Origin of the sequence: Solitalea agri, assembly GCF_023914155.1 — a bacterium.
Classification (GTDB): Bacteria; Bacteroidota; Bacteroidia; order Sphingobacteriales; family Sphingobacteriaceae; genus Solitalea; species Solitalea agri.
The window spans coordinates 1-115,343 of sequence record NZ_JAMWYS010000024.1; the positions used below are offsets into that span (position 1 = coordinate 1).

Annotated in this window: 91 protein-coding genes (1 of these 91 running past the window's edge); 48 read left to right on the plus strand and 43 right to left on the minus strand. The window is 38.2% G+C overall.

Annotated elements, in window-relative coordinates:
- The 5 genes from NF867_RS04715 to NF867_RS04735 all read right to left on the minus strand — a co-directional run.
- The coding region (locus NF867_RS04715) for a Calx-beta domain-containing protein (RefSeq protein WP_252586446.1) at positions 1–10,043 on the minus strand (10,043 nt) is incomplete at its 3' end.
- A 505-nt stretch (positions 10,044–10,548) separates the two neighbouring features.
- Positions 10,549–17,157 carry a Calx-beta domain-containing protein gene (locus NF867_RS04720; protein WP_252586447.1) on the minus strand — a complete coding sequence of 2,203 codons (6,609 nt, stop codon included), beginning with the start codon at positions 17,155–17,157 and terminating at the stop codon, positions 10,549–10,551.
- A gap of 489 nt (positions 17,158–17,646) precedes the next feature.
- Positions 17,647–19,635: an OmpA family protein gene (locus NF867_RS04725; RefSeq protein ID WP_252586448.1), complete on the minus strand. Its 1,989-nt coding sequence runs from the start codon at positions 19,633–19,635 to the stop codon at positions 17,647–17,649.
- Positions 19,636–19,672: 37 nt separating this feature from the next.
- Positions 19,673–20,647 carry a PorP/SprF family type IX secretion system membrane protein gene (locus NF867_RS04730; RefSeq protein ID WP_252586449.1) on the minus strand — a complete coding sequence of 325 codons (975 nt, stop codon included), beginning with the start codon at positions 20,645–20,647 and terminating at the stop codon, positions 19,673–19,675.
- Between the two features lie 554 nt (positions 20,648–21,201).
- Positions 21,202–22,749, minus strand: coding sequence for a T9SS type B sorting domain-containing protein (locus NF867_RS04735; RefSeq protein ID WP_252586450.1), 1,548 nt, complete (start codon positions 22,747–22,749; stop codon positions 21,202–21,204).
- Between the two features lie 411 nt (positions 22,750–23,160).
- Between NF867_RS04735 and NF867_RS04740 the strand changes: the two genes are divergently transcribed.
- On the plus strand, positions 23,161–23,679 hold the full coding sequence (locus NF867_RS04740; protein ID WP_252586451.1) for an acyl-CoA thioesterase: 519 nt from the start codon (positions 23,161–23,163) through the stop codon (positions 23,677–23,679).
- Positions 23,680–23,818: 139 nt separating this feature from the next.
- Here the strand turns inward: NF867_RS04740 and NF867_RS04745 are convergent, their stop codons facing one another.
- Positions 23,819–24,226 (minus strand): EVE domain-containing protein, encoded by a 408-nt coding sequence (locus tag NF867_RS04745; RefSeq protein ID WP_252586452.1) that lies wholly within the window; start codon positions 24,224–24,226, stop codon positions 23,819–23,821.
- Between the two features lie 391 nt (positions 24,227–24,617).
- Here NF867_RS04745 and NF867_RS04750 point away from each other — a divergent pair, with 391 nt between their 5' ends.
- The 6 genes from NF867_RS04750 to NF867_RS04775 all read left to right on the plus strand — a co-directional run bounded on the left by NF867_RS04750 (position 24,618) and on the right by NF867_RS04775 (position 30,262).
- Positions 24,618–25,385: a hypothetical protein gene (locus NF867_RS04750; RefSeq protein ID WP_252586453.1), complete on the plus strand. Its 768-nt coding sequence runs from the start codon at positions 24,618–24,620 to the stop codon at positions 25,383–25,385.
- A 136-nt stretch (positions 25,386–25,521) separates the two neighbouring features.
- Positions 25,522–26,388, plus strand: a complete 867-nt coding sequence (locus tag NF867_RS04755; protein ID WP_252586454.1) for a bifunctional helix-turn-helix domain-containing protein/methylated-DNA--[protein]-cysteine S-methyltransferase — start codon at positions 25,522–25,524, stop codon at positions 26,386–26,388.
- A 125-nt stretch (positions 26,389–26,513) separates the two neighbouring features.
- A complete protein-coding gene (locus tag NF867_RS04760; RefSeq protein ID WP_252586455.1) occupies positions 26,514–27,131 on the plus strand; it encodes an alpha-ketoglutarate-dependent dioxygenase AlkB family protein in 618 nt (205 codons plus the stop codon).
- Between the two features lie 198 nt (positions 27,132–27,329).
- Positions 27,330–28,514, plus strand: a complete 1,185-nt coding sequence (locus NF867_RS04765) for a PQQ-binding-like beta-propeller repeat protein (protein WP_252586456.1) — start codon at positions 27,330–27,332, stop codon at positions 28,512–28,514.
- Between the two features lie 7 nt (positions 28,515–28,521).
- Entirely contained in the window at positions 28,522–29,271 is a 750-nt protein-coding gene (locus NF867_RS04770; RefSeq protein WP_252586457.1) for a hypothetical protein, read from the plus strand.
- A gap of 4 nt (positions 29,272–29,275) precedes the next feature.
- The gene (locus NF867_RS04775) at positions 29,276–30,262 is read left to right on the plus strand and encodes an NAD(P)H-quinone oxidoreductase (RefSeq protein WP_252586458.1); all 987 of its coding nucleotides are present in this window, start codon (positions 29,276–29,278) and stop codon (positions 30,260–30,262) included.
- On the opposite strand, the gene NF867_RS04780 is transcribed toward NF867_RS04775, so the two are convergent.
- Positions 30,259–30,699: a Crp/Fnr family transcriptional regulator gene (locus tag NF867_RS04780; protein WP_252586459.1), complete on the minus strand. Its 441-nt coding sequence runs from the start codon at positions 30,697–30,699 to the stop codon at positions 30,259–30,261. The genes NF867_RS04775 and NF867_RS04780 overlap by 4 nt on opposite strands.
- Positions 30,700–30,705: 6 nt before the next feature.
- Positions 30,706–33,435: an MFS transporter gene (locus tag NF867_RS04785; RefSeq protein ID WP_252586460.1), complete on the minus strand. Its 2,730-nt coding sequence runs from the start codon at positions 33,433–33,435 to the stop codon at positions 30,706–30,708.
- A gap of 549 nt (positions 33,436–33,984) precedes the next feature.
- Here NF867_RS04785 and NF867_RS04790 point away from each other — a divergent pair.
- Positions 33,985–39,906: an MBG domain-containing protein gene (locus NF867_RS04790; RefSeq protein ID WP_252586461.1), complete on the plus strand. Its 5,922-nt coding sequence runs from the start codon at positions 33,985–33,987 to the stop codon at positions 39,904–39,906.
- A 7-nt stretch (positions 39,907–39,913) separates the two neighbouring features.
- The gene (locus tag NF867_RS04795) at positions 39,914–41,851 is read left to right on the plus strand and encodes an adenylate/guanylate cyclase domain-containing protein (protein WP_252586462.1); all 1,938 of its coding nucleotides are present in this window, start codon (positions 39,914–39,916) and stop codon (positions 41,849–41,851) included.
- 1 nt (position 41,852) lies between these two features.
- Here NF867_RS04795 and NF867_RS04800 read toward each other — a convergent pair whose 3' ends face one another.
- Positions 41,853–42,428, minus strand: coding sequence for an HD domain-containing protein (locus tag NF867_RS04800; protein ID WP_252586463.1), 576 nt, complete (start codon positions 42,426–42,428; stop codon positions 41,853–41,855).
- 131 nt (positions 42,429–42,559) lie between these two features.
- Between NF867_RS04800 and NF867_RS04805 the strand changes: the two genes are divergently transcribed.
- Together NF867_RS04805 and NF867_RS04810 are read left to right on the plus strand one after the other, a co-directional pair.
- Positions 42,560–43,546 carry a DUF2157 domain-containing protein gene (locus NF867_RS04805; protein ID WP_252586464.1) on the plus strand — a complete coding sequence of 329 codons (987 nt, stop codon included), beginning with the start codon at positions 42,560–42,562 and terminating at the stop codon, positions 43,544–43,546.
- The gene (locus NF867_RS04810; protein ID WP_252586465.1) at positions 43,530–44,717 is read left to right on the plus strand and encodes a hypothetical protein; all 1,188 of its coding nucleotides are present in this window, start codon (positions 43,530–43,532) and stop codon (positions 44,715–44,717) included. Before NF867_RS04805 ends, NF867_RS04810 begins: the two co-directional genes overlap by 17 nt.
- Positions 44,718–46,051: 1,334 nt before the next feature.
- Here the strand turns inward: NF867_RS04810 and holA are convergent.
- Together holA and NF867_RS04820 are read right to left on the minus strand one after the other, a co-directional pair.
- Positions 46,052–47,077 carry a DNA polymerase III subunit delta gene (gene holA, locus NF867_RS04815; protein ID WP_252586466.1) on the minus strand — a complete coding sequence of 342 codons (1,026 nt, stop codon included), beginning with the start codon at positions 47,075–47,077 and terminating at the stop codon, positions 46,052–46,054.
- A gap of 127 nt (positions 47,078–47,204) precedes the next feature.
- Positions 47,205–47,663: a type I restriction enzyme HsdR N-terminal domain-containing protein gene (locus NF867_RS04820; protein ID WP_252586467.1), complete on the minus strand. Its 459-nt coding sequence runs from the start codon at positions 47,661–47,663 to the stop codon at positions 47,205–47,207.
- Between the two features lie 195 nt (positions 47,664–47,858).
- Here NF867_RS04820 and NF867_RS04825 point away from each other — a divergent pair, with 195 nt between their 5' ends.
- Together NF867_RS04825 and NF867_RS04830 are read left to right on the plus strand one after the other, a co-directional pair.
- On the plus strand, positions 47,859–48,359 hold the full coding sequence (locus NF867_RS04825) for an SRPBCC family protein (protein ID WP_252586468.1): 501 nt from the start codon (positions 47,859–47,861) through the stop codon (positions 48,357–48,359).
- A gap of 4 nt (positions 48,360–48,363) precedes the next feature.
- Positions 48,364–48,831, plus strand: a complete 468-nt coding sequence (locus tag NF867_RS04830; protein WP_252586469.1) for an SRPBCC domain-containing protein — start codon at positions 48,364–48,366, stop codon at positions 48,829–48,831.
- Positions 48,832–48,917: 86 nt separating this feature from the next.
- Here the strand turns inward: NF867_RS04830 and NF867_RS04835 are convergent, their stop codons facing one another.
- Together NF867_RS04835 and NF867_RS04840 are read right to left on the minus strand one after the other, a co-directional pair.
- A complete protein-coding gene (locus tag NF867_RS04835; protein WP_341870031.1) occupies positions 48,918–49,835 on the minus strand; it encodes an IS3 family transposase in 918 nt (305 codons plus the stop codon).
- Positions 49,754–50,263, minus strand: coding sequence for a helix-turn-helix domain-containing protein (locus tag NF867_RS04840; RefSeq protein ID WP_252586470.1), 510 nt, complete (start codon positions 50,261–50,263; stop codon positions 49,754–49,756). The genes NF867_RS04835 and NF867_RS04840 overlap by 82 nt, the downstream gene beginning before the upstream one ends.
- Positions 50,264–50,485: 222 nt before the next feature.
- Here NF867_RS04840 and NF867_RS04845 point away from each other — a divergent pair, with 222 nt between their 5' ends.
- From NF867_RS04845 to NF867_RS04900, 12 genes are all read left to right on the plus strand, one after another.
- Complete coding sequence (locus tag NF867_RS04845; protein WP_252586471.1) at positions 50,486–50,842, plus strand: S-adenosylmethionine decarboxylase family protein; 357 nt, start codon at positions 50,486–50,488, stop codon at positions 50,840–50,842.
- 3 nt (positions 50,843–50,845) lie between these two features.
- Positions 50,846–52,150, plus strand: coding sequence for a DUF4178 domain-containing protein (locus NF867_RS04850; protein ID WP_252586472.1), 1,305 nt, complete (start codon positions 50,846–50,848; stop codon positions 52,148–52,150).
- A gap of 3 nt (positions 52,151–52,153) precedes the next feature.
- Positions 52,154–52,315 (plus strand): hypothetical protein, encoded by a 162-nt coding sequence (locus tag NF867_RS04855; protein ID WP_252586473.1) that lies wholly within the window; start codon positions 52,154–52,156, stop codon positions 52,313–52,315.
- Positions 52,316–52,332: 17 nt separating this feature from the next.
- Positions 52,333–52,557 (plus strand): DUF350 domain-containing protein, encoded by a 225-nt coding sequence (locus NF867_RS04860; protein WP_252586474.1) that lies wholly within the window; start codon positions 52,333–52,335, stop codon positions 52,555–52,557.
- Positions 52,558–52,590: 33 nt separating this feature from the next.
- On the plus strand, positions 52,591–53,895 hold the full coding sequence (locus NF867_RS04865; protein ID WP_252586475.1) for a DUF4178 domain-containing protein: 1,305 nt from the start codon (positions 52,591–52,593) through the stop codon (positions 53,893–53,895).
- Between the two features lie 11 nt (positions 53,896–53,906).
- The gene (locus tag NF867_RS04870; protein WP_252586476.1) at positions 53,907–54,068 is read left to right on the plus strand and encodes a hypothetical protein; all 162 of its coding nucleotides are present in this window, start codon (positions 53,907–53,909) and stop codon (positions 54,066–54,068) included.
- 23 nt (positions 54,069–54,091) lie between these two features.
- Positions 54,092–54,316: a DUF350 domain-containing protein gene (locus NF867_RS04875; RefSeq protein WP_252586477.1), complete on the plus strand. Its 225-nt coding sequence runs from the start codon at positions 54,092–54,094 to the stop codon at positions 54,314–54,316.
- A gap of 63 nt (positions 54,317–54,379) precedes the next feature.
- The gene (locus NF867_RS04880) at positions 54,380–55,891 is read left to right on the plus strand and encodes a polyamine aminopropyltransferase (protein ID WP_252586478.1); all 1,512 of its coding nucleotides are present in this window, start codon (positions 54,380–54,382) and stop codon (positions 55,889–55,891) included.
- Positions 55,869–57,560 (plus strand): flavin monoamine oxidase family protein, encoded by a 1,692-nt coding sequence (locus NF867_RS04885; RefSeq protein ID WP_252586479.1) that lies wholly within the window; start codon positions 55,869–55,871, stop codon positions 57,558–57,560. The genes NF867_RS04880 and NF867_RS04885 overlap by 23 nt, the downstream gene beginning before the upstream one ends.
- The gene (locus NF867_RS04890; RefSeq protein ID WP_252586480.1) at positions 57,547–58,593 is read left to right on the plus strand and encodes a hypothetical protein; all 1,047 of its coding nucleotides are present in this window, start codon (positions 57,547–57,549) and stop codon (positions 58,591–58,593) included. The genes NF867_RS04885 and NF867_RS04890 overlap by 14 nt, the downstream gene beginning before the upstream one ends.
- 83 nt (positions 58,594–58,676) lie before the next feature.
- The gene (locus NF867_RS04895; RefSeq protein WP_252586481.1) at positions 58,677–59,156 is read left to right on the plus strand and encodes a hypothetical protein; all 480 of its coding nucleotides are present in this window, start codon (positions 58,677–58,679) and stop codon (positions 59,154–59,156) included.
- A gap of 156 nt (positions 59,157–59,312) precedes the next feature.
- The gene (locus NF867_RS04900; RefSeq protein WP_252586482.1) at positions 59,313–61,178 is read left to right on the plus strand and encodes a glycoside hydrolase family 35 protein; all 1,866 of its coding nucleotides are present in this window, start codon (positions 59,313–59,315) and stop codon (positions 61,176–61,178) included.
- Positions 61,179–61,209: 31 nt separating this feature from the next.
- On the opposite strand, the gene NF867_RS04905 is transcribed toward NF867_RS04900, so the two are convergent.
- The gene (locus NF867_RS04905) at positions 61,210–61,704 is read right to left on the minus strand and encodes a copper resistance protein NlpE (protein ID WP_252586483.1); all 495 of its coding nucleotides are present in this window, start codon (positions 61,702–61,704) and stop codon (positions 61,210–61,212) included.
- 372 nt (positions 61,705–62,076) lie between these two features.
- Here NF867_RS04905 and NF867_RS04910 point away from each other — a divergent pair, with 372 nt between their 5' ends.
- Positions 62,077–62,592: a hypothetical protein gene (locus tag NF867_RS04910; RefSeq protein WP_252586484.1), complete on the plus strand. Its 516-nt coding sequence runs from the start codon at positions 62,077–62,079 to the stop codon at positions 62,590–62,592.
- A gap of 98 nt (positions 62,593–62,690) precedes the next feature.
- Here the strand turns inward: NF867_RS04910 and NF867_RS04915 are convergent, their stop codons facing one another.
- The 3 genes from NF867_RS04915 to NF867_RS04925 form a co-directional block, all read right to left on the minus strand.
- Complete coding sequence (locus NF867_RS04915; protein ID WP_252586485.1) at positions 62,691–65,312, minus strand: valine--tRNA ligase; 2,622 nt, start codon at positions 65,310–65,312, stop codon at positions 62,691–62,693.
- Between the two features lie 64 nt (positions 65,313–65,376).
- Positions 65,377–66,216 carry a GIY-YIG nuclease family protein gene (locus tag NF867_RS04920; protein ID WP_252586486.1) on the minus strand — a complete coding sequence of 280 codons (840 nt, stop codon included), beginning with the start codon at positions 66,214–66,216 and terminating at the stop codon, positions 65,377–65,379.
- Between the two features lie 14 nt (positions 66,217–66,230).
- Positions 66,231–66,776, minus strand: a complete 546-nt coding sequence (locus NF867_RS04925; RefSeq protein ID WP_252586487.1) for a GNAT family N-acetyltransferase — start codon at positions 66,774–66,776, stop codon at positions 66,231–66,233.
- A gap of 101 nt (positions 66,777–66,877) precedes the next feature.
- Here NF867_RS04925 and mnmC2 point away from each other — a divergent pair, with 101 nt between their 5' ends.
- A complete protein-coding gene (gene mnmC2, locus NF867_RS04930) occupies positions 66,878–67,564 on the plus strand; it encodes a tRNA (5-methylaminomethyl-2-thiouridine)(34)-methyltransferase MnmC2 (protein ID WP_252586488.1) in 687 nt (228 codons plus the stop codon).
- Positions 67,565–67,667: 103 nt separating this feature from the next.
- Here the strand turns inward: mnmC2 and NF867_RS04935 are convergent, their stop codons facing one another.
- From NF867_RS04935 to NF867_RS04945, 3 genes are all read right to left on the minus strand, one after another.
- Positions 67,668–68,792: an IS481 family transposase gene (locus NF867_RS04935; RefSeq protein WP_252586489.1), complete on the minus strand. Its 1,125-nt coding sequence runs from the start codon at positions 68,790–68,792 to the stop codon at positions 67,668–67,670.
- Positions 68,793–68,890: 98 nt separating this feature from the next.
- Positions 68,891–69,313, minus strand: coding sequence for a four helix bundle protein (locus NF867_RS04940; protein ID WP_252586490.1), 423 nt, complete (start codon positions 69,311–69,313; stop codon positions 68,891–68,893).
- Between the two features lie 64 nt (positions 69,314–69,377).
- On the minus strand, positions 69,378–69,989 hold the full coding sequence (locus NF867_RS04945; RefSeq protein ID WP_252586491.1) for an N-acetyltransferase: 612 nt from the start codon (positions 69,987–69,989) through the stop codon (positions 69,378–69,380).
- A 215-nt stretch (positions 69,990–70,204) separates the two neighbouring features.
- On the opposite strand from NF867_RS04945, the gene NF867_RS04950 reads away from it, so the two are divergent.
- From NF867_RS04950 to NF867_RS04970, 5 genes are all read left to right on the plus strand, one after another.
- On the plus strand, positions 70,205–70,366 hold the full coding sequence (locus NF867_RS04950; RefSeq protein WP_252586492.1) for a hypothetical protein: 162 nt from the start codon (positions 70,205–70,207) through the stop codon (positions 70,364–70,366).
- A 669-nt stretch (positions 70,367–71,035) separates the two neighbouring features.
- Positions 71,036–71,833, plus strand: a complete 798-nt coding sequence (gene mazG, locus NF867_RS04955; RefSeq protein ID WP_252586493.1) for a nucleoside triphosphate pyrophosphohydrolase — start codon at positions 71,036–71,038, stop codon at positions 71,831–71,833.
- Positions 71,834–71,869: 36 nt separating this feature from the next.
- Positions 71,870–72,457 (plus strand): DUF4202 domain-containing protein, encoded by a 588-nt coding sequence (locus tag NF867_RS04960; RefSeq protein WP_252586494.1) that lies wholly within the window; start codon positions 71,870–71,872, stop codon positions 72,455–72,457.
- 93 nt (positions 72,458–72,550) lie between these two features.
- Positions 72,551–73,618, plus strand: coding sequence for a proline iminopeptidase-family hydrolase (locus tag NF867_RS04965; RefSeq protein ID WP_252586495.1), 1,068 nt, complete (start codon positions 72,551–72,553; stop codon positions 73,616–73,618).
- A gap of 97 nt (positions 73,619–73,715) precedes the next feature.
- Positions 73,716–75,785: a S9 family peptidase gene (locus NF867_RS04970; RefSeq protein WP_252586496.1), complete on the plus strand. Its 2,070-nt coding sequence runs from the start codon at positions 73,716–73,718 to the stop codon at positions 75,783–75,785.
- A gap of 34 nt (positions 75,786–75,819) precedes the next feature.
- Here the strand turns inward: NF867_RS04970 and NF867_RS04975 are convergent, their stop codons facing one another.
- Both NF867_RS04975 and NF867_RS04980 read right to left on the minus strand, forming a co-directional pair.
- On the minus strand, positions 75,820–76,959 hold the full coding sequence (locus tag NF867_RS04975) for a hypothetical protein (protein WP_252586497.1): 1,140 nt from the start codon (positions 76,957–76,959) through the stop codon (positions 75,820–75,822).
- Between the two features lie 90 nt (positions 76,960–77,049).
- Positions 77,050–78,267, minus strand: a complete 1,218-nt coding sequence (locus NF867_RS04980) for an ABC transporter permease (RefSeq protein WP_252586498.1) — start codon at positions 78,265–78,267, stop codon at positions 77,050–77,052.
- A gap of 102 nt (positions 78,268–78,369) precedes the next feature.
- On the opposite strand from NF867_RS04980, the gene NF867_RS04985 reads away from it, so the two are divergent.
- Both NF867_RS04985 and gloA2 read left to right on the plus strand, forming a co-directional pair.
- Entirely contained in the window at positions 78,370–79,572 is a 1,203-nt protein-coding gene (locus NF867_RS04985) for an exo-beta-N-acetylmuramidase NamZ family protein (protein WP_252586499.1), read from the plus strand.
- Complete coding sequence (gloA2, locus tag NF867_RS04990; RefSeq protein ID WP_252586500.1) at positions 79,572–79,964, plus strand: SMU1112c/YaeR family gloxylase I-like metalloprotein; 393 nt, start codon at positions 79,572–79,574, stop codon at positions 79,962–79,964. Before NF867_RS04985 ends, gloA2 begins: the two co-directional genes overlap by 1 nt.
- Positions 79,965–80,036: 72 nt before the next feature.
- Here gloA2 and NF867_RS04995 read toward each other — a convergent pair whose 3' ends face one another.
- Positions 80,037–80,864: a hypothetical protein gene (locus tag NF867_RS04995; protein ID WP_252586501.1), complete on the minus strand. Its 828-nt coding sequence runs from the start codon at positions 80,862–80,864 to the stop codon at positions 80,037–80,039.
- A gap of 212 nt (positions 80,865–81,076) precedes the next feature.
- Between NF867_RS04995 and fmt the strand changes: the two genes are divergently transcribed.
- Entirely contained in the window at positions 81,077–82,009 is a 933-nt protein-coding gene (gene fmt / locus NF867_RS05000; RefSeq protein WP_252586502.1) for a methionyl-tRNA formyltransferase, read from the plus strand.
- A gap of 49 nt (positions 82,010–82,058) precedes the next feature.
- On the opposite strand, the gene NF867_RS05005 is transcribed toward fmt, so the two are convergent.
- Positions 82,059–83,633 carry a glycosyltransferase family 39 protein gene (locus NF867_RS05005; RefSeq protein ID WP_252586503.1) on the minus strand — a complete coding sequence of 525 codons (1,575 nt, stop codon included), beginning with the start codon at positions 83,631–83,633 and terminating at the stop codon, positions 82,059–82,061.
- Positions 83,634–83,719: 86 nt separating this feature from the next.
- On the opposite strand from NF867_RS05005, the gene NF867_RS05010 reads away from it, so the two are divergent.
- A complete protein-coding gene (locus tag NF867_RS05010) occupies positions 83,720–84,277 on the plus strand; it encodes a hypothetical protein (RefSeq protein WP_252586504.1) in 558 nt (185 codons plus the stop codon).
- 6 nt (positions 84,278–84,283) lie between these two features.
- Here the strand turns inward: NF867_RS05010 and NF867_RS05015 are convergent, their stop codons facing one another.
- Together NF867_RS05015 and NF867_RS05020 are read right to left on the minus strand one after the other, a co-directional pair.
- Positions 84,284–85,126: an aminotransferase class IV gene (locus NF867_RS05015; RefSeq protein WP_252586505.1), complete on the minus strand. Its 843-nt coding sequence runs from the start codon at positions 85,124–85,126 to the stop codon at positions 84,284–84,286.
- 149 nt (positions 85,127–85,275) lie between these two features.
- Positions 85,276–86,331 carry an RluA family pseudouridine synthase gene (locus NF867_RS05020; RefSeq protein WP_252586506.1) on the minus strand — a complete coding sequence of 352 codons (1,056 nt, stop codon included), beginning with the start codon at positions 86,329–86,331 and terminating at the stop codon, positions 85,276–85,278.
- A 202-nt stretch (positions 86,332–86,533) separates the two neighbouring features.
- Between NF867_RS05020 and NF867_RS05025 the strand changes: the two genes are divergently transcribed.
- The 3 genes from NF867_RS05025 (at position 86,534) to lat (ending at position 90,147) form a co-directional block, all read left to right on the plus strand.
- The gene (locus NF867_RS05025; protein ID WP_252586507.1) at positions 86,534–87,631 is read left to right on the plus strand and encodes a DUF6588 family protein; all 1,098 of its coding nucleotides are present in this window, start codon (positions 86,534–86,536) and stop codon (positions 87,629–87,631) included.
- Positions 87,632–87,770: 139 nt separating this feature from the next.
- Positions 87,771–88,652, plus strand: a complete 882-nt coding sequence (locus NF867_RS05030; protein ID WP_252586508.1) for a 1-aminocyclopropane-1-carboxylate deaminase/D-cysteine desulfhydrase — start codon at positions 87,771–87,773, stop codon at positions 88,650–88,652.
- 163 nt (positions 88,653–88,815) lie between these two features.
- Positions 88,816–90,147 (plus strand): L-lysine 6-transaminase, encoded by a 1,332-nt coding sequence (gene lat, locus NF867_RS05035; protein ID WP_252586509.1) that lies wholly within the window; start codon positions 88,816–88,818, stop codon positions 90,145–90,147.
- A 54-nt stretch (positions 90,148–90,201) separates the two neighbouring features.
- Here the strand turns inward: lat and NF867_RS05040 are convergent, their stop codons facing one another.
- The 5 genes from NF867_RS05040 to NF867_RS05060 all read right to left on the minus strand — a co-directional run bounded on the left by NF867_RS05040 (position 90,202) and on the right by NF867_RS05060 (position 93,675).
- Complete coding sequence (locus NF867_RS05040) at positions 90,202–90,348, minus strand: hypothetical protein (RefSeq protein WP_252586510.1); 147 nt, start codon at positions 90,346–90,348, stop codon at positions 90,202–90,204.
- 179 nt (positions 90,349–90,527) lie between these two features.
- Positions 90,528–91,673, minus strand: a complete 1,146-nt coding sequence (locus NF867_RS05045) for a TlpA disulfide reductase family protein (RefSeq protein ID WP_252586511.1) — start codon at positions 91,671–91,673, stop codon at positions 90,528–90,530.
- Between the two features lie 111 nt (positions 91,674–91,784).
- Positions 91,785–92,510, minus strand: a complete 726-nt coding sequence (bshB1, locus tag NF867_RS05050) for a bacillithiol biosynthesis deacetylase BshB1 (protein ID WP_252586512.1) — start codon at positions 92,508–92,510, stop codon at positions 91,785–91,787.
- A gap of 51 nt (positions 92,511–92,561) precedes the next feature.
- Positions 92,562–93,059 (minus strand): glutathione peroxidase, encoded by a 498-nt coding sequence (locus NF867_RS05055; RefSeq protein WP_252586513.1) that lies wholly within the window; start codon positions 93,057–93,059, stop codon positions 92,562–92,564.
- On the minus strand, positions 93,016–93,675 hold the full coding sequence (locus NF867_RS05060; RefSeq protein WP_252586514.1) for a DUF4294 domain-containing protein: 660 nt from the start codon (positions 93,673–93,675) through the stop codon (positions 93,016–93,018). Before NF867_RS05060 ends, NF867_RS05055 begins: the two co-directional genes overlap by 44 nt.
- 374 nt (positions 93,676–94,049) lie before the next feature.
- Between NF867_RS05060 and NF867_RS05065 the strand changes: the two genes are divergently transcribed.
- The 4 genes from NF867_RS05065 to NF867_RS05080 all read left to right on the plus strand — a co-directional run bounded on the left by NF867_RS05065 (position 94,050) and on the right by NF867_RS05080 (position 99,573).
- Positions 94,050–96,263 (plus strand): RelA/SpoT family protein, encoded by a 2,214-nt coding sequence (locus NF867_RS05065; RefSeq protein ID WP_252586515.1) that lies wholly within the window; start codon positions 94,050–94,052, stop codon positions 96,261–96,263.
- Between the two features lie 116 nt (positions 96,264–96,379).
- A complete protein-coding gene (locus NF867_RS05070) occupies positions 96,380–96,865 on the plus strand; it encodes a Fur family transcriptional regulator (protein ID WP_252586516.1) in 486 nt (161 codons plus the stop codon).
- A gap of 113 nt (positions 96,866–96,978) precedes the next feature.
- Positions 96,979–98,256, plus strand: a complete 1,278-nt coding sequence (locus NF867_RS05075; RefSeq protein ID WP_252586517.1) for an adenylosuccinate synthase — start codon at positions 96,979–96,981, stop codon at positions 98,254–98,256.
- 36 nt (positions 98,257–98,292) lie between these two features.
- Positions 98,293–99,573 carry an anthranilate synthase component I family protein gene (locus NF867_RS05080; RefSeq protein WP_252586518.1) on the plus strand — a complete coding sequence of 427 codons (1,281 nt, stop codon included), beginning with the start codon at positions 98,293–98,295 and terminating at the stop codon, positions 99,571–99,573.
- Positions 99,574–99,647: 74 nt separating this feature from the next.
- Here NF867_RS05080 and NF867_RS05085 read toward each other — a convergent pair whose 3' ends face one another.
- From NF867_RS05085 to NF867_RS05100, 4 genes are all read right to left on the minus strand, one after another.
- A complete protein-coding gene (locus NF867_RS05085) occupies positions 99,648–100,448 on the minus strand; it encodes a M48 family metallopeptidase (protein WP_252586519.1) in 801 nt (266 codons plus the stop codon).
- A 6-nt stretch (positions 100,449–100,454) separates the two neighbouring features.
- Positions 100,455–101,096, minus strand: coding sequence for a glycerol-3-phosphate 1-O-acyltransferase PlsY (gene plsY, locus NF867_RS05090; protein ID WP_252586520.1), 642 nt, complete (start codon positions 101,094–101,096; stop codon positions 100,455–100,457).
- Positions 101,097–101,164: 68 nt separating this feature from the next.
- Positions 101,165–102,007: a carboxylating nicotinate-nucleotide diphosphorylase gene (gene nadC / locus NF867_RS05095; protein WP_252586521.1), complete on the minus strand. Its 843-nt coding sequence runs from the start codon at positions 102,005–102,007 to the stop codon at positions 101,165–101,167.
- Positions 102,008–102,062: 55 nt separating this feature from the next.
- The gene (locus tag NF867_RS05100) at positions 102,063–102,461 is read right to left on the minus strand and encodes a DUF4783 domain-containing protein (RefSeq protein ID WP_252586522.1); all 399 of its coding nucleotides are present in this window, start codon (positions 102,459–102,461) and stop codon (positions 102,063–102,065) included.
- Between the two features lie 121 nt (positions 102,462–102,582).
- Between NF867_RS05100 and gpmI the strand changes: the two genes are divergently transcribed.
- Positions 102,583–104,106, plus strand: a complete 1,524-nt coding sequence (gene gpmI, locus NF867_RS05105; protein ID WP_252586523.1) for a 2,3-bisphosphoglycerate-independent phosphoglycerate mutase — start codon at positions 102,583–102,585, stop codon at positions 104,104–104,106.
- Positions 104,107–104,193: 87 nt separating this feature from the next.
- A complete protein-coding gene (locus NF867_RS05110; RefSeq protein ID WP_252586524.1) occupies positions 104,194–104,733 on the plus strand; it encodes a hypothetical protein in 540 nt (179 codons plus the stop codon).
- A gap of 90 nt (positions 104,734–104,823) precedes the next feature.
- On the opposite strand, the gene guaB is transcribed toward NF867_RS05110, so the two are convergent.
- The 3 genes from guaB to NF867_RS05125 all read right to left on the minus strand — a co-directional run bounded on the left by guaB (position 104,824) and on the right by NF867_RS05125 (position 109,114).
- Positions 104,824–106,296, minus strand: coding sequence for an IMP dehydrogenase (guaB, locus tag NF867_RS05115; RefSeq protein WP_252586525.1), 1,473 nt, complete (start codon positions 106,294–106,296; stop codon positions 104,824–104,826).
- 273 nt (positions 106,297–106,569) lie between these two features.
- Positions 106,570–107,847: a M16 family metallopeptidase gene (locus NF867_RS05120; RefSeq protein ID WP_252587117.1), complete on the minus strand. Its 1,278-nt coding sequence runs from the start codon at positions 107,845–107,847 to the stop codon at positions 106,570–106,572.
- Positions 107,848–107,875: 28 nt separating this feature from the next.
- Positions 107,876–109,114 (minus strand): M16 family metallopeptidase, encoded by a 1,239-nt coding sequence (locus NF867_RS05125; protein WP_252586526.1) that lies wholly within the window; start codon positions 109,112–109,114, stop codon positions 107,876–107,878.
- Between the two features lie 208 nt (positions 109,115–109,322).
- Here NF867_RS05125 and mqnC point away from each other — a divergent pair, with 208 nt between their 5' ends.
- Together mqnC and NF867_RS05135 are read left to right on the plus strand one after the other, a co-directional pair.
- The gene (gene mqnC / locus NF867_RS05130) at positions 109,323–110,447 is read left to right on the plus strand and encodes a cyclic dehypoxanthinyl futalosine synthase (RefSeq protein WP_252586527.1); all 1,125 of its coding nucleotides are present in this window, start codon (positions 109,323–109,325) and stop codon (positions 110,445–110,447) included.
- A gap of 171 nt (positions 110,448–110,618) precedes the next feature.
- Positions 110,619–110,909 carry a GNAT family N-acetyltransferase gene (locus tag NF867_RS05135; protein ID WP_252586528.1) on the plus strand — a complete coding sequence of 97 codons (291 nt, stop codon included), beginning with the start codon at positions 110,619–110,621 and terminating at the stop codon, positions 110,907–110,909.
- Between the two features lie 99 nt (positions 110,910–111,008).
- Here the strand turns inward: NF867_RS05135 and NF867_RS05140 are convergent, their stop codons facing one another.
- Complete coding sequence (locus NF867_RS05140) at positions 111,009–111,164, minus strand: hypothetical protein (RefSeq protein WP_252586529.1); 156 nt, start codon at positions 111,162–111,164, stop codon at positions 111,009–111,011.
- 229 nt (positions 111,165–111,393) lie between these two features.
- Between NF867_RS05140 and NF867_RS05145 the strand changes: the two genes are divergently transcribed.
- Positions 111,394–112,038: an NADPH-dependent F420 reductase gene (locus tag NF867_RS05145; RefSeq protein ID WP_252586530.1), complete on the plus strand. Its 645-nt coding sequence runs from the start codon at positions 111,394–111,396 to the stop codon at positions 112,036–112,038.
- Between the two features lie 70 nt (positions 112,039–112,108).
- Here NF867_RS05145 and NF867_RS05150 read toward each other — a convergent pair whose 3' ends face one another.
- The 4 genes from NF867_RS05150 to NF867_RS05165 form a co-directional block, all read right to left on the minus strand.
- Positions 112,109–112,516, minus strand: a complete 408-nt coding sequence (locus NF867_RS05150) for a VOC family protein (RefSeq protein WP_252586531.1) — start codon at positions 112,514–112,516, stop codon at positions 112,109–112,111.
- An 11-nt stretch (positions 112,517–112,527) separates the two neighbouring features.
- On the minus strand, positions 112,528–113,337 hold the full coding sequence (locus NF867_RS05155; RefSeq protein WP_252586532.1) for a mechanosensitive ion channel family protein: 810 nt from the start codon (positions 113,335–113,337) through the stop codon (positions 112,528–112,530).
- A 140-nt stretch (positions 113,338–113,477) separates the two neighbouring features.
- A complete protein-coding gene (locus tag NF867_RS05160) occupies positions 113,478–114,050 on the minus strand; it encodes a dihydrofolate reductase family protein (protein ID WP_252586533.1) in 573 nt (190 codons plus the stop codon).
- Positions 114,051–114,292: 242 nt separating this feature from the next.
- On the minus strand, positions 114,293–115,343 hold the 3' portion of the coding sequence (locus NF867_RS05165) for a M20/M25/M40 family metallo-hydrolase (protein ID WP_252586534.1). It continues 458 nt past the right edge of the window; 1,051 of the gene's 1,509 nt are visible here — the last part of the coding sequence; its start codon lies off the right edge, out of view; the stop codon is at positions 114,293–114,295.

A 115,343-nucleotide genomic window follows, 5' to 3' on the forward strand; every position in this document is an offset into this window, starting at 1 on the left:
ACTGTTGGTGTAGCTGGAGTTAATGGCTGAGCGTTAATCGTAACAGCAGTAGCCGAAGAAATACAGCCCTGCGCATTACGAACAGTTAAATTATAGGTTGCTGAGGTTAATCCTGCAAATAAAGTCGAACCCTGATAGTTAGTACCATCAATCGAATATTCCAGGCCTGCTCCCAGTGGCGAGGCTACTGTGATCGAACCGCTTGCTACCGTACAGGTCGGTTGAACGGTCGACGCTGTTGGCGTAGCTGGAGTTAGCGGCTGAGCATTGATCGTAACCGCGGTGACCGAAGAAATACAGCCTTGCGCGTTGCGGACAGTTAAATTATAGGTTGCTGAGGTTAATCCTGCAAATAATGTGGAGGCTTGATAATTTGTACCATCAATCGAATATTCCAATCCTGCCCCTAGTGGCGAAGTCACTGTAATTGTTCCTATTGCAACGGTACAAGTCGGTTGAACGATGGTCGCTGTTGGTGTTGCAGGCGTTAATGGCTGAGCATTGATCGTAACCGAGGTCGCTATTGACACGCAACCTTGTGCGTTGCGGACAGTCAGGCTATAGGTATTTGATGAGAGGCCTGTAAATGAAGTTGAGCTTTGATAGTTTGTGCCATCAATCGAATATTCCAGTCCTGCTCCCAGTGGTGAAGTCACTGTAATTGTTCCTGTTGCAACGGCACAAGTCGGTTGAACGGTGGTCGCTGTTGGTGTAGCTTGAGTTAATGGCTGAGCATTGATCGTAATGGCAGTAGCCGAAGAAATACAGCCCTGAGCATTACGAACCGTCAGGTTATAGGTATTGGTTGCAAGGCCGGTAAATAAAGTTGAAGCCTGATAGTTAGTACCATCAATCGAATATTCAAGGCTTGCTCCCAGTGGCGAAGTCACTGTGATCGAGCCTGTTCCTACTGTACAAGTCGGTTGAACGGTTGAAGCAGTTGGCGTAGCTGGAGTTAATGGCTGGGCGTTGATCGTAATGGCAGTAGCCGAAGAAATACAGCCCTGCGCATTACGAACCGTCAGGTTATAGGTATTGGTTGCAAGGCCGGTAAATAAAGTCGAAGCTTGATAGTTGGTTCCATCAATCGAATATTCCAGGCTTGCTCCCAGTGGCGAGGCTACTGTGATCGAGCCTGTCCCTACCGTACAAGTCGGTTGAATGGTCGACGCTGTTGGTGTAGCTGGAGTTAATGGCTGAGCATTAATCGTAACCGCGGTGACCGAAGAAATACAGCCCTGCGCATTACGAACCGTCAGGCTATAGGTATTTGATGAGAGACCTGTAAATGAAGTTGAGCTTTGATAGTTTGTGCCATCAATCGAATATTCCAGTCCTGCTCCCAGTGGCGCTGTCACAGTGATCGAGCCGCTTGCTACCGTACAGGTTGGTTGAACGGTCGAGGCAGTTGGTGTGGCAGGAGTTAATGGCTGAGCATTGATCGTAATGGCAGTAGCCGAAGAAATACAGCCCTGAGCATTACGAACAGTCAGGTTATAAGTATTGGTTGCAAGACCCGTAAATAAAGTTGATGCTTGATAATTTGTGCCATCAATCGAGTATTCCAATCCTGCCCCTAGTGGCGCTGTCACTGTGATCGAGCCTGTTCCTAGAGTACAGGTCGGTTGAACGGTCGACGAAGTTGGTGTTGCAGGAGTTAATGGCTGAGCATTGATCGTAATGGCGGTAGCCGAAGAAACACAGCCTTGTGCATTGCGAACAGTTAAATTGTAGGTTGCTGAGGTTAATCCTGCAAATAAAGTCGAACCCTGATAGTTGGTACCATCAATTGAGTATTCCAGGCCTGCTCCCAGTGGAGAGGCTACTGTGATCGAACCGGTGGCTACCGTACAAGTCGGTTGAACGGTCGACGCTGTTGGTGTAGCAGGAGTTAATGGCTGGGCATTAATCGTAACTACGGTCGCAGTTGAAATACAACCTTGAGCGTTACGAACAATCAGGCTATAAGTAGCTGAAGTAAGACCGGCAAAGGTGGTCGATGCCTGGTAGTTGGTGCCATCAATCGAGTATTCAAGGCCTGCTCCCAGTGGCGAGGCTACTGTGATCGAACCGCTTGCTACTGTACAAGTCGGTTGAACGGTCGAGGCAGTTGGTGTAGCTGGCGTTAGCGGCTGAGCATTGATCGTAACAGCAGTGGCCGAAGAAATACAGCCTTGTGCGTTGCGAACGGTTAAATTATAGGTTGCCGAGGTTAATCCTGCAAATAAAGTCGAACCCTGATAGTTGGTACCATCAATCGAGTATTCCAGGCCTGCTCCCAGTGGCGAGGCTACTATGATCGAGCCGCTTGCTACCGTACAGGTTGGTTGAACGGTTGAAGCTGTTGGTGTGGCAGGAGTTAATGGCTGGGCATTGATCGTAACGGCAGTAGCCGAAGAAATACAGCCCTGAGCATTACGAACAGTTAAATTGTAGGTTGCAGAGGTTAATCCTGCAAATAAAGTCGAACCCTGATAGTTAGTACCATCAATCGAGTATTCCAAACCTGCTCCCAGTGGCGAAGTCACTGTGATCGAGCCGCTTGCTACCGTACAAGTCGGTTGAACAGTCGAGGCTGCTGGTGTAGCTGGAGTTAATGGCTGGGCGTTAATCGTAACAGAAGTAGCCGAAGAAATACAGCCCTGAGCGTTGCGGACAGTCAGATTATAGGTTGCTGAGGTTAAACCTGCAAATAAAGTCGAAGCCTGATAGTTAGTACCATCAATCGAATATTCCAGTCCTGCTCCCAGTGGCGAAGTCACCGTGATCGAGCCGCTTGCTACCGTACATGTCGGTTGAACGGTCGAAGCAGTTGGTGTTGCAGGCGATGAGTTAATAGTTACAGGAGTTGCAGCAGAAATTGCCGAACAGCCATTGGCATCAGTTATTGAAACGGTATAATTACCTGGTGTACTTACTGTAATACTTTGAGTAGTAGCTCCATTCGACCATAAATAAGAACTGGCAAAATTAGCCGTAAGTGTTACACTTCCTCCCAAACAAAACGAAGTTGGACCACCAGCAGTAATAGTTGCAGTTGGACTAGGATTCATTGTTACAGCTGTTGCAACTGAGGTAGCCGAACAACCGTTAACATCTGTTACTGTAACACTATAATTACCCGATGTACTTACTGTAATACTTTGAGTAGTAGCTCCATTCGACCAATTATATGAATTACCTGCAGATGCTGTTAAAATCACACTTCCACCATTACAAAAAGTGGTAGGACCATTAGGCGTAATAGTTGGAGTGACAGGAGTATTAACAATAACATTTGCATTAGAAGAAGTGCCCGAACAACCATTGGAATCTGTAACTGTTACTGAATAACTGCCGGATGCTGCAACCGTAATACTTCGAGTTGTAGCTCCATTCGACCATAAATAAGAACTTCCTGCTGTGGCCGTAAGGGTCACACTTCCTCCCAAACAAAAAGTAGTAGAACCACTAGCTGAAATAGTTACAATTGGTGGACTATTTACCGTTACAGCTGTGGCGGATGAAGTTGCCGAGCACCCATTTCCGTCAGTAATGGAAACTGTATAATTTCCCGAAGTTGAAACATTGATACTTTGGGTGGTCATACCATTCGACCATAGGTAAGCAAAACCCGCAGGTGCAGTAAGAGTTACACTTCCCCCTAAACAGAATGAAGTCGGTCCGCTAGCGGTTATAGTTGCAACAGGAAGTGGATTTACCGTTACATCAATAGGAGTTGATGTTGCAGTACATCCGTTATTATCAGTCACTGTAACTGAATAAGTTCCACTTGCGTTAACAGTAATGCTTTGACTTGTTGCATTATTTGACCATAAATACGAGGCACCGGCTGAAGCAGTAAGGGTTACTGTTCCTCCCTGACAAAAACTGGTAGGTCCATTTGCACTTATTGTAGCTGTTGGAGCTACAGGTTCATTAATTTGAACACTGGCAGTAGCAATACATCCATTTATATCAGTTACAGTTAAGCTATAGGTTCCGGCTGGTAGACTATTTAAATCTTCAGAAGAAGACACGAAGCTATTTGGGCCTGTCCATGCGTAATTGAAGGGACCTAAACCTGAAACTGTAATATTAATTGCTCCATTATTTCCACCGTTACAGGTAACGTCGTTTTTATTATTAAGAGTAATTGCAGGTCCATTCTGGTCTGTTAAAGGAATCGATGTTGAAACTTTACAACCCTTGGCATCAGTCACCTCCAACGTATAAATTCCGGAAATTTTACCGCTAATATCTTCTGATGTTTCTGAGCTTGACCATAAATAAGCATATGGAGCAGCACCACCCGTTACCGTAACATTTATTGAACCATTAGAATTTCCGCAAGCAGGATCAACTTTTGTAAAAGTTACCTGAGGAAGTGAATTAACAGTTACAGCTATTGATGCTGATGCCGTACAGCCTGACGCGTCAGTGACTGTAACAGAATAGGTATTCGATGTATTAACCGTGATCGACTGTGTCGATTCTCCAGTTGACCAGCTGTATGAGGATCCGGCAGAAGCAGTTAATGTCACCGCATCTCCCTGACATAATGAGGTACTTCCACTTGGGGTAATGGCAGCAGTAAAGGGGGCTGGCTGCCCAACCGTTGTAAGATAAACTGGACTTAAACAGCCGTTTGCATCTCTGACAACAATATTATAGTTCCCTGCCAAAAGATTATTAAACAAACTTGATGCTTGAAAAGTCGTTCCACCGTCTTTACTATACTGATAAGTTCCAGTACCTCCCGCAACATTATTAACTGTAATAGCGCCGGTAGCTTGTCCGGCACAAATTGCATCTGAAGGTGTAGTTACAGCTGCTATTGCGGCTGGTTGAGTAAGTGTTTCGACGAAAATCTGACTGGTACAATTATTTGCGTCCCTTAATACAACCTGATGCGTTCCAGCTGATAACCCTGTAAGTGTAGATGATAATTGAAACGCACCTCCATCAACACTATAACGAATTACTCCTGTACCTCCTGTGGCACCAACCACCTGGATACTTCCGTTTGTGGCACCAAAACAGCTGGGATTTGTGAGATTGAATTGGGTTACAGCAAAAGCTGCTGGTTGTGTAACCGTAATTATATCTGTTACCTGACAAGCGTTTGCATCAAAAACAGTAATAGCATGACCTCCGGGAGCCTGATTCGTGAAAGTAGGACTTGCCTGCGCTAAAGATCCGTCGACTGAATAAGTATAAGGTGCAGTTCCTCCTGAGGCTGTTACTGTGATCGATCCATTGCTCGAACCATTACATGTAGCACCGGTTTGCGCCAATGAAATTCCCAACGCAGCTGGTTGACTAATAACACGGTTACTTAATGTAGTGCTACATCCTAGTCCATCGGTAACCACTACCTGATAAGTTCCGGCAGTTAAAGCGACTTGATCTTTGTCAGTACTAAATATTCCACTCCCGTTACTCCATTGATAAGTATATCCGCCGTTTCCTCCTGATACAGATAGGATTATTGAACCGTTATTTCCACCATTGCAGGTAACATTTGTAGAGCTCTGTACAGTTACTGTTAATGCAGCTGGCTGAGTAATGGTAATATTATTCTGAACGATGGTACAATTCGCGGCATCAAGAGCTGTTACTGTATAGGTTCCGGCAGCAAGGCCATTGAACACTCCGGATGACTGGTAGGGCCCTCCAACTGAATACTGATATGGCGGGGTTCCCCCTCCTGCCATTGCGGTGATAGTTCCTGAGTTATTTCCATTACAGGTAAGATCACTTTCCGACACATTCAGGGTAAGATTAGGAATATCCTGAATAGTACAAGTAGCAATGGATACTCCGAGTGTGGCATTTGTTGGATTGCTTAGTGTAACCGTAAAATCCTCATTCGGCTCATCTGTTAAATCAGTTGGAAGAATATTCACCGAAAATGTCCTGCTCGTTTGTCCAGGATTAAAGGTGAGCGAACCAGAGGCCGCAGTGAAGTCTGAGCCGGCAACAGCTGTACCGCTAACTGTAGCATAGTTTAGGGTGACTGTTTGAGCACTCGGATTATTTAGCTGAACGGTAAAGGTTGCTGTTGTATTGGCACAGTTCCCCTCATTAACCACAAGTGCATTAGGAACAAAACTAGCAGCTGGGGTTGGGTCATTATCTACTATTGTTTCGGTTCCCACACCCAAACCTGCAATAATGCTGGCACCCGCTGATGGGTTGGAAAGAGTTATTGTAAAGTTTTCGGATGCTTCGGTTATATTATCATCTAGTATAGCTACTGTGATATCTTTTGATGATTCATTTGCAGCAAAACTTAATGTTCCTGTGGCAGGAGATGCTGTAAAATCCGTTCCTAAAGCAGCGGTTCCACTTGCTACTAGGTAATCAACGCTTGCAATGGTATTACTGGTTTTAAACACCTTGTAAGTAACTGTTCCGGCATTTTCATTTACTGTTTTGCTTTCAATATAAAACTGGGTTGCATCATCATCAGCAATGGTTACTGTTGCCGTTGTATTACCAATGGTTGCCCCAATTGCACCGCTAAGATTCACTGTAAATGTTTCGGCTGGTTCAACCAAAACGTCGTTAATGATTGGAATGGAAATAGTTTTGGTGGTTTCGTTGGCTAGAAAAGTAACCGAATTCGATGCTGAAGTATAATCTCCTGGAGCAGTCGCCGACCCATTTGAGGTTGAATAATTTACAGTAGAACTAAAATCAGAAGTACCTGTTTTTGTTAAAGTAAGGGATACACTACCAGCGTTTTCATTAACCACAACATCCTGAATAGTGATTACAGGTAAAATATCATCATTAATTATCGTTCCTGTACCAGTACTTTTAGCTCCCAATGTTGCGTACTGCGGGAACTGCAACACAAGAGAAAAATTCTCATCGTTCTCGTATTTAGTATCACCAACAATGTTAACGTTTACAGTTACTGATGTTTGATTTGGAAGGATTGTTAATGTATTTGATCCAATGCCAACAAAATCAGGATCAAGGGTAGTGGCTGAACCAATTACAGTAAAATAATTAACGGTGGCATTTAGCGTGGTATTTCCTGTTTTTGTAACTGTAAAGCTAAGTGTTTTGGTTCCTGCGTTACCTTCGGTGGTTGATACGTCATTGATTGTTAACACCGGCGCCGGGTCAACATCAACGATATTTACCTGCGTACCTATTCCAATTTGGGCATTACTACTCACAGAAGTTATATCAGCTATAACCGTTTCATCAAAGAACTTAAAAGTGTTATCAGGCAATGCCGCTATTGTAATAAATGTATCACTTTCAGTTAAACCAGCAGGAATAGTTAAAGTTATGGGCGTAGGTACTGTGGTATAATCTGCACCATTTACTGCCGTTCCACCTAATGTAACTTGAATTGTTATATCAGAAGCTGATACAACATCCGAGTTAGGCAGCCTGGCCCTTATTCTAGCAGTAGTAGGTTGTGTATGAGCACCAGGCTCTCTTAAATAGGTAAAATCAGTAACCAGACTTACTGTTGGAACCTCATCATCTTCAATAATATTACCAGTTGCAACATTATTGGGGCCAGCACTTACCACGTAATCGGTTCCACTCCGAAGTGTAACAATTACTGTTTCGGGCGAAGGAAACTCACTTATATTGTCGCCATATACCGGCACCAAAATAGTTCCGGTTATTTGTCCCGATTCTATTAAAACTTGGGTAGTTGTATTATCATAGTCAAATGAACTATTACTACCGCCTGTAGCAGTACCAGAAAAGGAGTAGTTAAGTTGAATATCGGTAGCACTAGGACGGTTGTTTTCTATAGTATAGGTATACTGTAAATACTTCACTTCACCCGCAGAACCTTCAACAATTGATGGCGCATCAGAAATACGAATTATTGGAAGAGGCGTTTTATCAACAATCTCAATAGTTAAGCTATTACCCGTCCCGTTTTCAGTTGCCCCTCCCCCTTTAACGCTTACAAGATCTACATCAACTGTTTCATTTACCACGCCTTCATAATAACTGTCGTTTATAGCAGCAACGGTTATAGTAGCTGATAATGCCCCTGCCGGAATAGTAACAGTTTGACTAGTTACGGTATAATCATCACCAATTACAGCAGTCCCATTGATGCCTATCGCCAAATCAACTGTTACCGGTTCATAAGTTTGGGTGCTTAATGAAACTGTTACTGTAGACTGGGTTGGCGCTCCGGTTTCATTAATTACCAGATTATTGGCAGATATGCTAACCGTTGGGGATGTTTGAATATCATTGATGGCTAAAATTGCTCCTGCTCCCGCTGTGGCGTTGATTACAGAAGTGATGGAAGCTATAAGCGTTTCAGCCAAAGCACCCTCATAGGTATTGTCATTTACTGCAGAAACCGTGTAACTGTTACTGACAGTTGAACCTGCAGGAATGGTAAAGGTGAGCGTTCCGGCAGTAAGCGTATAATCGGTTCCTCTAATAGCAGTACCTGCAATATTTCCAGTAGCAACGGTAACGGTTACCGGCACTGGTAATACGTCAGGCATACGCGCATAAAGGGTGGTACTGCCACCTTCGTTGATAGTGGAGGCAGCAAATTCCAATGAAACCGCATTATCATCATTTTGAATAACCCCTAAGGCTGTATTGGTTCCTGTTACTACTCCTGCCTGAGGAGTTATTTGCACCGAAAAGCCTTCCGAAGGCTCTATATCAGAATCCTTATTAACAGGAATAGTAATTATTACTGATGATTGATTAGCTGGAATAGTAGCTGAAACATTTGTAAGAAATCCTGATGGAAAATCAGCCGCATCCGCCGGACTTGCACCATTTGGAGAAACAGTATATGTAAAATCAATAGGCTGATCGATGGGTGTGTCTCCATCTCTCTTTACAACAAAAGTAAAATCAGTAGTACCTGCACCTGTTCCTTCTGCTTTTGTTGCCGATTGAGCCAAAATGCTTATCTGCGCATCATCATTTAAAATAGTTAGTGTATGAACTTTGTTATTACCTAAAATTGCCGATGAATTAAGAGGCGTACCAAGTGTAAAAACGACGGTTTCATTCAGTTCTATAAGGTTATCATTGGTAATAATCAGGGTGATATCCTTTGTGCGTTGTCCATTGGTACCTGCAAACGGATTATTCCCGTTAAAAACTAAAGGGGTAGCATTGCTTGTAATTTGATAATCGAAGTTTGCTGCTGGCGATTGTAAAGCAGTTCCGCTTAAGGTATAAGGAACAGTAACCGTACGCTCGGTGGTGTTTCCGGTAAGCTTTACTCTCACATTTACAGCTGTGCCTACACCTTCGATATAGGAAGAGGAAATAAACTCAAAACCTACTTTTGGTCCGCCATCATTATCAACTATTTGAGCGGTTCCTATTCTTGCGGCTCCAGCTGCTAATGAAGCTCCAGTTGTAACGGAGTTTAGGGTTATGATAATTGATTCGTTGTTTTCGTCTCGCCTATCATTAAAAACAATTACGGGTATGGTAGCCGAGGTATTTCCTGCCGGAATTACGATTGAAGTTATACTATTATTATAATCAACCCCGGGAGCTACAGCCGTTCCTCCAAAAGCAGTTCCACTATAGGAAAATGAAAGTACCAGATCAACCGAACTGGGGTTACTAAGCACTATCGGGAAATTGATAGTTCCATTTGCTTCGGTATAATTTGCAGGATTAGTTATTGATATTACAGGAGCTGCATCATTGTCTGTAATTTGACCTGTGGCTGAATTTCCAGGGGCTGCTGCAATGGTTGCAGGTCCACTCAAAACACTTGTAAGATTTACCTGGACCAATTCATTAGGCTCGTCAATCACATCCCCTTTAACAGGTACCGTGATGGTGGCTGATAAGCTGTTGGCGGGTATGGTTACAGTGGTTGCGGAATTTACAAAATCAGTGCTTGGAGTGGCGGTGCTGCCCGTAAAATCATAACTAACAACTACATCAACCGGACTAATGGCATTTAAACTTACAGTAAAGGAAAGTGAGGTTGGTGTTCCGGTATTGCCTTCATTTACAGGTGCGGAATTGCTAATACTTACAGTTTGAGCATTGGCAATTGTAGATATAAATAGCATTAAAAATAAAAGCAAATAAAAGCTAAAGCAATTAGAAAATTGCCAACGGTAAGCAGCCTTTACAGCAAAAGTTGAGAGCGTAAACTTTTTGACCATAAAATAATACCCAGTGGTAAATGCAACAAATAAAAGCCACTGGATTAAAAACAAAAACCAGTTGCTGATATTCGCACATTTGTTACAAAAACGGTTCCTTTACCCTATTTTCAACATAACCACCCCTATTATTTTATTAAAATCCAACATTAATTGCGAGAAACTTGCATTATCTCCTTAATTAATAAAACCAGCGACAATCAACTTATTTTTAACGTTATACTTATCGTTTACAATTGTATACATAATAGAAACCTTATGTATTATTTAAAAGTAGCGAACTAAAGAAGCACGATCTATTGATACATTTTCAAGCATCATTTTTATCTAATAATAAAATGCATTAAAAACAAAAAAGGATTACTCCTTTTTAGTTAAGAGTAATCCCTTTTTTTGTATTGATTTGGTGTTACCTGTTTAAGTTCCTGATTAAGGTAATATACCCTTTCTTCACCTCCACTTTACCGTCTTTATCTTTAGTTTTTAGCAGATAGAAATAAGTTCCATCTGAGCAACCTTGACCGTCCCAATCATTTTTGTAATTGGTTGATCTAAATATTTGAGATCCATACCGATTGACAACCGTCAAGTCATTTTCTGAATTTTCAACCCCTTCAATTTTAAAAAGGTCGTTCACTCCATCACCGTTCGGGGTAAATACATTTGATATACGTGCTGAAGTTCGAGCGAATCCACTTCCTGCATCATCATCATAAATTGTTCCTGTAGCTTCGTTATCACCTATTAATACATTCGTTGGATTGCTGATCGTAACTTTAAAGGTTTCATCAGCTTCATCAACCACATCTCCTGTAATTTTAATATTCACGTACTGATAGGTAGTGTAAGGTGAAAAAGTAAGGGTTCCGGTGGCGGCTGTATAATCTGAACCAGCAGTAGCCGTCCCGTTTGAGGTAGCAAAATCAACTGTAATGGTTTGGTCGCTCCACTGATTCAACCATACGCCAAAATACATGTCTGTTTCACCCGAGTTGCCTTCATATACATAAGTATCATAGACGGAGATTATTGGAGTATTATCATCATCAGTAATTAAACCAGAGCCTTCACCATCACCAATATTAGCATTAACCGGATTGCTTAATGCAAATTTCAAATACTCATTAGGCTCAAATACAACATCAGGATTTACATGTACCTCAACATACTGACCAGTGATTCCATCAAACGTTAACGTTCCGTTCACTGCTGTATAATCCTCGGAAGTTGCGGTAAGATCCTGGGTGGTATAATCAACGGTAACTACCTTGTCGGTAGTACTATTCAAATAAACATAGAAGTAAAGAATTGGATCACCCGAATCACCCTCTGTTACAAATGGATCTGTTACATAGAGATACGGCATTTGATCATTATCTGTAATCTGTACATATCCATCACCATCAGCAATGGTGGCATTCCCAGGTGAGCTTAACAGTACCCTAAAATATTCAACAGGCTCAAATGTATTATCGCCAACAATATTTACATCAAAAGTTTGAAAGCTATTTCCGGGATCAAAAGTTAAAATACCTGAAGCGGCTGTAAAATCGGTACCGGCAGTTGCCGATCCTGCTACGGTAGTATAGCTAACTGTTACGGATTGATCCGCGTTAGGAGGAGACAAATAAACACCAACTGTTGCTGTCTTATCATTTCCTGAATCTCCTTCAGTAATTGCTACATCGTTAACATAAATTAGTGCAGGTGTGTCGTCATTAGAAATGGTAACGAGAGCTGATGGATCCCATATTACTGCATTGGTAGCAGAACTAATTACCACCCTGAGTTGCTCATCAATTTCAAAAGTATTATCGCCATTTACCGTTATATCAATTTGTTTAAAAAACTCATCAGCGGCAAAAGTAAATGATCCCGATGATGCAACGTAGTCGCTGCCCGATGTTGCAGTAACATTTTGCAAAGCATAGTTAACAGTAACTGCATTATTATTACCACTCCTTGCTAATGAAACATAAACAGTTAACGTTTTTGTTCCGCTATCGCCTTCGTAATCTGAAGTTCCAGCTACAGTTAAATAATTGTAATCGTAAGCAGAGCCATTTATCTGACCATACCCATCCTGATCATAAATTAAATAACCTGAAGAAGGAGAACTCAATCGCATTGTAAAGTATTCATACGGCTCATCAACCCCATCAGCAATTGTAGGTACTTCAATCATTTTAAAATATTCACCTGCATTAAAAGTTACGGTTCCACTGGTTGCCGTATAGTCGTCAGGAGCCACTGCATTTTGGTTAATTGTTGCATAGTTTACCGTTGCTGTACCTGTTGAAACTGAACGATAAACATAAAATACTTCATTTTGTCCTTCGTCAGCAGTGGCACTGGTAACATAAAAATAAGGAGGAGCATCATCGTCATATATGATTCCAATACCAAATGCATCACGCAAACTTCCGTTCACAGGGTTGCTTAATTGAAGCTTAAAGACCTCATCAGACTCAAGGGTATTATCTCCATTTACAGTAATATCTACTTGTTTATAAAGTTCACCCGGGTTAAAAGTTAACGTTCCGTTAGCTGCCACATAGTCTGAACCTGATGATGCATTTCCATTAGCGGTGGCATAATCAACTGAATTGGTCTGATCAGAATAATCACTTTGATAAACATAAAAAGTGGCGGTGGTGGTAGTGCCATCATTTCCTTCAGGATTCGCTACAGCATCGGTTGAATAAAACTGTATCGGTGCATCATCGTCATAGATCGTCACTATTGCTTCCCCATCGGTGATTAGTGCATTTTGAATATTGGAAATCACTAACCTGAAGAATTCATCTCCCTCAAAGTTATTGTCGCCATTACAAACTATATCTATGGCTTTAAAATATTCGTTTGTGTTAAAGGTTAAACTTCCACTTTGAGTTACATAATCTTCTCCAGCCTTTGCAGTTCCGTCGGCTAAGGTATAATCGAGTGTAACCGGTTTAGAAGGATTGTCTGAAAGGTATATGTAGAATGTTTTGGTGGAAGTTCCTTCGTCTTCTTCCGGACTAAAATAACCATCGTATACAAAAGCAAATATGGCGTTATCATCGTTGTAAATAATAAAGTTACCTACCCCATCTTCCAGGGTCGCATTTGTAGGGTTGGTTAAATTTATTCTGAACTGCTCATTACCCTCAAAATCAGTATCACCATTAACAGCTACTGTAAAAGTTTTATAAGTTTCGCCTGGATTAAAGGTCAGGGTTCCTGAAGCGGCCACATAATCCTCGCCTGCGATAGCGGTCACATCTTCGGTAGCAAAATCAACCGTTACGGTTTCTGATGGATTTTTATTCAGGTAAACATAGAAAGTAACATCATTTGAGCCGGTGTTTCCTTCATAAACATAGGTATCGTATATACGGACTGCCGGGATACTTTGGTCGTCATCGACAATTGTACAATAAGCGTTTTCTGTGCCTATTTGGGCATTGGTTGAAGGGTTTAACAACTGAAGATAAAAACCATGGTTGCCTTCTACATCAACATCCCCTTTCACTTTTACGGTAACTGTTTTTGAAGTTTCGCCTGCTGCAAAAGTCAGGGTTCCGTTTACTGCCGTATAGTCCTCTGGATCAGTTGCAGAGTTTTCAACTGTTTGATAGTCTACTGTAATTGAACTGGCTCCAGCCTTATCTAGGGTTACGGTAAATACAGCATCAACAGTCCCTGAATTTCCCTCATTTACTTCGATGGCTTTCATGCTAAGTGATGGAAGAGGTTCATCATCGTTCAATATATTTCCGAACCCTTGTCCGTCAGCTATTGTAGCACCACTACTAACATTAGTTAAATTCACCAAAAATGATTCGTTAGATTCGTTAGTTGCATCACCCTTTACAACTACCGTAATAGTTTTGGTAGTTTCTCCTGCGGCAAAAGTCAACGTTCCATTACCCGATGTGTAATCAGATGGCGAAACGGCGCCTTCATCCTGAGTTGCCCAATCAACTGTAACGGTTTCGGCGGCCTCTTTATCCATCTTTACGGTAAACACAGCATTAACAGTTCCCGAATTACCTTCGGTTACTTCAACATTGTCAATTGATAAAGCAGGTAGCGTTTCGTCGTCGTTAGTGATTGTTACAGTACCCTGACTGTCGCCGATAACTGCACCACCAGTTGGGCCGGTTAAATTCACCAGAAATCCCTCATTACCTTCAACGGTCACATCACCATTTATGGTCAAATCAATGGTTTTAGAGGTTTCTCCAGCGGCAAAAGTGAGCGTTCCGTTTCCCGAAGCATAATCAGCTGGTGAAACTGCTCCGTTATCTTGCGTTGCCCACTTAACCGTTACGGCTTCAGCTGCAACTTTATTCATAGTAACTGTTAGCGTAGCAGTTGAAGTACCAGAATTACCTTCGGTCACAGATACATCGTCAATGCTTAGTGAAGGAGGAGCTTCATCGTCATTAGTAATTGTACCCGCACCCTGACCGTCTGAAATAGTTGCTCCAGCACTTACATTACTTAAGTTCACATGGAAGACCTCATCACTTTCAACAGTAACATCGCCATTTACTTCTATCGTAATTGTTTTTGAAGTTTCGCCTGCTGCAAATGACAGAGTTCCATTACCTGAAGTATAATCGGATGGTGAAATAGCGCTATTATCTTGGGTTGCCCAATCAACTGTTATAGTTCCTTCTGCAGCTTTATCCATTTTTACGGTAAATTCGGCATTCACAGTACCAGCATTACCCTCGGCTACTATTACATTATTAATTGTTAATGCAGGCAGGGTTTCATCATCATTACTTATTTGGCCAATTCCTTGCCCGTCAGCAATAGTTGCACCACTGGTAGCATTACTCAAATTCACCAGAAACGACTCATTTCCTTCTACTGTTTCATCTCCGTTTACTACAACAGTTACTGTTTTTGATGTTTCGCCTGCAGCAAAAGTGAGCGTTCCACTGCCTGAAGTATAATCAGATGGAGAAATTGCTCCATTATCCTGCGTTGCCCAGTCAACAGTTATTGTTCCTTCGGCTGCTTTGCTTAATGAAATGGTAAATATTGCATCAACGGTACCTGAATTACCTTCGGTTACAGTTACATCATCAATCCTAAAGGCCGGAAGGGTTACATCATCGGTGGTAATAGTTCCAACTCCTTGGTCGTCAGCAATTGTGGCACCTCCGGTTGCGTTACTTAAGTTTACAAGAAATGTTTCATCATTTTCAACGGTTTCATCTCCTTTTATAGTTACTGTAATGGTCTTAGAGATTTCACCTGTTGCAAAAGTAAGGGTTCCATTACCTGTGGTATAATCGACCGGTGAAACTGCAGTATTATCCTGTGTTGCCCAGTTGACAGTAACAGTTCCGGAGGCTGCCTTATCCAAAGTGACAGTAAAAACAGCGTCGACTGTACCCTGATTTCCTTCAGTTACAGTTACATTACTGATTGATATGGCAGAAGGAGCTTCATCATTGTCTACAATAGTCCCAACCCCTTGATCATTCGTAAAAGTTGCATTTGAAATATTTGAAAGATTGACAAAAAATGTTTCGTCAACTTCATCTTCTGTATCATCAAGAATGGCAATATCAATAGTTTTAGACATTTCGCCCGGAGCAAATGTTAATGTACCAGAACCACCTGTGTAATCACTTCCGTCGGTGGCAGAGCTATTGGCAGTTGCATAATCAACTGTTACCACATCTGTTGCCGAAGCTTTATTAAGAGCAACAGTAAATGATGCCGTTCCATCGGCTTCGTTAACAATAACATTGTTGATAGACATTGTCGGAAGCTCAACCGTCTTGTCATTGTCTATAATGGTTCCAACTCCCTGATCATTAGTTAATGTTGCATTGGATACATTGGAAAGATGGACAAAAAATGTTTCATCCGCCTCTTCTTCTGTATCCTCCAATATAGCTATATCAATAGTTTTAGACGTTTCACCTGGAGCAAATGTTAATGTACCCGAACCACCGGTATAATCACTTCCATCTTTAGCCGAGCTATTGGCAGTTGCATAATCAACTGTTATCGCTTCGGTTGATGCTTTATTTAGAGCAACAGTAAAAGATGCTGTTCCATCGCCCTCATTAACAGCGGAATTATTAATGGAAATAGCAGGAAGTCCACCCTCAGAATCATCATTTAAAATAGTAATCTGAAAAACATCATCTTTTAAAATCAGTCCATCTGGGTTTGAAAGTTTTACAAAAAAAGTTTCATCTGGTTCTAATTTGGTATCACCATAAACAGGAATCTCTATTTTAAATTTTGATTGTCCAGCAGGAATAATAAGAGTTCCTTTTGTCTCAATATAGTCCTCTCCAGCAGTAGCAGTCCCGTCGTAGGTAGAATAATCAAATCGAGTTTCCTTTTGGCTGCAATCTTTGAAAGCAAAGAAATACTCATAGTTTGTAACACCTTCATTTTTTTCAAAAACCCGTTTATCTTCACCTTTCAATGTTGGGAAAGGATCGTTATCAATGATTGTTCCTGTGGCCTTATCATCACATAAAGTTGCATTCTTAGGGTTCTTCAGGTAAACATAAAAGTATTCATCTTCTTCATCGTTAAAGTCACCTTTTAACGATATTGTTATATTTTTTGACTCTTCACCAGGAGCAAATGTCAACTTTCCCGAAGCTGCTTTATAATCATCCGTTGATCCGGCTGTGCCATTGCGGGTATAGTATTCTACAGTAATTTCCTCTTTGCAAGGGGCATCCAAAATCACTTTAAAATCAGTAGTAGAATATCCGGTATTTGCTTCCTTACAAGAAGAATTCTGAATTTTTATACACGGTGGGCTACTTTGGGTACTAATTATTGTTAAACCCTTTTGGGGCTTAACGGTTTGATTTCCATCATAATCATCTGCTGAACTAAAGACAAACAGAAGAAAGAACAATGAAAACAATCGAGTGGTAAAGTGGAAATTATTTGTACCCAAAAAGATTTCTAACACTTTTGTTAATGAATGAGTCAATCCCTTGAATTGTTCATTCATGGAAACATTGGTAGAGTCTTTCATAAACCTACAATTAGCAAAAACGACTTATTGAATTAATTAACCGTCGGTAAAAGCGTTATGAAAAGTATTTTTATGAATGTGTTTTGAATTCCTATGACGGGAGAACATTGGTATGAAGGAAACTTTGCTTGGTTTTTGTGAGTAATTCGAAGGATTAAAATTACATCATAAACTATTCATTTACAATAAAATATATACAAATAACCACATTTTGTATACAATTATTATTAATCCTATAAAAACAAAAACAAGAGTTCATTTTTATGAATTTCCTGTTGTGTTTTAGTCTTAAGGCTTGATTTATTTAACTACTTAATGCTTCTAAACAAGGTAAATTATTCATATTTCACCTGCAATTACCCTCATTATCCATGGCTTTTAACAAAAGATAGTTCAGATTCATTTTAATCTTGATCTGTTAAAACTAACTGTATATAAAACCCCGAATGTTATAAGCAGCCGTGGTTTTAACGCTATTTACTTTAAATGTTAATATCTCAAAATGGCAAACTCTGTTCGTCGGTTTAACTGAAATTCAGCTTCAGAACAATTGGCTCCATTAACACAATTATTTACCGGTTTAGATTCACCATATCCTTTTGCTGTAATACGTTTGGCATCAATTCCTTTGGAAATAATATAATTAACGGCTGATTCTGCCCTTTTCTGACTCAACTGAAGGTTATAATTATCAGCACCTCTCGAATCGGTATGTGAACTTAGTTCGATAACCAACGTTGGGTTATCAGTCATTACCTGAACAAGCTTATCAAGTTCTTTAGAAGCATCCGAACGAATACTCCACTTATTGAAGTCGTAATAGATATTATCCAACCTGATTCCTTTATACAATTCAATTGAATCAATGTTTAGTGAAAGTTTAGCATACAAGGTTTTAGACTCAGTATAACCTTTAGTACTTAAACTATCTTTACGACTGGTAATAAAATTCGTTTTTTCAGCAGTTATTGAATACTCACTGTTTTCTTCCAGGTTAAACGTAAATGCACCATTAGCATCTGTTGGAGCTTTTATATTTGTATTGTTTCCCTTGTTATATAAGGTGATGATAGCATTGCTCAAAGGTTTACCTGTTTTCTTATGTACCACCGTACCCTCGAGCTTAAATTTCAGGTCTTTCTTTGTAAACTGATAAATATCGTCCATCCCTTTACCTCCGGTTCTATTACTGGATAAATACCCACTTTTACCATCGGCAGCAAAAATCATATTAAAATCATCTTGCGGCGTATTTACCGGATAACCCACATTCTTTGGCGCCGACCATTTATTATCACCTAATGATAGTGCCCTGTAAACATCAAGACCTCCCATTCCACCAAAACCATTGCTCGCAAAGTAAAAATTATTCTCATTATCAAAACTAGGGAATCGTTCAGTACCTGGTGAATTTAATCCTTTCAGGTTAACAGGTTTGTCCCAGGAACCATCAGCTAGTTTCTTGCAATAATACAAGTCCGATAAGCCTTCTCCTCCAGGCATATCTGAGGCAAAATATAGGTAATTACCGTCGGCACTTAAACAAGCATCACTGACTGAATAATCTAAGGGAGCATTATAGGTAAACGGCTGAGGCTCACTCCAGTTATTTGAAGCTTCATCATATTTTGAATAATAAAGTTCTAAGCGGATGGTATAATCTTTTCGTTTCCGTTTATCATCAGTGTATTGTTTCGCATTAACAATTCCCCTTGTTCGCGTAAAGTACACTTCCTTACCATCTTTAGAAAAACAAGCAGGCCCATTATGATAATTGCCATTTAATACTGAGGTGAACAATTGCGGATCATCCCAATTATTATTCTTTTTTTCAGCATAAAATAATTTGAGATAAGGTAAACCGGTCCAGCCCGAAACATCTTTCTTCAAAGTATTATTAGCATCAAAAAACAAAATAGGTTTTTTATCTGCTTTCTGATTTAAGATCCGATCAGAGGTAAAAACAATACCATTTTTATAAGGGAAAGCCCCCCAATCACTTTGCGGTGTATTGAGGGAAGTATCTAGCTTAAAAACAAAGTTAACCGGATTTTGCATCCAGTAACCCGCCGAGTCACATGCATTAATTAATTGCGGAATTGTCGTAAGCACCTCATTTCCTGCTTCCTGTTGATATTTTTTATACCATTCTTTAGCTTCAGCATATTTCGAATTATTCCTTAATGATTCAGCATAATAGAATACATCCATTGGTTCATGACCTTCCATTAGCACAACCTTGGCATACCAACTTTCAGCAAACTGATAATTATGTAACAGACGGTAGCTGTCGGCTAAGCCTCTTGCCGACTGAAGAGTCTCACGTTTATCAAAGGCCTTTTCATACAAACCAACAGCATCATTAAAATTAAGCAACTCGGCCTGGCGCTGTGCTTCACGCAAAGTTGCTTGTCCAAAAACAGTCTTAATGGTTAAAAGCAAAAGGCTCAATATAATGTATGTACAACGTCTGATCATGATGTAATGCGCTTAGTATACATTTGCGAATTATTAACTAAAAGTACCTTGGATTCAACATCCGTACCTTTTTAGGTATAAAGGAATATCCTAATGAAATTTCATGTGTTCCGTAATTGTAATCTTTGAACTTTGTAAATGAAAAATCATAAGCATATCCTATTCTTAATCTGTCGGTAACGTATATTTCCGCTAAACCTACCAATGCATCTGTTGTTGATAAATTATTCTGTAGATTGCTCTTGTCCCAGACGCCAATACCTGTCCGGTATGAGGCTCCTAACCATAAACGTTCATTAAACAGCACAAACGTATTAATGTCTAAATTTGCCGGGCCATGTGATTCATTTTTAAGCATGAATGATGGCTTTAACAAAAATTGCTTCGATAAAGGAATTAACCCACCTGCAGTTAAGTAAAAATGCGGCATTTTGGCAGGTATTAATATGGTAGGATCCTTGGTATAATTTAAATACTGCCCGATCAGGTTATCGGCAGAAGCTCCGGCATAAAACCGATCGGTTGAATAATACACCCCAGCTCTTATATCGGGTACAATCACCGATTGCATCATATTAGGAACGCTGGGATCATTAGGGGAGTACGACTGCAGTAAAGTTCCGTCAAGCCCGTATTGGGCAATTCCTAATCCTAATCCTAAAGCTAAGCGCGAAGCATCTCCAACTTTTAAACGGTAAGCATAATTTGCATAGGCGGCCAATGTGCTCTCTGCTCCTAACTTATCTTTTAAAACGGTAAAGGCAAGCCCAACGTTTCCATTATTGGCAATTGCATCCAATGCAAAACTAAATGTTTCAGGGTGTCCTTCCAGTCCGCCAGTCCACTGGCTGCGGTAAAAAGAATGCAAGTTCAACTGCTCCTTATAACCTGCATAAGCAGGGTTTATATATATGCCGTTAAACATGTATTGCGAAAACTGCGCATCCTGCTGAGCATACGCATTTATCGCAAACAGAAGCAAAAACAATAGCGATAACTTTTTTATAATCATGAAAATTGACGAATCAAGACCTCATTAATACTCCTTCTTCAATCGAGCTAAAAGTTTGTAAGATAATTGCGCTTTTTACTAACTTCTAACAGCCTTATGTTCAATCCAGTTCAGCGGGTACCAATCAACATCAATACCAACTATATAATTGTAAACTGTAGCAATATTTATAACCAGAACTATAGAAACCTTTAGTTAATAGATTATAATAATTACTAATATTTTAGATCCGATTCTTTGGCCAAAAATAACAAATTAAACTCTGCATTTTACAATCTTAATAAATGTACCTATTTGATTATAAATACCTTATAAACTAAAAACTAGTAAAACTACTTATTAAGTAGAATTAATAACTACAGAACACATTTACCACTTTATCATGCTCTTTAATTAAGCGAATAAAAATATTATTAATTAATAGTTAACAATAATGTACACAAAACCATCCTTTGAGTGTATCTTTTTGAGATCAAGTTATTGTATTTGAAAAAATTATAAGGATTATCTAAACAATGAAAAACGTCTGATTATTGACATCATTCTACATTTCATTATTTCCTCAAGATCGCCACCCAACCAGTAATCGATTGAGCATCAGCCATTTCATTCTTTACAGTTAAAACGTAATAATAAGTACCTGGAGGAAGTTGATCACCTCCCCAATTATTAGCATAATTAATCTTCTCATAAACGCTGTTTCCCCATCGGTTCATTACTTTAAGCTCATTAAATGCCCAGGTATCAAGTCCTTCAATTTGAAACGTATCGTTCAAATTATCACCATTAGGCGTAAAAACATTGGGGATGCGCAAACCCACAATTTTATTGTAATAAATACTTGTGTTATTTACCAAAACAGGATCTTCCGTTTGCGATTCAATTATAGCTTTATTGATTACAGATCCGGTTTTAATTGCTTTTACGCCTACCGTAACTATTATTTGTCTTCCTGGAGGCAATGCATCTAAGGTATAGATGAAAGAGTTATAAAATGAATCATATACCAGCAATCCTTCATCTACTTTATAATCCTTATACAGCGTTTTTTCATTTAAGGTATCTTTTAGCACAATAAACTTGGCTGTATCAGGGCCTTTGTTCTCAATTAAAAAAGCATAATGAAAGTCTGTTTCAATAGGGGCAAATTGTTTATCAGCCGACTTGATAATACTTACATCGGCTTTTTTAGGCTTAGCATTAATCGTAACATCTTCTGCGGTTGAAACATTATTGCTTAAATCCGGGTCTGTAGCAACTGAAGTAACAACAGCCGTATTAGTTGCAGTTCCAACTTTTACAGCTTTTACTTTTACAGCAACTGAGCGGCTTTGCCCAACCGGCAACTCATCAACCTCCCACGCTAATTGGTGAGTATTAATATCAAACGAAACATTGTTATTTGAAGAAAACTCGTAGGAGAGCTCTGTTGGCAAAATATCCTTTACCTTTACTTTTAATGCAGGCGAAGGACCATTATTCGAAATGGTGATAAAATAGCTTAGTGTATCCCCTTCATTTACCAGCTTTTTATTTACCGTTTTAACAATGCTCACATCGGAAGTATCTTTTGCAACCACTTCGGTTGAAGTGACCTTATCATTGCATTTACAGATGGTTTTTGTAGTTGAAGTAATTTTAGCTTTATTTTTAAAACTACCGGCCTTAACAACTGTAACGGTTAATTGCATATTCTCCGCAGTCTTTTTGGGCAAAGTTCCTACCAGCCATTTAACCGTTTGGCCATTCACTTCCACCGATCCAAGATTTACTGTTGAGCTAGTATAGACCAATTCTTTCGGTAATGTATCCGTAACCACAACATTTTGGGCATTTGCCGGTCCTTTATTATTAATTTTGATGTTATAGGTGAGCTGTTTGCCAACAGCTACTGTCTTTACATTAATTGTCTTTTGAATAGCAAGGTCAGCGCTGTCTACGGAAGTTAAAATGAAGTCATAATAGCTTCGGTTAATATTTTTCGCGATCGCAAAGGAAGCCAAAAAAATAATGCTGATAAAAAACACAAAAAAGGTGATCAGCCATCGCTGATACTTATAAAAATTGCTCCTTGAAATAGAGCGACGAGAGTAGGTATCCATAGAGCGAAAATTTAGATAGAGACAGAATATCGTTTACATACTTAGTATCAATTCCAGCTAAAACCTCATCATACTTGTGTACGTATCTGATTATTAGATGGAAATCTTTTTATTTAAGACTAATTGTCAAACCTTGTGCCATGCAGTATTTTAAACTCAAAGCAGTGAATTTTCAACTATTAATTAATTGACGAGAAGGCATTCGTGAGTGATAAACAGGAAAAATCAAAGGCTTGACAGGGTTATTTGTAAATCTATTACTACTAATGGAAGATTGTACTTATTTCAGTACAAAAGTTGAGAAATTCATTAGTAGCAAGTGGCTGCATAATGCAGTATCTTTGCACGCTGAATTTAACCCTTATGATTATCAGGTGTGTTTTGAGATAACCGCACCATAATAAATTATTGATGAAAGCAAAAACTGCCAAAGAATCGCTTACAATTATGAATGAATTGGTGCTGCCGAACGACACCAATCCCCTAAACAATTTAATGGGTGGCCGATTATTACATATGATGGACATTGCCGCTGCTATTGCCGCTCAAAAACATTCGAATCGGGTGGTGGTAACTGCTTCGGTTGATAATGTTTCGTTCAGAAACCCAATTGGTTTAGGAGACGTGGTTACCATTAAATCACAGGTAACCAGGGCATTTAACTCATCAATGGAAGTAAGATTGGAAGTTTGGGCAGAGAATATTCCGAATGGAACCAAATTCAAAAGTAATGAGGCTTACTATACTTTTGTTGCAGTTGACCAAAGCGGTAAAACAATCCCGGTTCCGGAAGTTATTGCTGAAACCGAAGATGAGATTAAATACTACGATGGGGCTTTAAGAAGACGCCAACTACGATTAATTCTAGGTGGAAAAATGAACCCTGATGACGCTACCGAACTAAAAGCGCTTTTCTTCCCTGAAGAATAAATTGAAGTTAGAAGTAAAAACTTAGAAGTACGAAGTGGGATTTGCGATTTTAGATTTCGGATTCCTCTTCGTTTTCCTCTAAAATCGTAAATCTGAAATCCAACTTTTACTTCATTTTACTTCTAACTTTTTACTTTAATTAGTTTTCAGCCAATTCTAAGATACGATCAAACTCTTCAGATTTTAGCGGCATTACCGACAATCGGCCTTGACGCACCAAAGCGATATCTTGTAAGCGATCATCAGCTTTAATAGTTTCTAAAGTAACTGCTTTCTTTAGCGACTGAACTGGCGATAGATCAACCACTACCCAGTTTGTATCATCGGTTGTTGGATCCTGATAAAACTCTTTCACCACTTTTGCAATGCCAACAATTTCTTTGCCTTCATTACTGTGATAGAACATTACCAAATCACCTTCTTTCATGGCTTTTAGGTTATTCCTAGCCTGGTAGTTTCTAACACCATCCCAAAAAGTCCGGCCATCTTCATTAAACTTTTGCCAACTGTATTTAAAAGGTTCCGATTTTACTAACCAGTGATTCATTTATTAGGTGCTTTTATAGTGTTTAAACGACTTTTTACTCTTGTTTTCATTTGTAACGACAAGAATTGGCGACAAAGATAATTTAATCGCTTACATAAAATAAAAAAGCAGTTAGTACCCTAGTGAATAGTTAATTCATATCCGGGAGGATTATGAATTAGATAATAAAAATCGATATTCCAAATCATTTGATTATTAACAACAAAGACGATTTAGTTTTGTGGATAATGAGCATTTAATGTGGAAAATTCGGAGTTGAAAACTCTCAAAAGTCAATATCTTTACAACACATGCTGCCCTAAAAGAAGTTTCCAAGTTATTGGGATCATCGTACTTTCGGGAAGCATCGAAACATTAGGCTCAAAAATCACAGATAACTTAATTACTGCCAATGATACTTTTTAAAAACATGCTCAAAACGGTGACCTATTGCTTTTTACTGTTTTCAATACATACCGCATACGGACAACAGAAACTTCAGATCGATGCTGATCTGGCCGCAAACAGTCAACCATTGGAAGTAAAGCGAAAGGGTGCAAGTGCTATTGGCAAATATCAGTTCGGCGCTTATAAAATTGTCTCGGGAAAAGCGGGATTAACAACCTCCAAGAGTAAACAAAAGTTATTTAGTGCTGAATCAGAGGCTCATTCAAAGAGAGCATTCTCTTTCGTTTTTGTAAGAAACGATAGCGATTCGGTACTAGTCAACGCCATCGTAACTTCAAAACGACACGACGTGAATTTGGATTATTTTTCTCTTCGTTTTAACTGGGACGATCAGAAAGTTAGTGAAACTAATGACTACTTTATGGTGAATATTACTCGTCCTGGTGATTCTATTGAATGGAAAATGACAACGGCCAGCACCAGCAAAATGAAAACCATGGGCGATATTCAATACTATGAAACAACTACTTTTAAAGGCGGTGTAACCAATGGTCTTTCTGATATTGAGATTAAGGATGTACCTATAGTCTATAAATCAGTTTTTCAAGCTCCGGTTTACGGATATCAATTCTTTCAGGGAGACAAGGCGATTGGGGCTGTGCAGCTTGGCGCAAACAATAGACTCTTTGTTTGGCTGCATAAGGATTTGGATGCTAAGGCCCAATTATCATTGGCCGCAGCAATGGCCAGTATGATGGTCAAGCAATTTTAAAACTTAAAGCAACTCTGATTTCATAGCCAATATTTTTTAAAAATCTCCAACTATTCTCAATAAAACATAGCAAGTTTCGGGTAGCGAAAGGTTAATTTCATTTCTACATTTGCTATTAACCTACATAGTTAATGAGATGAAAGAACAAGATGCTATTAATTTCAACCGCGTGGCCGAGGCTATTGAGTATATGCAGCAAAACTTTAAAACTCAACCTCAGCTCTACGAAGTTGCCGAACAAGTGAACATAAGTCCTTTTCACTTTCAGCGCATATTTACTGAATGGGCAGGAACAAGTCCGAAGAAATTTTTGCAATACATCAGTATAGAACATGCAAAAAAGATCTTAAAGGAAAATCAGGCAAATTTATTTGAAACAGCCATTGAAACAGGTTTGTCAGGCATCGGTAGATTACATGATCTGTTCATTAACATTGAAGGAATGACTCCCGGTGAATATAAAAATGGAGGTGAAAATCTGCGAATTAATTACAGTTTTGCCGAAACGCCTTTCGGAACCGTTATTATAGCCTCTACCCTAAAAGGCATATGTTATACCGCTTTTGCTGATGAGCATCAATTAGCTATTGAAGAGTTGAAAAAAAACTTTCCAAATGCCGATTACCATCAATTAACCGACAAATTTCAGCAAGATGCATTGCTTATTTTCAAACGCGACTGGAGTGAGTTGGCAAAAATTAAACTTCATTTAAAAGGCACTCCTTTTCAACTTAAAGTGTGGGAAACGCTGCTGAAAATACCTTATGGCAAAGTTTCAACCTATGCCACCATTGCCGGAAAGATCGATAATCCGAAAGCATCAAGAGCAGTAGGCAGTGCTGTTGGAGATAACCCTGTAGCCTTCTTAATTCCTTGCCATCGGGTAATTCAATCAACGGGGGTATTTGGACAATACCATTGGGGTAGCTTGCGCAAAACAGCTATGATTGGCTGGGAGGCTGCTCAAATTGAACTTGAACCAACTATTAAAAGTGAAAACTAATTAAAGTACGAAGTTAAAAGTACAAAGTACAAATGCCCCCTCATTGGTAGTCTTATCCTTTGTACTTCTTACTTTCTACTTTATTTTTTTCTTCAATTCAGAAAAGGAATATAAAAACTGGAAGAATGGATCTGTTTGGGAATAGCATCACGAAAGAAGATAACCTCCTGCCCTATGATGGTATTGTTAATTACTTTGGAAAGATATTATCCTTAAATAAAGCTCATCAATATTTTATCGATCTGCTGACTACAGTTGAATGGAAAAACGATGAGGCGATTATCTATGGAAAACACATAATAACTAAGAGAAAAGCTGCCTGGTATGGAGATGCTGACTACGAATACACCTATTCAAACACGACGAAAAAAGCTTTACCGTGGACAAAAGAACTTTGGGAGCTTAAACTTCTTACCCAAACACTATCTGGCACAAAATTCAATTCATGCCTTTTAAATTTATACCATAATGGTGATGAAGGTATGGCCTGGCATAGCGATGATGAAAAATCGCTAGGTTTAGATACTGTTATAGCCTCTATCAGTTTGGGAGCCGAACGCAAATTTTCATTTAAACACAAACAAACCAAAGAAACCGTTTCTCTAAATCTGGAATCCGGCAGTTTATTAATCATGAAAGGTACTACTCAAACCCATTGGCTGCACAGTTTACCAAAAACTAAAAAAGTAAAGACGCCTCGCGTAAACCTTACTTTCAGAACTATTGTTGATCAACAAACCTGAATTAGTTAAAAATCAGCGATTAAAATCACATTAAGGCATCTTCATCGCTAAATGAACCTACTGAATAATCCACGCCTATAACTGTAACAATTAATTTATATTCCACCCTTTCTATCTGTAACAGCTAATTTATAGAATAACAATCGCCAAAATTATACCTTCGAGATAGACTAACTATACTTACTATCCAATTTATCAATGAAAAAACTAGTTATTATTCTACTGCTTACCGGACTACAATTGAGCAGTATGGCTCAAACACAGGTTTGGAAATTTAAAACCAAAGACAAGATTGTTAGCGCCGCCGCCATTACTGAGACTATGATTTTGTTTGGAAGCCAGGATGGCTTTCTTTATGCAATTAATAAAGGTATTGGTAAAGAACTATGGAAATTCAAAACTCAAGGTGAGGTGAGATCGACCCCCAAAGTTGAAAAAGGCAAAGTATTCTTTAACAGCACCAATGGTAATGTTTACGCATTAAATGTAAATACCGGCGAATTGATATGGAAGTTTACTACCGAAGGAGAAAAGCAAGTCGACATGTGGGACTATTACCTTTCTTCGCCAAAAACAGTTGACAACCTGTTAATTGTAGGCTCGGGAGATCAGCAGGTTTATGCCCTCGATCAAACATCTGGTGCAAAAGTTTGGTCCTACAAGACCGATGGCGTAGTGCATGCAGACCCATTAATCTACAATCAAAAGGTATATATCGGTAGCTTCGATGGCAATTTTTATGCGCTGGATGCAAAAACTGGTGCATTGAAATGGAAGTTTAAAACAATCGGCGACGCTTATTTCCCTAAAGGCGAAATACAAAACGGAGCTTCCATTGCAAACGACATGATTTATTTCGGATCAAGAGATTATAATGTGTATGCCTTAAACCCAGAAACTGGAACCGGTATGTGGAATATGAAAGAGCGAGGCAGCTGGGTAATCGCCACGCCTGCACAGTCAGATAAGCTTACGTTCTTCGGAACTTCCGACACCCATTCATTTTACTGCTTAGATGCCTATTCAAGTGATATAAAATGGAAATTGCCATTGAATGAGCGTGTGTATGGGCAGGCTGCTTTTTATGAAAACCTGGTATTATTTGGATGTTTTAACGGTAAACTCTATGCCGTAGAAAAACAGACCGGCAAACTTTTCTGGGAGTTTCAAACACAAGCCAGCAAACAAAACTGGAGCACCATTTATGATGATAAAGGGCACTTTCTGCCTACGTTTCACTACTATGGAAATGATATGTCAGTAACTGTAAAAGGAGAAAAACAAGTAATGGATTTAGGAAGTATATTGGGTTCGCCAATTATTGAGCGAAATATAGTTTACTTTGGAAGCGCGGATGGTTATTTTTACGCCGTTAGAATTTAATTTTTTTATGAAAAAGTGTTTGTTATTAATTACTCTGTTTATTTCTTCGTTGAATGTTTTTGCCGATTGTGCTAAAAATGAATTAACGTTTTGGCCAAAGCAACATTCTGTTAACGCTAACAGCTTGTTTTTAATAACAGCCATTGGCAATAAAACCGAAGTTCTTGATGGACTGAACAATTTATATGTGATCTATCTTCAATCGGGAAAAGAAAAAGTTAAGCTAATTGTAAAGGAAACCTATACAGGTGACCTAGCGATGAAACAATCACTGCTTGCATTAGAGCATGACTTAACGCCCGGCAAAACCTATGAGTTGAAAATCGATTTCAATCCGAAAATAAAACCGGCGGCATTTAAAAATACCACGCTTGATAAAAAAGCAATCACAGCTAAATGGTCCGTTAGGTCATTGCCGGACACTATTGCTCCTGTTTGGATTGCGAAACCTAAACTTTTGGAGCGCTCATCATTTGAAGCTGAACAAAGTGCTTCATCAACAGTTCGTTTAAATACAACGATAGAAGAGAGTTCCGAATATTTAATTAAAACCTCATTGGTGAATACCAAAACCGGAAAGGCTACTACCTTTTACCTTTTACCCGTAAACCACCAAATTAGAATTGGTCACAACGAATGTTATGGTGAATTTGTTTTCGGTGAAATGGACGACTGTGAAGTAACATTCGCCTTAGTTGATGAATCGGGCAATATTACAGCCTGGGATGAGGATCCTATAAAATTAATAAAACCCTGATTTTATGAAAGCAGTTATCATTACTCAACCAGGAGGCCCTGAAGTTTTGCAGGTACAAGAACGTCCCCTCCCCATTATAAAAGATGATGAGGTGTTGGTAAAAGTAATGGCTGCCGGAATAAACAGGCCTGACGTGGCACAACGATCCGGAAGATATCCTGCTCCGGCAGGAGCTCCGGTTGATATTCCGGGTTTAGAACTCGCCGGAACCATAACGCAAATTGGCGCACATGTTAAAAATCTTGCAATAGGTGATAACATTTGCGCCCTTGTTGCGGGTGGCGCTTATGCCGAATATTGTGCAGTGCCAGCTGAATTATGCCTTCCCCTTCCTGAAGGCCTTTCAATGGCCGAAGCTGCATCACTACCCGAAACCTTTTTCACCGTTTGGAGCAATGTTTTTGACCGGGGAAATCTAAAAAGTGTTGAAAGTCTTTTAGTACATGGTGGTAGCAGCGGTATTGGAACGGCAGCTATACAGATGGCCAAAGCGCTCGGAAGCATTGTTTATACTACCGCTGGAACTAAAGAAAAGTGCGACTATTGTGAAGCCCTCGGAGCCGACAAATGCATAAATTATAAAACCGACGATTTCGAAAAGGAAATCATGCAATTGACACAAGGAAAAGGTGTTGATGTAATTTTGGACATGGTTGGAGGCACGTATATCAGCAAAAACATTAACTCATTAGCTGATGATGGTCGTTTGGTTTTTATAAACGCCATGAAAGGTTTTAAGGCAGAAGTAGATTTTCTGAAAGTAATGCAAAAACGCTTAGTAATTACCGGAAGTACACTTCGTCCGCGGCCAAATTCATTTAAAGCTGACATTGCCAATAACCTAAAGCAACATATCTGGCCATTGATCGAGTATGGAAAAATCAAACCTATTATCTACGAAACATTTTCAATGGAAGATGCTTCTAAAGCCCACGAATTGATGGAAAGCAGTGAGCACATGGGTAAAATTATTTTAAAAATGGATAGTTAACTCATTACTTTTTTCATCTCTATAGTTACTCGATCTTGCTCTCGCAAACGTTTACAAAGTGTCCGCATTATGCCTTTTAAAATGTCGGTATTGGTGGCAATTACATCATAAAAGGCTTCTTGTTCAATTTTAAGCAAAACACAATCTGCTAAGGTGGTTACACTGGCAGATCGCGACTCGGTATCGAGTAATGAAAGTTCGCCGAAAATTTCATTTTCGCCCAAGGTCACAATTTCATGCCCTTCATCATGTATCAACACTTTACCCGAATAAATAAAGTACATGCAATTTCCCTTATCTCCTTTACTAAAAATCAGCACATCTTTATCAAATGAGCATTCTTCGCAAATGGATGCAATTTCAACCAGATCGGTTTCGCGTGAATTTTTAAATATTTCCGAATTCTTTAACAGTAGTACCTTTTCTATGATCAGCATGAAAAATTAAGTTATTGCGTTTAAAACATAAGCTGTGGTTTCTTTTATTACATAGGGCCCTTGAGAATAAGTTTCCAACGACAGCTTTTTAAGAAATCCATAATCTTTATTTTGCCATGAGCTGTAAATGCATACAGATTTTGTCCATGGATTGAATTCATTAGCATGAGTAAATACAATTTTATTAAACATGGAATCAATTGCTTGTGTTTTGTAGGCCTTTCGGGTATCATCAGGATCGATTACATGGTCAAAAAGCACATTTAACTCTTTAGTAATTCGTTGCGGTAGCACCATTTCCAAAATTTCGATGGCATTGTATAGTTTCGAGCTATCCCCTACCTCAATCAGTTCCAATATTCGGTTCACTTCATTTCTGTCGTAAAGAAGGCAACAAATCCTCAAACAAGTTTCCAGATCGCTACGTATTTCACTGTGAAGAGAATTCCGTACCAAAACATGATTGTTAAACTGTTGAATTGAATGGTAATACTCAAGTTTATTTCTTGAGCTTTGAAAACAATTATCAAGCAAAATATTAATCAACGAAATCTCTTTCGCACTAAAAGGTTTGTACTCCTTTCGCCAAAGCGAGTAAACGATTTTATCAATGTGTTCGGGAAAAGACTTAATGGCCGCAAGGAGGTAGTTTGTTGAATTATCGCCTTTCATTTTGCCAGCCAAACGAATCAATTCCGAAGAATAATCAGCGGCAACTTCATCATTTATATCTTCAAACAATTCATCTCCATATTGAAGTAATCCCTGCAAGGCGATGTATTTTTCGGTAGGCCTGTTTAACATATTCAAAATTTCGGGAAGTGTTTTTTGAACTTTGAGTTTACAAGATGCTACTATTGCCGAACGCTTTACAGAAGAGTCTTCATCGTCAATCAACTGTTCAATTGCAGCGGTAAACCTTACATTTTTCAGTTCGCTTATTATTTTTACGGCCAATTCCCTTTCCGCAGCAATATTCGATTGGATCAAATTATTCAATTCATTTCCAGCCACTATTAAATGACTGAACTCTTCCTGGTTGAGTAAACTTATAATTACCACTTTTCTGATCGGATATTCGAGATGATCTATACGACCTGCCAGCTCGTGCAAATAATCCAAGTCGTATTTACAGATAATCGCCGTTAATTTTTGCCTGATTTCAATATCCGGTTCCTTGTCTGCCAAGCGCTTTAACAGATTCATATCAACACCATCCGCTTTCTTTAACTCAGATAAAACATACCGTTTTACATCTGAATCGTTTCCCAGTAATTGTTGATGAAGTAAGTTTACAAATTCAGGATGTTCGGCCTTGCCAAGCAATTTAAGCGCATATATAACTTCTGATTTGGTACCGTTATAAATTTTATCCAATAAAATGTCCAATGATTTTTTATCGTTCAGATAAACATCTTCACTGCTGAATATTCCTTTTCTTATCGATTGATGCAGCGTATGCAAATAGGTCTTCTTTACATATAAAATAATAACTGCCCATGCAACGAGGTTCAGCAGCACAATAATGATGGTAAGTAAAATGCTAACATTGATCCCCAAACGATTCATAAATATTAAGGAAAGCCCTACAATAATTAATGACGGAGGCAGCATATAACCCTTAGAAATGAGGTGGCCATGCAGTCTTAACTTCTCTTTTAAAGGCTGAAATAAAATGAAGAAAATGGGTTCCTGCATAGTTGAACGCAATACTTCGGTAATTAAAACCATTCCTCCAAAAACATAAATGATCAGGTTTGCTCGTTGATCAAGCACAAAAAAGATCAGACAAAAGAATAATAAAATAGCTGGTGTTATAAAAAGGGCTTTGATAACGCCCCAATGTTCAATTACCCGACTAGTGATCAGTAATTTCAGAGCAAGTGCTATTATTCGGCCGATGGCAAAAAATGTAGCAATAAAAGCAGCCAAAGAGGCAATATCTTCATACTTCATTTTCACATGCGACAGGAAAGTGAAGTCGATAAAATTAAATACGTTATAACTTAGAATAGTTAATATGGAGATGCTAAAAATAAGCTCGTTCTTAAAAAAAACAGTTATTAAACCCTTTTGTTGAGGAGCAGCCGCTTGATGCTGATAATGACTTTCATGCGAATTGAATTTAATAGAATCCCAGTTTCGCTGTTTTACCGATTTATTGAAGAACCACAACCCCATTAAAAGCGATGCAACTGAAAACCAAAGTAAATGAGTAAGGCCAACTAAAGGAATTAACAAAGGTGCTGAAAGATATCCTATCAGTTTTGCGGGTATATCCCCTGCACCAATAATTGAGAACACCCTTTTACTTTCTCTTACATTAAATAACTGCGATACCAGCCCCCAGTAAGTATATCCATTAAGCATATAAAACAAAATGGACCATACCATGAGCATAAAAATAAAACTACCCGAATGCTGCAGATATAAACCAGCCCAAAGCACAACTAAAACAGCTATAGAAAATACCACAATGTATTTCAGCAGGTTGAGTGGTGACAATCGGTGTTCTAACTTTTCATAGCCGAGATTCAACAAAAACAAAAAGGCTGCAATTGTTAAATAAGCATAAGGCAGCAATTGTATGGAAAGCGATTTTAAGAATAAGGTATAGGCGATAATATTGACATAGGAAATAGCAATGCCTATAAATATTTGAACCCGCAACAAATCAAAAATATAGGCCGATTCTGACACCTTTATATTAAGGACACTTAATACCCTGTTTCTCATATAATTAAATATACAAAACCAGACCGATAATTATGACCGTCAATTTTAAAGAAAAAAACTTCAGCAAGTTATTATCAAATCATCAACAGTTAACTTAGAAAACGCCATTTTTTTTGTTAAAAGCAACAAAACCACACTTTTACAACCCAAGAACAGCAAATACACAACTCAAAATAGCTTACTTTATTAGTTTTCATAGAAAGAAGATGACCCAAAATGAGTTGTTTTCAATATTTATATCCCGATAATATATTTTATCATTCACTTTTAACCCATTTTAGAGATTAAGCCGTTTAAAAACCATCAAATTATGATTACCACAAAAACATGTTGCACCACCTAAAAAACAAAAAAAATTCATAAATTAAATCCATTGTAATGTAATCATCAATCGACTCCTACCGTTCGTCCTTAGCCGATAATTTAAAAGAAACCAGTACGCTTTTATTAAAAACTGCCATTTGCTTTCATCCTATCTCCTAAACTGGTTTTGTTTTCTTTTAATTTTTCAATTAATATCCCAATGGATATAATTAAAACTGCTCTCAAATGAAAATATCTGCCAGCGAAAAGACTTATTTGCCATCTAACCGCTTTTGCAAGTTAATCTTGCTTTCCATTAATTTGTTTTTGTTGCTTTCAATTTCGGCAAAAGGGCAAAACTTAGCGATAAATGATTTTGTAGTTTTTGGAGGAAATCCAAGTATCCATGGATCGGCGGCTGCCGATTTTTCGGTTATACTAGGCAGCGGTTCTTCTGTTTATGGAGGATCTGTAGGAAGCTCAAAGCTGATAAAAACCATTGGAGGAGTACAGTTCACAAGCAACTTGATTTCGGATGGAACAATTTACCTTGCCAATGGCAATAGCGTTTTGGGAACAATTGCTGCTGCCAACTCTGCTTCATCCAAAGAAATTATCTTTAAAACAGGAACCAACCAGTATTTCAAAAAAAATATCGACATAAACGGATCGATATTCATAAGAGGGGGTAAAGTTTTAGGAAAAGTAACATACCCTAAGGGTAGCACCTATTCAGGGCCTATACCTGCGGGTGGAAAAAAAATGGGAACGCCAACATTAACTGCTATCCCCCAATTACCAGCAATAACCGTTTTTCCGGATGCAGGCATTGCAAAAGTCACCTCAACTCAAATTATTACTCCCGGCTGCTACAATGCCATGGAGCTTAAAGGAGGTCAAACCATTACATTTTCGGGAGCAGGCACTTATACCTTCAGCAGTATTAAAAACACAGGTACTACTCCTAATAAATTCATTTTCGATTTAAAAGACAACCCAGGTGGTACAATTAAAATTTACGTTCACGGCGATATTGATTTAAATATCACACAAGTTGATTTTGTTAACGGTTGTGACGCTTCAAAAATATATACCGAAACACATGGGATTGGTACCAGTTGCAAACTAGGCAATTATGCCTTTACGATAAACAATTACAGCAGTTCAAGCCGTTGTTCGGAATGGTTTGGTACCGTTTGGGCTCCTTACGGAGGCATAAACATTGGCAGCACTGCAGGTAGGTCAACCATTACCGGCGCACTTTGGAGTGCTACAAAAGTGAATATTCAATGCGGTGTAAAAATCACTTATGCTCCATTTATTGAATGTACTAAGCCAATCGCCAATGCAGGTGCTGATGTTAATTTCACCTGCCCTCAAACACAGGTTCAGCTTAACGGCTCTTGTTTAACCCCTAATGTTCAATTCTCATGGAAAGCAATTGATGGCGGAAATATTCTTTCGGGAGCCAATACCGCTAAACCGATAGTTAATAAAAAAGGCCGATACATATTAACCGTTACTAATCCTAAAGGCGGTTGTACTGGTTCCGATACAGTTACCGTAACCTATACGCCGTGTATCTTGCCCTATTATCCACCACCTGAAAATGGAAAGGCAAACGAACTTATTGGAGCTGAGCTTGCCGCCCTTGCCGCATTTGGAGACAGTGTGCATGACCCTCAACAGAATATTTTCATTTTAAACAGCGACAGTGTTTGGGTAGAGGTAATTGTGAAGGAAGGCCGATACCAACAAGCACTTACATTGTTAACATCCAATGAGTTTGGCCTTACCAACTTAATAGACAACGGCAATTCTCAATTTATAATTTCCGGTAAAATGCCCGTTAGAAACCTGGAAAAACTAAATCAACAGGATGCGGAGATAAACTATTGCCGGCCGTTGTTCCCGGCGATTTCAGGTGCCGGTATTGCCAATACGCAGGGTGATGCTGCTTTAAGGAGCAACTTTTTACGAAACGGATATGGATTAGACGGCGACAGTATTAAAGTGGGTGTTTTATCAGATAGTTATAACACGCTACCGGGCAATCCTGCGGCAGTAGATGTAGCCAACGGTGATTTACCGGGCATTACCAACCCCGATTTTACTGACCCAGTGGAGGTTTTTGGCGAATATCCATTTGGCAGAAGATCTGATGAGGGTCGAGCTATGTTGCAGATCATACATGATATAGCACCAAAAGCTAAACTGGCTTTTAGAACCGGATTTGTGAGTGCAGGAGACTTGGCACAAGGCATACGCGAACTACAGCAAGCTAATTGCGATGTAATGGTGGATGATGTTACTTTTATCACAGAGCCTTTCTTTCAGGATGGTGTGGTTACTCAAGCTGTAAATGAAGTGAGTGCTTTAGGAGTGGCCTATTTTACCTCTGCCGGAAACTTTGGTAACAAATCTTATCAGGCAACATTTAATCCCGCGCCCTCACCCCCAGGTCTTACCGGATCAGCCCATAATTTCGGAGGAGGAGATGTGCTTCAGAATATTTCATTGCAACCTGGAACTTATACAATTGTTTTACAATGGCAGGACCCTATTTATTCATTGGGGCAAACCGAGACAGGAACGGTTAATGATCTTGATATATACCTAACCGACGATAGCGGATCGACACTTTTTGGCTTTAACAGAGATAATCTGGGTGGCGACCCAATCGAAATATTGCCATTTACAGTAACCATGGCAACCACCACCAATATCTTAATAAACCGGGCAGCAGGAACAGGAAATGTTGCGTTGAAATACATTATTTTCAGAGGCGAGGCTACGATAAACGAGTATAATGCCGGAACATCCACCATTATAGGACAAGCCAATGCTCCGGCGGCATTCACTATCGGAGCTGTGCGTTATTCGCAAACTCCTGCAGCAGGAATTAATCCTCCCTTAATTGAAAGCTATTCATCAGTTGGTGGCCCAATTACTATTAACGGTATACCAAGAAACAAACCTGACTTTACCGCTCCTGACGGTATTAACACCTCTGTTAATCTAGGTTCAATAGACTATGAAGGCGATGGGCTTCCTAATTTCTTTGGTACTTCTGCCGCTGCGCCACACGCAGCTGCTGTTGCTGCATTGATGAAGCAAGCCAGAAAGCGTTACTTCAATGAAAACTATAACAACGCAGATTTAAAAGCCCTTTTTGCAAGCACTGCACTTGACATGAACACCCCAGGTTTCGATTATATCAGCGGAAACGGTTTTATGAGAGCGGATGTGGCTATTCAGTCGTTTGCTGCTGCCAAACCGGAGTTAATCCGTCTAATTGTTCCTGAAAACATTACCCCCGGACCAGACGACTTTACCCTGCAATTACGTGCAAAATATATTAGTCCTGATACCAAAGTATTATTCAGAGATGACACTCTTACTACCGCTTACGTAAACGATAGTACCGCAACCGCTGCTATACCCCAATTTACGGGCAACCCGACCATTAGAGCGTTTACCCCTTCACGAACTCCTACCGGAAGAGATGGTGGTATTTCTAACTCGATTACCTTTTTTGAAATTCAAAAGAAAAATATTACGATAACAGCCGACAATAAAACTATTAAGTATGGCGAGAAGCTGCCAGTGTTTACTGCCAAAATTAGAGTAGATGGAAAACCATTGGATAGTTCGGGTTTAACGCTAACAGATATCGGCCTCGACAGCATTGTTTTCACTACTCCTGCGACAAGTACGAGCAATGTCAACAATTATATTCTCAAAGCTTCCCGAACGTTTAACCCCGACATTCCGGCTGACGCAGGTTTTACAGAGCTTTATAATTACAATTTTATCGATGGATTTATTTCTATTCAAAAAATGCCGCTGACTGTCACTCCAAGAGATACCACCCTTACTTATGGAGAAAAAGTAGGCGATATTCATTTTAATTATCAATTCGATCCTTCTGTTGTTCTTGATGATCCAGAAGCTTTGATGGACACTGTGCTAAATTATCACCAGGAACAACTAGCCAACGATTATATTGGTTTAATAAATAGCCGGGCGGTAGCAATTGTGAATGGACGCGCAGTTCCGATTGTAAACGGACAAGAAGTTAGTATTGAAAACGGAAGGGCCGTTGCAATTGTGAATGGAAGGGCCGTAGCGATAGTAAACTCACAAGGAATAACAATTGTAAACGGAAGAGCGGTTCCAATAGTTAATAATTTAGTGGATACGCAATTGTCAGATCTAAGCTTTTTAACTACTGAAAAAACACTTGAAGGAGCGCGGCAGGTAACCAATCAGAAGATTGTAAACGGAAATATTATTTCCCAAACAAGTAATATCATCGACATAACCCAGGAGTCGGTGCTTGATTTTAACATCAATTCAGGTCAAACATACATGCTAAATTCAATAACCAATGTGAGTCCGCGTGGGTTAATTGATCTGGATTCATATACAAATAAACGAGCCGTAACCATTGTCAACGGAAGAGCCGTTGCAATTGTAAATGGTTTAGAAATTACAGAAGTAAATGGTAGGGCTGTGACCATTGTTAACGGAAGGGCTGTAACTATTGTTAATGGTCAGGCCGTTCCAATCGTAAATAGTGAGGATAAAACTGCTATAATTATTGACGAACAAGAAATCGGGCTGGGATTGAATGGACTATTAAAATCGTTGAACATGGTTACGGGTATAAATAACGGCCTGAATTACATTATTCCGGGAGCTTTGCGTAATGATAATTTTGAAATTTCGTATGGTTTAGGAAAACTGACCATTTTACCCGTCCCTATCAGTATTACAGCCAGAGATACCAGTAAATCATATGGACAGGCAATTACATTAAACCCTAAAGCATTTTCAATAAGCGACGGCACCTTAATGTTTGATGATTCGATAAAAACCGTGACACTGAGCAGTACGGGTACAACTGCCTCTGCATCGGCAGGCCAATACCCCATAGTACCGAGCGCAGCTGTTGGAAGTGATAACACAGCATTATCTAACTATAACATTGCTTATATAAATGGAACGCTTAGCGTGGGTAAAGCAACATTGAAGGTGAAAGCTAACGATGCTTTTAAAGAGTATGGCAATCCAAACCCAACTTTTACGGCAACATTTAAGGGATTTTTAAATGGACAAACCTTTGAAACTAGCGAAATTACTGGTGCACTAGCATTTTCAACGCCTGCAACCCAATTTAGCAATGTTGGTATTTATCCGATTTTAGTTTCAATTGGAACATTGGCCTCTACCAATTACACCTTCGATTTTACCGATTGCAACGCTAAATTAACCATTAACAAAGCGCCTTTAAACATAATTGCAGATAACAAGGTAATTAATCAGGGAGACCCGTTGCCTAAATTCACCGCCCAGTTTATAACCTTAAAGGCTGGCGAAACTCCAACATTAACGTTCACATTAAGTCCGTACTACAAGGGCAAAGTAGGTCAGTACAGTATTATCCCATCTGCTTGCAGTTTTCCTACATCATCAAACTATACTATTACTTATACCAATGGTACTTTGTATGTAAATCCGGATTGCAGATACGCCAAAAAACTACGTATTTATCTTGATTGCGTTGAAGAAGTTTCTGGAACTGCAAACTATAAATACGTTGCCCATTTTAAATGTGAAAACCCCAATTCTTCATCCGTTTATATAGAAAAAGGCATCGACAATCAGATTATGACAAGTGGTCAGTTCGACGATAGTTTATTACCACAATTTTTCGCTTCAGGAATAACCACCTTTGACATTCTTTTTGACGGAAAAACCTTGTACTGGCAAATAAACACGATAGAAAGCAATAAAAAGACTGCAATTGCTGGTACTGCGAGCTCCTCATCGGCCCGTTGCCATAAAACCCAAGATTATGCTTCATCACAACAAGGCAATGTAAACTCATGGGGAAGTAGTAACGGAACAGATTTAAAGATGAGCTTATCCGTTTATCCTAATCCGGCTAAAACCCTGGTAACCATTAAATGGGAAAACGATGTTTTAAATACCAAAACATGCCTGATGTACGATATGTATGGGCAATTATATCCAGTTAAGATTACCCAAAAAATTAATGATAGTTCATTTGAAATTGACATGACTGGCTTAAGGGAAGGCTTGTATTATTTACGTGTGACCGGAAACAGTGGGTATAAATTCGGACGAATAATTAAGGAATAATGCCTATATGATTTGGAGAGTTTTCATTTTAACATTTCTCATTCCGGTTTGCGGGCTGTGTCAGTCTGGAAAAGCCAAAACAACTGTTGCTACTGACACAGCTTTGGTGAACAGCTACATAAAACAAAGTAAAGAACGGCTAAACGATGACCCTGAAAAAGCAATTAAGTTGGCGAATAAGGCCATTGAAATTGCCGAAAAATCAAACTTCCCTATTGGCAAAGCCTATGCACTTAAAAACGTAGGTATTGCCTATTATTTTCAGGGAAAATATATTGAAGCATTAGAAAAATACCATCAATCGTTAAATATTTTCAAGGAACAAAAAGAAAATGTAGGTATAGCCAATTTGTATAATAACATCGGAGTAATTTATTACGATCAGGGTGATGATGTCAAAGCGCTGGAAAACTATCTGCAATCCCTTAAATATTCAGAATTATCGGGTGATAAGCTTCGGATACTTACAGCCTTGAATAATGTTGCAGGTGTATACATTTTTAAAAATGCTACCTACGATAAAGCACTTGAATATTATTTAAGAGCCTTGAAATTATGTGAAGAGTTAAAGCGACCGGATGAGCTTGGAGCCATTTGTGTGAACATGGGATCCATTTATTTCGACAAAAACGATGATACAAAAGCACTCTACTATTTTAATAAGGCATTAAATGCCTACAAAAATTCGGAAGGAAGTTTGAATGCCTATAATGCACTAGGAAAGCTCTATAAACGAGAAAAGAAGTATGACTTAGCACTTGAGAATCATCAAAAAGCGCTTACGCTGGCACAAAACCTAAATAACAAGCTTTCAATTACTCAATCACTTATTGGCTTAGGAAATGTTTTTGTTGACAAGGGCGATTACAAAACCGCTCTTTTCTATTTTAACCAGGCACAAACACCTGCTGTAGAAATTCAGGCCCTTCATGAAATCAAAGACCTTTACGAAGTAATGTCGAAGGTATATGCAAAAACCGGTGATTTTAAAAAAGCATTCGAATATCAAGCCCTTTATTCAAACATTAAAGACACTATTTACAATACAGAAACCGACAAGAAGTTAGGTAATCTGCAATTCGATTTCGATCTACAGAAAAAACAGGGAGAAATTAATTTATTAACCAAAGATCGTGCATTACAGGAGCTTGATTTACAACGTCAAAAACTAACGAAGAACTCCTTGATCGCTTTTCTTGGTCTACTATCTATTCTAGGTATACTTCTTTATCGAGATTACAGAAACAAGATCAAAGTGAACAAAATACTCGATCGACAAAATGCCGAGATTGAGCGGCTGTTATCGAATATATTACCCAATGAGGTTGCCAAAGAACTGCAGCAAAAAGGCGAAGCAACACCCCGTTTTTACGAAAGTGTATCAGTTCTATTTACCGATTTTAAAAGCTTTACCTCCATTTCCGAAACCCTTTCTCCGCAAGAAGTGGTGGCGCAGTTGAGTGAGTGTTTTACGGTTTTTGATAGCATTATTGAAAAAAACAATCTCGAAAAGATCAAAACCATCGGTGATTCTTATATGTGTGCGGGCGGGGTTCCAACGGAAGACGAATCCCATCCATTGAATATTGTAAAGGCAGCATTTGAAATTCTTGAATTTATGGACGGAATAAACTCCAGAAAAATTCAAAACGGAGAACTTCCGTGGGAGCTAAGGATTGGAATACATACCGGCCCTTTGGTTGCCGGAGTTGTTGGAAGAAAAAAATATGCCTACGATATTTGGGGAAGTACAGTAAATATTGCCAGCAGAATGGAGAGTAATGGCATGCCTGGACAAATAAATATTTCGGCAGCGCATTATGAACTAATAAAGCATGAATATGTTTGTGAATACAGGGGTAAAATTTATGCGAAAAATGCCGGCGAAATAGATATGTATTTTGTGCTTCAAAATGGGAAAGCAATTAATACTTTGGCTGGATAAGTTATTGTAATTGCTTTAAGTGATGTTGTTTTACAGGTTCTCTTAACTGTTGTGATGAGTGCGTATGATAATGATGACTCATCAGGAATTTCAACTGCAGGGCCTCCCATTCATCATCCGAGCCAACAATTGAATAATGTAGAAACTCAAGGCGTAGGGTATCTCCTATTTTATAAAAATCATCTCTACCTAAATAATCTAAATCGGCATCGCAAATAATTCGTTCTAGCAAGTTATGTGGGTCTTGAGGAATTTTGGTAGCCATTATAAGTTCAGTAATTCGCTCTTTATCTTCATCAGTAAAACTGTAACGATTGGCTTCACTTAAAAAAAGCATGCAGCTATGCGTTTCGTGATCGGCATAGGTTTCAAGAAAGCCTGAATCATGGTATAAAGCAGCAACTTTAAGCAGATGAAGCTGATGTGAATTGGTAACTCCTTCATCTTTAGCAATACGAATACTCTGTTCCAATACATCAAATGTATGCTCTTTGCAATGGTAGGTTAGATGTTTATCGAGATGGTCGAGTTTTCTCGAAACCTGAGCTTTCATCAGCTCAAAAATCTGTTCATACATAACTAGTTGAGAAGATTACCTACAATTTATTGAATTTTTATGATAAATAAACGGTTTTAGGTTTAATACTTTATTGGTTTTAATAAAGATTTTAATCACATTTAAGCAGGATTTTTTACCTGCCGCGATCCATGGATAAAACTATTTATGAAAAACTGTACCAAGAGGGTTTCTTAAGCAACGACTCTTACACCAAGATCAAGTCTAAAGAAAGCAACCCTTTATTTTCTGTTCATTGGGAACTAAAAACCCTATTATACTTAGGTGTAATGCTTTTAAGTACCGGTTTAGGGGTACTCATCTACAAGAATATAGATACCATAGGCCATCAGGTTATTCTTGCATTAATTGCTGCTATATCTTTTGGTTGTTTTGCTTATTGTTTAAAAAAGAAACATCCCTTTTCCTTCGACAAAGTTTCGTCACCCAACTCGTTCTTCGATTATATTTTATTACTCGGCTGCCTTTCATTTTTAACGTTTGTTGGTTATCTGCAGTTTCAATATGAAGTTTTTGGTACACGCTACGGAATGGCAACCTTTATCCCAATGCTGGTTTTATTCTTTGTCGCTTATTATTTTGATCATCTGGGTATTTTAAGTCTGGCAATTACCAACCTTGGACTTTGGATGGGTATTGCCGTAACCCCTACTCAAATTCTTGCGAACAATGATTTTAACAGTGATCAGATCATTTACTCAGGATTATTGCTGGGCATTATTTTACTTTTGGCAGCCTTTCTGTCGGAACGCTATAACATTAAAAAACACTTTAAATTTACTTATCAAAACTTTGGGCTCAACCTTACATTTATTGCCTTACTAGCTGGCTATTATTCATTCGGAAGCTCAACTTTACTTTGGATAGTTGCCCTTGCAGCCATAGCATTGTTTTATTACAAAGAAGCAATACGCGAGCATTCCTTTTATTTCCTGTTAGTCATTACTCTTTATGGTTACATTGCTATCAGTAGTGTTATTATTCGCGGACTGATTGCCCTTGCTGACGAAGGTGCCATTTATCTTGGATTGATGTATTTCATTGCTTCAGGCATTGGAGTTATTTTATTCCTTATCAATCTTAACAAAAAACTAAAGAAACATGATCATCTACAATAAAACCTGGCTTAATAATTTATATCTGCATCAGGATATAGACCATTTACATAAAGCAAAAGTCATCACTACCGAGGAGCTTAAAGCTATTAAAACCAGTCATCCGGTCGGATTTTATTCACCTAACCTGTTCATACGTATAGGTTTGTTTCTATTAACAGTTGTGATATCATTCTTTTCGGCCGGCTTATTTGGCCTGATGACCGGTTTTGGGGAAAGTTCTATAGCCTTTTTCATGGTTTTCTTTGGGATAGCAAATTATGTTGTTCTTGAAATTATGGTACATCAAAAACATCATTTTCGCTCGGGTGTTGATGACGCCCTGTTATGGCTTTCGGGAGGATTTATATTGGCAGGCCTGTTTATTTTCCTCGAAAAACTAATAGGATATAACTCTGATAGCATAGTATTTAGCATCATTTATTTGCTGGCCTTCATTATTGGAATGGGCTTGACAATTCGGTTTGCAGATTTTTTAATGGCTGGCGTGACCGTTCTTGCCCTATTAGCTTTTTGCTATTACAGTTGGTTAAGATTTCCATGGGGTTTAGCAACAGCTTCATTTTTCTTTATGCTAGTTGCTGCAGCCTTGTATATATTGGCCGCAAATTTCTTGAAAAAGGAAAAATTCATCCATTATACCAACTGTTTATTAATAGTTGAAATTATTGCGTTGGTTGTGTTTTATGCGGCCGGAAACTTCTTTGTGGTAAGCTCTCTTGCAATCGGTTCGAATTATGAAGTTTCTACTACTCAAGACCTGCATGTACCTTTTGGCTGGTTTTTCTGGACCTGGACTATCATCATACCATTCGCTTACCTGGTAGGAGGCTTACAAATGAAAAATACAGTTCTATTAAGAGTAGGACTATTACTGGTTGCTGCCACGGCATTTACCATCCGAAGTTTTTATGCGATAATGCCTATTGAATCAATACTTACACTTTCGGGATCTGCATTACTTTTAGGCTCCTATGCCATCATAAAATATCTTAAAACACCTAAATATGGCTTTACTTATGATGATTTAGATGAAGAACATTTATTGGTTAAGCTTAATGTGGAATCGCTTGTTATTGCAGAGACGTTTAAAGCTCAACCCATTCAACCTGATACCCATTCCGGTTTTGGTGGTGGTGATTTTGGTGGTGGAGGTGCCGGAGAAAAGTTTTAACTGAACTACAAAGGAAGAAGTACAAAGTACAATTTTGGATTTTAGATTTTAGCAGAAGGATGGAGGCCAGCAATGAAACTCGGTGTTACTCTGTGGTTAAATAAATTTTACAATGTGGATTTTAGATTTTAGAAACAAAAGCTCGTTGATCAGTTTCTTCGTACCTCTAAAATCGTAAATCTAACTTTATTGGGAATCAATAATAAATTAGCAGTCGGGATGATAGGTTGTTTGCTTTTCCGTACTTCTAAAATTGTACTTCTAACTTTCAATGCAATATCTTCCAAACCAACTCTTTCATAAAATCGCCTTCATCCGTACCCCTTTTTCTTTTAAGATCATATTCCCGTAAAAAACTGATGATCTGCATGGTTTTTCCCGCCGTGTTATTTCGCTCTCAACTTCATATTCGCCAACGAATCAAGCTTGACAACATTCTCAGAGAATGCATAAAGAATCCTTGCATCCATTAATACTTTAAAAAAAACAATAAATTTACCTATTGTTTAATATTAATTATTTATAGTTTATTTTATGAAAAAAAACTTATTGTGCGCTATTTTAATGCTATTTTTCACCTATGGATGCTCAACTAAATCTGACGAATTAACCCCTACTGATTAAAGTAATTCATCATGACTTCATTGGCGATCAAGTATCTACTTCTGAATATAAGTATGATAGCAAAAACAGAATCATAGAATATATATCAGGATCTAGAGATAAACGATATCTGTACACTTATGATGATAATGATAATCTTATAAAGACTGAAACTTTTGAAGGACTAACTGCAACAGAACCTTATTATTTAACCACCTATACCTATAACAATAATAAAATTGCAGCTAAGAACACTGGTGGTTATTGGGATACTGAATATAATACCTACTATACAGTAAACGAAAAAAAACAAATTACCAAAGTTGAATACACCAATAGTTACAGCACTTTTAGTTATGATGATAAAGGAAATCTTTCAGAGCTAAATGAATATGAAAACAACGAGTTGTATTCAACAATTAAGTATACTTATGATAGCAAAAAGAACCCTTTTTCCAAACTCGGATGCCCTAATTGCCATTTTCAAATTGAATTAAAGAAGCAATCGTTTGTTAATAATGTACTCAAAGAATCAGATTTTCAATTCCCATATTTAATTTTTAAATACATGATTAAATACAATAGTTCAGGTTATCCCAAAACAATCGATGATGGATTAGGATACGAGATGGAATTTGAGTACCAGAACACTAAATAGCCAAAAAACCGCGATGAAGATTTCATCGCGGTTTTTACTTTATAATTTACGTTTCCAAGTAGTTAATAAAGCATTAATGCAAGATCTTCCAAACCAGCTCTTTCATCAGATCGCCTTCATCCGTATTACCGGTACTGCCAACGCCTTTACTCTTTAAGTCATATTCCCTTAAAAAACTGATGATCTGCATGGTTTTTCCTTGCGGATAATTACGGGCGGCTAGTTCATAATCACCAACAAAATAGGGGTTAACTCCTAAAGCTGATGCTACGGCAGGTTTCGATTTATCTTTTAAACAATGATATACAAACAGCTTACTGAAATAGCCCGCTAATGTGGCCATGACCACTACCGCCGGATTATCCTTTTTGTTAGCCGCAAAATAATTGATAATTTGGTTTGCCTTCAGTACGTCACGCTTTCCCAAGGCATTTTGCAATTCGAAAACATTGTATTCCTTACTGATACCTATATTGGTTTCAATTTCCTTAACGCCAATTTCAGCACCTTTCGGAATATTGATCATCAGTTTCTCCAACTCATTGGAGATCTTTAACAGATCATTACCCAGGTACTCAGCTAATAATGCTGTAGCCTGTGGACTCATTTTAAATCCATGCTCTTGAACGTAATCAGCAATCCATGCCGGAACCTGATTATCATACAATTTCTTTGACTCGAATAAAACCCCGTGCTTTTCAATGTTCTTAAACACCTTTAAGCGACCGTCGATTTTGCCATGCTTATAACAAAAGACCAAAATAGTTGAACGCAAAGGATTATCCACATAAGCGGTAAACGGATCCTGATCCTTATCACCTTTATCCTTCCCAAACTTTATATTTTGAGCTTCCTTTACCATTACCACCTGATATTCCGACATCATTGGATAACGCTTGGCATTATTTAGAATGGTGGTCATATCAGTTTCCTTGCCATATAAAACCGTTTGATTAAAGCCTTTCTCAGCATCAGAAAGCACTTTTTCTTCGATGTAATTACTTATCAAGTCGATGTAATACTCTTCTTCTCCATGTAGAAAATAGATAGGACGATACTTTTTGGCTTTAAGTTCTTTAAGTATTTCGGCGGCGGTCATGGGGTAAAAATAGGAAAATTCAGTTAACAGTACTCAGTCGGTAGTCTACAGTATTAAGTAGTACCCAGTTAGCAGTATTCAGTCGGCAGTCGAAGCCGGCTACCGGCGGATGAATATTGGGAACTGCCTACTGCGGAATGTACACCGGCACTTCTGCTAAAAACTTGTAGCTCTTTAGTTCATGATCAACTTCGCAGCAATAATGCTCCAAACCATTGGTAAGGATAATGATTTTGGCTTTATGTGTGGTGTTATAGCGAGCTAGCTGATCGAAAGCTTTTTGGGTTAATTTAACCGAACTGGCTTTGCATTCAACCAGCAACTGCTTTTCGGCATTGGTATTAAAAAGTAAAATGTCAGATCGTTTGTTCAGTTCATGCACTTTTAAACCACCTTCAATATTAATCAATCCTTTGGGGTAATTCTTCTGATTAATCAGGTATTGAATAAAATGCTGGCGCACCCATTCTTCGGGCGTCAGCACAAGGTTTTTCCTACGGATCTCATCAAAAATGTAAAGCTTCCCTCCTTCTTCTTTCAATTGAAAAGGATATGGAGGAAGGTTTAACGGTGGCAATTGTTGCATGCGGCAAAGGTAAAATTATTCGAAAGTAATAGCTGATAATCATAGTATAACTTTTCGTAAATTGTTTATTCCTCTTTGTCTAAATCAGCCTATCAGAATGTCTATATCACGCCATATCACTCCTAAATTAAGACAGTAACTTTATGTTAAACAAATAGTTAAATAAAAAAGCATCAATAAAACATTAATAAAACTATGACAACAACAGATTTTACAACTGGCTTTACCGTAAACCAAACTCCGGAGGAAGTATTTAATGCCATCAACAACGTTCGGGGATGGTGGTCGGAGGATATTGAAGGAAATACCGACAAACTGAATGACGAATTCCTATATCATTACAAAGACATTCATTTTTGCAAAATAAAACTGATTGAACTTATACCCAATCAAAAAGTGGTTTGGTTAGTAACCGAAAACGATTTCAACTTTATTGAAGACAAAACCGAATGGGTTGGCAATAAAATGATTTTTGAAATTACCGAAAAGGACAACAAAACCGAGCTTCAATTTACACAGGAAGGTTTAGTACCTGCCAACGAATGCTATTCAATTTGCCATGATGCCTGGACGGGTTTTATCAAAAATAGTTTACATAACTTGATAACCACAGGTAAAGGTTCACCAAACCCCAAAGATGAAGAAGGAGGTGTAAATAGAGAATTGAGGGAAAAATATTTTGAAAATAATAACTAAAGTGATGAAAACACTTGATTATCATATGAACATGACCACCGATGCTTCGGCTCATGAAGCTTTTGAAAGTATTAACAACGTAACAAAATGGTGGACCGACAACCTTGAGGGTAATTCACAAAAGCTAAATGATGAATTTACAGTTAGGTTCTTTGACGACCTGCACGTTTCAACCCAAAAAGTAGTAGAAATGATTCCTGATAAAAAGGTAGTTTGGTTAGTAAGCAGTAGCCAGCTTAATTTTATTAACAACAAACAGGAATGGAACGGCACAAAAATCAGTTTTGAGATCAGCGAAAAAGGCGGTAAAACTCAAATAGATTTTACGCACCAGGGCTTGATTCCAGAGATTGAATGCTATAACGATTGCTCAAATGCCTGGGGGGAATATCTTCGGGATAGTTTATTAAGCCTGATAAATACCGGTAAAGGAAAGCCCACACCAAAAGATGCAAAACTTGAGATTGATTAGCCAATTAAAGTTTTACGATCGTTCAACAAATAAGCAAAAAGGACTGAGCCATAGACTGCACCCAAAAAGTTGGACAAAGTTAAAAATTAATAACAGTGATGAGCCCGGTATTTTATCGGGCTCATTCCTTTTAAATTGAGTTTGATTCTCTCGTTATTATAATAGTGAATGTATTCCTTTATATCTTTTTTAAGTTCGCTGATTTCGCTATATCTCTTCAGGTAGAATAGCTCAGATTTTATAATGCTGAAGAAGTTTTCGATAACCGCATTGTCAAGGCAATTGCCTTTTCTGGACATACTTTGTCTTATGCCTTGCTTTTTGAGCAACAGTTGGTATTCTCTCATTTGATACTGCCATCCCTGATCAGAGTGAAGAATAGGTTGGTTCTGCTTGCCAAGCTTGGCAAATGCTCTGCTCAGCATATCGGATACCTGTTTGAAATTGGGCGACTCGGATAGAGTATAGCTGATTATTTCGCCATTGAACAGTTCGATTATCGGTGAGAGGTATAGTTTTTTGTCCATAACCTTAAACTCGGTAATATCTGTCGCCCATTTTTGATCAGGCATTTCCGCCAAAAACTCCCGCTTGAGCAGGTTGGGCGCTATCTTGCCCATAGCACCCTTATACGAGCGGTATTTCTTTCTTCTTATCAATGATTTCAATCCTAGGGATCCCATTAACTTTAAGACTGTTTTATGGTTGATCTCATACCCCAGGTTATTCATCTCCAAGGTTATTCTTCTGTACCCGTACCTTCCTTTGTGACGATGGTATATCGCCTTTATCTGGTTTTCGGCAGCATCGTGCTTGTCTAAGATGGACCTAGTCTTCAAGTGGTAATAGTAACTGCTTCTGGCCATTTTTAAGATATCCAATAATAATTTTAATGGATATCTGTGCCTTAGTCCCTCAATGGCTAACGCTTTTTCTTTTGCGCTTCTTTCTGTTGGGCTAAGGCCTCGAGCTTTTTTAGCAGCTCGTTCTCCGCCCTTAGGTATAGATTCTCTTTTTCAAGTGCTTCAAGCCGGGTAAGTGGCTTCACTTTCTTTTGCGATGGTTTATCTTTCATAAGCTTGGGTCTTCCCCTCCGCTTTTCCAGGAGACTGTCCAGACCAGACTCTTCGTACTTCCTTACCCAGTTGAGTAGCGTGCTATCGCTGGGTATATTGTAGCGCAGGCAACATTCTCTCAAAGATAATTCTTTACTGAGATAGCTTTCAATGGCTTTAAGCTTAAAATCTCTTGAATAGGATACTTTTGGTTTGGGAAATAGACCATTTACTCCCAATAATTGGTAATGACTAATCCATTTTTTCAGAAGCGTTTTTGGCACTTCATATTCTTTGGATACTCTGGTAATCGAGTTCCCGCTCAAGTGTTCTCTAACAAGTTTGAGCCTAAATTCGGCCCCATGTTTTTTTCTCATAAAAATGCCCCCAATAAGTGTCTAACTTTTTGGGGGCAGTGCACCATTGTGCTCTGTCCTTTTTATGTTGTCTGCAGTCCATCTTAAGTTTCATTTTTGCGCTTTCTACACAAACAACAATATCTATTGCTTCTACATAAAATCATTTCACCGCTAACACATTAATTTTTCATTTAAACAAATATATTTGCCAAACAACTAAAACCTGTTAGCCTAATTTTAATGATAAGTTACAAACCCGGTCTGCACATTCTTGCCGAATTTACAACTACCGAAACCAAGCTCTTAACCAATAGCGAATCCTGCAAAGTTTTGTTTGATCAATTAATTGATGAGTTAGGACTGTCTAAAGTGGGCGAAGTTTACCACAACTTTGAAAACGGAGGATTTACGGCAGTCGTTTGTTTAACTGAATCGCATCTTTCTATACATACCTGGCCCGAATTCAATTTGGCAACGTTTGATGTTTTCCTTTCGAATTTTAAGCACGAGAATAACGACAAGGTGAAAAATATTTATGCCGAAACGCTTCGTTTTTTTAAGGCTGAAGAGAAAAACAAAACTGAAATAAGCCGATAGCCAATGGAAGGAAGCTTACTAAATCAAAAGTATTTGAACTGCTCGGGTTATATAAAATGCCCTGATTGCTCAACCGATATAAAGGTATTTGATTATACCAACAGTAACCACTTTGGTTGTGCTCATTGCAAGACCTTTTTCTCCAGAAATCATCAGATTAAAGGGTTTGTTAAACGAGATTTTGAAATAGCACCTTTATTGCAATTGGGGAGCAAAGCTACTTTTGATAACTGCGAGTATATATTAGCAGGCTTTATAATTAAGAGGGAAAATGGGAACCGATATACCTGGCGCGAATATTTGCTCATTAACGAAAAAAAGGGGTATGCATTTTTAGCGGAATATAATGGCCACTGGAATTTTATTGCAGGGAAAGAACATTTTGAAGATCTGGAACAAGTGAGTGATTTTGCAAATGAAGCCTATTTCAGAGATCTGACTTTCAAACTTTTCAATAAATATGAACCGGTTATATTGTATGCTACAGGTGAATTTGATTGGAATATTTTAGAAGATCGCATTACTGCTAAAGAATATATTTCTCCTCCTTTAATGCTGATTAAAGAAGATATTCGTAAAACAGAAGAATGGTATTTAGCCACTTACAAATCAGCCAGCGAAATTGCTGAAGCATTTAAGATAGACGCCAGCTTATTGCCACAAACCTTTGATGTTGGAGCAAATGAGCCTTCGAAATCAAGTGTTCATTTGAAAGGGTTAAAGATGCTTAGCTTTTGGACAGCTATTCTACTTCTAATAATCACTCTTGCCTATAGTCACTTCTCTCCTGAAAAAACTGTTTTCGATGAACAATACACGCTAAGTAAGGATTCAACTAACTGGGGTGGCGGAGGGTATAAGACCATAACCACTTCAAGTTTTAATATTACAGGGCCAACGGCACTTAACATTCAATTAAGGTCTTATCTTGATAATCATTGGATGGAGGTTCCGGTAATTCTTATTAACGATAAAACAGGGAAGTTTTATGAGTTCACTAAAGCCATCGAATATTACCATGGCTATGAAGGAGGTGAATCATGGTCGGAAGGAGGAAATGAAGAAAATGCAGTTTTAAGCAATATCCCTTCAGGAACCTACCATATGGCAATTGAACCTTCATCCGATTCAACAGGTGAGGCCACACTTAGTATTCTTGTTAGTCAAAATACTGAGCTATGGTCTAACTTCTTTATTTGTTTATTGATTATTGCAATAGCTCCTGTTATTCAATCGATTCGGAATTACCTATTTGAGACAAATCGCTGGGCAAACAGTGATTATTCACCTTACAATCATGAAGAATAAATTATGTTAGAAGATCTAAAGCCTGTCAAATACTATGCTTTCTTACTCATTGCCGGAATTTTGGGCTATTCCTGGTTTACAATGAATGGAATTAAAATTCTGGGAGATGACAACCAGAGTAAAGAAAACAAAAGCGGTTACACTCGAAGCTATTATCATAAATAATATTAAACACTTTTACTATGACATTATCAGAACTTATCAATTTTAAGTACGTAGTTGCCTTAGTTTTATATTCAGGTTTAGGAATTCTGATCCTTTTGATCTCATTCTGGGTGATCGAGAAACTTACTCCCGAAAACCTTTGGAAAGAGATCTTGGAAAAAAGAAACATGGCTCTAGCGCTGATGGCTTCGGCCTATATGATTGCGTTGGCCATCATCATTGCCTCAGCTATTCACGGATAAAAAAGGGAGCTGAATAGAAATTGAGCACTAAACATGGGAAGTTTATTACGTCACAATTATTTAGGAAGCAGCGGGACTGTTAATTGCCCTGAATGCAGTTCAACGATAAAAGTGCTGGATTATCAGAACAGTATCTGTTTTGGATGCCCAATATGCCATACTTTTTTCAAAACTGAAAGAACTTCTCAAAAGTTAAGGACATTTAAGCTCACCAACGATTCACCTGTACCGGCAATTCCAATTGGAACTAAAGGTGAAATTAACGGCTACACATTTGTGGTGGCAGCTTTTATGATTAAAAAGGAAAGTGGTAACGAATATCGGTGGAGAGAATATCTCTTGATCAATCAAGAAAAAGGCTACGCTTTTCTATCGGAATATGATGGACATTGGAATTTTATTGTTGGGAAAAACTTTTTAGTTGATCTAAAACCCAAAGGCAATATGTACCAGGCAAGGTATAACGGACTTCCTTTTAAGCTGTTCAACAAATATACCCCCCAGGTAATCTATGCTTCGGGTGAGTTTGATTGGAATATATTAGAAGAAAAAATTGCCTGTCGGGAGTTCATATCCCCTCCATTTATGCTTGTGCATGAAAAACAAGATAGCATTAGCGATTGGTATATGGCTACCTATAAGTCGAGCGATGAAATAGCTGAAGCATTTTCGTTAAAGAATAAATTATTACCTGCAAAGATTGGAATTGGAGCCAATGAGGTTTCCTCCATGGAAAAACAGCAGAATGGCGTAATAAAAATTACACTAATAGCCATTTTGTTTCTTTTCTTGTATCATGTATTCAGCGCCTATTCAAATGAATCTGCAGTAATTTTTGACCAACGTTTTACTCCCGAACGAGATTCTTCGAGTTGGGGGAGTACAAATTTTAAGACCATTACCACTAGTAGCTTTAAGGTAAATGGCCCTACAATGCTCGATGTTTATTTAAATTCAGAAGTTGATAACAATTGGCTGGAGGTTCCGGTAACACTTGTGGAAGAAAAAACCGGAAAATTTTATGAATTCACGAAAGCTATCGAATACTATCATGGATATGAAGATGGTGAATCATGGTCAGAAGGAAGCAAAAGCACTGATGCAACATTAAGTCGAATTCCAACAGGCACTTATCATTTAACCATAGAGCCTTCATCCGACATCTTGTTCCCTAACTCAATTAGAGTTACAGTAAATAAAAGTAATTCAATATGGTCCAACTTCTTTTTGGCCTCACTTTTATTAATTGCAATACCGGTTTTACAGTTTTTTAGAATTAATCATTTTGATAAAAAAAGATGGATGAATAGCGATTATTCACCTTATCGTATAGAATAAAGCGGAAGACAATGATTGAAGATCTTAAAAAGGCAAAATATTACCTTGTTGCATTAGCACTGGCTTTAGGTGGATACGTTTGGGTTAATCAACAGGGAATCCGCTTTTTAGGCGATGACAACGAAAGCAAAGAACAACGCTCAGGTTACACACGAAGCTATTATCATAAATAACAATAAACACTTTTATTATTACTATGGCATTCTCTGAACTTATCAATTTAAAATACATAGTTGCCTCGATTTTATATTCAGGCTTAGGAATTCTGATCCTTCTGATCTCATTTTGGATAATCGAGAAAATTACTCCCGAAAGCCTTTGGAAAGAGATCTTGGAAAAAAGAAACATGGCACTCGCACTCATGGCTTCGGCCTATATCATTGCGCTGGCCATTATCATTGCCTCAGCCATTCACGGATAGTTTTAGCGAGATAGATCATAATTATTTTATTGTCCATGATCTATAAACCATGAACCAAACAATATGCGACCAAACCGCTTTCATCTTTTATTATTATTTTCTGTTTTTGTGGTGGCCACCTGTGGCCTCATCTATGAACTAGTAGCCGGAACATTAGCAAGTTACTTGCTGGGAGATTCGGTCACCCAATTTTCAACCATTATTGGTGTTTACCTGTTCTCAATGGGTATTGGTTCGTGGTTTTCGAAATACTTTGACAAAAACCTGCTTTCATGGTTCATACAGATAGAAATATTGGTAGGACTGATTGGCGGTACAAGCTCAACACTCTTGTTCTTTTTATTTGAACAAACAGAGTCGTTCAGATTGGTGCTGTACATGATGGTAATGCTTACCGGCATTTTTGTAGGCTTAGAAATTCCTCTACTTATGCGCATTCTGGAAAACCGTTTTGAGTTTAAAGAACTGGTTTCTAAAGTATTTACCTTCGATTACATTGGTGCCTTACTTGCCTCGGTAATCTTCCCCTTATTACTTATCCCCCATTTGGGAATTATCCGCACTTCCTACTTTTTTGGCTTGCTCAATATTGGCGTTGCCTTAGTGGTACTCATACAGTTTAGCAAAGAGATCAATTGGTTTAAGCGACTGCAATTTCAAGCTTTTGTGAGCCTTTTACTTTTGTTAGCTGGATTTGTTTATGCCGATAGAATCATGAGTTTTACGGAATCAATGGCTTATCCCGATAAGATCATCTATGCTAAAACCACCCATTATCAGCGTATCATCATCACCAAAAATCAGCGGGAACTTCGCTTGTTCTTAAATGGAAACCTTCAGTTTAGTTCGGCTGACGAATATCGTTATCACGAAGCCCTCGTACATCCGGGATTAGCAGCCCTACCCTACGCCAAAAATGTGTTGGTTTTAGGAGGAGGTGATGGATTAGCAGTAAGGGAAATCTTAAAATATCCGAATATAAACCGAATTACCCTCGTTGATCTGGATAAGGAAATGACCTCCATGTTCACTCAAAACAGCATGCTGGCCAATTTGAACAAACATTCGTTTTCCAATCCAAAAGTAAAGGTGATCAATGCTGATGCCTTTACCTGGGCCAAAAGTCACACTGCTCAATTCGATTTTATCGTGGTTGATTTTCCTGACCCATCAAACTTTTCAATCGGAAAGTTATACAGCAACCGCTTTTATCAGGAGATTGAAAAACTTTTATCACCAGAAGGGATTGTGGTTATTCAATCAACCTCTCCATATGTTGCTCCTAAATCTTTTTGGTGCATCGATAAAACTCTTCAGTCGGTTGGGTTTAATACGGTTCCCTATCATGTGTATGTTCCATCCTTTGGCGAATGGGGTTATGTAATGGGCATGAAAAAACATGATTATCAACTTCCGGCAAATTTCCCTGCAGGACTTAAATACGTAAACCGCGAAAGCCTTAAGCAAATGATCTATTTCCCTGCCGACATGGCCAAGGTTCCAACTGAAGTGAATAAACTTAACAACCAGGTATTGGTACATTATTTTGAAGATGAGTGGGCAAAATACTTATAACCAATCGGCCAATTTATTAAGTCGTTTAAACCGAAAAGCATTTTTACTGAGGGCTGGAATTGGTTTAACTGCAGCTATTGCAGGTGGTTACCTCTTTAATCGAAAAAGATCGGCAAAAACCGCCCATATAAAAGGTTCCATTATAGGAGCCAATGCTAAAATTGGTCATTTACTCCGTGACAAACTATCTATTCCCGAGCCTTCTACAACTGAAGAAATTGAATATTTGATTATCGGTGGAGGAATTTCAGGCTTAGCCGCTGCCCGGGAACTGAAAAGACAAGGCATCAGTAGTTTTAAGCTTATAGAGCTGGATAATCATACCGGTGGGAATTCTTCAAAAGGTAAAAATGAGATTTCAGCTTATCCTTGGGGAGCTCATTACTTACCAATACCAGATCCTTCTGATTCATCAATCATTAGCTTTTTGACCGAAATTGGTTGTATTACTGGTTTCAGTCCGGAGGGATTACCAATTTATAATGAATACCATCTCTGTTTCGACCCGGAAGAACGTTTATACATCCGTGGTCAATGGCAGGAAGGACTGATACCTAATTTGGGACTTTCTTTGGAGGAACGTACAGAAATTGAGCGTTTCTTTAAGTTGATGGAATACTATAAAACTGCAAAAGGTATTGACGGAAAATATGCTTTTGCCATTCCGCTTAAGGACAGTTCCTCCGATCCAACTTTTATTAATCTTGACAAGATAAGCTTCATCACCTTTCTTGAAAAAGAAAAATTCAGATCCAAACACCTTCTTTGGTATTTAAATTATGCTTGCAAGGATGACTTTGGAAGTACATTGAACGAAACCTCGGCATGGGCGGGAATCCATTACTTTGCCAGCAGAAAAGGTAAAGCAGCCAATGCTAAAAATGGCGATTTGCTTACCTGGCCAGAAGGCAATGCATGGCTCGCTGAACAATTAAGATCCCAGGTTGCCGATCACATCAGTGTAAACTCTGTAGCCTTTAATGTTTCTGTGAATAATGATTCTGTTTTAACATCGGTATATAATACGGTAGATCATAAGAGCAAAATAATAAAGGCCAGAAAAGTATTGCTGGCAACACCTCAGTTTGTAAACCAACGTTTACTTCACGAAGTGAATAGTGACAGAAGTACATCTGTTTACGAGCAGTTTAGCTATGCGCCTTGGATGATCGCCAACATAACCATTCATCAGCTTCCGGTTTCAAAAGGCATTGGATTATGCTGGGACAATGTAATGTTCGAAAGTGATTCGGTAGGATATGTAAATGCCTGCCATCAGCATGTTAATCAGAATGAGAATAAAAAGATACTCACCTATTATTTGCCCTTAACCGGCAAAGAGCCGAAAATTCAGCGCCTGGTAGCCTTTACACGCAGTTATAATGATTGGGTAGATATTGTTTGCAAGGACCTGGAAAACTCACATCCAGGAATCACGGAATTTATTGAAACTGTGGATATATGGATTTGGGGACACGGTATGGTAAGGCCAAACCCAGGTTTTATTTGGGGTGAAGCAAAAAGAATGGCTTCGCAACCAATTAACGATAAAGTGTTTTTCGCACATACCGATTTAAGTGGAATCTCAATTTTTGAAGAAGCGTTTCATCAGGGTATCGCGGCGGCTAAAAGTATGACATCAACCGAAACTCACAATGGGAACAGTTAAAAGCGCCTGGATAAGCAATGCTAAAAGTGATTTGGCATTTATTATTGCACCACCGTTTCTTGCGTTATTGGCAGTTTTCCTTTTCCCGCAGCAGTTTAAAGAGTCGGCTGGAATACCGGTATTTTATTGGGTAATACTGATATTAATGATCGATGTAGCTCATGTTTATACCACCCTTTATCAAACCTATTTTAATCCTAGCCAATTAAACAAACACCGAACTTTATACCTTTCCATTCCTATTTTATGTTATATAGGAGGTGTATTATTACACACAATCGACGGCATGCTGTTTTGGAGTATACTCGCCTACCTGGCTGTTTATCATTTTATAAGGCAACAGTACGGATTTATGCGTTTGTATTCCAGGGCTGATGATCTTCCCAATTGGACAAAACAGGTTGATACAATAAGTATTTATTCGGCTACCATCTATCCATTGCTTTTTTGGCACTTATCAGCCAACCGAAACTTTAACTGGTTTGTTGATGGCGAGTTTCTGAGTTTTCAATCAGAAATACTGCTCAGCTGCATTTCGGTACTTTACGTTGCCGTGATTGTGTTTTATGCAGTTAAAGAACTGTATTACCTTATCCGTTTCAGGAGTTTCAACCTTCCCAAAAATCTGATCATTCTGGGTACGTATTTATCATGGTACTTCGGAATCGTGTACTTTAATGGGGATATGGCCTTTACCACATTAAATGTAATTTCTCATGGTATACCGTATATGGCATTAGTGTGGTTCATGCAACTGAAAAATAATTCCGCTGATAAAAGTTTGTTTTACAAACCACTTAAAAGCGCATACGGAATCTTACTTTTTACTGGATCTATTATCTTATTGGCTTATTTAGAAGAAGGATTATGGGATGGTTTTATTTGGCGCGATCACCCATCAGTATTTAACCTCTTTAAAAATTTACCCTCAATAACAAACAAAGAAACGCTGGCTTTGCTGGTACCTTTTTTATCCCTTCCCCAATCAACACATTACGTTTTGGATGGATTTATCTGGAAGAGAAACCACTAACCAAACATGTAAGTAATAATTAAAAATCTTCATCATTACTTCATTTTGTATTTACATATTAGTGGTAACAAAAAATAACAATTATGAAAAAGCTATTATTATTTACCGCAGCTTTATTAGTGGGTACATCGTTGAGCTTTGCCCAAACCGCACCTGCTACTGCAGCTAAAAAAGATGCTAAAGCAACAACTGCTACTGCTAAGAAAACTTCAACAGAAGCAAAAAACACAGCAAGCAAATCTGTAGCTGCGGAGACCAAAAAAGCCACCGAGACATCTAAAGCTACAGCCACTGCTTCAACTGCCACTGCTAAGAAAAATTCAACAGAAGCAAAAAAAACAGTAAGCAAGCCTGTTGCTGCGGAAACAAAAACAGTAAAAAAGGCTACCGAGACACCTAAAGCTACCGCTTCAGCTGCTGCACCGGTAAAAAAAGACGGAACTCCTGATATGCGTTATAAAGCCAATCAGGATGCTGCAAAAACAACAGGACCTAAAAAGAAAGATGGAACTCCTGATATGCGCTACAAAGCCAATCAAGCTGCTCCTGCAAAGAAAAACTAGCCTGTAAATACTTATTTGGTTAATTGTTGAAATAGCTGTCAATAAACTGACAGCTATTTCTTTTTAGTAAAAATTGCGCAACCGTTTGCGTTTGTAAACCGGGTAATCCGTTGATAAATAAGACCTATATTCGGCGAAATAATCAGAAAACAGGTGATGAAGAAGGTCTTATTAACGTTATTATTCTCTGTGATTTGTATGCAGTTGTTTGCTCAAAAACCTAAGCATACTTTTAAAATTGAACAGGGTGAATTTGTTTACGATGGAAAACCAATTCAAATACATTCGGGTGAAATGCATTTTGCACGAGTACCTCATGAATATTGGCGTCACCGGTTAAAAATGATGAAAGCAATGGGCTTAAATGCCGTTGCCTCTTATGTATTTTGGAATTACCACGAGGTTGCTCCTGGTGTTTGGGACTTTAAAACAGAAAACAGAAACATTTCTGAATTCATAAAAATTGCCGGAGAGGAAGGTTTAATGGTTATTCTTCGTCCGGGACCATATGCTTGTGCAGAATGGGAGTATGGTGGTTACCCATGGTTTTTACAGAATGTTGAAGGCTTGGAGGTTCGAAGAAACAATCCGAAGTTTTTAGCAGCTTGTAACGAATATATAAAGCATTTAGCAGCCGAAGTAAAAGGTCTTCAAATTACTAAAGGCGGACCAATTATTATGGTTCAAGCAGAAAATGAATTCGGATCCTATGTTGCTCAACGCAAAGATATTCCGCTGGCTGAGCACAAGGTTTATAGCGCAGCCATTAAAAAACAATTACTTGATGCAGGTTTTGATGTTCCATTATTTACATCTGATGGCAGCTGGCTGTTTGAAGGTGGCTCTATTGAAAACTGTTTACCAACCGCCAATGGTGAGGATGATGTAGAAAAGCTAAAATCGGTGGTTAACCAATATAATGGTAACAAAGGCCCATATATGGTGGCCGAGTTTTATCCAGGTTGGTTAGATCATTGGGCAGAGCCATTTCCAAAGGTTGCAACCGAAGATGTGGTTGCCCAAACTGAAAAATATCTTAACAATAAAGTCTCTTTCAACTATTACATGGTTCATGGCGGTACTAACTTCGGATATACCTCGGGTGCCAATTATGATAAGAACCACGACATTCAGCCTGATATGACCAGCTATGATTACGACGCCCCGATTAGTGAGGCTGGCTGGGTTACACCTAAATACACGGCATTGCGTGAGCTTCTGAAGAAAAATGTCAGCTATAAAATTCCGGAAATACCTGCTCAAAATCCGGTAATTGAAATTCCGGAGATTAAGCTAAGTAAGTCATTTGCTTTACTCGACTTAATGAACTCGATTGAACCTGTGTCAAATGATAAACCTTTAACATTTGAGCAGCTTAACCAGGGCCATGGTTTCGTGCTGTACAGTCGCAAGTTTAACCAACCTATTTCGGGTAAACTTGAACTAAATGGGTTAAGAGATTACGCTTTAGTTTATGTGAACGGCGAAAAAGTAGCCGAACTAAACCGCTACTATAAAAACTACTCTTGCGAGATCGATGTTCCGTTTAATGCAACGGTTGACATTTTAGTAGAAAACTTTGGACGCATTAACTACGGAGCGAAGATCACTGAAAATAACAAAGGCATTATCAGTCCTGTGTTGATTAATGGAACCGAAATTACCGGCAAGTGGAAAATGTATAAAATGCCTCTTGAAAGTGAAAAAGAGTTCGCCAAACTAAAAGCCGCTCCTGCTAAAACACAACCTCAAGTATTACAGGGTAAATTTACCCTCAATGAAACTGGCGATACCTTTTTAGATATGGAAAACTGGGGTAAAGGAATTGTGTTTGTGAATGGTCATCATTTGGGCCGATATTGGAATGTTGGACCACAACAGACCTTGTACGTACCGGGTTGCTGGCTTAAAAAAGGTGAAAACGAGATTACCATTGTTGAATTGAACGATGTACCTTCAACCACTATAAAAGCTGTAAAGGTACCTGTACTCGAAAACCTAAAGCCAATAATCAAACCTTAATATAATGAGAAGCCGGGTTATCCCGGCTTTTTTATTGTTTATGAAGTGTATAGTTCAAGTTTGATTTGATAATTTTTCGCTCTCGGTCGAGCATTGTTAACTCATTACCTTTATTGGAAAACTGAACGAAATAACGCTCATTGCCTTGCTTATCGTAATCAATAACATACAAGGAAGCATCTCTATCTATTTCGAATCCCTTTTCAGTATTATAATTACCGGTTGATATAAACTTCTTTCCATCGCCCTTACCTAAATAAGTTTCTTTTAATGCATAGGTATTATCCTGAAATAGTTCTAATTCTGTTTTAATCCCCTCACAATCGGCGCAAGGTAACACCCCTGAATAAGTGGCTAATAAAGTCTTTCCAGTGTTTGAAATGGTTGCATCTGAAGAATCTACATCGAGCGAATCCGCTGCCGCTGCTATGCTGTCGGCTGCTTTTTCTGCCGCTTTTTCCTTTTGATTCGACTGGCATCCTGCTAAGATCAATGCTGTTGAGAGAATAAAAAAATATTTGTTCATGGCTTTCAGTTTTAAACTTGATAAAAGGTAACAATAAAGATGTAAATAAAAGCTTTACGTTTTACCAAATAAAACAACTGTTTTAATGGGAATGAAGAGACACCACCAAACATTCTACTTATATCAGGCTTGGGTGAAGTTATCAGCCAAAATCATGTAAAATTTTCAACGAATTATTGTAGCCCCATTAATACAAACACACCTTTTTGATACAATACTCACCATCAGTTTGATACATAAATAAACAACTGAACAACAGCCATCTACATAAATTTATCCTTATCAAAACAAACTATTTGAATAACCAAACTAAACGACAACAGTGCTTAAAAATTATTAGGCAATTGTTTACAACACTAAAACTACTAAATCATGAAAAAGGAATTTATCTCTCTAGCTGCCGGTTGTGTATTTACACTTTTTACGGCGGGAACTGCTTTAGCTCAGGTACAACTTCCTGAAATTACTGTTACCGAAAGTGCTAAAAGCAACATTTCAAACACAAAGGTTACTTCTTCTTTTGAAAACTCATTTAAAAACGTGAGCCATGTAAAATGGTATGAATCCGGAAATCGCTACCTGGTAAATTTTATGACTGAAGATCTAAGAAATCATGTTTTATATACCAAAAAGGGACAAATGATTTACCATATCATTTATGGATTTGAAAAAAACCTCCCTTCTGACCTATTATCACAAGTAAAAGGTCAATACAAAGCCTATTCTGTTATCAGAGCTATTAATGTGAAACAAGGGGGTGCAAATGTATGGATGGTAAATTTGGAAAACGCTAAAGGCTACGTAATGTTACGAATGGCTGATGGTGATATGAATGAAGTAAGAACGCTGAAGAAAACCATGCCTTCTGAAGTGCGAGCTTCATTATAAGCTAAATCCAGAGTTTTTCGAAAGGTGGGAAATAACTATAGTTAAATTAAAAGGTCCTTGAATTGTTCAAGGACCTTTTTTGATAAGATTATTTATACTTATGCTAATGTAGCAAGACTCTCTTCCAAAGCCTTCATTTTGGCTTCAGCGTCGGCCTTTTTATTGCGTTCGTTTTGTATGATCTCTGGTTTTGCATTTTGTACAAAACGCTCATTGTTTAATTTAGTATCTACTGATTTTAAGAACCCTTTCAGGTAATCAATTTCTTTGGTTATGCGCTCGCGTTCAGCATCCACATCAATATTTGAACCTAAGTCAACGAAGAATTCATCGGTCCCAACATGGAATCCTGTTCCCGCTACTTTTTCAGTAACAAAATCAACAGATGACGCATTGGCCATTTTGGTAATTAAACTTGTATACGATTGATAATGAATGTCACTGTTTATCTTAATTGCCAGTGGTAATGCTTCTTTAGGACTTATCTGTTTTGAGTTACGAATATTACGCATTTGCGAAATCACGTTTAATACAGCATCCATTGATTTCAAAGCTTTTGCATCAGTAGGAACTGATTTAGGATAATGCGAAACAATAATACAGTCCATTTCAGAACGTTCAGCGATCTCGTGCCATAACTCTTCCGACAAGAATGGCATAAACGGATGAACCAGCTTTAAGATGCGCTCAAAAATTTCAATTGTCGCATCGTAGGTCTCCCGATCAATAGGCTGTCCGTAAACTGGCTTGATCATTTCCAGATACCATGCGCAGAAATCATCCCAAACCAATTTATAGGTACTCATCAATGCATCTGATAAACGGAAAGCATTAAAATGCTCTTCAATTTCAGCCAGTGAAGCATTGAACTTGTTTTCGAACCATGCAATGGCAATTTCATTATTGTCATCACCACCTTCTTTGATTTCCCAGCCTTTTACCAAACGGAAAGCGTTCCATATTTTATTGGCAAAATTTCTTCCTTGCTCACAATAAGCTTCGTCGAACATCAAATCATTACCTGCTGGCGATGATAACAACATGCCTACACGCACTCCATCAGCTCCGTATTTCTCAATTAAATCTAAAGGATCAGGTGAATTACCTAATGATTTAGACATTTTACGACCCAGTTTATCGCGAACGATACCCGTTAAGTAAACGTTTTTGAAAGGAACTTCTCCTTTAAACTCTTTTCCGGCCATGATCATACGAGCAACCCAGAAGAATAAGATTTCTGGCGCCGTAACTAAGTCATTGGTTGGGTAATAATATTGAAGGTCGGCATTACCGGCACTTTCTGGGTTACCAAACACTGAAGGGTCAAATACCGAAATTGGCCATAACCATGATGAGAACCAAGTATCCACCACGTCTTCATCCTGAGCAATACCCGCAATTGATTGATTGGCTTTTTTGAATTCCTCAACAGCTTCTTCAAGCGTTTTAGCTACTACGAATTCTCCGTTTTCATTATACCAGGCCGGAATACGTTGTCCCCACCATAACTGGCGAGAGATACACCAATCCTTAACGTTCTCCATCCAATGACGATAAGTATTGATGAACTTATCAGGAATTAATTGAACCTCGCCATTTAATACCACTTCAAGAGCAGGCTGAGCCAACTCGCTCATTTTACAAAACCATTGTAATGAAAGTTTAGGCTCAATTACAGCATCAGTACGCTCCGAGAAACCTACCTGACTTTTGTAATCTTCCACTTTCTCCAACTGACCGGCTTCTTCAAGTTGTTTGGAAATTTTCTTACGAGCAATGAAACGGTCTTCTCCTATTAAAATTTCGGCTTTTTCATTGAGTGTTCCGTCATCATTTAAAATATCAATAACAGGAAGCTTATGTTTTACTCCTAGCTCATAATCGTTCAAATCGTGAGCTGGGGTTACTTTCAAACAGCCTGTCCCAAACTCCATATCAACGTATTCATCTAAAATGATCGGAATTTCACGATTGATCAATGGTACAAACACTTTTTTACCATGTAAGTGGTTAAAGCGCTCATCGTTAGGGTTGATACAAACAGCCGTATCGGCCATAATCGTTTCAGGACGAGTAGTGGCAATCATTACATAACCATCTTCGCCCGAAACTTTGTATTTGATATAATATAGCTTCTGATTTACTTCTTTACGGATTACCTCTTCGTCAGATACGGCAGTTTTGCCTTGCGGATCCCAGTTCACCATGCGTACACCACGATATACCCATCCTTTTTTGTATAAATGAATGAATGTATCAATAACTGCTTCTGATAAAGGAGCATCCATCGTAAAACTTGTACGGTCCCAGTCACATGAAGCACCCAGTTTCTTCAATTGGTCGAGGATAATACCTCCGTATTTCTCTTTCCATTCCCAAGCATATTTCAAAAACTCTTCACGAGAAAGGTCCTTTTTGTTTATGCCTTGTTCTTTTAACATAGCAACCACTTTCGCTTCGGTAGCAATGGAAGCATGATCGGTACCCGGAACCCAGCAGGCATTTTTATTTTGCATACGAGCTCTGCGCACCAACACATCCTGAATGGTATTGTTCAGCATGTGCCCCATGTGCAATACCCCGGTAACGTTAGGTGGAGGAATTACAATGGTATAAGGCTCACGCTCATCAGGAACAGATTTAAAAAACTTCTTCTCTAACCAGTAGCTGTACCACTTATCTTCAGTTTCGCGTGGATTGTATGTTTTTGATATTGACATTATTTGTAAATACGGAGATTATTAAAAATGAAGCGCAAAAATAGGAAATTCATCCTATAAATAATTATTTATACCTGTCTTGTAAGAAATGGACAATCTTTTCAAAATATATCAGTAATCCAAAAAATAAAGAATAAACCACAACTGTAATTAATATAGAAAGAAGATTGACTTTTCTCCTAAAAGCCCTTTCTTCTCCTAAAGCCATAACTTTTGACTTTTCTTTTATAACATTTGGAAATTCTTCAACTTGAGATTTATCAACTTTATTACTACTTGTATTTGTTTCCCCTTTGGCTATTTTATTTTTTCCACTAACAGGAACAGTTTTAAATATACTATTTGGAAAATAATCTCCCCAAGTTAAAACTATTGAATCCAATGCATCTTCTGCTATATTTCTTTCACATTGAAACAGTTCATAACAAACCTGTTTCTTACCAGATTTATAATATGAGTATTCATTACATGAATAATTAGCTAATTTTTTATGTAACTCAACTTCTAATCGACCCGCATTTCCAACACTTACATAATGAACAATTTTCCAATCCTTCATTCCACCGTATTCAGTATCATTTAAAGATTTCTCTCTTTTAACAATATTCTTAGCAAACCCAACTTTTAGAAGTTTGGAAATTTGAGATATAGCTATATAAACATGTGCATCCATGTAATGTCTTTTATAGTAAGCTATTCTTGATGTATCACACTGAATACAGTGCCCAGACCTTGTTCTTAAGAAATGTCCATTTTTACATTTTGTACCCAGTAGAAAATATTTATCCAGAGACTTCATTTCCAATTTACATTCATTCAAATTATGCTCTGTTCCATCAAATACCATTGAAATCGGAATTTGATTGGATTCTAAAAACTTCTTTTGCTCATTGCTCAAATTCATAAATACCATATAAATTATTGGGAAAGGGAGGTAAGGCTTTCAAACTCCTCCCGACTCAGTACCCACCTATTTACCGGCTGTTCGAAATTGATAAACCCTGGTACTGTAATGTATTCCTTCTCAAATTTGAAGCCGACCTTTTTTAATGTTTTATTCGGAGCTTGATTCAAAGCATATGGTTCGCAATACAAATTTTTCAGTTGAAGATTTTGAAAAAAATAAGGGAGCCCCAATTTCACCAATTCTGTACCAGCACCTATCGTGCGGTTAGCAACATCCCAAAAATGAAGATGCATATATGCCTCCTCTCCAAAAACAATTTTGTTCACATTCGAGTGGCCTACAGGTTTTCCATCTACCTCCCAGATCAAACAATAAGATTTCTTCTCTTGAAAACTTTGATTCAACTGTTCCGACAGCATTTCAACCCATTGCTCTTTAGTTGGCAACTTATTAACCTCCACTCCCATTCCAACCAGATACTCATCCTTAGCCATTGTCCAGTAATTAACAATCAGCTCAATATCATTTATTGTAAGCTCTCTAATCGAAAGTTTCATCTTATCCATGGGTTAAAAATAATAAACCTTATCATATTCATTGGCAGGTGGTCAGTCAACTTTTTTTGCCTTAATTTCGCAGGATAATTCAATTCATTTCCATGAAGTTTAGCAATGTTCAGCTCTTAAAGACCGCCGATGGCAGTTACACCCTATTACAACAAGACTTGATGCAAACCTACCATTCGGTAAACGGGGCATTACAGGAAGCCAAGCATGTTTTCTTAGAAACTGGACTTATGTATCTCTTATGGATGAATGAAATGACTGAAGTGAGCATCCTGGAAGTTGGCTTTGGCACTGGTTTAAACTTTTTGGTAACTGCTGATTACTGCGAACAACACAACCTAAAGTTAAATTATGTGGGAGTTGAGGCCTACCCAGTTAAACCAGAAATTATTCAGCAAATTGAGTTCGACAAGCAAATTTCAAATCAACACCTATGGCAATCGTATGTAAACAACTATCAACAATTAATTACCGGCAATAGCATCCGAATTTCAGATTTTGTAACACTGCAAATGGAACAAAAAAAGGTAATGGAAGCACAACCTAACACCCATTTTGATATCATTTATTACGATGCTTTTGCGCCTCTTATCCAACCCGAAATGTGGTCGGCTGAAACAATTGCGTACGTTACCTCTTTTTTAAAACCAGGCGGATTATTTGTCACCTATAGTATCACCGGCAACCTGAAACGCATTTTAAAATCATTGGGCTTTACCATCGAAAAACCTAAAGGAGCAGCAGGAAAAAGGGAAATGCTGAGAGCTAAGAAAAGTTAGAGTTTAAAAGTACGAAGTTAAAAGTGGTTTAAGTGTAATAGCCACTACTTGATCTGACAGTTGACCGGTTATAAAAATTGTCAGATTGAATCTTTTAATATAACTAATAATCATCAAAATCACCCGACGCAGTTTCCGGCTTACGCTCCCCATTGTTGCTTAAGGTCGCATAAGCCGAAAACTGGTCTTGGTTCAACTGTTCCAATAGTTTTTCCTTGGCTAGTGGTACGCTGTCAATAAACGTTTGCAATGGCGTTTTTCCAAAGCAGTATTTTCCACTGTGAGTTCGGTTGGTGTTGTATTCCAACATCCATCTATCCAAGTCTAGTTGTAATTCCTGAATACTCCGATAGACCTTCTTTCGAAATGCAATTGCATAGAACTCGTCTTGAATTGTACGGTGAAAACGTTCGCAAATACCATTGGTCTGAGGGCTTTTGGCTTTAGTCTTACTATGATCGATATCCTCAATTGCTAAATAAAGTTGATATTCATGCTGTTCCCTCACTCCACAATACTCGGTGCCCCGGTCAGTAAGTATTCGAAGTAATCGTAAATCATGTTGCTCATAGAAAGGCACTACCTGATCGTTTAACAGTTCTGCCGCCACCAGTGCATTTTTACGATCATATAATTTGGTAAAGGCTACTTTAGCATAGGTGTCGATAAACGTTTGTTGATAGATATGGCCCACACCTTTAATATTGCCTACATAATAGGTGTCTTGGGCGCCTAAATAGCCAGGATGAAAGGTTTCAATCTCTCCATGTGCTTTTTTCTCTTCCTTGGCTTTCTCCAGGGCTACCAGTTGTGCTTCTGTTAAGACAAGGCCTTCTTGAGCAGATTTGGCTTCCAAAGCTTTTAAGCGCAGCTTAAACGTTTGCAAATCATGCCGTAACCAAATACTTCTAACTCCACCCGGTGAAATAATAATCGTCTGCTTTCTTAATTCATTCGACACCCGCAACTGGCCCAAGGCGGGTTGGTCTATAGCCATTTTTACTACGGCCTGCTCGATGTGTTCTTCAACGCGATTTTTTAATACAGGCTTTCTTCGGGAGATTTCCTGAAGTGCCAATTCACCACCTTGTTCATATAACTCTTTGAATCGATAAAAGCTATCGCGGGAATAACCCATCACTTTACAGGCTTGCGATACATTACCTAAATGCTGAGCAAGTTCTAGTATGCCCAACTTGTTTTTGATAATCTTCTCTTGAGTTGTCATAATCTTAAGTTACTTTTAAGTTATTAACTTATCGTAACTGTCAGATTAAGTTTTGACTATCTCAGTTTAAGGGCCGTGTACTTATTACTTTGTACTTCTTACTTTGTATTTCTTACCTTATCCATGTTTCTTTTAGCTGAATTTATCGCCGTAACGAATATAGCGGTGAGTTCGGATGCTTCTTTCTTTAGGTTTCCTATTAATTGAGGTTTTACAATTTCCGATTCTTCCAAAAGCTCTAACCAAAATTGACATTCATCACTTTCTTCCTCCACAATTTTCAACTTATTAATAAAGTCCTTTGTTGATTTTGCCCGACAGGCAGCTCTGTAATTAGCCCCAACGGATGTAGCAGATCTCAATAATTGATTACCTAAGGCTTTAGCAGCCATTGTATTAGGTAAATAGTTGACCAACTTAATCACCCTTAAACCAAATTTCTTGGTTCTCAATTTTAAATCGATATTGTTTTCCATGGTAGAGATGAAAATCAATATACCAATTTCCGTGTCTAGGTTCATGTACTTTGTACTTTGTACTTTGTACTTTGTACTTTGTACTTTGTACTTTGTACTTTATTTAACTCTAAAATCCCAACTCTAAACTCAATATAAACTTCCTAAACGGTTCATCCCCCTCACCAAGACTATACAGTTGTTGATAAATTGCCTTTACTACCTGCTTTAATTCTTTGAGATCTAAATCAATGGCAGGAATGGTCATGATCAGCATTTCTTTTGGCTCTCCACCCTCTAAATCAGGAAGATAATAAATCACATCTTTGATAGTGTTGGCCCCATATTTTTCGTAGAACCTGATTCTTTTAAGTCGTTGTTCCGTGTTTTCACCAAAATCAGGGTGTTCTACTTCAAACAACAGGTTTTCATTTTGAGATGTAGTCCAATTCATAATAAATTCCATGAAATTGCCACCAATGCCCGTGCCTCTGAAAGGAGCGGCAGTTGCCAAAAAATCAAGCAAAATAAACCTTGTGCTGGCAAGCTTCCACAGCAAAGCCATTAGGCCTACTTTATCATCTTGTTTGCCAATTATCAAACGTTCGGCACCCGAATTAATCCTGTCTTTGATAATAGCAATTGAAGGGCGTTCATGTGCCGGAAAGGCTTCAATATAAATCTCCATTGCCCCTTCAAAATCAAGGCATTCCGTATCGGTTAGTTCATAAAAAGAAAGCATGATTATAAGATGATTATAAACACAGGTCCGCTTAAAGATTTTTAATCGCTTTGCAAAATTATGCTTATGCGGACAACAGTCAAAATCTCAATAGTTTGCAATTATGATATAATAAAAAACAATAGTTTGCATTTTTAAAAAACTATAAAATAAAATTTTGAAAAAATATCAAACTATTTATATTTGTATTATTAAATCAAGCATCATAAACTAGCATGGAAAAGTCCCCTTTTGAAATTGAAAACAGCCGTTTTTTTCATCAATTATTACTTCAATTACCGGTGTTCTATTTTCAGGGCCAATACTTTTGCTTTGATGACATCAGAGATATTCCTCGTGAAAACGGAAGCTATCACTTAGCTGATCCGGAAGAATAGACGGAAGTTAGATTTTTGATTTACGATTTTAGAAGTAAAAAAAAACGAACCACCGAGCTACTATTTCTAAAATCTAAAATCCCTCACTCTAAAGTTTATTTAATCACGGAGTAACACGGAAATTCAACGTTAGTCTCCCAGCTTTCTTCTAAAATCTAAAACCACCATTCTAAAATTTATTTAATCACAGAGTTGCACTAAGTTTCACAGTCACTCTTACATCTGAAATCCCCATTCAAAACTTGTACTTTGTACTTCTTACTTTGTACTTTTTAATTTACCAACCTCCACTTTGCATTTCTAAAATCTAAAATCCCCATTCTAAAATTTATTTAACCACAGAGTTGCACTAAGTTTCACAGTCACTCTTACATCTGAAATCCCCATTCAAAACTTGTACTTTGTACTTCTTACTTTGTACTTTTTAATTTACCAACCTCCACTTTGCATTTCTAAAATCTAAAATCACCTATTCTAAAATGTACTTTGTCCTTCTTACTTTGTACTTTATTAACCATAGAGTTGTACTAAGTTTCACAGTCAGTCTTAAATCTAAAATCACCCATTCCAAAATCGCACTTTAAAATCCAAAATCCCCCAATCTAAAATTGCACTTCTTACTTTATACTTCTTACTTTGTACTTCTAACTTTTCTTTTAACCTTATTCTATGCTCGACGATCGCAAAATCACTACTCATAACCCACAGGATGCTTTCCAACGATTACTTACTATTATGGACGACCTTCGTGCCGGTTGCCCCTGGGATATGAAACAAACACATGAAAGCTTGCGCCATTTAACCATTGAAGAGGTTTATGAATTGGCTGATGCCATTTTAGACAAGGACATGGAAGAGGTAAAGAAAGAATTGGGTGATATTATGTTGCACCTGGTTTTTTACGCTAAGATTGCTTCCGAAACCAATGATTTTACCATTACCGATGTTTTAAACGGAATTTGCGACAAAATCATTTCTCGTCATCCCCATATTTATGGAGACGTTACTGTACAAGATGAAGCCGAAGTGAAACGTAACTGGGAACAACTTAAGCTTAAAGAAGGTAATAAATCAGTTTTAGAAGGTGTACCTGTTTCATTACCTGCATTGGTGAAAGCATCTCGTATTCAGGAAAAGGCACGAGGTGTTGGTTTCGATTGGGAAGAAAAGCATCAGGTTTGGGAAAAGGTAGAGGAAGAAATGGCCGAATTCAGGGCTGAGTTTAATGAAGATAAACCCATCGACAAAGAAAAAGCCGAAGCTGAATTTGGAGACCTCTTATTTTCATTGATCAACTATGCCCGCTTTTTGGATATTAATGCCGAAGATGCATTGGAAAAAACTAACAAAAAATTCATTAAACGCTTTCAATACCTCGAAAGCAAAGCAAGAGAAAACGGGCAAAACCTGAAAGATATGTCGCTTGCCGAAATGGATGTGTATTGGAATGAAGCTAAGAAATTGTAATATTAGCTTAGCGAATTCAACCTATTATTAACCACTATGACTTCACCTGAAAAACTTACACAGGCATTTGCTGCTTTCGATGCTTATAATGCTAACGATCCGAATAAAGAAACTTTTGAAGGTAAGGAATACCCAAAGGAAGTTCTTTATGCAATTCGAATGACTGAGCAATTAAACAAATACGAACCTAATGCTCCCGATTATGTTCAATTAGCCGCCCGTTGCCAGCACATCGGCCGTTGGGAAAGCCCAAGAAATAGCTTTCCAATGGATCGAAAAGGATATTTAATGTGGAGAACCCAATTATATACCCACCATGCAACAATTGCAGCAAAGCTATTGACCGATTGTGGCTTCGATAATGAAACGATTGAAAAGGTTAAGTTTCTTTTGCAGAAAAAACAATTAGCACAAAATCCGGATACGCAGCTTTTGGAAGATGTCATCTGCCTTGTTTTTGTTCACTATTACCTCGACCATTTTGCTGCTGAACATGAGGACGAAAAAATTGTCGAGATTCTGCAGAAAACCATCCGTAAAATGACACCCAAAGCAGTACAAGCCACTTTGCAGATTCCTATGACCGACAAAGTAAGGGAATTAATTATGAAAGCAGCCGGCTAAAAAAGTCTTCGGCGAATAACCGCTATTCACATTTATAGGTATTGACTGGTAGTTGAAAACCGTTATCTTTAAGCAAATCAATGCCTGTATCTTATGAAAATAATTAGACTTTCTATTCTAATTCTACTTGCCTGTACCGCTATTTTCATTATTTCCTGCAATGGAAATAAAAGTAATACTGAAATTCTGGAAACTGCTAATAATAACTATTTCAACAATGCAGATACAGGAGTACAAACCGGCGGTGTAAAAATCATTCCTATCCAAACCCCTAAAGGCAAGTTCAATATCTGGACGAAAACCATTGGCAACAATCCAAAGATCAAAGTTCTACTCTTAAATGGCGGCCCTGGCGCAACCCATGAATATTTTGAATGTTTCGAAAGCTTCTTCCCTAAAGAGGGTATCGAGTTTATTTATTATGACCAATTAGGCTGTGGAAATTCGGATAATCCAAATGATACAAGCATGTGGGATTTACCAAGATATGTTGAGGAAGTTGAACAAGTAAGAACAGCTTTGAATCTTAATAAGGATAACTTTTACTTGCTTGGCCATTCATGGGGAGGAATTTTGGCTATGGAATACGCCCTGAAATATCAGCAAAACTTAAAAGGATTGGTGATTTCGAATATGATGTCGAGTATTCCTGATTATGTAAAATATGCCGAAAATGTGCTATCAAAGCAAATGGATCCAAAAGTTTTAGATTCTATTAAAGCACTTGAAGAAAAAGGCGCTTTTGAAGATCCTAAATACATGGAATTGCTGATGCCAAATTTTTATGCCGTTCACATCTGTCGCATTCCACTAGATAAATGGCCGGAGCCCATGAACAGATCATTTGGTAAAATGAATCGTTCATTATACGTAACCATGCAAGGTCCGAGTGAGTTTGGCGCTTCAGGCAAACTAATAAATTGGGACAGAAAGGCTGAACTTAAAACGCTAACGGTGCCAACACTGGTTATCGGAGCCAAATATGATACAATGGATCCTGATCACATGAAATGGATGTCGACCCAAGTACAAAACGGCAGCTTTTTATTATGCCCTAACGGGGGACATATGTGCATGTATGATGATCAGAAAGTTTACCTGAATGGCTTGATCAAGTTCATTAAGGAGTCGGCTGAAGGAAAGAAAAAGGTTGATTTATAATGATATTATTAAGAATGACTAAAGTTGTTACAAAGGGGTGCTCATTTAAAAAGCACCTCTTTTTTATTTTGCGCTCTTCAACACAAAGAAAAATTATATGAAGAAAGGATTACTTGTAATTGCATTACTGGTTTGTGCAAGCTTTGGCTATGCCCAAACTAAAAAAGCCATTACCCATGAAGACCTTTGGCTGATGAAACGGGTGGGAGCCCCTATTGTTAGCCCGAATGGGAAATGGGTCGTATTCAATGTTACAGATGCCGCTTACGATGAAAAGGACCAATCGTCAGACCTGTGGATCGTTCCATCTGATGCCAGCGCTAAGCCACGCAAACTCACTTCTAGCAAAGGAGGCGAATCGGGCTATGTTTGGAGTCCTGATGGCAGTAAGATCGCTTTTACAGCAAAGCGTGATGGAGATGAGGTAGCCCAGATCTATATTATCAATATAAAGGAAGGTGGAGAAGCACAACGTTTCACCAGTTTAACAACAGGAGCATCATCACCAAACTGGAGCCCTAATGGAAAGCAATTATTATTTACCAGTAAGGTTTATGCCGAAGCATTAACCGACTCGGCAAACAAAAAGATAGCGGACGATAAGAAAAAGCTTAAATACAAGGCAAGGGTTTATACTTCGTTTCCAGTTCGGAACTGGGACCAATGGGTTGATGACAAACAAACTCACTTGTTTATACAATCGACTGACACCGATGCAAAAGCCAAGGACCTTTTAGCCGGAACCCAGTTTATTAAGTCACCTGGATTTAACTTTGGAGGTTCAGCTCAATGGACACCTGATGGCAATGCTATTGTGTTTGCAGCGACCACCAACCAAAACGGAGCTGCTTATGAAGATGTTTATTCGAACTTTTATAAAATCAACACAACCGGAGGCGAACCCACTCAATTGACAAGCTCAAAAGACGAAGTAAGCAATCCTACCTTCAGTCCGGATGGAAAATACCTTTATTGCATTTACACCAACTCAATAACTACCAGTGGTAAAGTATATAACCTGCCACGTATTGCCCGATACAACTGGCCATCAATGCAGGGTTTTACATCAATCACTTCAAACCTTGATAATCCGGTAAGTTCATTTGAAGTATCAGGCGATGGAAAAACAATTTATCTAAATGCAGAAGATCAGGGTCAGCAAAAACTATTTACTGTTTCTTCAAATGGAGGCAAGGTAAACTTACTTATAAACAACCCACGAGGCTGTTATAATGGTTTAAGTATTTCTACGGAAGGCAAAGAAACTGTAGTGGTTGCTTCATATGAAAATGCATCAATGCCGGCCGAAATTGTTAAAGTGCCCTTAAAAGGCACGGCACACCAACAGCTGAGCTTTTTCAACACAGCTAAAGTGGCGAACTTGGATATGCCTGAAATTAAAACCGTTTGGATTACCAGCAGCAGAGGTAAAAAGATTCACAGCCTGATGATTTTGCCGGCAGGATTCGATGCGGCTAAAAAGTATCCATTGTTTGTAGTTATTCATGGTGGCCCTGCAAGTGCCTGGATGGATAATTTTGGCTACCGTTGGAACTATCATTTGCTTGCGCAACCAGGGTATGTATTGTTGCTGACTAATTATACCGGTTCAACAGGTTTTGGTGAGAAATTCGGACAAGAAATTGACGGTGATCCGTTTAAAGGACCCGGCGATGAAATTAACGAGGCAGCTGCCTATGCTGTTCAAAACTATTCGTTTATTGACGGGACTCGCCAGGCCGCGGGAGGCGCTAGTTATGGAGGTCATTTAGCTAACTGGCTCGAGGCAACAACAACACACTATAAATGCCTGATCAGCCATGCCGGTTTGGTAAATAGCGAATCTCAGTGGGGCACAAGTGATGCTATTTATCATCGAGAAATTGGAGCCGGAGGCCCTCCGTGGTCACAAAACGAAGTATGGAAATCACAAAACCCGATTCGTTACGCTGCCCATTTTAAAACACCTATTTTGGTAACTGTGGGAGAACAAGACTTCCGCGTACCACTGAATAACTCGCTTGAAAACTGGTCGGTATTACAACGTATGAAAGTACCTTCGAAACTAATCGTTTTCCCCGAAGAGAATCACTGGATCTTAAAAGGCGAAAACAGCAAGTTCTTTTATCAGCAGGTACATGAGTGGTTAAAAACCTATTTACAATAAAAACGAAAGGCACCTAAAAGGTGCCTTTTTAATATCATTTACCAACAGAAGGTTTCTCTTTCAGTTTTTGATAATAACTTTCAACCTGGCTTAATATTACCTTTTCGGGGTCAAGCTCTTTAAATTTGCTTAACAAACTATCAATCTCTTCGGGACCTTCGCCAGTCTTATTATAATCATCAATTTTTTCCAGAATAATGGTAGCCAGCACATTCTCTCTGACGCCTTTGGTGTATTCTTTTTTTGCCAGATCAAATAGCTCGGTATAGGAGGCCATTTTAGGATTAATATTAAGTACCTCATCGAAATCACCAGCACGTAGATTAATATATTCTCTAAAAAACTTACGATAGCTGTCAATCATAAGGTAAACATCAAACTGGTTAGTTGCTATAGGTTCAAACTGACGGTAAAAATGGACGTTAACATCCGACCAAGGCAGGCCTAACTCATGTGTGATCAGAATATTTTGTGAAGGATACTTAAGCAATGACAAGGCTTCAGAGTATTGATTACTTACTCCATCCAATGCCTCAAAAAACCTTACAGAATAGTCGCCATCCACATCAATAGTTCGAAGAGATTGAACAGCAAACTTTCTTTTGGCGGAAAAATAAGCAGTAACAGTATCGGTAAATTCACCCTCATACAAAAGCACACTTTGAGTAAAGCCCTTGTTGTATTTGTTGATGTTTTTATTCAAAGAGAGGTAGTCCAGTTGCCGGTTTTCCAAAGGCTTGATGATTGTAAAATCCCTTTCACTAAACGGAAACTTTCTTTCTCTTTCGATTATAAAATTATTGACAATAGATCCGCAATTGTAATACTGCAGGGTATTAAGAAGACCTTTCTTAACATCACCAGTTAGGTAAAGACTATAATAGGGAAAAATGAATCCTTTAATATTTGTGTTCAGCCAACTGGTTTCGTTGCTGATACTTAGCAAGAGCATTCGACCATCCTTCACATTTCGAATGGTATCTTCAAATGAACCATCATCATGCAGGCAAATACTGTCAAGAATGCCTTCCTGCCCTAAATAGCCAACCCTGTTAATAATCAGGAACGCTCCTGGTTTTGTGTTCTCAAATTTCCCAGAGAAAATGACATTTTGTTGTCCAAAAGCGGTAACAGAAAATAGCAGCAGAAAAAAAAGAAGTCCAGACCTACTCATAATCAAGGAAAGCTTATCTTCCTATTACGACAACTTTGTAGTAAAGGTTCCACAAATTGTGCATTAATTTGAATACTAGCTCCCCAATTATTACTTAAAACGCAATGCCTTAACAGGGGTAATGCGGGTAATGAGCATTGATGGTACTAAAAGCATCAACATGCAAACGATCAGTGTTCCGATATTCAACACCCCAACCGTAACCCAGTTAATTTCAACCGGCACAAACTTCATATAATAGGATTGCTGATCGAGGGAAATAACGCGGAACTTTTGTTGAATCAGGCAGAATCCAATGCCTAATACATTACCTATCAGCATTCCACGAAGAATAAGGTAAGAGGCTTTGTAAAGAAATATTTTGCGAATACCCCAACTTGTATAACCAAGCGCCTTTAGTAGGCCGATCATGTTGGTACGCTCCAGGATAAGTATCAACAAGGCCGAAATCATATTTATTCCGGCAACAAGCAGCATTAATACCAAAATAACGATGGCATTTACATCCAGAAGTGCTAACCAATCGAATATGGCCGGAAAACGTTCCCGTGCTGAATAAGCAGCCAGGTCTTCGCCAGCATTTTCAAAAATATACTTTGAAAGCGAATCTATTTTCCTGTAGTCATTAACTGCCAGTTCATACCCTCCCACTTCGCCATTCTTCCAGTCGTTTAGGCGCTGCACTACTTTTATATCTCCCAACACATACATTTTGTCGAGCTCTTCAATACCCAAATCAAAAATGCCGGCGATCTTGAATTTCCTTCTTCTTAATGGTTCCTGCACAAAATACATCAGGATATTATCACCAGTTTTCACCTTCAATCTATCAGCGGTAAACTTAGATAATAATACCTCATTGGTAATACTGTCGTTGTTGAGCCTAAGCATATTCCCCTCCACCATTTTATCAGCATAAAACTTCCAGTTAAAATCAGTTCCAACGCCTTTTAAAACAACCCCTTCAATCTCTCCATTCGTTGAAATAATACCAGTTTTGGTAGCGAATGATTGAACATGGGTAATTTCAGGAGTATTTTTTATTGATTGCCTGGCTTTATCATTAAGCCTGATCGCATTATTTTCTAATGATGTACTTAAGTCGTACTTAACTAATTGAATAGCTCCGGCAAAACCTATTATCTTATCACGAATTTCGGCTTTAAACCCGGTAACAATGGCAAAAGAAGCGATCATCACGGCCACCCCCAATGCAATACCAGTAATAGCAACCTGCACAATTACTTTAGAAAAAGTGCGTTGTGATGATGAAGAAATACGTTTTGCAATAAACAGTTCAGTGTTCAATATTTTTATGCATTTTTAGAGGTGCTACAAAGGTGTATGATTTTTCGAAAAATCGAATACCCTGATCAAACAATTTTAAACCAAACTATTATTTAAATCTTTATGAGAAGAGTTTTTCTATTGTTCTTTTTCTGCTTAACACTTTGTTCAACAATTGGTTACAGCCAACTTGTCATACCATTATCAAAAAAACCTCAAAAAATAATTACCGGAGCTGAGCGCACTGCCAGCTATGTCCCCTATCTAAAAAATAAAACGATTGCCATGGTGGTGAACCAAACATCAACCATTGGCACAACACACCTTGTTGACAGCTTACAGTCTATCGGTATTAAAATTAAGGCTGTTTTTGCCCCAGAACATGGATTCAGAGGTGATGCAGATGCAGGCGAAAAAGTAGATAATTCGATCGATAAAAAAACCGGACTGAACATCGTTTCACTTTATGGCAAACATTATAAACCTTATCCCGAGGATCTGAAAGATGTTGATCTGGTCATTTTTGATATTCAGGATGTTGGAGTTCGATTCTATACCTACATTTCAACTTTGCATTATGTTATGGAGGCTTGCGCTGAGAACAATGTGGAAGTGATGATTTTAGATCGCCCTAATCCCAACGGCTTTTACGTTGACGGGCCGATTCTCGATCCGAAGTTTAAATCATTTGTGGGTATGCATCCTGTTCCTGTTGTTCATGGAATGACCATTGGCGAATACGCGAAGATGATCAATGGCGAAAAATGGCTAAAAGACGGCATGCAATGCAAATTAAAGGTGATTTCAATGGAAAACTGGAATCATTCGAAGCAATACACTTTACCTATTAAGCCATCTCCGAATTTGCCGAATAATCAATCTATATACTTATATCCAAGCATCTGTTTTTTTGAGGGAACTGAGATTAGCCTTGCCAGAGGAACGTTATTTCCATTTCAGGCATTTGGCGCTCCAGAGTTGAGCAATCAACCTTTTTCGTTTATTCCTAAAAGCATTCCGGGTATGAGCAAAAATCCGCCTCAAGAAAACAAGGTATGTTACGGTGTGGATCTAAGAAACTTCGATTGTTCTGTCTTCACTAAAACTAAACGTTTAAATCTTCAGTGGCTTTTAGACATGTACAAGGCCTATCCTGAAAAAGACAAATTTTTCTTAAAAACCTTGTTTATCGACAAACTTGCCGGCACAGACCAGTTACGTAAACAGATTATTGAAGGCAAAACAGAAGCGGAGATTCGCAAAAGTTGGGAACCAGCTTTATCGAATTACAAACAGATGCGTAAAAAATATTTGATTTATAAATAATGCCGAAACTTAAAGCTGTTCATCATATAGCCATCATTTGTTCAGATTATGAACGATCGAAAAACTTTTATACTTCGGTTTTAGGTTTATCAATCGTTAAAGAAACCTATCGTGAAGAGCGCCAATCCTATAAACTGGACCTGGGGCTGAATGGCCATTATGTTATTGAACTATTCTCGTTCCCAGATCCTCCACCACCACGTCCTTCTTTTCCGGAAGCCTGTGGACTACGGCATTTGGCTTTTGAGGTAGATGATGTAAGAGCGGCAAAAGAAGAGTTAGAGCAAAAAGGTGTCAAGGTTGAAGAGATCAGGGTGGATGTAATAACCGGAAAACAGTTTGTTTTTTTTAGCGACCCGGATGGTTTACCACTGGAGTTTTATGAAAAATAATTTATTCAGAATAAATCAGAAATAAAAACGGAGCTTTAGTCATAAGCTCCGTTTTTGATATGAAAAACTGCACTATTTACAGGTATAGACATATTTAGTCACATCGGATACACCGTTGCTGGTGGTTGTTTGCTTAGTGATTTGCTTATCGCTATTGGTCTCATAGACATAATCTGTCACAGATGATACACCACTAGATGTTGATGTTACTTTTTTGATCAAATTCTTACTTCCTTTTCCCAAAAAGAATTCGGAAAAGTCGCCAATATTTCTGGTTTCATTCTTATCGGTGTAATATTCATAGGTATCGGTGGTAACAAACTGAACCGGGCTGCCTTCAGCTTCAATTGTCATTTTCATGGTGGTTAAGTTTCCGTTGGTATAGGTAAAATCGGTAGTAATTGTAGAGTTAAATGGCCCTGGATTTTGTGGGTCTGTACTGGTTTCTGTTCCTGTCGTTACAGATTTAATAATATGCCCATCGCTATCGTACTGAAAAGTTGTACTTATTATCGAGGTCATGGTAAACCCACCATCATCTTGCGTAGTGGTTCCATCAAGCTTGGTAGCTCGGTTATTACCGTCAAGGGTGTAGGTAAATTCACTTTCTTTTACATTAGCCTGGGTATAACTGGTAACTACCACCTTTCCGGCACTGTAGGCAATATTTTCATAACCGTCAGGGGTACCACCCGTATATTCCTGAATTTTTACAGGACGGTTTTGCGAATCATACTCATAATCTATCTGTTTAACATTCGCGTCATCCGTTTCACTTGAAATAACGCAAGAGGTATTTCCCGGATTTGGGTTTGGATTATCATCATTATTGTTGCAAGAGCCGAAAGTTAATAGCAAAGTAACAACTAAGGCGGAGAGTGTAATTTTAGAAGTTTTCATATTGATTTGTGAGTGTTAGGTTTTAATTAATTGGATTTCGATCAATTTAAAGATACCAAAATTAACATTCATCCATTCGTATAATTAAGCATAAATACCTAATATTCAACTAATTAAACAAGTAATAATACTTAACAACGACAATGAATTATACTTAATTGATACATAAAGTGTGTGCTTAAACTTTACCTTTGCAACTCATTTAGTTTAATATGAAGATCGTTTTTATGGGCACACCTGAGTTTGCAGTGGCCTCCTTAGATATTTTAGTAAGCAATAATTATGATGTAGCTGCTGTAGTTACTGTACCAGATAAGCCGGCTGGCCGGGGACAGCAACTATCAGAATCAGCTGTGAAAAAATATGCTGTCGAAAAAGGCATAAAAGTACTTCAGCCCGAAAAACTGCGAAACCCTGACTTTATCGCCGAACTGCAATCATTAAATGCAGATTTATTTATTGTGGTCGCGTTTAGAATGTTGCCTGAAGTTGTTTGGACAATGCCATCTAAAGGGACATTCAACCTTCACGGTTCGCTATTGCCACAATACCGGGGCGCTGCACCTATTAATTGGGCAGTGATTAACGGTGACCATGAAACAGGTGTAACTACTTTCTTTTTAAAACACGAGATCGACACGGGCAATATTATTTTTAACGTTCATACTCCAATAACAGATCAGGATAATGCTGGGACCATTCATGATAGATTGATGGAAATTGGCGCTGAACTGGTATTAAAAACAGTAAAAGCCATTGAAAACAATGAGGTGATTGCCAAAACGCAGGATGATGTTATTGCCGAGCTAGGTCTTCAACCTTCGGATTTACGCCATGCACCTAAGATTTTTAAAGACGATTGTAAGATTGACTGGAATCAGTCAACTGAAAAGATTTTTAACCTTATTCGTGGGCTTAGCCCATACCCAACAGCTTTTACTGAATTAAACGGTTTAGGGTTGAAAATATTTAAGGTTGAAAAGGAATTGGAAAACCATGGTAAAACGCCTGGAGAAGTTGTTTCTGACGGCAAGAAATTCCTGAAATTTACCACCGACGATGGTTATATTAATGTTTTAGAACTGCAATTGCAGGGTAAGAAAAGAATGACAACAGAAGACTTTTTAAGAGGATATAAACTCTAACTTACAATTGAAAACGCCGGAAAGTTCAGTTCCGGCGTTTTTTATTCGCTTAATTCTCTGCTAAAAAGGCTCTTTCTTGTTTAACGGCCCCTTTCACAAGCTCATCAATATTATCAACCGGCTGCTGTAGCAGGTAAACTCCTGTTCCTCTTTCACGGGAATAGATATTAGTCATGGCTCCGGTTTGTTTAACCGAATGAAATAGTTTGAATGCACCTGCATCATTATTTCGTACCCAATCAACATAAATCATTGTTTTAAACCTAAGCTCAGCAGGCGTCCATAACATAAAGCTGGCATCCAAGCTTTGCACCTCGGGCAAATTCAGATTTAATCGTTTATTATAGTATTGAACAGCACCGGCAAAACCATAGTTATCACAGAATATTATCGTTTGCTTCTGTTCTTCTGGTGAAAGTGAATGATATGTTTCAGCTACTTTTTTAGCGATCTCCTCCCAGCCGAACATATCAGCATAATCCTGCGGTAAATCATGAATTTTTCCATCCTCCCAACGCCATGGCCCATCAATACCTTTGGCAACCATTTTCTTACCGAAAGCAATCATTTTTGTTGTTGGCAGGTAAGGAATACAAATTGGAAGAATTAAATACAATAGAACAACAGGTACGAGAATAAATGCAGGTCTAAACCAATAACTTACTTTTCCGATCAACCATTGCTCAATTTGAACTGCTCCAGCAGCCAATAAAACCGGGTAAACACCCAAGGTATAATAACTTTTACCGCTTGAAATCATCAGAATAAAGACCACAAAAAAAGCAGTTAGCCCTATAATACGATAGTTTGCTAATGTTTTAGAAAACAATAAGGCGCCCAAACCAATAATCCATATTGGCAAAACAGTAAGGTTCATTATCAATTGGTCCTTTAAAAAGTCACCCCAATTAACATTTATCAACTGCGTTTCGCGTAGTTCTTTCATGTGGTGCACAACCGGGAAATTATAATTGTATTGCCATAGCAGGTTAGGCAGGAAAATAATAAAGGCAATAGCCGTAGCGATCCAAAACCAACGATTGATGAACAACTTTCGTTCATTCGTTAAAGCCAGGCCAATTAAAAGTGAAACAATGAAGAAAGCCGATGAGTACTTTGTCATCATACCTAAGCCAAAGGCGATTCCCAGAAAGATCAAGTTTTTTGCAGATCGATGGTTTAAATAACGAAAGATCAAATAAGAGTAAATGGTCCAGAAGAAAAGCTCAACAATTACCGGCATAAATAAAATACTTACTCTTACAAATGCTGAAGAAAAGAGTATTACACAGCATCCCAGCACTTCGGCGTATTTTTTCCCTCCCATTTCACGAGCCATTAAGCCTCCAAGGGCCACTATCCCTGCCCCAAATAATGTCGGAAATAATCGAACTGCTGTGATTGAGCTCCCAAACAAACTCTTGGTTAAAAAAGCTAAAAAAGGTACCAATGGAGGAACTTCCAAGTATCCCCAGGCCATATGATCTCCTTCAGCCAGATAGAGATACTCATCTCTGTGAAGTTCATAATTTGAAGAAGTAAAAAAAAGCTGAGTAAATTTTACAAGAAAAAAGAAGATGATTATGGCATTCTGATTTAGCCATGATTGTTTTCTATCGGTCATTGTGTAGTGTTGTATTTTACCGAAAGATATTACTTTCTTTTTATTAAGAACCAATAAATGGGTAACTTAAAAGAAACGTTTACATCATGAAAAAATACCTCATACTGCTTTCTTTATTAGGTTTTTTCATCACATTTTTTCAATTGCACCAATTATCGCAAAACTTTAACCTGCGGGAACAATGCTCTGCAAACGCTCTCTTTATTAATTTTTCAATGCTACAGGTTCAGACAACTGAAAACCCAGCCGAATTTATCAAGTTAAAAGATTGCATGACTCCACAGGCCTTGGATAGTGTTATTGAAAGCCTGCGTATCGATTATTTTTTCATGCCATTTTGTTATGGATATATTATTCTGGGCTGTCACGGAGCTTCATTACTAGCCGGAAAGTTCTTGAAACGTTTCTTTTCATTGCTGATAACATTTCCTGCAGCTGCCTGGATATTCGATCTGGTTGAAAACATCTATCATGAAAAATGGCTAACCAATTTTCCGATCGACGAAAAGGTATTTGAAGTGGTTCATTATTTAATATTAGCAAAATTCGCATTAGCTCTTTTCGCCTTTATTGTCAGCATCACCTATCTTATATTCAAGAGCTTAAGCATTATTAAACGAAAGAAGGTCATGTGGCAGGACTAAAGTGTTTTAAATAGAAAACCGATTTAACATATCGGTAAGCATTTTTGAGTAACTGTTAAAAAAACGCTTCTCCTGATAACCCACCACCCAGCGAATGCCCTGTGTGGCATTGGTTAAAAAGATTTCATCAGCATCGCGCAATGCTTCCGGTTTAATCTTTACCTCATGCATTTTTAAGCCTGTATGTAATGCCATTTCAAGCATCACCCTACGCATTACTCCTGCAACACACCCCTCGGTTAGTGCCGGCGTATAAAACTCGCCGTTCTTTACTAAAAACAAATTAGAGCTGATTCCTTCAACCAAATAGCCTTCATCATTCAATAAGATTACATCATCAACCCCGGTTTGTTGCTTCTGAATTGCCGCTAAAATATAAGGTAAACTATTGCTTGTTTTTAATCCTGAAAGCTGGTTATAATTTTTTCGAACGCCACTGAATAAGTCAATGATCACCCCTTTTTTGTTAGTTTCATAAGCCGACTCCTCCATTTTTTGCATTTCGATTATAAAAGCTCCTTGGTTGGTTTCTGGTGTATAAAGACCCTCTCCTTCCCTGAAAACAGAAATACGAATACGGGCATTATCAAATAGCTTATTACTTTTAGCCAACTGATGAACCTGTTGGTTTAAAAAATCGGCAGTAAAAGTTTTATAGTTCGAAAACATGAGCTGCTTCATCCCATACTGCAAGCGTTCAGTATGAAAACTTAAAAACTTAAGCTCGCCCTTAATCATTCTAATGCTTTCAAAAAGGCCGTCTCCGTATCGGAAAGCGCGGTTTTTTGTTGTGAATAAAGGTTGTTGTTCAGGGATAATTTCCCCCTTAAAATTTATGAATTGAGTCATTTAATTATAGATTTTGGATTGACGAATTCGGATTTACCTAGTCGCATCTTTCATCTTTTTATGTTATCAAAAAATACCAGTGTCCATGGGCAATAATCAATCGTTTTCTTTTCCACTGACTATCGACCATGGACTATGAACTTATCTTTCTATTCCTCTTCCCGTTGTGCCGAATATTTGCGCCACTTTTCCAAAGCTGATTTAAAATCTTCGGGAAGTTGTGTTTCAAAATGAATGTATTTTTTTGTTGTTGGATGAATAAAACCAAGCGTTTGAGCATGCAGGGCCTGGCGAGGTAAAAGTTCAAAGCAATTCTCCACAAATTGCTTGTACTTGCCGAAAACAGTCCCTTTTAAAATTTTATCGCCCCCATAGGTTTCATCATTAAATAGCGGATGACCGATGCTTTTCATATGAGCACGAATCTGGTGCGTTCGGCCTGTTTCGAGCTCACACTCAATCAGCGTAACATAATTCAATCGTTCCAAAACACGATAATGTGTTACACTCCACTTTCCTTTTTCTTCCGAATCATAAACATCCTGAACGCGTCTGTCCTTAACACTGCGACCAATGTAACCGGTTACTGTACCATCCTCGGCAATATCTCCCCAAACCAAGGCAATGTATTTTCGGGTAATGGAGTGATCAAAAAACTGACGCGCCAAATAAGTCATGGAACGTTCATTTCTTGAAATCAATAATAACCCGGAAGTATCCTTATCAATTCGATGAACTAAACCTGGGCGACCATCGTTTCCTGGCAATGTTGGCAATTGCTGAAAATGATAGACCAACGCATTTACCAAGGTTCCGTTATAATTACCGTATCCCGGATGAACAACCATTCCGGCTTCCTTATTCACTACCAACAGATCATCATCTTCGTAAACAATATTGATTGGCAGGTTTTCAGGATAAACCTCTGTATCTCGGGGAGGATGCGGCATCACCACCGATATCACATCTTCCGGCTTTACCTTGTAACTGGCCTTAATAACCTTTTCGTTAACCAATACATTTCCGGCATCAATGGAGTTTTGAATACGGTTACGAGACGCGTTCTCCAACCTGTTCATCAAAAACTTATCAATACGCAGCAGCGACTGACCTTTATCAACCACTATCCGAAAGTGTTCAAAAAGATCACCGGCACCTTCCGGCTCATTAAATTCTTCTTCGCTGTACTCTTCGTTTTCCAACATGGCGCAAAGATAAATTAAAAATCAGTTTGTCATTTTAGGCTTTAGATAATTACTTATTTCGCTACTGTTATTGATTTGCTTATGACTCTTGATTTATATTAATCCCATAGATTTTTTTTTCACCCAAATGTTAATTAAATCCGCTTTTAACTAAAACTTTATACTTTAGCTTTGTCAATTAAACAACCAAAACAATAAACACATGAATAGAACTTTTACTAAACTTTTTGTATCAGCTATCGCTTTCATTTTCTGCAGCTTAAGCGCATTTGCTCAAAACGATGTAGTGAATATTATTAAAGCTAAGGATGATGCCGGAAAACTTGCTCAAGCATACTTGAATCCTTTCTTAAAAGGCTTCGGGACTGGTTTAAATAGTGGATGGTTTCAAACTGCCAAAACACACGGTTTAGGAAGATTCGACGTCACTATTACTCCAAGTGTTAGTTTCGTTCCTTCAAGTGGCCGTTCGTTCGACTTGAATTCATTAGGACTTTCGAGCAACTTGCGTTATGATCAGAACAATAGTGTTTCTCCTACGTTGATGGGCAAAGATACAGAAGGCCCAGAAGTGAAACTTTACGGCAAAAACCCTTCAACAAACCAAGATGAAGAGATCGCTAAATTCAGATTACCTCAGGGAGCAGGAATTAGCTTTGCTCCGGCCCCAATGGCACAAATTTCTGTTGGTTTAATAAAAGGTACTGAAATAGGTATCCGCTTTATTCCATCAATCAACATGGGTGAGGCTGGAAATGTTAAAATGATTGGCTTTGGTGTTAAACATGATGTGAAGCAATGGATACCAGTCATTAAAATGCTTCCGTTTGATTTAAGTGTAATGGCTGCATTTACTAACCTTACCTATACCAAAGGAACAGAGTTGAAACCGGATGAAGGCGCACTACCAAAATCAACTAACGATGTTTTCAATCTTGCTACAGCTAACCAACATATAGAATTTAGCAGCAAAGGATTTATGACCAATGCAATAATTTCTAAAAAAATCTCAGTACTAACGGTATTTGGAGGCTTAGGTTATCAAAGCACCAAATCAACAGTGGGATTATTAGGTAAATATCCTGTAACAACCGGAGTTACTGGGCCGGATAATGCCAAAATTAAAACCTATGAAACTTTAACAAACCCAATAAAATTTAGCAATAATGATAGTAACGGAGCCAATTTAACAGGAGGTTTCCGTTTGAAGTTTGCAGTTTTCACGATCCATGCAAGTGGCACCTTGGCTAAATATCCAACCGCTAATGCTGGGTTCGGATTAAATTTAGACTGGAAATAACCATATTTTAGATTTTAGATTTACGAAGTACAATTGAGGACTTACTCAATTGTACTTCTTTTTTTTAGTCTAAAATCTCAAATCTAACTTTGTACTTGCAAAATCGTACTTCTACCTTCGTACTTCTAACTTTAAATTCATGCTACCCATTTTCAGTCCGGTGGAAGAACTCAAAAATGATCTGTTTGAGCAAAAACAAGTGAAAGTTTACATCAAACGTGATGATTTAATTCATCCTTTCATCTCGGGTAATAAATGGCGTAAGCTAAAATATGTACTCGCTGATGCTCGCGACTCAAATAAAAACCATTTGGTAAGTTTCGGAGGCGCCTATTCAAACCATTTACTGGCTTTAGCATGTGCAGGTGCTAAGTTTGGGTTTAAAACTACAGGCATTATCAGAGGCGATGAACCTCGAAAACTCAACCATCAACTTTTTCTCTGCCAGCAATTCGGCATGGATTTCTTGTTTGTTTCAAGGGAAACATATCGGAACAAGCCACAGCTTTTCTTCAATAATTTTGCTAATGATCCTGATGCTTATTTTATTGATGAAGGAGGAGCCGGAAATTTGGCACTACCGGGTTGTGCTGAACTATTGGATGAATTACCCGAACCGTATGATCATATCTTTTTAGCCTGCGGAACAGGAACAACCCTGGCAGGATTGGCCATGGGAGCCTTCCAACGAAACCTTTCAACTAAAATTGAAGGAATAGCCGTACTTAAGGGTGCTGATTTCCTACATTCCGACATTCAACAATTAATCGGTACTGATCCCAAATTTACTCTACATCTCGATTATCATCAGGGAGGTTACGCCAAAACCAACACCGAATACCTTAACTGGCTTTTTGATTTTAACAAAACCGGATTATTGCTCGATCATGTTTATACAGGAAAAATGATGTTCGCCTTGTTCGACTTGATCAGTAAGGATTATTTTAAACCCGGTTCCCGTATTTTAACTATTCATACCGGAGGCCTTACCGGTCTAATTGGATTGAACAATGAGCAATAATTGTCAATTCTACCCTCTTTTCATGATGTACCAAAATTAATATTAGTTCAAAAACCAACTTTAAACATTTTAAACCGATTTTTATTTCGGTTCAAAAACCTTTAATAAAACATTATTTGGCCGTTTTCCATTTCTTTTTTAGATTTGAGTAAACCAGTCACTTATGTATAATTTAAAGATCGCTCCTAACGATGTACACGAAACCTTAGGCAAACACATCTTAGCTGATGGTTTCGATATGATTTTTGACCTTCAGAAAAGCCAAGGCTGTTACATCTACGACTCGCGATACAATCGCACCTTTCTTGATTTCTTTACGTGTTTTGCTTCTGTCCCATTAGGGTACAATCATCCTAAAATGGTAAACGATGAAGAGTTTAAAAAAAACCTGTTGATGGCGGCGCTCATCAACCCCTCAAATTCGGATGTTTACACCCAGCAATACGCTGAATTTGTTGAAACATTTGGAAGGGTTGGAATTCCTTCTTATTTGCCTCATGCTTTCTTCATTTCGGGCGGTGCATTAGCAGTTGAAAATGCTTTAAAGACCGCAATGGATTGGAAAGTTCAAAAGAACTTCAAAAAAGGACATCGGGTAGAGAAAGGCTTTAAGGTAATCCACTTTGAGCAATCGTTCCATGGCCGATCAGGTTATACTTTAAGCTTAACGAATACCTTACCCGATAAAACTAAATGGTTTGCACAGTTTGATTGGCCACGTATCGTCAATCCTAAATTAAGTTTTCCGTACAGCGATGAAAAACATGATCAGGTTATTGAAAAAGAAAAGTTGGCCATCAATCAGATAAAACAAGCTTTTATTAATAACCCGGATGATATTTGTGCCATTATCACCGAGCCTATTCAATCGGAAGGTGGCGACAACCATTTCCGTAAAGAGTTTTTAGAAGCATTACGCGAGTTATGTGATGAAAACGATGCCTTATTAATTTATGATGAAGTACAAACCGGTGTAGGTTTAACAGGTAAATTTTGGGCGCATGAACACTTTGGCGAAAAAGCTCGACCTGATATTTTGGCTTTTGGTAAAAAAATGCAGGTTTGCGGAATTTTGGCCGGAAGAAAAGTGGATGAAATTGAGACTAACGTATTTAAGGTTCCTTCCCGCATTAATTCTACCTGGGGAGGCAACTTGGCCGATATGGTACGTTCAACTAAGGTTTTGCAGATTATAGAGGAAGATCATTTACTCGAAAACTCAGTTGTAGTTGGTAATTATCTGCACGAAAACTTGTTCAACATTGCGGAACATTCGGATAAAGTAAGTAACGTTCGTGGTCGTGGGTTGATGAATGCATTTGATTTTCCAACGAAAGAAATGCGTGATAAATTCATTAAAAAAGGCATGGAATACAATACGATGTTCTTGGGTTGTGGTGAAAAATCAATCCGTTTCCGCCCTGCTTTAATGATGGAACATAAGCATATTGATGAAGGAATGGAAACCGTTAGAACCATTCTTAAAGATCTTTAAGTTTACAAATAACAAAAAATGCCGTATCGGTTAAACCGAGACGGCATTTTTATTTCAATATATCCACTCGCTATCAAAGTAGCGGTAATCCGCTTCCAAAAAAGTGCCTCTTTCAGGGTTTATAGCAGCCTCAATAGCAGCAATAACTTTACTGGTAACTACTTGAATATTTTGTGAAAGTTCTTCCAATGGGGTTTCCAAACGCAATGACGATGAAGGATTCTTAACCTTATACTTATTCTTATTACCCGTTACAACAGCCTCACTTAATGCATTTGCATTTTCTTTTAATACAAAATCAACAGTGGTACTTTCTCCAGATTTAACACTTACAGATACTTCATGCTATGGCCCTTCCTATTTGAAAACAACTATTTAGATTATTGGGCAGGTTCGCTTTGCTTAATTAAGGTAGAAAGTTTATTTGCTGCTTTTTCTGTTTCGTTAAACCGATCAATTATGTTTCCCTCCGGACTAATTAGCACTTGCATCGGAAGTGTGCGTATATTATAGCTAACGGCCAATTTTCCATCTTTGTCTTTGAAAAATGCATTTAGATTAACGCCTTGCAACTGATCAGCTCTTATCGCTTTTACCCATTGATCTAAATCACTATCAAGTGAAATATTAATTACCTGAAAATTCTCTTCTTTATATTCTTTTGATAAGGCATTTAGGCGAGCATTATTTGCACGGCAGGCAACACACCACGACGACCAAAAATTTAACAACACGTATTTCCCCCTGTACCCACTCAAATACACATCTTTACCATCCACTCCTTTTTTGCTAAAGTCAGGAGCTTTAACTCCTTTTTCCATTGTTTTGTCGGCAAAAAACTGTGCAGCAAGCTTTCTTCCCCATGCTGTCTGTTTTACGTCAGCACTTAATGCATAGTAACATTCTTCAACATTTCGGAATGGAAAATTATGGGCAATAACATTACCCGTAAGCCATACACTTAATAAATCATCAGGGTTTTTTTTTACAAACTGAACCGTTTGCTGAAGCAGTTGATTATTTGCTGTTCTAAGGTCTTGAAGCAGATCATTTTTACGCTGGTTATCTGCCGACTTTAGTTGCGTTTTAAGAATGCCTATTTTTCCGTTTACTATTTGGGTAGCATTTAAATAACGCGCATAATCAGCATTGATTTCTCCACCGTAAACACGGGCCTTCTCCAATTCATTATATCTTCCCACAATTTCAATAGTATAGCCGTTTTCGATAAAAAACTGAACAGGTGATTGCTTTTTATAGTTTGAAGAAGAATAATACTCCGACTTGACTAGTAGATATGCCATAACAGGCTCGGCAACAACACTTGAAAACACAAAATCGCCATCCTGGGTATTAGTAGAATCTATTCCTAAACCCTTATTCTTATCATAAAAATAGAGGTAGGCTTTCCCGTTGCCAACATGGTCAATATGTCCCCTTATCTTGTAGGGGTAAACAATCGTTTGTGCTTTAGAAACAATTGAACAAAGCAAAAGCAAAAGGAGAAGAGAGCATCCTGATTTCATATAAATTTCCGTGACTTTGTGCCTTACAGAAATTTACAATATTTTATGGATAATCGTATACGACAAAACCCGGCTATTGAGCCAGGTTTTGTCTTTGTATTAAATACTGAATTATAACAATGTAAATAAATCATTTACCCCAATCATTTTCTCCACCTCAAAACCTTCTCCATATGGCATGCCAACAGGTTTCCCAAGTTCTCGGGCTCTGCCAATAACTGACTCAAAGAACTCTGGAGTAGAAATATATGTTTGAGGTTCTCCTGATTTATCATCAGGATTAAAGAATTGGGTTTTAAATGCTTTTAATGATGCTATTTTTCTATCCATTTCCTCCTGGCCAAAACCAACTACAAGATCCGGAACAAATAAACGATCCTGCATATAATGAAACAATGTTTTAGGTCTCCATTCATGCTGAATTTCACCTTCAAAAGATGTATTTACCTTTCTTAAACCCGAATAAAAAATAGCATCACGCACTAACTGTCCACCTCTACCATGATCCGGATGGCGATCAGCGAGTGAATTAGCCAGAATAATTTCAGGTCTATACTTTCTGATCATTTTAATTACTTCAAGCTGATGGGCTTTATCATTGACAAAGAAACCATCGGCAAAGCCAAGATTTTCACGTGCACTAAGGCCTAATATTTCAGAGGAATCTTTAGCTTCAGTTGCACGCGTTTCAGGGGTTCCACGGGTACCTAATTCTCCGCGGGTTAAATCAACCACACCAACTTTTTTGCCCATTTTCACATGCTGTGCAATAGTGCCTGAACAACACAATTCCGCATCATCAGGATGGGCGGCAAAAACTAAAATATCGAGTTTCATGAGCAGATTTAAGATTATAGAATTAAGAGTTTAGATTTAGCAGTTGTAATTTTACTTTATTAGTAATGATCGGATTTTTTTCGTCACCCTGGAGTTAAGAGGTTTTGTTACCGGCAGAAAATAGTCAACTACATGGCCATCTTTATCAACCAAGTATTTATGAAAATTCCACAATGGCTTTGAATTTACTTTCCCATTTTGTTTTTTCTCGGAGAGGAATTTATAAAAAGGATGAGCCTGTTCACCTTTCACATGAATTTTTGAAAACATTGGAAATGAAACGCCATAATTAACCATGCAAAATTCCTGGATTTCATTTTCAGAACGAGGCTCCTGCGCGCCGAAATCATTAGAAGGAAAACCTAAAATTTCAAAGTCGTGGTCTTTAAACTCTTCATATAGTTTTTCCAGGTCTTGAAGTTGAGGGGTTAAACCGCATTCGGTAGCGGTGTTTACTATCAATAAAACCTTGCCTTTGAATTTTTCAAGTGAAACCTCTTCACCCTTAATATTTGATACCTTGTGATGATAAATACTTGTAGTACTCATTATAAGCTTGCATATAGTCGGGATCACCTACAGATTGGATGATATTTTCAATCTCAAAATCTTCCACCGGGTCATAGTGTTCTTTCAAACTATTTCCAAAAACACTAGCAATTGATTGCCAGAAGAACGCAGTTAATCCATTTTTTAAGTCTTTCAATAACGTATAACTGGTGCGTCCTGTTTCGCGATCGATCAATTTTATTAAAATAGCACCTTGCTTAATGGTCATATTTCGGATATCCCGTTCGAAATTCCGCTTTATTTCATCCTCACATTGCTTCACCAACACTTTACGCTCGGCCTCATTCTTAGCCGACAATAGCTGATATTCCAACTGCTTGTATCGGTAGCCTGCATACTTTGCATATGGCAATACCTTTAATACATCACGCTTAAGTTTATTGTATTTTTCACGCTGACGGTCACTTTTCCAAATACGGAGGTCGCTTACCATGACCTCTTTCAACCAAATATGAGGTAGGGTATCTCCTTTATATACATAGGCTTGAACGACGATCGTATCATATTTACCTTTAATCCATTGTTGCTGAGCTTTTACCCCCGAAGCGACAAACAGCAACACGCACAGCACAAATATTTTTAATGGATTTATCATAGTAACAATGTCTGCAAATTTAACACTATAGCTCTCACCAAACAATTCTACACTATTTATACGACCCTAAACAGAATAAGTTTACAAAACATCAAAACACTTAATCATCTGATTGTCAATTTTTAAGACTTACTATTGCAACAAAACTTGGTATATTAACTAAATTTATCTTGATCTGAGTATGTCTAAATATCTATAAAGTAATAGTAATAATTTACTTAGATATCTTTGTTATCGCTAATAAAACAATTACACTTCAACAAAAAATCTATAACTTTACGGTCCCTAAGCAACCTACTCCGCTTTAACTAACAGTGTTGACCACACTTAATGATTAATTTATTTTGCTAACTCCATAACAGGTTAACTGATTTATGAAGGAATTGGTAATAGACCTACAAGCCGAAAAGAACGAAATAATAAAGCGCTATAGGACGCTTTTACGAGCCTGCAAAGCGACCTTGCAAAAAGGTGACAAACGACTGATACGCAAAGCTTTCGACATGTCGTTGGAAAGCCATAAAGATATGCGCCGTAAGTCGGGCGAGCCCTATATTTACCACCCTATTGCCGTAGCTCAAATTTGCGCCGAAGAAATTGGCTTGGGTACTACATCTATTGTTTGCGCATTACTGCACGATACGGTAGAAGACACCCATCTAACACTCGAAGATATAGAGCGTGAATTCGGTAAAAAGGTTGCTTCAATAATTGATGGTCTTACTAAAATTTCAGGAGTTTTTGATAATACGAGCTCTATTCAGGCTGAAAATTTTAGAAAGATGCTGCTTACTCTGGCCGATGATGTGCGAGTGATTTTGATAAAGCTGGCCGATAGGTTGCACAATATGCGGACAATGGAGCATATGCCCCGCGACAAGCAATTAAAAATCTCTTCAGAAACAATATACCTCTATGCTCCTCTTGCTCACCGCTTGGGCTTATATGCAATAAAATCGGAGCTTGAGGATCTGGCCATGAAGTACACCGAAACAGCAACCTATAAGTTCATTGCTCAACGGTTGGCCGAACGTAAAGCCGAACGCAATAAATACATCAAAGAATTTATTGAACCTATTCAAACAACGCTGGCTGAGCAGGGATTAACGGCTGACGTGGTAGGTCGTTCAAAGTCCATCCATTCTATCTGGAATAAGATGAGAACAAAGGGTGTACCTTTTGAAGAAGTATATGACTTGTTTGCCATTAGGGTGATTTTAGATAGTACACCAGACTCTGAAAAAGCTGATTGCTGGAAGGCATATTCAATTATCACCGATCTTTATCTTCCCAATCCAGACAGATTAAAAGACTGGATATCAAACCCTAAGAGTAATGGTTATGAGTCATTACATACGACGGTAATGGGACCTAAAGGGCGCTGGGTGGAAATTCAGATCAGGACCCAACGGATGAATGAAATTGCAGAGAAGGGCTTTGCCGCACATTGGAAATACAAAGAATCGTCGAATGAAAGTGGTTTAGATCAATGGATCAAAAAAGTAAGAGATACGCTGAACAGTCCAGAATCAAATGCTCTCGACTTTTTGGATGATTTCAAAATGAATCTCTTCTCCGATGAGATCTTTGCATTTACCCCTAAAGGTTCTTTAATTAAACTTCCAAATGGTGCTACAGCTCTCGATTTTGCTTTCGAAATTCATACTGACGTAGGCAGCAAGTGTATTGGCGCTAAGGTGAATCATAAACTGGTTCCACTAAGCTATAAAATACAGAATGGGGATCAGGTGGAGATTCTTACCTCCCAAAAACAAACACCAAAAGAAGACTGGCTAAACATTGTAATCACTGCCAAAGCCAAGTCGAAGATTAAATCTCAGTTAAAAGAAGAAAAAAGACGTATTGCAGAAGATGGTAAGGAAATTTTAGAGCGTAAAATGAAATCGCTTAAAATTCCCTTTAACCATGATATGCTGCATAAAATCGCCAACCATAATCGCATTCAAAGTATTCAAGACCTTTATTACAAAGTTGCCCTTGGAAAATTCGACCAAAACAACTTGAAAGAGTTCCTCGAATTTGAGCGGGTTCCAGAAAACAAAACGGTTGAGAAGATTGAAACGCAATCACTCGATAATTATGTAAAAAGCATAAAGAAAAAAGTGGATGACACTTTGGTGATTGGAGATGACATGACCAAACTGGATTACAAGCTTGCTCCATGCTGTAACCCAATTCCTGGTGATGATGTATTTGGATTTGTAACGGTTAGTGATGGTATTAAGATCCATCGCACCAATTGTCCAAACGCAGTAAAATTGATGTCGAAATTCGGGTACCGTATTGTTAAAGCACGTTGGACCAATCAGCAGGAAATCGCTTTCCTTGCTGGTATCCGCATAAGAGGCATTGACGATGTGGGTGTAATTAACAACATTACAAAAGTAATTTCCAGCGATTTTAAAGTAAACATTCGCTCAATCACAGTCGACAGTCACGACGGGATTTTTGAAGGTTCTATCATGTTGTATGTTAATGATACCGATCATTTGAACAATCTTATCAAACAATTAAGTGATACCAAAGGAGTTTTGAGTGCATACAGGTTCGACCAAATGCAATCATAATTGCTTTAATTTCGTTATAAAGTCAATTGTATTTCTGTCAGTTTTAGCGATTTATTAATAAAAAATTGATATAAATCGGATAAATACGATATTTTTGACCTGCATTAAAAAGTATTATGCCATCAACAGCTGAAACAACGCAAACGGTTCGTAAAATTTTCGAAGGGTATTTAGAAAAAAATAGCCTGCGAAAAACACCTGAGCGTTTTGCAATTCTTGAAGAGATCTATTCTCGTAATGATCACTTTGATGTGGAATCATTGTATATCCACATGAAAAACAAAAAATATAGAGTTAGTCGTGCTACGGTTTACAATACACTTGAATTATTGGTATCATGTGATCTTGTAACCAAGCATCAGTTCGGTAAAAATATGGCACAGTTTGAAAAGTCATATGGTTACCGTCAGCATGATCATATTATTTGTTTGGATTGCGGTAAGGTTGTTGAGTTTTGCGACCCTCGCGTACAGCAAATCCAGGCTATGATGGGCGACTTACTAAAGTTTGAAATCAAGCATCACTCATTAAATCTATACGGAGCCTGCACTCGATTACGCGATGGAGGCCAATGTGAATCATACGTAAACAAAACCGCTTGATTTAATTTTCAAAATACTTAAATAAAAACAACTGGTCAGTATTGTTGAAATACGCCTGATCAGTTTTTCCTATTATATCACAACAGTAACTGTTAATAAATTTTCGTACAACTATGCGCGTAGATGTGTTATTAGGCCTGCAATGGGGCGACGAAGGCAAAGGTAAAATTGTAGATGTTTTAAGCCCAGAGTATGATTTGATCGCCCGTTTTCAGGGTGGACCAAATGCCGGCCATACACTTGAATTTGATGGTAAAAAATATGTTTTAAATACCATCCCTTCTGGAGTTTTCAACCCAAACACCTTAAACTTAATTGGTAACGGAGTGGTAATCGACCCGATTATCATCAAACGCGAAATTGAAAATTTGCAAGCTAACGGTTATGACCCGATTAAAACTGGCAAATTAATGATTGCCCGTAAAGCCCATTTAATTTTGCCAACACACCAATTACTTGATGCTGCTTATGAAAGCAACATGGGTGATAAAAAAATCGGTTCAACATTAAAAGGTATTGGCCCTACTTATACTGATAAAATCGGACGTAAAGGAATTCGTGTTGGGGATACCATGTTAGCGGATTTCGACCAAAAATATCAACGCATTAAAGCACAGCATTTAGGTATTTTAGATCAGTATAAATTTGACTATTCTGATTTAGCTGAGCGCGAAGCCAAATTCTTTGAGGCCTTAAAACTGTTAAAACAGATTCCTCAGGTTGATGTAGAGCATCTGGTAAACGATTACCTAAAATCAGGTAAGAAAGTATTGGCTGAAGGCGCACAAGGAACAATGCTGGATGTAGACTTTGGTTCATATCCTTATGTAACCTCTTCAAACACTACCACAGCTGGAGCGTGTACTGGACTAGGCGTTGCGCCTAACCGTATTGGTGCGGTTATTGGTATTTTCAAAGCATACTGTACCCGTGTTGGCGGAGGCCCTTTCCCTACTGAACTAAATGACCAAACAGGCGAAGAATTACGTCGTATTGGTCACGAATTTGGTGCCACTACAGGCCGTGCTCGCCGTACCGGTTGGATTGACCTGCCTGCACTTAAGTATGCTATCATGTTAAATGGAGCTACTGAATTAGTAATGACCAAAGCTGACGTATTGAGTGGATTTGAAAAGATCTATGTTTGTACTCATTATCAATATAACGGAGAGAAGATCGACTACATGCCGTATGATATCAATACCGTAGAAGCCATTCCTGTTTTAAAAGAACTGGATGGATGGCATGAAGATTTGACCGGAATCACCAAGCCTGAGCAAATTCCGGCTAAACTAAAAGCGTATATCGATTATTTAGAGAAAGAACTGGAAGTTCCAATTAAATACTTATCAGTTGGACCTGACCGTGTTCAAACATTGATCTTAAAATAAGAACAACCGTTTGGTTCATAATTTATCGTTTTGATTTTGTTTAAAACCGAAAACATAAATCTATTCAAAGAGAAAGCCCTTTATTGGGCTTCTTCTTTTAATGCCTGTTGCTATCTCGATTCGAATGGGTATGATGATGCTTATGGTTCCTATGATTGTCTTATTGCTGCAGGTACCCAAAATGAGCTTTTAGCAAGTAACAATTACTACTTAGAAGAGCTTAAAGAGTTTCAAACCCGAAATCGCCAATGGCTTTTTGGATATCTTTCATATGATCTAAAAAATCAAGTGGAGGATCTTAAGTCTGAGAACAGTGATCAACTGAACTTTCCAATCGCTTATTTCTTTGTACCGAAGTTTATTATCTGCATAAAAGACCAGGATATCCAAATCATTTCAAATGATGATACAATATCAGCGGATACTATTATAAAGAAAATTGAAAGCTTCGACTTGCCGAATTCAACAAACTTCAACCCTGTATCTATTAAAGCAAAAATTAGCAAACAGCAGTATTTAGATCGGGTTGAGAAAATAAAAAAACACATCATAAGAGGTGATATTTATGAATTGAATTTTTGCCAGGAGTTTTATTCCGAATCAACCGAAATTGATCCAGTGGCCACATGGATGAAGCTCAATAAACGTTCGCCAATGCCGTTCTCTTCATTCTTTAAACTGAATGATAAATACATTCTATGTGCCTCTCCCGAGCGTTTCTTAGTAAAGAAAGAGCAAAAGCTCTATTCTCAGCCAATTAAAGGCACTGCACCAACAAGTGACAACCCCGAAGAGAATGAAGCGCTTAAATCGGCACTTAAAAACGATTTAAAGGAACGATCTGAAAATGTAATGATTGTTGACTTAGTTAGAAATGACCTAACGCGCTGCGCCGAGCCTGCATCCGTACAAGTAGAAGAGCTCTTTGGCATCTATTCCTTTAAACAGGTGCACCAAATGATCTCTACAGTTTCGGCTACCCTAAATCACAACCTGGACTTTAGCGATGCTATTAAATATTGTTTCCCAATGGGTTCAATGACCGGAGCTCCTAAAATTAGGGCAATGGAAATTATAGAGGATTTGGAAGAAAGTAAACGAGGGGTCTATTCGGGAGCTTTAGGCTATATTACCCCAAACTGTGATTTCGATTTGAATGTAGTGATCCGTAGTATACTTTATGACCAGAAAAGCCAGTATTTGTCATTTCAGGTGGGCGGAGCAATCACCTATCAATCTGTTGCCGAAAAAGAATACAACGAATGTTTACTAAAGGCAAAAGCAATTATGGAAACATTAGGTATTTCTGGTATTTAAAGCCCTTGATATAAGTTAATACGGCCCGAGATCAAAACCTCGGGCCGTATTATTTTATTATCAATTTCTGTGAGTTATGGTTTTTTGTAATATCCCATCGCTTCTGGAAGGTACTTTTTTATACCTGCAATACGTGTTTCATCACTAGGGTGTGTACTTAACCATTCAGGTGGTTTTTGTTGTCCTTGAGATGAAGCCGACATACGCTGCCAGAAATCAATTGCTTTATTAGGATCATAACCGGCAATTGCCATGAACGTCAGTCCCAATCGATCGGCTTCCGACTCTTGATTACGACCATATTTTAACAATACCATTGGAGCACCAACACCATACAACTGATTAAACACTGATTGATATTGTGCATTTTTTGAAGTTGCAGCCGAACCCACTGCGGCACCGTATTCAATTGCCATTTGTTGCGACATACGTTCTGCCCCATGCCGCGCAATAGCATGTGCTATTTCGTGTCCCATAACAGTAGCTAAACCGGCTTCATCCTTGGCAACAGGTAAAATACCTGTATAAACCACAATTTTCCCGCCGGGCATACACCAGGCATTCAGCTCTTTGCTTTCTACCAGGTTTACCTCCCATTTATAATCTTTGATCTGATCACCATAACCTTTTTGATTCATAAAAGTTTTCACGGCCTCAATCAGGTTATTCCCTACTTTTTTAACGTAAACAGCATCTTTATTAGTTGATGCTACAACCTTGTTTTCCTTTAAAAAATCTGTATAACTGGTTTGGGCTAACGAAAGCATCTGGCTTTCATCAACCAAACTTAGCTGGCTTCTGCCTGTTAAAGGAACCTGAGAGCAGGCCTCAAACAAACCGATAGCAGCCACAAGTGCAACTACTTTTAACTTCATAATAATTTAATTCTGTACTTTTTTCTTAAAGAGATATGACTTGCTTTCTTTACCCTTCAATAATCGTTCAATATTTTTCTGATGGGTAACTAATACCAATACAGCCACACAAACACCAAACAAAATTACTGACTTATTGCCTACATGGAAAGCAAAAATCATTAACACAGGGTATGAAAAACTGGCTATCATTGATCCTAATGACACATAATGGCTAAAAATCAATATAACCAGAAATATAACGCAACAACATAAAGCGGCTTGCAGATGTATAGCCAACACCATCCCAAATAACGTTGCAATTCCCTTTCCTCCTCTGAATCCTGCGAAAACAGGGAAGATATGCCCCACAATTGCAATAATTCCTAAGGATAATTGAAAGTTAGCAAACTGGATAGATTCTGGCGGGTAATTTGAAAACCAGTGAGCAAGATAACAAGCTAACCAACCTTTAAATACATCGATCAGCATAACTGGTATTCCAGCCTTCTTTCCGAGAATACGGAAAGTATTGGTTGTACCCGCGTTACCACTACCGTACTCACGCACGTCGATGCCATAAAAAATTTTTCCAATCCAAACAGCTGTTGGGATAGAACCAAGCAAATAGGCTATAAAGAGAGCGATTAACGATTGAGTTGAGATCATCAGAATCGTTTTCTATTCAAAATAACTTAACTAAAAATATTAAAAATCGTTGAGAGCAGCAATTAGAACTAGATAGCCTTAAGGCTCATATCAAGGCTTTTAACCGAATGAGTTAGGGCTCCCATAGAGATATAATCTACACCGCAAAGAGCATATTCGCGAGCATTTTCTAATGTAATACCACCAGAGGCCTCAGTAATAAACTGTCGGTTGATAAGCTTTACAGCTTCACGCAAGTTTTCAAAATTGAAGTTATCAAGCATAATTCTATCAACACCACCAGTTTCCAGTACTTGGTTTACTTCGGCTAAATTACGTGTTTCTATTTCAATCTGAAGATTTTTCCCGGTTCGTTTTAAATACTCATGTGCATTATTGATGGCATTCTTAATTCCACCGGCATAATCAACATGATTATCTTTGATCAGAATCATATCATACAATCCGATACGATGATTGACTCCGCCACCAATTTTAACAGCCCATTTCTCCAAAAAACGAATCCCTGGAGTAGTTTTACGTGTATCCAAAACCTTAGTTGAGGTTCCTTCAAGTTTTTGTACTACCAAATTAGTAACAGTCGCAATTCCGCTCATTCGTTGCATGGTATTTAAAACCAATCTTTCAGCTTTTAAAATAGCATGAACACTTCCGGAAACCGTTAATGCAATATCATCAACCTTAACCCTATCCCCATCATTGATAAAAATTTCCAACTGAAGTTCAGGATCAACAACGGCAAAAATTTCTTTAGCAAGATTCAAACCTGCTAAAATTCCATTATCTTTAATAAGTAACTGTGCTTTTCCGAGAGTTCCTTGAGGAATGCTTGAAAGGGAAGTATGATCGCCGTCTCCAACATCCTCAGCCAACGCACTAATAATAAACTGTTTAACTAGTTCTTTTTCCAAAACGTCGAAATTTGATGCGGCAAGATATAAAATTGTTGGCAAAACTGAGGAAAACTCATTTCTCAGATTCTACTCTGAGCTCGTTAATAAGGGTGCTGCTACCACTCTGTTTCATATAAAAAAACAAACGATAAGAGCTGGAAGAGGTACGGTAAGAACAAATAGCATATTGCATACCTTCTGGTGACGAACCGGTATGTTTTAGCTTTACTTGTATTGGGGGGTACTTAAGAAAGAAATTTCGAAGAATCATTTCTGATTGTGTTTTACTATACACATTCTCATCTTCTAAAATAGACAAGATTACAGAGGAATTAAGGTATTTTGAAATTTCTTTAGTATTGCCTGCTTCAATTGACTTTGTAATTACTTCTATCGCATCATCCTGATGTTTTGCCCCCGGTCCCGGTTGGACAAAAAATATTAATGATACTATTAAAAGTACTTTACTCACGATCTTATTAAATTATATTTTATAGTCGCCATCGTTACACAAATGATGCCAAATATTACCCCTAATACACTGTTTTTTCAATTTGTAAAGAGTTTTATTAGTAAAAAAATATATTTGTATTGTGGAAAATAATAAAAAAATCGCCCTTATCATCCTCGATGGATGGGGCTACGGTCGCCAGGATGACTCTAATGCCATCTACAAAGCAAACACTCCTTTTTTTGATGAAATTGTAAAGAAGTATCCGAACTCAAAACTCGAAGCTTCGGGTGAAGCAGTGGGATTGCCAGAAGGTCAAATGGGCAACTCGGAAGTTGGCCACATGAACCTCGGCGCCGGACGAGTTGTTTATCAGGAACTTGTGCGAATCAACAAAGCAGTTCGTGAGCACGAAATTGATAAAAACCCTGTTTTAGTCGATGCCTTTAACTATGCAAAAAAAGAGAACAAGAGTGTTCATTTTATAGGATTAGTGTCTGACGGTGGTGTACACTCACATATTAATCACCTCAAAGGACTGCTCTCAGCCGCTGCCGACCAGCAGTTACCAAACGTTTTTGTTCATGCGTTTTTAGATGGTCGGGACACCGATCCTAAAAGCGGCTTAGGCTTTATGAAAGAACTTGAGCAACATATATCACAAAGTACCGGAGTAGTGGCTTCGGCTGTTGGACGCTACTATGCTATGGACAGGGATAATCGCTGGGAGCGTGTTAAACTGGCTTATGATGTAATGGTTAAAGGTGAAGGTAAAGCAGTAAGTAATATTGAGCAAGCCATTGAACAATCGTACGCCGAAGATGTTACAGATGAGTTCTTAAAACCTATAGTTAAGGTTGATGCCGATGGCAATCCAATTGCAACCATTAAGGAAGGTGATGTAGTAATTTGCTTTAACTTCCGTACTGATCGCGGTCGTGAGATTACCAAAGCGCTAACTCAGGAAGATTTCCCTGAGCAAGGCATGAAAAAGCTTAAGCTGTTTTATGTTACCATGACTACATATGACGAGACCTTTAACGACGTTAAAGTAATCTTCACTAAGGATGATTTAGCTATGACTTTGGGTGAGGTGCTACAGAATGCTGGCAAAACTCAAATTCGAATTGCTGAAACTGAGAAATACCCCCACGTTACATTCTTCTTCTCTGGAGGCCGTGAAGCTCCATTTGATGGTGAAAAACGCTTATTATGTCCATCTCCTAAAGTGGCTACTTACGATTTGAAACCTGAAATGAGTGCATTTGATATCAGAGATGCCATTTTGCCTGAGTTACAAAGCAAATGGCCAGACTTTATTTGCTTAAACTTTGCCAATACCGACATGGTTGGGCACACCGGAGTTTTCAGTGCTGCAATTAAAGCTGCCGAAACTGTTGACAGTTGCTTACAATCGGTAGTTGAAACAGGTATTGAAAACGGATATTCATTCATCATTATAGCTGACCACGGTAATGCTGATTACATGATCAATGATGACGGAACTCCAAATACTGCGCACACCACCAACCTGGTTCCTTGCATTATTATCGACAATGATGTAAAGACAGTTAAAAACGGAAAACTTGGTGACATTGCCACCACCATTTTAAAAATGATGGATATTCAAAAACCTGCAGAAATGACAGGTAATGAATTAGTATAGTTTTATAGTCTACAACCAGTTTGTAAAATCTATATAGAACAATTTTATAGCCTCCTATTAGGGAGGCTTTTTTATTACTTTTAGGCCATGAATAAAACATCGTATTTACTTTTTATTTGCTTACTAGTCATTTCAACTGCTTGCATTAAACAAAATGTGCAATCGAAGGCTAATAATCGATATTTCGACTTGAAAGTATATTTTGAAAATGAGATTAAACGATTAAATGCGCAAGATCAAAAGGTGAATAAAACGGTGAATGATAATGGTAAAGTTGAAACCAAATCGATTCGAGATACGCTATGGGCAGATGAATTAAGTGTATTCGAAAACTCAAATATTAACAAACCAGCATGGAGCAAAAGTTATAATGTTTTGAAAACTGATAGCTCTGAGGTTTACACTGCGGTTGATACACTTTTAAAAACACGAAAAATAAGCATTCTAAGATTTCCTAACGGTTCTATCAGGAATATTTCAATTGTAAATAAAACTGAGAATGAACTATATGATTTAGAGGAAAAACTGGAGTACGCGCCCAATAATTTTTATTCGATTGAAAGAAAACAAAAAGCAACGTTAATGCAAGAACGTTATTTCAAGGTAGAGGGGAGATTTATCAACTAATCTTTAAAAAAACAGAGTTACATCAACCTGAATGAATCTTTATGATTAAAATCAGTTTGATATAACTCTGTAAACAATATAAGCGCCTAATTACTTAGTTGAATAATTCGGAGCTTCTTTAGTAATTGTAATATCGTGAGGATGACTTTCACGCATACCCGCAGCGGTAATACGTACAAACTTAGCTTCTTGCAAATCTTCGATAGTACGAGCACCACAATAACCCATACCAGCTTTTAATCCACCGATATACTGGTACATCACCTCAGCCAATGTGCCTTTATAAGGTACACGACCAACAATACCTTCAGGTACTAATTTCTTAATATCATCTTCAACATCCTGGAAATAACGATCTTTAGAACCTTGTTCCATTGCTTCAACAGAACCCATTCCACGATATGATTTGAACTTACGACCTTCGAAAATGATGGTTTCACCTGGAGACTCTTCTACCCCAGCAAATAAAGATCCCGCCATTATTGAACTTGCACCTGCTGCAATCGCCTTAACAATGTCACCTGTTTGCTTAATACCTCCATCGGCAATAACCGGAATGCCAGTACCTTTTAAGGCTTTAGCAACCTCATAAACAGCCGTTAACTGCGGTACACCTACACCGGCAATAATACGGGTAGTACAAATTGAGCCCGGGCCAATACCTACTTTTACACCATCAACACCAGCTTCTTTAAGTGCCAAAGCAGCATCGGCAGTGGCAATATTACCAGCAATCACTTCAAGCTTAGGGAAAGTAGTTTTCACTTTTTTCACCATCTCAATAACTCCTCTTGAGTGGCCATGAGCTGTATCAACTGTAATCACATCAACTCCAGCGTTTACCAAGGCAGTAACACGCTCAATGGTGTCAGCGGTTACCCCAACAGCTGCACCAACACGTAAACGACCGTGTTCGTCTTTACATGCAATTGGATAAGCTTTAAACTTCTGAATATCTTTAAATGTAATTAAGCCGGCTAACGTACCGTCAGCTTTAACTACCGGAAGTTTTTCAATTTTATGTTTTTGAAGAATTTCCTCTGCGTTCATCAAATCTGTTCCTTCTGGAGCGGTGATAAGATTTTGAGTAGTCATTACATCACTTACGGGAAGAGAAACATCTTTCTGGAAACGCAAATCGCGGTTGGTTAAAATACCAAGCAGTTTATTGTTGCCATTGATAATTGGAATACCACCAATCTTGTTCTCTTTCATTAGGCGTAAAGCATCACTCAATTTAGCATCTACAGTTAACGTAACAGGATCCTGAATCATACCACTTTCTGAACGTTTTACTTTACGAACAGCAGCAGCTTGTTTTTCAATGCTCATGTTTTTGTGGATCATACCTAAACCTCCGGCCTGAGCAATGGCTATAGCCAACTCAGCATCGGTAACGGTATCCATAGCAGCAGAGATGATCGGAACGTTAATCTTAATGTTTCTGGTTAGATTAGATTGGGTGTTAACTTCACGTGGTAAAACTTCTGAGTACGCTGGAATCAGCAACACGTCATCGTAAGTAAGGCCGTCGAGAACAAATTTTGATGGGTCTAAATGCATGGCAAATAATTTTAGGAGTTATTATTTGCCGGGCAAAGGTAAAGAAAATATCCGGTTTGCGAAACCCTTAATTAAAGATTCTTTGCAATTCGTTTTTTATGACAAAATAATGGCAGTGTTTAGTCGGCTGTATTCAGTCATCCGTCGGTAGTACACTGTCTACTGTACTCAGTATGCAGTCTTCAGTTTACAGTACTCAGTTCACGGTCTCCAGTAGAAATAAACGAAACATACTGCTTTCTGGAGACTGATGACTGGGCACTGTTGACTTGTTTACTTTTTCCCTACCACCACTTCCAGAAAATTATCAGCTAGGTATTTATTGGCTAACTGTTGCAGATGCTGCGGAGTGACTGTTTTAACTGTTTCGAAGAAATTCTCGTAATAATCATAATCTAAGCCATAAAGCAGAATTCCTTTAAACTTATCAGCATGTGAAAACGCATTTTCCAGACTTCCTAAAAATGAACCCAACATATAATTTCTTACCAGACTTAACTCTTCATCTGGAATAAGAATATTTTTCAGGATATCAATTTCTTTGTAAATCTCCGTTAATGCATTCGAACAAACCTCGGCACCAACTTCGGTAGCAACAAAGAAGTAACCAGCCTCTTTAAGTGAAACAATAGCCGACCCTATTCCATAGGTATAGCCCTTATCTTCGCGGATATTGGACATTAACCGTGAACCAAAATAACCGCCAAATACAGTATTTAACACCTGCATTGCCTGAAAGTCGGGATGCGATTTATTGAACAATGGTTTACCCAGTCGAATGGCTGATTGTAAAGCATCAGGTCTTTCTACAAAATTTACCAATGTGGATGATGGCTCTAACACAGGCTTACTCACCACCAATTTTTCATCCGACAACCAATCATCATTACCAAATAGTTCAGCAATCAGTTGGCGTTCTTCAGCTTTTACCTTTCCAGAAATTATAATAATACAATTACCAGCAGTATATTGCTTGGCTCGAACAGCTAATAATTCTTCTCTTGTTAATTTATCGTAATCCTCGGCCTGAACATTATATCCGTAGTAAGAATTATCACCAAAAAGCACCTGATTGAATTTCTTACGGGCAAGAAAATCATTCTTCTGTTGATTTACCTTAAGTTTCTGCTTACTATTTTGAATATAAGTTGAAAGCTCCTGCTCTGGGAAACAAGCCTCTGTTATTATCTCTTTAATTATTGGCAGCGTACTCTTTAGATGCTTATTTAAACTGTAAAGAGTAACACTTGAATGATCGAAGCCTGCTTCATGTTGAAAAAAGGCTCCATAAAAATCGATCTTATCCGCCAACTGAGAAGCCGTATAATGAGGAGTTCCCTCATTCAACATTGAATTTGTGGCACCAATAGCCAAAGGCTGTGCAGCATTCCAATCAACATTAGGAAAAATAAATTCTACCCTCACCAAATCTGCTTCCGAAGCATCGATAAAATATAGATCAATGCCGTTTTGCAGTTTTTGACATTCGGGTTTTATAAGTTTTATGCTTGAGATGGCCTTAAATTGCGGCTCCGATTTTCTGTCTAAAATCATTTTATTCGTTGATAAGTTGGTATTACTAATTTTCACTTAAGTAATACAAGGTAGAACAATTGGTATCAGTAAAAATCTTATTCGCCTGTTCCTGAATTTGATTTGCAGTTACCGACTGATATTTTTCTCTTTCGAGGTTATAATTGGCTGCATCTCCCAGCAATTCAAAATAAGCAAGGTTCATTGCTCTATCAAGCAGGTTCAACTCCGAGAACACCATAGTCGATTCAATTTTATTCTTCACCTTGGTTAACTCGTCTTGCTGTAGCACTTCATTTTTAAGGCGTTCAAGTTCAACTTGAATAGCAGCTTCCGCCTGTTCCATTTCAACTCCATTCACCAATTTACCTTCAACAATGAACAATCCCGGATCCATATCTCCTGAAACATAAGCATTAATTTCGCTAAACAGTGGTTGCTCCTTAACCAATGAACGGTATAAACGAGATGAATCACCACGAGAAAGCAAATCAGAGATCAGATCGGTGGCATAAAACTCTTTTTGCTTGCGATCGCCAATATGATAGGCTTTATAAATAGCGTTTAACGGAACCTTTGCTTTAATTGTTTGAGTGCGAGCTTCTGTTTGAACAGGCTCCTGTATTAGGTTTCTATTGTACCTTTCTCCAGCAGGAATAGGCCCAAACCATTTTTCTGCTAACTGTTTAACTTCTTCTAATTTCACTTTTCCGGCAACTACCAAAATGGCGTTTTGAGGATTATAATGCTTAGTGAAGAAAGCTTTTACGTCATCTAAAGTTGCATCCTCGATATGCGAAAGCTCTTTACCAATTGTTGCCCATTGATAGGGATGCTTTTTAAATGCCAACGGACGAAGATTTAGCCAAACATCTCCATAAGGCTGATTTAAATACCGCTGTTTAAATTCCTCGCATACCACATTGCGCTGCACTTCCAAACTTTTTTCTGAAAACGCCAAACTCAGCATCCGGTCTGATTCGAGCCAAAAGGCCGTTTCAAGATTTACAGCAGGGACCTGTATGTAGTAATTGGTTATATCATTGGTGGTAAAGGCATTGTTCTCACCTCCTACTCTTTGCAATGGCTCATCATAAGAAGGAATATTAACCGAACCTCCAAACATGAGGTGCTCGAATAAATGTGCAAACCCTGTTTTAGTAGGATCTTCATCTCTGGCACCTACATCGTATAATACGTTTAAAACTGCCATTGGCGTTGCAGGATCTTCATGCACCAAAACACGCAGTCCATTATTTAAAGTAAATCTTTCGAAATTTATCATCAGGATTTTGTTAAAACGGGATTACAAAAGTAATGGTTTATTCCAAGCTTTTATCGCTCCCAAACTCGAAATTCAAAACCATAAAATAAACAACAATTATGAACTTTTGTTATTGCAGGATCAAATATGTTCTTCAGTTTATAAGCGAAGGTTTATATTTGCCAATCATTAGTTCGCACGCCCCCTGACAAGGGATACTATCCGTAAAATGAACACCGAAAAATTATTAGAAAAGGCTCTCAATTTTGAATTTTTAACCGCTGATGAAGGATTACATCTATTTAAAAATGCTTCCACGGCCCAGTTAATGCACGTTGGTCATCAGTTAAGAATGATACAAAAACCAGATAACCTGGTTACATGGATCATCGACCGAAATTTAAATACCACTAACGTTTGTATTGCCAACTGTAAATTCTGTAATTTCTTCCGTCGCCCAGGTCATGATGAAAGTTACATTACCGATATCGAGACCTACAAGGTTAAAATTGAAGAGACATTTAGGTATGGTGGAGAGCAGTTGTTATTGCAAGGCGGTCATCACCCTGATTTGGGTTTAAATTATTATGTTGATCTTTTCAAGGAACTAAAAAGGTTATACCCAACCCTAAAACTACATGCTTTAGGTCCACCGGAAATTGCCCATATTGCTAAACTCGATAAGCTTTCACATACGGAAGTACTTACAGCCTTAAAGGAAGCCGGACTAGATTCATTACCTGGCGCCGGTGCTGAAATTTTAAATGACCGCGTACGTCGTTTAATTTCAAAAGGAAAGTGCAGTGGTCGTGAGTGGTTAGATGTGATGCGCGCTGCCCATCAGCTTCATTTGACTACCTCAGCCACCATGATGTTTGGTCATGTTGAAACCCTGGAAGAACGCTTTGAGCATTTAGTTTGGCTACGCGAAGTTCAATCTGAAAAACCTGCAGATGCAAAAGGATTTTTAGCCTTTATCCCATGGCCTTTCCAGGATGATGGAACATTATTACGCCGAATCAGAAATGTGAGAAATACAGTTACCGGCGACGAGTATATACGAATGATCGCATTAAGCCGTATCATGCTGCCAAACGTAAAAAATATACAAGCTTCTTGGCTAACCGTTGGTAAGCAAGTAGCGCAAATGTGTTTACATGCCGGGGCTAACGACTTCGGTTCAATTATGATTGAAGAGAATGTGGTTTCGGCGGCTGGTGCTCCACACCGCTTTACAGCCAGCGGCATTCAACAAGCTATACGTGAGGCAGGTTATACACCTCAGTTGCGTAACCAGCAGTATGAATTCAGAGAATTACCTGAACACTTAGAAGATCAAGTAATTAGTTATTAACTAACATTTAACGTTACAAAATATCAACTCCCTTTTAACTAAAAAAGGGAGTTTTTTTTTTGGATAAAGTGAAAGAGCTATCATCTTCTACAACTTGCTAAATCGATCGCCCTTTCTTGCTTTTTTGCCATGGCTAAGAAAAGCTGTATCTTTTGTTTAAATCTTCATAGAATGGAAACAGCATTAAATGTAATACAAACTGAAAAACATTACGAAACCGAAGTAGAAGGTCATAAGGCTTTTATTGAATATATGAAGTCGGGTAACAGTATTTACCTTACTCACACCGAAGTAGCTCCTGAACTGGAAGGGAAAGGCATTGCTAAAAAATTGGTAGAAACTGTTCTTAAAATGATCGAGGATGAAGGCAAGCAACTGGTTCCCTTATGTCCCTATGTGGCCGCGTACTTGAAAAGACATCCTGAATGGAAGCGTATTCTGGCGCAAGGTTATAATGTATGATCAAACAGGAAACAACTATTAAAAAGCGGTTCTGTTTTGCATCAGAACCGTTTTCAGTTATTTATAATCAATCTGAAGGCAAATTATTATAAGTATCGATCACACATTTATACTCACCATTACTTGACGTTTCCATACACTAACACATTTAAAACAGAAGGTATCAAGCTTTGATGTATCTTTTGATGAAACCAGTATAGAATATCCTGTACCAGTTTCGTACAAAATATCCTTTGTTCCTTCGAGTGATTCCATATATAACCTTACATCTTTTAATGAATAGCATTAATAATGACCATAAAATTTTCATAAGCTTTGTTTTATAATAATTAAATTAGAATAGCTGATCATAAATTTCTTTTTTAGCCTTAATCAGCTTTCTTTATCGATAGAAAAAACTGAAATTATAACAATCAGCACAACTATTTTAGCTTATTAACAATATTACAATCAACCTTTTCTAATTGTAAAAATTTAAAAACATATGAATAAAATTGGAGTCATCGGTTCAGGTGTAGTAGCTCAAGCACTAGCATCTGGTTTTATTAAACATGGGTTTGAAGTGATGATGGGAACCAGCGACAGCACGAAACTTACTGAATGGCTGTCAAATGCCGGAAACAAAGGTTCTGTAGGTTCATTGGCCGAAGCAGCCTCTTTTGGAGATATGATCGTTTTTTCTGTTAAAGGAACAGCGGCTGAAAAGTTAATACTTGAGCTAAAAGATTATTTAAAAGGTAAAACCGTGATCGATACAACTAATCCGCTCAATGATTCCCCTCCTGTTAATGGAGTTCTCTCGTATTTTACCGGCCCTAACGAATCATTAATGGAGCGTCTTCAAAATTTAGTTCCTGATGCACATTTTATTAAGGCTTTCAGCTGCATCGGTAGTTCTTTTATGATAAACCCTTCGTTTAATGAAGGCATACCTACCATGTTTATCTGCGGGAATAATGATCATGCAAAAGCTGAAGTCAAAAAAATTGTGGAGCTATTTGGTTTTGACGTTGCCGACATGGGCAAAATGGAAGCAGCCAGAGCAATTGAGCCTTTGGCAATGCTTTGGTGTATTCCAGGTTTCTTAAATAACAATTGGAGTCATGCATTTAAATTGATGTATGCTTGATTTGGCTTCGACATATAAAGACCGTTAGAATTAGAACAAAAAAGCTTCAGATTAAAATCTGAAGCTTTTTTTAAAACGTATGCAGGGGCTTATGAAACGATAACTTAAAACCATCGGGATCAGTTAAATCAAGCGTCTGCCATCCGTAACCGGTAATATAAGGTTCTTTTAATGCTATATTTTTACTTTTCAGCGACTGATACAATCCATCAATGTCATTGCATGCAAAATAGAGACACACATCGCCATGATGATCATTCCGAAGCAACTCCTGATTATGTGGCCGGTCAGGTTTTTCGTATTGGGTATTAAGCATTAATTCAATATCATTTAATCGAAGTAATACCCACCCAATATCATCTTGAGGCCCTGCCGATTCGATCAAATTAAAGCCCAGCACATTGCAATAGAATGCCAGGGAGGTTTGCATATCGTAAACCATTAGCATTGGGGTCATTCCTGTTATTTTGTGCTTCATGGTTAGTCGAGTTATTTATTTATAATAACCCGGGTTGGGACAGGACCGGTAACATTATTTTTATCCCAGGCATTTTTCACATCCTCCTGCACTGTAAAAAATGCATCCCAGTACTCGGCAGGTGTTGCATAAGGACGAATTGCGAGGGTTATCATTCCATCGCCAACTTTAATTACATTTACTGATGGAGCAGGCTCCTTTAAAACAAACTTATTTGCCTCAATTGTCTGTAAAGCAATACTGCGTACCTTTTCAATATCATTATCAGGCGCTACTGCCATTGTAATATCCACACGCAGATTCCCATGTCGGCTGTAATTAACAATTGTACTATTCGATACGCCCCCGTTAGCAAGGATTACTGTTTTGTTTTCAGGTGTAAGTAAAATAGTGTTGAAAATTTGGATTTCCAGCACATGGCCTGTTTGTCCACCCGATTCGATTAAATCGCCAACTTTAAAAGGTTTAAAAACCAATATTAAAACTCCGCCTGCAAAATTTGCCAACGATCCCTGCAAGGCCAAACCTATAGCCAAACCTAATGCACCGATCACTGCCACAAAAGAAGTGGTTTGAATGCCTAACATTCCAGCAACGGAAATAAGTAATAAAATTTTCAACCCAACACTCACTAAACTTCCCAGAAAAGATTGTAAGGACACATCAATTCCTCGTTTACGCAACCCTTTAGAAACCAATCGTGCCACCATGTTGATCAAGTAAAGTCCGATAATAAAGACTATTAATGCACCTAGAACTTTTGGACCGAAGATGGTGAGCCAGTCAATAAATTTTGTTGAGTAATTATTTAACTTATCCATAGTGTTTTATTGTGGTTAACTACTGTATTTTGTGAACACTAAATAATTTAAACAAAAAATATCTTAGGATTAAATAAACTGTCAGTTTGAAGTGTTTTTTAACACAAGAAGCAGCAATCAGAGATGTGGGCGATTAGTTGTTATTGTTTGTCCACTGTATAATTCAGTTCAGTTACCCCGCAAGTAAATTGTCGGGTAGTCAATAAGTTTAGTTTTATTTTGTCTTTGATGTCTACAAATAATGGAATACCTCGACCAAGAATAATTGGATTAACAAATAGCCAGTAGCCATCAATTAAGTTCAATTGAATAAGCGAATGCGTTGCTGAAGGACTGCCAAAAAGCAAGATTTCATTCCCTGCCTGCTGTTTTATTTCATTTATGCTGTCCGAAAGATTGTCGCTAATTATTTTTGTGTTAGTCAAGTCCTCATTGTTCATTGTTTTTGATAAAACAACTTTGTGCACTTTGCTATACCATTTTGAATGTTCAATATCGTGCTTGGTCGCATTCGGCTTTTCTCCTGCGGTAGGCCAGTAATCTTCCATCATCTGATAGGTTACTCGTCCATACAATGCAGTATCACCTTCGCTTATCCTCAGTCCGACAAAATCAAAAATCTCCTTATCCACTTTAATCCAGTCCATTTCACCGTTCGGTCCTGCTACAAAACCGTCAAGCGATATATGCATAAATGAAATTATTTTTCTCATATGACTATTTTTATTGCTTTCTATAAGTTATTAGTGTCTTTTTACAATGAGGCATACGGCATTTATATACGAGGTTGCTGGTCTTTGAAAGGTAAACTCCCCCCGAAACAAAACGTTATTTAAAAACCAAACTACAAATCTAAACTGCGAGCAATCTTGCATACATGTTGCTAGCGGAACACGCAAATCTTATGTTGAGCATTGATACTTTTATAAACTACGTAGGCATAAGTGCTTTCTACCTACTTAAGTTTACTTTCTTCGTCTGCTACATGCTGCAAGTAATAGCAATACAATAGTTGTCCCTTTCGAATGCTTGATAACCGGAGATATTCATTCGAAGCATGCCATTTCTCATCAGGTAGTTCAAAACCTAATGAATACGGATAAATCCCCAAGGTTTCTTTAATGTCAATCAAAGATCCAGTAGAAAAACCTGCACCAAGTTGTAAGGGTTGTTTTCCATAAATTTTGAATAAGGCATCAGCTACATAATTATAGGCTTTGGTGTCTGCAGGAAATTTCAAGGGGTTTGCTCCTCCTTTGGTTAATTTATAAGAAACGGTAGCGCCCAAAGGACAATTTTTATTGATATGCTTTACTATTAAATCAATAATTTCATCCGGTGATTGATTATTAACCAAGCGACACGTTATTCTTGCCATAGCATTCCCAGGAATAATATTTGAATGTCCTTCCGCTGCTGTATAACCGCTTTGCATACCAATTATTTCGAGTGTAGGACGGTACCATACTCGTTCAAGTGGCGAAAAAGTAGTATCGCCAGACTCCGCTAAGGTGCCTAATAATTTCATATCATCAGATTTATTATAAGGCACTTTTTTTATCATTTCTTTTTCTTCTAAAGTGGTTGGTACTACTTTATCATAAAACCCCTTTACGGCTACATTTCCTTCTTTGGTATAAAACGATGAAATAATTTGCGACATAATTACCGCAGCATTAGGAGTTTTTCCACCAAATTGCCCCGAATGTGCGTCCGTATTAGCTGTTTTTACTGTAAACTCCATGATTGCAGCACCTCTTAAGCTCATCAAAATAGATGGCGTAGTTTCACTGTATTGGCTACCATCAGCATTTAATGCAAAATCAGCTTTCAACAAGTTTTTATTTTCATTAATAAATTTTTTAAAATTGGGACTGCCTTTTTCTTCTTCTCCATCAAAGATAAATTTAACATTCACGGGTAATTTGCCGTCCGTGTGCAACATGGCTTCAACCGCCCAAATAGTTATCATAACGCCACTTTTGTCATCACTGGCACCACGTCCA

What these genes read in the sequence shown, in the direction of transcription:
- NF867_RS04720 (WP_252586447.1), bottom strand. Translation starts at nt 17,157, where the DNA reads ATGAAAGACTCTACCAATGTTTCCATGAATGAACAATTCAAGGGATTG.
- NF867_RS04725 (WP_252586448.1), bottom strand. Translation starts at nt 19,635, where the DNA reads ATGATCAGACGTTGTACATACATTATATTGAGCCTTTTGCTTTTAACC.
- NF867_RS04730 (WP_252586449.1), bottom strand. Translation starts at nt 20,647, where the DNA reads ATGATTATAAAAAAGTTATCGCTATTGTTTTTGCTTCTGTTTGCGATA.
- NF867_RS04735 (WP_252586450.1), bottom strand. Translation starts at nt 22,749, where the DNA reads ATGGATACCTACTCTCGTCGCTCTATTTCAAGGAGCAATTTTTATAAG.
- NF867_RS04740 (WP_252586451.1), top strand. Translation starts at nt 23,161, where the DNA reads ATGAAAGCAAAAACTGCCAAAGAATCGCTTACAATTATGAATGAATTG.
- NF867_RS04745 (WP_252586452.1), bottom strand. Translation starts at nt 24,226, where the DNA reads ATGAATCACTGGTTAGTAAAATCGGAACCTTTTAAATACAGTTGGCAA.
- NF867_RS04750 (WP_252586453.1), top strand. Translation starts at nt 24,618, where the DNA reads ATGATACTTTTTAAAAACATGCTCAAAACGGTGACCTATTGCTTTTTA.
- NF867_RS04755 (WP_252586454.1), top strand. Translation starts at nt 25,522, where the DNA reads ATGAAAGAACAAGATGCTATTAATTTCAACCGCGTGGCCGAGGCTATT.
- NF867_RS04760 (WP_252586455.1), top strand. Translation starts at nt 26,514, where the DNA reads ATGGATCTGTTTGGGAATAGCATCACGAAAGAAGATAACCTCCTGCCC.
- NF867_RS04765 (WP_252586456.1), top strand. Translation starts at nt 27,330, where the DNA reads ATGAAAAAACTAGTTATTATTCTACTGCTTACCGGACTACAATTGAGC.
- NF867_RS04770 (WP_252586457.1), top strand. Translation starts at nt 28,522, where the DNA reads ATGAAAAAGTGTTTGTTATTAATTACTCTGTTTATTTCTTCGTTGAAT.
- NF867_RS04775 (WP_252586458.1), top strand. Translation starts at nt 29,276, where the DNA reads ATGAAAGCAGTTATCATTACTCAACCAGGAGGCCCTGAAGTTTTGCAG.
- NF867_RS04780 (WP_252586459.1), bottom strand. Translation starts at nt 30,699, where the DNA reads ATGCTGATCATAGAAAAGGTACTACTGTTAAAGAATTCGGAAATATTT.
- NF867_RS04785 (WP_252586460.1), bottom strand. Translation starts at nt 33,435, where the DNA reads ATGAGAAACAGGGTATTAAGTGTCCTTAATATAAAGGTGTCAGAATCG.
- NF867_RS04790 (WP_252586461.1), top strand. Translation starts at nt 33,985, where the DNA reads ATGAAAATATCTGCCAGCGAAAAGACTTATTTGCCATCTAACCGCTTT.
- NF867_RS04795 (WP_252586462.1), top strand. Translation starts at nt 39,914, where the DNA reads ATGATTTGGAGAGTTTTCATTTTAACATTTCTCATTCCGGTTTGCGGG.
- NF867_RS04800 (WP_252586463.1), bottom strand. Translation starts at nt 42,428, where the DNA reads ATGTATGAACAGATTTTTGAGCTGATGAAAGCTCAGGTTTCGAGAAAA.
- NF867_RS04805 (WP_252586464.1), top strand. Translation starts at nt 42,560, where the DNA reads ATGGATAAAACTATTTATGAAAAACTGTACCAAGAGGGTTTCTTAAGC.
- NF867_RS04810 (WP_252586465.1), top strand. Translation starts at nt 43,530, where the DNA reads ATGATCATCTACAATAAAACCTGGCTTAATAATTTATATCTGCATCAG.
- holA (WP_252586466.1), bottom strand. Translation starts at nt 47,077, where the DNA reads ATGACCGCCGCCGAAATACTTAAAGAACTTAAAGCCAAAAAGTATCGT.
- NF867_RS04820 (WP_252586467.1), bottom strand. Translation starts at nt 47,663, where the DNA reads ATGCAACAATTGCCACCGTTAAACCTTCCTCCATATCCTTTTCAATTG.
- NF867_RS04825 (WP_252586468.1), top strand. Translation starts at nt 47,859, where the DNA reads ATGACAACAACAGATTTTACAACTGGCTTTACCGTAAACCAAACTCCG.
- NF867_RS04830 (WP_252586469.1), top strand. Translation starts at nt 48,364, where the DNA reads ATGAAAACACTTGATTATCATATGAACATGACCACCGATGCTTCGGCT.
- NF867_RS04840 (WP_252586470.1), bottom strand. Translation starts at nt 50,263, where the DNA reads ATGAGAAAAAAACATGGGGCCGAATTTAGGCTCAAACTTGTTAGAGAA.
- NF867_RS04845 (WP_252586471.1), top strand. Translation starts at nt 50,486, where the DNA reads ATGATAAGTTACAAACCCGGTCTGCACATTCTTGCCGAATTTACAACT.
- NF867_RS04850 (WP_252586472.1), top strand. Translation starts at nt 50,846, where the DNA reads ATGGAAGGAAGCTTACTAAATCAAAAGTATTTGAACTGCTCGGGTTAT.
- NF867_RS04855 (WP_252586473.1), top strand. Translation starts at nt 52,154, where the DNA reads ATGTTAGAAGATCTAAAGCCTGTCAAATACTATGCTTTCTTACTCATT.
- NF867_RS04860 (WP_252586474.1), top strand. Translation starts at nt 52,333, where the DNA reads ATGACATTATCAGAACTTATCAATTTTAAGTACGTAGTTGCCTTAGTT.
- NF867_RS04865 (WP_252586475.1), top strand. Translation starts at nt 52,591, where the DNA reads ATGGGAAGTTTATTACGTCACAATTATTTAGGAAGCAGCGGGACTGTT.
- NF867_RS04870 (WP_252586476.1), top strand. Translation starts at nt 53,907, where the DNA reads ATGATTGAAGATCTTAAAAAGGCAAAATATTACCTTGTTGCATTAGCA.
- NF867_RS04875 (WP_252586477.1), top strand. Translation starts at nt 54,092, where the DNA reads ATGGCATTCTCTGAACTTATCAATTTAAAATACATAGTTGCCTCGATT.
- NF867_RS04880 (WP_252586478.1), top strand. Translation starts at nt 54,380, where the DNA reads ATGCGACCAAACCGCTTTCATCTTTTATTATTATTTTCTGTTTTTGTG.
- NF867_RS04885 (WP_252586479.1), top strand. Translation starts at nt 55,869, where the DNA reads ATGAGTGGGCAAAATACTTATAACCAATCGGCCAATTTATTAAGTCGT.
- NF867_RS04890 (WP_252586480.1), top strand. Translation starts at nt 57,547, where the DNA reads ATGGGAACAGTTAAAAGCGCCTGGATAAGCAATGCTAAAAGTGATTTG.
- NF867_RS04895 (WP_252586481.1), top strand. Translation starts at nt 58,677, where the DNA reads ATGAAAAAGCTATTATTATTTACCGCAGCTTTATTAGTGGGTACATCG.
- NF867_RS04900 (WP_252586482.1), top strand. Translation starts at nt 59,313, where the DNA reads ATGAAGAAGGTCTTATTAACGTTATTATTCTCTGTGATTTGTATGCAG.
- NF867_RS04905 (WP_252586483.1), bottom strand. Translation starts at nt 61,704, where the DNA reads ATGAACAAATATTTTTTTATTCTCTCAACAGCATTGATCTTAGCAGGA.
- NF867_RS04910 (WP_252586484.1), top strand. Translation starts at nt 62,077, where the DNA reads ATGAAAAAGGAATTTATCTCTCTAGCTGCCGGTTGTGTATTTACACTT.
- NF867_RS04915 (WP_252586485.1), bottom strand. Translation starts at nt 65,312, where the DNA reads ATGTCAATATCAAAAACATACAATCCACGCGAAACTGAAGATAAGTGG.
- NF867_RS04920 (WP_252586486.1), bottom strand. Translation starts at nt 66,216, where the DNA reads ATGAATTTGAGCAATGAGCAAAAGAAGTTTTTAGAATCCAATCAAATT.
- NF867_RS04925 (WP_252586487.1), bottom strand. Translation starts at nt 66,776, where the DNA reads ATGAAACTTTCGATTAGAGAGCTTACAATAAATGATATTGAGCTGATT.
- mnmC2 (WP_252586488.1), top strand. Translation starts at nt 66,878, where the DNA reads ATGAAGTTTAGCAATGTTCAGCTCTTAAAGACCGCCGATGGCAGTTAC.
- NF867_RS04935 (WP_252586489.1), bottom strand. Translation starts at nt 68,792, where the DNA reads ATGACAACTCAAGAGAAGATTATCAAAAACAAGTTGGGCATACTAGAA.
- NF867_RS04940 (WP_252586490.1), bottom strand. Translation starts at nt 69,313, where the DNA reads ATGAACCTAGACACGGAAATTGGTATATTGATTTTCATCTCTACCATG.
- NF867_RS04945 (WP_252586491.1), bottom strand. Translation starts at nt 69,989, where the DNA reads ATGCTTTCTTTTTATGAACTAACCGATACGGAATGCCTTGATTTTGAA.
- NF867_RS04950 (WP_252586492.1), top strand. Translation starts at nt 70,205, where the DNA reads ATGGAAAAGTCCCCTTTTGAAATTGAAAACAGCCGTTTTTTTCATCAA.
- mazG (WP_252586493.1), top strand. Translation starts at nt 71,036, where the DNA reads ATGCTCGACGATCGCAAAATCACTACTCATAACCCACAGGATGCTTTC.
- NF867_RS04960 (WP_252586494.1), top strand. Translation starts at nt 71,870, where the DNA reads ATGACTTCACCTGAAAAACTTACACAGGCATTTGCTGCTTTCGATGCT.
- NF867_RS04965 (WP_252586495.1), top strand. Translation starts at nt 72,551, where the DNA reads ATGAAAATAATTAGACTTTCTATTCTAATTCTACTTGCCTGTACCGCT.
- NF867_RS04970 (WP_252586496.1), top strand. Translation starts at nt 73,716, where the DNA reads ATGAAGAAAGGATTACTTGTAATTGCATTACTGGTTTGTGCAAGCTTT.
- NF867_RS04975 (WP_252586497.1), bottom strand. Translation starts at nt 76,959, where the DNA reads ATGAGTAGGTCTGGACTTCTTTTTTTTCTGCTGCTATTTTCTGTTACC.
- NF867_RS04985 (WP_252586499.1), top strand. Translation starts at nt 78,370, where the DNA reads ATGAGAAGAGTTTTTCTATTGTTCTTTTTCTGCTTAACACTTTGTTCA.
- gloA2 (WP_252586500.1), top strand. Translation starts at nt 79,572, where the DNA reads ATGCCGAAACTTAAAGCTGTTCATCATATAGCCATCATTTGTTCAGAT.
- NF867_RS04995 (WP_252586501.1), bottom strand. Translation starts at nt 80,864, where the DNA reads ATGAAAACTTCTAAAATTACACTCTCCGCCTTAGTTGTTACTTTGCTA.
- fmt (WP_252586502.1), top strand. Translation starts at nt 81,077, where the DNA reads ATGAAGATCGTTTTTATGGGCACACCTGAGTTTGCAGTGGCCTCCTTA.
- NF867_RS05005 (WP_252586503.1), bottom strand. Translation starts at nt 83,633, where the DNA reads ATGACCGATAGAAAACAATCATGGCTAAATCAGAATGCCATAATCATC.
- NF867_RS05010 (WP_252586504.1), top strand. Translation starts at nt 83,720, where the DNA reads ATGAAAAAATACCTCATACTGCTTTCTTTATTAGGTTTTTTCATCACA.
- NF867_RS05015 (WP_252586505.1), bottom strand. Translation starts at nt 85,126, where the DNA reads ATGACTCAATTCATAAATTTTAAGGGGGAAATTATCCCTGAACAACAA.
- NF867_RS05020 (WP_252586506.1), bottom strand. Translation starts at nt 86,331, where the DNA reads ATGTTGGAAAACGAAGAGTACAGCGAAGAAGAATTTAATGAGCCGGAA.
- NF867_RS05025 (WP_252586507.1), top strand. Translation starts at nt 86,534, where the DNA reads ATGAATAGAACTTTTACTAAACTTTTTGTATCAGCTATCGCTTTCATT.
- NF867_RS05030 (WP_252586508.1), top strand. Translation starts at nt 87,771, where the DNA reads ATGCTACCCATTTTCAGTCCGGTGGAAGAACTCAAAAATGATCTGTTT.
- lat (WP_252586509.1), top strand. Translation starts at nt 88,816, where the DNA reads ATGTATAATTTAAAGATCGCTCCTAACGATGTACACGAAACCTTAGGC.
- NF867_RS05045 (WP_252586511.1), bottom strand. Translation starts at nt 91,673, where the DNA reads ATGAAATCAGGATGCTCTCTTCTCCTTTTGCTTTTGCTTTGTTCAATT.
- bshB1 (WP_252586512.1), bottom strand. Translation starts at nt 92,510, where the DNA reads ATGAAACTCGATATTTTAGTTTTTGCCGCCCATCCTGATGATGCGGAA.
- NF867_RS05055 (WP_252586513.1), bottom strand. Translation starts at nt 93,059, where the DNA reads ATGAGTACTACAAGTATTTATCATCACAAGGTATCAAATATTAAGGGT.
- NF867_RS05060 (WP_252586514.1), bottom strand. Translation starts at nt 93,675, where the DNA reads ATGATAAATCCATTAAAAATATTTGTGCTGTGCGTGTTGCTGTTTGTC.
- NF867_RS05065 (WP_252586515.1), top strand. Translation starts at nt 94,050, where the DNA reads ATGAAGGAATTGGTAATAGACCTACAAGCCGAAAAGAACGAAATAATA.
- NF867_RS05070 (WP_252586516.1), top strand. Translation starts at nt 96,380, where the DNA reads ATGCCATCAACAGCTGAAACAACGCAAACGGTTCGTAAAATTTTCGAA.
- NF867_RS05075 (WP_252586517.1), top strand. Translation starts at nt 96,979, where the DNA reads ATGCGCGTAGATGTGTTATTAGGCCTGCAATGGGGCGACGAAGGCAAA.
- NF867_RS05085 (WP_252586519.1), bottom strand. Translation starts at nt 100,448, where the DNA reads ATGAAGTTAAAAGTAGTTGCACTTGTGGCTGCTATCGGTTTGTTTGAG.
- plsY (WP_252586520.1), bottom strand. Translation starts at nt 101,096, where the DNA reads ATGATCTCAACTCAATCGTTAATCGCTCTCTTTATAGCCTATTTGCTT.
- NF867_RS05110 (WP_252586524.1), top strand. Translation starts at nt 104,194, where the DNA reads ATGAATAAAACATCGTATTTACTTTTTATTTGCTTACTAGTCATTTCA.
- guaB (WP_252586525.1), bottom strand. Translation starts at nt 106,296, where the DNA reads ATGCATTTAGACCCATCAAAATTTGTTCTCGACGGCCTTACTTACGAT.
- NF867_RS05125 (WP_252586526.1), bottom strand. Translation starts at nt 109,114, where the DNA reads ATGATAAATTTCGAAAGATTTACTTTAAATAATGGACTGCGTGTTTTG.
- mqnC (WP_252586527.1), top strand. Translation starts at nt 109,323, where the DNA reads ATGAACACCGAAAAATTATTAGAAAAGGCTCTCAATTTTGAATTTTTA.
- NF867_RS05135 (WP_252586528.1), top strand. Translation starts at nt 110,619, where the DNA reads ATGGAAACAGCATTAAATGTAATACAAACTGAAAAACATTACGAAACC.
- NF867_RS05140 (WP_252586529.1), bottom strand. Translation starts at nt 111,164, where the DNA reads ATGGAATCACTCGAAGGAACAAAGGATATTTTGTACGAAACTGGTACA.
- NF867_RS05145 (WP_252586530.1), top strand. Translation starts at nt 111,394, where the DNA reads ATGAATAAAATTGGAGTCATCGGTTCAGGTGTAGTAGCTCAAGCACTA.
- NF867_RS05150 (WP_252586531.1), bottom strand. Translation starts at nt 112,516, where the DNA reads ATGAAGCACAAAATAACAGGAATGACCCCAATGCTAATGGTTTACGAT.
- NF867_RS05155 (WP_252586532.1), bottom strand. Translation starts at nt 113,337, where the DNA reads ATGGATAAGTTAAATAATTACTCAACAAAATTTATTGACTGGCTCACC.
- NF867_RS05160 (WP_252586533.1), bottom strand. Translation starts at nt 114,050, where the DNA reads ATGAGAAAAATAATTTCATTTATGCATATATCGCTTGACGGTTTTGTA.